The sequence below is a fragment of the Vibrio sp. MarTm2 genome, from assembly GCF_027587055.1.
Taxonomy (GTDB): Bacteria; Pseudomonadota; Gammaproteobacteria; order Enterobacterales; family Vibrionaceae; genus Vibrio; species Vibrio sinaloensis_D.
This window is the reverse complement of sequence record NZ_JAPPTK010000011.1, coordinates 1-115,343: the sequence shown is the minus strand read 5'-3', so window position 1 is coordinate 115,343 and position 115,343 is coordinate 1. Positions and strand designations below refer to the sequence as shown.

Here is a 115,343-nt window from a genome sequence, read left to right as displayed (position 1 = left end):
CGTAGTCCAACGGACTGCCATAATCACGCAGCAATAATTCAGCAAGGTGAATGCGAGCATTTAAGTTGCCCATGGCTGCCGCTTCACGCAGATAGGGGATCGCACGTTCTTTGTCTTGTTGCACTAAAGTGCCTCTAGAATAGTAACGACCTAGCTGCTCAAGCGCGGCAGGTAACCCTTGATGGGCCGCATTTTCCATATAATAAAGGCCAAGCTCAACATCCTGATCGACACACACGCCCCATGCCAACATGTCTCCATACAGGAACTCATAGGAAGGTAAGCTAATACGTGTAGCACGCGCAACGATATCTTCCACCAACTGGCAACTGTCCGCTTTGACACGCTCTAGATGTTGATTGTTGTTTATCAGTTTAATCAGTTCTGCTTCGGTATATATAGGTACCGGCTCACCAATTTCAGGCAATTCATTCGCCTGAACTGCCGAGATACTCAAAGCCAATACCATCGAAGCCGCTAAATTTCTTAGCTTCATTGTCTGCACTCTTCACTTCGATCGTGTGTGCTACGGTTTCACTTCGACGAGAAGCCAAAACGATAACACCCGTTTTGCCACAGATGCGGCAAGCTTGATAGTTATATCGGCAATGGGTGCTAACTCTTTAATCAAAATTGCCGCTATCAGGCAAATTGTTGCCATTCACAACCGATAGATCAAGAGAAAATGGTCATAAAAAAACCAGCACCGGAGTGCTGGTTTTATAATTCACTGATAGCAATCAGAAATTAAGCTTGGTATGGGTGAACCTTAATGATGGTTTCATTACGGTCAGGGCCAGTAGAAATAATATCAACTGGGATACCCGTTAGCTCTTCGATACGCTTGATGTAATCTAGAGCCGCTTGCGGCAGTGCGTCTAGAGTCTTAGCACCGAATGTGGTTTCAGACCAACCAGGCATTGTTTCGTAGATTGGCGTTGCTTCTTCAAAAGACTCAGCAGCCATTGGCGAAACTTCTAGGATAGAGCCATCTTTCATCTTGTAACCAGTACAGATCTTGATCTCTTTTAGGCCATCAAGAACGTCTAGTTTCGTTAGACACATACCTGTTAGAGAGTTGATTTGGATTGCGCGGCGCATTGCTACTGCATCAAACCAACCTGTACGACGTAGACGACCTGTTGTTGCACCAAACTCGTGACCAACAGTACCTAGGTGTTTACCGATTGGGTCTTGCTTGTCTTGACCGTCGTAAAGCTCAGTTGGGAATGGACCTGAACCAACTCGAGTACAGTACGCCTTAGTAATACCAAGAATGTAACCGATGTGACGAGGGCCAAAACCAGAACCTGCAGCAACACCACCAGCAGTCGTGTTAGAAGAAGTTACGTATGGGTAAGTACCGTGGTCGATATCTAGTAGCGTACCTTGAGCACCTTCGAACATGATCTTGTCGCCGCGCTTACGTGCTGCATCTAGTTCGTCAGTTACGTCCATAACCATTGAGGTTAGTAGGTCTGCGTAACCCATGCACTGCTCAAGAACTTCATCGTAGCTTACTGTTTCAGCTTTGTAGAAGTGCTCTAGTTGGAAGTTATGGAACTCCATGACTTCTTTTAGTTTCTCAGCGAACATTTCTTTATCGAAAAGGTCGCCCACGCGTAGACCGCGACGAGCTACTTTATCTTCGTAAGCTGGACCGATACCACGACCCGTTGTACCAATCGCTTTCGCACCACGAGCGACTTCACGCGCGTTGTCGATAGCAATATGGTAAGGAAGAATTAGAGGACAAGCTTCAGAAACGAAAAGACGCTCACGCACTGGGATACCGCGCTCTTCTAGAGGCTTCATTTCTTTAAGAAGTGCTTCAGGCGAGAGTACAACGCCGTTACCGATAACACATTTTACGTTATCGCGTAGGATGCCTGATGGAATTAAGTGAAGAACGGTTTTTTCACCGTCAATTACAAGAGTGTGACCAGCATTGTGACCGCCTTGGTAGCGAACCACATACTTTGCATCTTCAGTTAAAAGGTCAACGATTTTACCTTTACCTTCGTCACCCCATTGGGTGCCCAGAACGACTACGTTATTTCCCATCTTTCCAGTATCTGTTGCTAGTTAAAAATGGATTCTAGCACTGAATCACATTTCTTGCAGTCATTTTTTAATCATCCATGCGTAATACTGATTAAACGAAGCCATGTTTAAAACAACTGCGATTTATATCAATCATTTAGTGATTTCCTGACGAAACACCACCGCCAGAGGTTACTCATCGGCGTAGATTTTTACGCTCAGTTTCCCGTCTCTATCGATACCCGCACGATACATCCCTGAACTGTTCATTGAAAAATGCAGATTACCTTGCGCATCCACCGCTATCAGACCGCCTTCTCCGCCCATCTGTTTCAATTCCCCTTGGATAATGGTTTCACAGGCGGTGTGTACATCTTCTTTGAGATAGCGCATTCGAGCAGCGACGTCCCCGGCAACCATTTTACGAATGAAGAATTCACCCATACCAGTGGTTGAAACGGCCACATTGCCGTTCTCTGCAAAGGTACCAGCACCAATAATCGAAGAGTCGCCGACGCGACCATATTTCTTATTAGTCACGCCCCCTGTGCTGGTTGCTGCCGCTAAGTTCCCTTTTTGATCCAAAGCCACGGCGCCGACCGTGCCGTACTTTTTATCATCGGGGTATTTAGATTCTGAGAGCGCAAATAGACCTTTCTCTTTCATCGAGAGTAATTGCCCATAGCGGCGATCAGTAAAGAAGTAATCCTGCTCGGTAAATGAGTAGCCCTGCTCAAACGCGAACTCTTCAGCCCCGTCACCAATCAGTAGTACGTGGTTGCTTTTCTGCATCACATCACGAGCAAGCTCAATCGGGTTTTTAATATGGCGCACCCCAGCCACTGCGCCAGCTTCGGCCTTAGCTCCGTGCATGACGGAGGCATCCATCTCAACCATTTCTTTATGAGTGAGGACCGAACCTTTGCCAGCATTAAAGTTAGGAGAATCTTCGAGCACCTTGACCGCAGCAACAACCGCATCAAGTGCATCACCAGATTGAAGAAGAATCTCATGCCCTGCGCGAACGGACCGCTCGAGATCAGCGAGGATCGCAGCCTTGAGTTCATCGCTCATTTGCTCACGTAGAATGGTTCCGGCTCCGCCATGAACGGCGATTGAGAAAGGCTTAGTCATTGGTTGGGCTCCTTCAATCTAACGACCTTACTGGGACAAAAAAGGCGCTCCCCGTTTTACAGGAAACGCCTCTTGTTACTCGCTAATCATCTATGGATTAGTGAGAACCGCAGCTACCGCCACCGCAGCAACCGTCTTTTTTCTCTTCACCGTGGTCATGACCTTCGCCACCACAACAACCACCTTCGTGATCGTGGTCGTGACCACAACCACCAGCTTGATGAACATGGCCGTGTTCGATCTCTTCTGCTGTTGCTTCGCGTAGAGCGACAACTTCAACATCAAACGTCAGTGTTTGACCTGCTAGCATGTGGTTACCATCAACCACAACTTCATCACCGTCAACTTCTGTAACTTCAACAGGGATTGGACCTTGGTCAGTATCCGCTAGGAAACGCATACCCACTTCGATTTGCTCAACACCTTGGAAAACATCGGCAGGAACGCGTTGTACTAATGCGTCATTGTGCTCACCGTACGCTTCTTCTGGAGAAACAGTAACAGAGAACTTCGCGCCCGCTTCCTTACCTTCTAGTGCAGTTTCAAGACCAGTGATTAGGTTGTTGTTGCCGTGTAGGTAATCTAGAGGCGCGTCAGTTGTAGACTGATCAACAACAACACCGTCTTCTAGCTTTACTTGGTAAGCAAGACTTACTACTACGTTCTTTTCGATTTTCATATTGGCTCCAAGGAGGATAAAGGACCACAGCTAACCCTATGGTCAGCAAACTTTCTACTGGGGTTATTATGGGGATGATTCAGAGAAACTCAATCAATCCGGCTTAAAAATCCCGATCATTTCTTCGCCGCTGTGCTTGGTCGTTTCCATGGACTCGGGTTTTCTTTGATCTTGGTGACCACACTCGACACACTCAACCAGTTCGATATTATTTTCTATCCACCAACGTAATGTGTCTTGTTCTGAACACTTCGGGCAGTTGGCGCCTGCGATAAATCTTTTTTTCATGTTACAACTCTATTGGATTAATCCCAGAAGTTCTTCGCTTGTTGATCGCTTTCCATTTCACGACCAAAAATCTCTTCCAGTTCTTTACGGGCTTCTTTGGCTCTTAAGGCCAATTGCTTATCATCTTGATGCTGAGGGAGGAGCTCTTTGAGCATCGCATTATCAAGTTTCCTAAAATGGGCTTCTGCTCGTTTGGCTTGATACGGATGCATTCCCAACTCAACCAATGCCTGACGACCTAGATCGAGTGCACCAAGGAAGGTCTCACGAGAATAGCTTTCAACACCATGACTCAGCAATTGATAAGCTTCTACGCGACTGCGTGCTCGAGCGAGCAAACGTAGCTTAGGAAAATGCGTCTGACAGAGTTCTACGATCTTCATGATCTCATCCGGTGAGTCGGTACAAATGACCATGGCTTCGGCTTTGTCTGCACCAGCAGCTCGCAATAAATCGAGCTGAGTGGCGTCACCGTAGTAAACTTTGTAGCCATACTTTCTCAGCAACTGAATTTGGCTAGCATCACTTTCCAGCACCGTCACTTTGATCTTGTTGGCGTACATTAGCCGGCCAATGATTTGACCAAAACGACCAAAGCCCGCAATGATGACTCGCGGCTGCTTATTGATAACATCGCTAGCCAATGTTGCTTCTGTTTCTGCGTTCAGTCCTCTCGCATACCATTTGTTCTGCGCCATCAGTAATAGAGGGGTGGTGACCATAGATAAGCTGACCACAACGAGCAAGAAAGCCGTCTGCTCTTGGTTAAGTAACCCTTCGGCACTCGCAGCGGTAAAGATAACGAAGGCGAACTCACCACCTTGGCTTAAAATCGCCGCCATTTTACTGCGCGATTTTGCACGGCTACCATAAAGACGCGCTAAGAAATAAAGAATCGCCCCTTTCACCGCAACCAAGCTAAATACCGCCACAAGGACAGCAAATGGTTCTAACGCAAGCAACCCTAAGTTGACCGCCATACCCACGGCAATAAAGAAGAGTCCAAGCAGCAAACCTTTAAACGGTTCTATCGCGATTTCTAACTCATGACGATACTCGCTTTCCGCAAGTAACACACCAGCAAGAAAGGTTCCTAGCGCCATAGATAAACCAAGCTGCTTCATGATTAGAGCAATGCCTATCACCAGCAAGAGTGCCGCGACAGTAAACAATTCACGCACGCCACTAATCACGACATAACGGAACAATGGTCGCAGCAAGAAGTGACCACCGACCAACAGCCCGCCTACGCCAGCAAACATCCACAGCGCATCCCACGCATTGCCTGCCGTATTTCCGGCAAGTAAGGGTAAAACCGCCAACATGGGAATCACAGCGATATCTTGGAATAGCAATACTGCAAAACCCGATTGACCTGCTTCTTTGCCTGCTAACCCTTGCTCTTCAATCACTTTCAAAGCAATGGCTGTCGAGGAAAGCGCCAATCCCATTCCAATCACCAAACTGGTTTGCCAACTGGTTCCCGCTAAAAAAGCAACGCTAGATATCACACAAGTTGTGATGACCACTTGCGCGCCGCCTAAACCGAGAATCGGTCCTTTCATTTGTAACAGCTTTTTCGGATTCAGCTCCAAGCCGATCAGAAAGAGCAGCAAGACGACACCAAACTCAGCGAAGTGGAGAATCGCTTCAACGTCGCTGATCAAGCCTAACCCCCAAGGGCCGATCGCTACACCTGCGAGAAGGTAACCCAATACCGAGCCAAGCCCCATACGTTGAGCAAGAGGTACCGCCACCACCGCTGCGGTCAAGAAGATCACACTACTTTGGAGGAAATCACTTTCAAGCGCCATGCTCGCCTCCTAATTCTTCTGGGTAAGCATACAAGGGGTCATTCAACCATTGTCGATACGCTTCAGCGTGTTGGTAGCGCTCCATTTCGGAGACATTTCTTGCCCAGTAAAGCACTAAAGGTTCAATCCAATGCATTTGACACAATGCTGCAGTGAGCTCAAAAGGTTGAAGTATCTCTGATAAAGGATAGCGGTTGTAGCCACCTTTACTAAACGCTTCCTCTTGGCCTCCCGTCGTAATCACACTGCGCCAATATTTGCCCTTCAACGCCTCTCCCTTACCAAAGGCGAACCCTTTACCGAGAACTCGGTCTAGCCACTCTTTCAGCAACGCCGGGCAAGAGTACATATAAAGAGGGTGATGAAACACGATCACATCATGTTCGATAAGTCGTTGGTGTTCCGCGGCGACATCGATAAAAAAATCGGGATAGTGCGCATAAAGATCATGCACGGTGACATGCTCAAGTGATTTAATCTTCTTGAGCATCATTTGGTTGGCCACTGACGACTGTGACTCAGGGTGGGCATACAGCACCAAAACTTTGGGCTTTTGCGTGGCTAAACTCTGCATTCCTTGGACAGCAATCCTTGTGTTTCGAATGTATTCTATTGTTTTTATAGGTTATCAGTTTGTTATACGTGGTTAGCGCAAATAACGCAATAATCGACTTTTAATCTTATTCCCCCTACTATTCGACGCAATACGAGCAAAGATAAAGCAAACAACTATGATCACCTTCTCTGGCATACAGCTACTACGTGGCGGAAAACCCCTTCTTGAGCAAGCTTCGGCAACCATTCATCCCGGCGACAAAGTGGGCCTTGTCGGTAAAAATGGCAGCGGTAAGTCGACGCTTTTTGCATTAATCAAAGACGAGCTGTCTATTGATGCGGGTAACTTCAGCAAACCGGCTCATTGGGAACTAGCATGGGTCGCTCAAGAAACTCCTGCTCTCGAGCGTAGCGCCATTGAGTACGTAATCGATGGTGATCGTGAATATCGAAAGCTAGAAGCCGATCTTGCACAGGCGGAGCAACAAGACAAAGGGACGCTAGTTGCCGAAATCCACGGCCAAATTGAAACCATCGGTGGTTACAGTATCCGCGCTCGTGCGGCGGAATTATTGGATGGTTTAGGCTTTAGCCAAGAGCAAATGAGCTGGAACTTAACTCAGTTCTCGGGGGGCTGGCGTATGCGCTTGAACCTAGCTCAAGCTCTGCTTTGCCGCTCAGACTTGTTGCTTCTTGATGAACCAACCAACCACTTGGACTTAGATGCCGTGATGTGGCTAGAACGCTGGCTACAAAATTACCCGGGGACACTCGTGCTTATCTCGCACGACCGAGACTTTCTCGATCCTATTGTCGGTCGTGTCATTCACGTCGAGAATCAGTTGCTGAACGAGTACACCGGCAACTACTCATCATTTGAAGAACAGCGCGCTCAGAAGCTTATCTTGCAACAAGCGCAATTTGAGAAGCAACAAAAGCAGATGTCGCACATGCAAAGCTACATCGACCGCTTCCGCTACAAAGCCTCGAAAGCTCGCCAAGCACAGAGCCGAATTAAAGCCTTAGAGAAAATGGAGAAGGTTCTGCCTGCGCAGCTCGATAACCCATTCAGCTTCCAGTTTCGCGATCCAGATGCGCTGCCAAACCCTATCATCATGATGGATGAGGTATCAGCAGGCTATGGTGATAATCTTATCTTAGAAAAAATTCGCCTCAACCTCGTACCCGGCAGTCGCATTGGTCTACTTGGTCGTAATGGCGCGGGTAAATCAACGCTGATTAAGTTGCTTTCTCGAGAACTCAATCCTCAAGGGGGTGACTTAACCTATTCACAAGGCGTGAAGATTGGCTACTTTGCTCAGCATCAACTAGAAACGCTTCACCCAGAAGAAACACCGTTGCAGCACATGATGCAGATTGCACCTGACAAGAATGAGCTCGAACTACGCAATTATCTCGGCAGTTTTGGCTTCCAAGGTGATAAAGCGCTAGAAAAAGTCGCGCCGTTTTCCGGTGGCGAAAAAGCACGTCTGGTGCTGGCATTAATCGTATGGCAAAAGCCGAACTTGCTGCTGCTCGATGAACCAACAAACCACCTAGATTTGGATATGCGTCAAGCGCTAACTATGGCTCTACAAACCTTTGAGGGAGCGATGGTGATTGTCTCGCACGACCGCTACCTATTGCGCGCGACCACCGATGATCTTTACCTGGTTCATGATCGCCAAGTCGCCCCATTTGATGGCGATTTGAACGACTACTACAAATGGCTAACAGAGCAACAAAAAGCGGAGCGACGTGAAGCCCAAGCTCAGCAACCAGAGAAAACGAGTGCGAACAGCGCGGCGGCCAAAAAAGACCAGAAACGCCGTGAAGCTGAATTTCGCAAGCAAACCGCGCCAATTCGCAAAAACCTGACAAAGTTAGAAGAAAAAATGGATAAGTTGGGTGAATCGTTAGCGGAAGCGGAAACGCAATTATCCGATAACTCACTTTATGAAGCCGAAAATAAAGCTAAACTTAATCAAGTACTCGCCATTCAAGCCAACAGCAAAGCCGAGCTTGAAGATGTTGAAATGGAATGGATGGCTCTCCAAGAAGAGCTAGAACAGATGGAGCAGGAGTTCAGTAGCCAATGAGTTCAGAGCACGCACAAATTTCTTTAACACTTGAGCGCTTGTGGCAATTTAGCTTGCAGTACTACAGTGTGCGAGAAGTAAAAGAGGCGTGCTTAGCTCTGCAAAATCAGTTTAAAGGTAACGTCAATTTATTACTGCTGCTCAAATGGCTCGACGAACAACAGGTCTGTTTTGGTGAGCAAGATTGGCATCGTGTTGAGGAGTGTCTCGGGCGCTCCGAAGCCCTGCTCCTCAATTTCCGTGAGTTAAGGCGAAAGCTAAAAAGCCAAGTGCCAGACACTGTCTATCGAGAATCGCTCCAATTCGAACTGCAACTCGAAAAACAGCAGCAATCTGATCTGGTTGATTGCATTAACAGTATTCAATTGGAAAAGAATCTCGGCGAGCCACTTACGCTTCGGTATTGCCGCCAACTTGGTGGCGAGCGCCTCTATTCAGCCTTCGCTGAGCCCATTGATAACATCGCCAACCTATAGAGACTGTTTATGACTCAGTTTGTCGCCGCCAAAGGGCTTTCCAATCCCCACCTTCAAACCCTAGCTCCGCGCTTAATTCGAAAAAAAGCGCTGTTCGAGCCTACCTGGCAAACACTTGATACCCCCGATGGTGACTTTCTTGATATCGCTTGGGGTGAAGATAACCAAACCACAGCGGCCAAAAGCAAACCGATTTTCGTTCTGTTTCACGGACTGGAAGGATGCTTCTACAGCCCCTACGCCAATGGCTTGATGGATGCGTTTAACAAACAAGGTTGGCTCTCCGTCATGATGCACTTTCGCGGCTGCAGCGGTAAGCCGAACAAGTTGGCGCGCGCTTATCACTCTGGTGAAGTCGAAGATGCCCGTTTCTTTTTGCAATACCTAGATAGCCTATTTCCTTCTCAAAAGAAGGTTGCCGTTGGGATTTCTCTTGGCGGAAATATGCTGGCGAACTACTTGGCTAAGTATAATCAAGACCCACTACTCGATGCCGCGACAATTGTCTCCGCGCCATTGGATCTCTCGGCCTGCTCAGAACGAATTGAACAAGGCTTTTCTAAGCTCTACAAAAACTACTTACTCTCCTCATTGAAAAAGAGCGCCTTGCAAAAGCATCACTTACTCAAGGGCGAGTTGGGGCTAACTTATCAATGCATCAAACGGGTGACGCGATTGTACGAGTTTGACGACTTAATCACCGCGCCGCTGCATGGATTTAAAGATGCCGAAGATTATTACCAGCGCTGTTCGGGCATCCACCGCCTGAAAGAGATCAAAGTCCCGACGCAAATCATTCATGCCAAAGACGACCCGTTTATGACTGATGCTGTAATCCCCAAGTATGTGCTGCCCGATAACATCGATTATCGATTGTTTGATCAAGGTGGTCATGTCGGCTTTGTTACTGGCAGCGCCATCAAACCGCGGTTTTGGCTTGAAGAAGCCCTGCCCGCCTACTATGAAAGTCTCACCGATCCGGCATAATAGCGCCCCATCTGCGAACATAAAATCTAGAGGTATTTATGATTGTTCCTTGGCAAGACATTGCACCAGAGACGTTAGAAAACTTGATTCGTGAGTTTGTCCTTAGGGAAGGAACCGACTACGGAGCGGTAGAGGTGTCACTGCAAAGCAAGATTGACCAAATTAAGAAACAGCTCGAATCAGGCGATGCGGTCGTGGTTTTCTCCGAGTTACATGAAACCGTCGACATTCAACTCAAAAACAAATTTTAGAGAACTGCATACAATGACGGTTTACTAAAGCGTGCTATAGTGAAATCCGATTACAGGAACGTATTCAACGACAAGGTTTGTCATGTCAGCTAAACATCCAATTATTGCCGTTACCGGTTCTTCTGGCGCCGGTACTACCACCACTTCAGAAGCTTTCCGTAAGATGTTCAATATGATGAACGTTAAACCCGCATGGGTTGAAGGCGACAGCTTCCATCGCTTCACACGACCAGAGATGGATGTGGAGATCCGCAAGGCGCGCGAGCAAGGCCGCCATATCAGTTACTTTGGCCCACAAGCCAACGACTTTCCTGCGCTAGCTGAGTTCTTTCGCAAATATGGTCATGAGGGTACAGGACAAGTTCGCCGCTACCTGCACACCTTTGACGAAGCGGTACCATACAACCAAATGCCTGGCACCTTCACCCCTTGGCAAGACTTGCCAGAAAACTCCGATGTTCTTTTCTACGAAGGGTTGCATGGCGGCGTCGTCGATGGCGATGTTAACGTTGCCCAGCATGTGGACTTCTTGATTGGCATGGTTCCAATCGTGAACTTAGAGTGGATTCAAAAGTTTGTTCGAGACACACGCGATCGAGGTCACTCTCGTGAAGCGGTGATGGATTCGATTGTTCGTTCGATGGACGATTACCTCAACTACATCACCCCACAGTTCTCGCGCACCCACATTAACTTTCAGCGAGTGCCGACCGTCGATACATCCAACCCTTTAAATGCAAAAGGCATCCCGAGTTTGGATGAGAGTTTCGTGGTCATTCGCTTGCGCGGAATTAAGAATGTCGATTTCCCATACTTACTGGCAATGATTGATGGCTCGTTTATGTCGCGACATAACACGCTGGTTGTACCTGGTGGTAAGATGAGTTTTGCGATGGAATTGATCGTTCGCCCTATCCTTCAGCAACTCATCGAAACAGGAAAAATTGGCTAGAACTCACGGCTAGAACACGATTACTTTTCATACCGTGATCATGTGCACAGTTTTGCGTAGTAAAACCCAATTAGGACCCGATTAAAATCAAGAAATCGTTTTCGAAAAAGGATACTATTTGTAACCGAAACACAAGTTGGCTTGCAGCATTTGTAAAGTGCTCTTATCCTAGTAAGCCTATTTAAGGCTTAGCTAAAACATGGAAAGCGGCAAGCGTACCCTGCAGAGGAAGTGAGATATTATGGTTCTAGGTAAACCTCAAACCGACCCAACATTAGAGTGGTTCCTTTCACACTGTCATATTCATAAGTACCCATCAAAAAGCACGCTAATTCACGCGGGCGAGAAAGCTGAGACGTTGTACTACATCGTTAAAGGTTCAGTTGCGGTTCTTATTAAAGACGAAGAAGGTAAGGAAATGATCCTTTCTTACCTAAACCAAGGTGACTTTATCGGTGAACTTGGTCTATTCGAAGAAGACCAAGAACGTACCGCATGGGTTCGTGCTAAATCTCCTTGTGAAGTAGCAGAAATTTCATTCAAGAAGTTCCGTCAGCTAATTCAAGTAAACCCAGACATCCTAATGCGCCTTTCAGCGCAAATGGCAAGCCGCCTTCAGGTGACTAGCCAAAAAGTGGGCGACCTTGCGTTCTTAGACGTTACTGGCCGTATCGCGCAAACGCTACTAAACCTAGCGAAGCAACCAGATGCGATGACTCACCCAGACGGCATGCAAATCAAGATCACTCGTCAAGAAATCGGTCAAATCGTTGGCTGTTCTCGTGAGACAGTAGGTCGTATCTTGAAGATGCTAGAAGAGCAGAACCTAATCTCTGCTCACGGTAAGACAATCGTTGTTTACGGTACTCGTTAATCTCGATTAACTGCTGAATTTTAAAAGCCACCCATTGGGTGGCTTTTTTGTTCATGAGCAATACAAACTAGGTAATCTCTGTTCGAACTTACCCATTGGTGCTTTCAAAAATCTTATCCGCAGACGCCGCAACAAACCCTGGGTAAAGCTCACCATTGTTCATTGGGTAACGCTTGGCAAACTCATAGAAACCACCCGGGATAATCTCTGTGCCTTCAGTAAATTGCACGGGGACTTTGTCTGCCATAGTGGATGACTGTTCGAGCAACACATCAGGAGATCCTTTCACCTCACCACCAAACTCATTGATGGTAAAGCCTGCATCACGCAGATGGTTGTTCACATCAACCACGTCGTTAAACGCATTTAACTGATTAACGCTCACAGTAAAGTGGTTTGCACCATAACCATGGGCAGCTAACCAAGAAGCGTATTCACTCTCTTTCGCCAACGTCTGGAAATCAGCATAGCTCAGATCCCACAAACGTCCGCCATACAAAAACTCTGGGCTTTGCAATTGAGAGGCGTCTACCTGCTCAACCAGTTTAGCCACGATGGCCTGCAACTCGTCTGAACACTCATCAACTTTAAGTTCACTGATGAATACTTTCGGTTGCGTTGGGTCTGGATGTTCAAAATGCTTGGCGACTAACTTTTTGCTCTCAAACACATAGTCACCACAAGGGGTGTAACCAGCGTCAAGGAATGGTTGAGCCAGCGTCGCAATGCCTAACGGCTCAACATTGAAGGTGCGCAAAGCAATATGGTCGTTGATCAATGCTTCGTTTTCTTGCAGAAGTTGATGCACTTTTTCAGCAGAGGGACATAAGCGTTGAATATAGTCATTCCATAACGGTTGGAACAAAACATCTGGCGTCATAACGCCTCCTTGTATCGGGGTTGTTTACGTTAAAGAGAGCTTTATTAGTATTGTTTTTCGATATAAAAGAGGCCACCTAACCAAAATGTGTCCAGAAAATCTGATTAGGTAGCCTTCAACCTGTGACGTTTAAAGTGCCTTTCGGCTGAGAAAGGCAATAAGGGAAACCTTAGTGGTTTATTATGGTTATAGCTCTAACCCTGGGCTTAACGTAGCAGGCAGTAATGTTTCGCTGCCTTCCATCGAAGCCATTGGGTAAGCACAATAGTCTGCGGCATAGTAAGCGCTTGGACGTAAATTGCCCGATGCGCCTGGACCGCCAAATGGTGCATCACCACTCGCGCCAGTGAGCTGACGGTTGCGGTTTACGATACCCGCACGGATATGGTCAACAAAGTATTCCCACTCGCTGTCATCGGTAGACACTAAGCCAGCCGATAAACCAAAACGTGTGTCGTTAGCTAGCTCCACCGCTTTCTCCAAACCTTGGTAGCGAACGACTTGCAGCAACGGGCCGAAGTACTCTTCATCTGGCAGTTCTGCAATCGCAGTGACATCAATGATACCCGGAGTAACAAATGCCGCCTCACCCGCTTTCGCTTCGATTAGACTCTCACCGCCAAGCTTTTGCAGATTCGCTTGCGCAGCAAGGATAAAGTCAGCGGCAGCTTTTGAAATTTGAGGCCCCATAAACGGAGCAGGCTCTGCAAATGGCTGGTCGACACGGATCTTGTTAGTCGCTTCCACCAGTTTGCTCACCAATAGGTCACCTTTCTCACCTATAGGCACATACAAGCGGCGCGCACAGGTACAACGCTGCCCTGCACTGATGAATGCCGATTGGATGATGGTGTAAACTGTGGCATCAAGATCGCCGTAGTTGTCAGAAATCACCATCGGGTTGTTGCCGCCCATCTCTAGCGCCAGCATCTTGCCCGGTTGTCCTGCAAACTGCTTGTGTAGAATGTGCCCGGTGTTTGCACTACCCGTGAATAGTACGCCATCAAGACCTTTCGAATCAGCGAGCGCTATTCCCGTCTCTTTGGAACCTTGAACTAGGTTAATCACGCCCTTTGGTAAACCAACTTGATCCCACAGTTTCATCGCAAACTCACCGGTTAGTGGCGTTTGCTCTGATGGTTTGAATACCACTGTGTTGCCGGCCAAAAGGGCTGGCACGATATGACCATTTGGTAGGTGGCCCGGGAAGTTATACGGACCAAATACCGCCATCACACCCAGTGGGCGATGACGTAGCACAATCTGGTTGCCTGCTGCTTCGCGCTGCGCTTCACCGGTGCGGTCATGGTATGCGCGAATCGAAATAGCAATTTTACCGGCCATTGCTGCCGCTTCTGTTCGCGTTTCCCAGATTGGCTTGCCCGTTTCTTTGGCAATGATTTCCGCGATCTGCTCGCTGTTCTCTTTCACTTTTTCGGCAAAGGCTAAAACAATCGCCTCGCGCTCAGAAAAGCTCATTTTCTTCCAACCAACAAACGCACTGCGTGCCGCCGATACCGCTTGTTCAACTTGCGCAGGCGTTGCACTGTCGCCCTGCCAAATCACTTCGGTGTTGTATGGGCTTTGCGAACTCATCGGCTCACCTTGACCCGCAACCCATTCACCTGCAATCCAATGTGTCATAACTTCTTCCTTCAGATTCTTTATACATTCAGGCTTACTGAGCCAACATTCGAACGAATTCGCCTTCGCTTACTTTGAGTGCATCCGCTACCTCAGGAGATAGAATCACGGATTCGGTCTCTCGGTCATAGGCCGCTTTTGCCGCTGTCGCGCGGAAATTTTCAAAAGACGTATTAGAAATCAAGTAATCGTTCGCGCTTGAATGCTCCGCGATGGTCACTTTGGCTCGGAATGAATGACGTACTGATTCGATATTACGCAGATCACATTCAACCGTCGGACCACCATCGAAAATATCAACGTAGTTACGGCAAGTGAAACCTTCCTTTTCAAGCAAGCGCAGGGCTGGGCGTGTGTTCTCGTGCACTTCACCAATTACCGCTTGTGCTTCTTTGCTTAGCAGGTTGATGTAGATGGGCAGCTTAGGCATAAGGTCGGCAATAAAGCCTTTTTTACCGATACCTGTTAGGTAGTCAGCCATGGTGAAATCGATCGAGAAGAAATGCTCTTGCAGCCACTGCCAGAATGGCGAATTACCTTCTTCATCAGAAACACCACGCATCTCAGCAAACACCGTTTTAGAGAAGCGATGTGGGTGTTCAGCCATCATCAAGAAGCGACACTTCGACATCAGACGACCATTCAAACCGCCACGGAATGTTGGTCTTAGGAACAGCGTACAAATCTCACTACATCCTGTGTAGTTGTTACCAAATGTCAGTAACTTAACGACATTGTTAACGCCCAGCTTTGCTGAAGAGTGAACAATGGTACTGATATGGTAAGAGTAAAAAGGCACATCCCAGCCAATTGAAGCTTCAATTCCGGTACAACCCGCCACTTCGCCAGTTTCGCTATCAAAACCGACCATTAGGTAACCTTCATCACCGGGCTTAGTAACATCTGGCTTGGTAAAACTGTACTCTGAATGAGTAATTCGATTGGTTAACAACTCTTCGTTAACTGGTAGAGATGTAAATCCGTGACCCGATTCTACGGCGCAAGTGTGTAGTGCGTCGTAATCCGACATTGCGATAGGGCGAACAACTAGCATCGATACTCCCTCCTGATGCTCATACCAACACCACCAGCTATTTTGAAGAACAACTGGTGGTCTCGGTAGTCGAGCTAAGCATGATGACTTAGCTCAGTTAGATGTTTTAATTATTGTGTTAGCGACGCTAATGCTTTATCCAGGCGTGCTAATCCTTCTTCGATTTCTTCTTTACTAATGACAAGTGACGGCGTGAAACGCACTACGTTTGCACCCGCAACTAGTACCATTAATCCTTCTTTACCCGCTGCGACCAAGACATCGCGAGCACGGCCCTGCCACTCATCATTAAGTGCAGCACCGAGTAATAACCCTTTGCCACGAACCTCGGCAAAAACTTGGTATTTATCATTCAACTTAGCCAAGCCATCACGGAACAGCGCTTCACGCTCAGCAACGCCAGAAAGAGTTTCTGGATTGCTCACGACGTCAACCACCGCTTCTGCCACAGCACACGCCAGAGGGTTACCGCCGTAAGTCGAACCGTGAGTACCCACTTTTAGGTGCTTAGACAGCTCTGTAGTCGTTAGCATTGCGCCAATCGGGAAACCACCGCCTAAAGATTTCGCAGTACTTAGAATGTCAGGCGTCACACCCAGACCTTGGTAAGCATAGAAATGACCAGTACGACCATTACCGGTTTGAACTTCATCAAAAATCAGTAGTGCATTGTGTTTGTCACACAGTTCACGAACAGTTTGAACAAATTCGTCTGTTGGAGAGATGATGCCGCCTTCACCTTGAAGCGGTTCCATCATGATGGCGCACGTGCGATCTGAGATATGCTCACGCAGCGCTGCAACATCATTGTATGGTAGGTGCGTCACGTCACCTGGCTTAGGACCAAAGCCATCAGAGTAGGTAGCTTGACCGCCGACAGTGACCGTAAAGAAGGTACGGCCGTGGAAACCTTGTGTAAACGCGATGATTTCAGATTTCTCTGGACCAAACTTATCAGCAGCGTAACGACGCGCCAGCTTAAGAGCAGCTTCGTTCGCTTCAGCACCCGAGTTAGCAAAGAACACTTTTTCTGCAAAGCTCACTTCGGTCAGCTTTTTCGCTAGACGCAGCGCTGGCTCGTTAGTCATCACGTTGCTTAGGTGCCACAGCTTTTGGCCTTGCTCTGTTAATGCATTCACCATTGCTGGGTGACAATGACCTAGACAGCTCACGGCGATACCACCAGCAAAGTCGATGTACTCTTTACCTTGCTGATCCCAAACGCGAGCACCCTCGCCTTTCACTGGAATCATTTCCATTGGGTTATAACAAGGTACCATTACCTCATCAAACAAACCGCGTTCTACATTATTTTCTACAGTCATTGCACATTCCCTCTCGATACCGCATGCATAGCGAATATGGTGTCCTTACTTCCATTCAATGAAATAAGATATTGTTTTGCTTTTAAGCAATTACGGCATTGTATTTACAAACAATTAACCTTTTCAATAGTGATTTATGCTTTTTATACACACTGAAAAAGCCGAATTCCCATCATGTGTGAGTATTTATGCACGATGCCACTCGTTTTATGAAGCAATATATTCTTATAACAAAGATAAGCTCTGATTAAGCATAGGCATAGCAAGGACTGAAAGGTAGCAATGACATAGGCTGCGAATAGTTTTTCACAGAATATTCGCCGCTTGAATTATGAAAGAAATGTTAAGAAAGGTGATCCCAGTCAGGGTTTATCGCTTCAGAAAGTTGGCGAGCAGCTCATGCCCCTGCTCCGTTTTGATCGATTCTGGATGAAACTGGACCGCATCTATCGGTAAGGTCTTATGTTGATAGCCCATAATCTCATCCATAGAACCATCTTCAAACTCAGTCCAAGCAGTTAACTCAAAACAGTCGGGCAGAGTGCCATTTTTCACCACCAACGAGTGGTATCGGGTCACGGTGAGTGGATTGTTCAAGCCGGCAAATACACTTCGTCCATTGTGTCGAATAGGCGAGGTTTTACCGTGCATCACTTGTCGAGCGCGCACCACTTCGCCACCAAAAACTTGCGCGATGGCTTGATGCCCTAAGCAAACTCCCAGAATGGGTAATTGCCCCGCGAAATGTTCTATCGCTTGCAACGAAATGCCCGCCTCATTGGGGGTACACGGTCCAGGAGAGATAACCAAGTGCGAAGGCGCCAATGCCTCAATACCTGCAATATCGATTTCATCATTACGTACCACTTGCACATCAGCGCCCAACTCACAGAAGTACTGATAGAGGTTGTAAGTAAACGAGTCGTAATTATCGATAATTAACAGCATGGCAGAAACAAGCACTAAGTATTTCGAAGTTAGGAGCGGTATTGTGCAATAAGAAGATAGAAAGGCAAGTAATAATCGCTCGGGCAATATGTTCTTAAACTTGCTCCAGATAACGATAATTAAAATAAATACAAATAAACATTAGATACACGCCGCAAATCTATCATATGATTGAGCTGCTAATAAAAGCAGATACACAACAAATAGTTACAGAGAAATATAATGAAATTTAATGCAATCGTCGCAAGCCTAGTGGCTTCGCTCGCACTGGTTGGTTGTCAATCAACGTCAGATGTTCCAACACCAACAGCAGATAAACAAACCATTGAAGAAGCTCGCACTGCACTCGCAGGTGTTGATGATTTGACTGTCGATGAGTCTGGCGTTATCTCTTTAGTGCAGACACTGCCATCGAGATACCAGTGGAATGCTACAGCAATTAAGAAAATTGGTCGTGAAGTCTCCTGCGATAACCTGCGCTACTTCGTAGATAAAGGTATGGTGGTGAACATTCACTTTAAAGGCCCTAAAGGTCGCTATGATCACTTTGACCAACAGCGATGCCTAGAAGAAGACCAATACCTATAAAAAAAGAGCCAACATTCGTTGGCTCTTTCTCATTTGCACATGTTACTTGCGGCGACGCCAAGCGATCAGACCCGATAGAGCAACCAGCAAGCCGAAACCTGTAGAACCGCCATCTGAATCTTCGTTGTCGTCAGCTGTTGAAGCTTTCGCCACTTCAACAGTACGAGTCGCCTCATACTTCACATTGGTTCCCGTTGAGTCAGTGACTTTCTCAACCAGTTCATATGAACCTTCCTCAGGAACATCATCGAACTCAACCTTGACACTACGAGCATCAATATGTGCTTGCTCTAACGTAACGCTTGCTGTGTAGCTACCGCCGTTAGCAGTGCGAGCAGACTCCTGTTGAGCTGGCGCTCCTAGTGTAACCGTAACGATATCCCCAACAACTGCATTAACAGGAAGACGAACTTCAACCGTTAGGTTTTCACCCTCTTCAGGTAAGTCGATATCAGTATCTGGGAAATCAATCGCAATCAGCACTGGATCGTGATCTGAAGCAGAATACACGTCTTTGTACTTCGGCATGTCACCTGTGTACTTGCTGCTATATTCAAACAAGTTACTTTCTAGCGCGTTGATATGCCAATCTTCAATAGCAACGACTTTCTGTGCCAAGCTGCTGTTTGCTAGGGCATGATCTAAATTACCAAGCTCACCAGAATACGTGTACGAGAACGTGTCTGATCCATGCAATAACGTGTTGAGGTTAATGTAGCCATACCCCTCTTCAATCTTAGTCGCTTTTGGAGTGACCTCACCTCCACCGATGCTCGTGTAGGCCGCCGTGTAGATCTCTCGACCATAATTATTCGTGGTCGCCGAGTAATCTGTTAGGGTCAATAGTGGATCTTCCATGCCGTAAGCATTCAGGTCACCCATGACAAGCACGTCACCCTTAACATCTTTAATAGCTTCGCCTACCGCACGAGCGGCTGATACACGGAAGTTGTTACAGTTGCCTTGCAGATCCGCAGGTTCACTGTCTTCGACGCCAGCAATCCACTCTTCAATACACTCCGAACCTTTTGATTTGAAGTGGTTAACAACAATGGATAGATCGTCACCAGACTCTTTTACTTTGAATGTTTGTAGCAAGCTATGACGCTGATACTTGTCATAGGCAGGGTTACCTTCCGCACCATCCTTACGAGTGATGGTGTCCTTAGCGATATGTTGCTCTGGTGTAACGATCACTTTCGCGTCGCCGTTCGGCGTCACTTCGTTCGCGCGGTAGAGAATCGCAACCATAATTGCATCGGAGCCAAAGAACTCACCTTGCACCTTATCTTTGTCGTCTAACTCCACGAAGCTGTAGTGATCGCTAGTATCGTCCATTTCTGCATTCAGAGCATCAACAAGGTCTTGAATCGCACTGCCATCACCAAAACCGTTGTTTTCGACTTCCATCAAGCCAATGATGTCCGCGTCCATCTTAACCATGGCATTAACGATCTTAGCTTTTTGAATCAAGAACTCGTCGAGCTCTTTCGCACCTCGGTTACAACCGCGAGATGCATCCGCATCAGCCTGGTCAGAACATGATACGTTTAGAGGACCGCCAATGGAACTGTGACTCGTGAAGTAGTTTAGTACATTGAAGCTCGCGACGCGTAAGTCAGACTCTTTGATGCTTGGCATCGCTTTACGCGCAACATCAAACCCTTCACCTGTCGTAACGAAATTCGTGTTGGTGACATCGTTAGTCGCGATGATACGGTATTCGTTGTAGCTATAGTTAACCACACCGTGCAGACCTTCAACACGAGAACCTAGACGGATATGGTGCTCAGAGGAGCCGTCTTGATCGACGTCCTTAGCAAAATCCGGGTAGTATGGAATTTGACCACTTGCCGCTTTGCCGTCAGACTCTAGGAAAACACGGTTTTGTGCATTCTTGGCTGCTAACGCTTTCGCTTCGTCGCTATCTGCCGCATGTACTTGAGTTGGCTTAAACAACGGCCCTTCATGAGAAAGTAGCATATTGTTACGGCGTGAATCGTAGTCGTATGAGAAGTTACGGGTAACAAACACATCACTTGCTGCGGTCAACTCAACCTGCATACCTTCATAACGCTCTAGTGCGTCGCGTAGAGATTCACCCTCTTCCAATACCAATGGCGTCACCAGAGAAGCCGTTGATGTTCCGGTCTTAGCATAGCTTTCTGCATCAGACGCAAGTTGAGTATTACTGTAATACTCTTGTACTTTGCCTTTCACACAAACCACATCACCCGCTTTAAGCTCGGTATCAGCAAAATCAGTATGGATAAACAAGCCTTCTGATGTTCTAGGGTTGTTGTCGTTGTCTAGTGCTTGCAGATAGAAGCCTTTGGTTAAACCAGTCGTCACAGCGCTCACAACGCCCGTCACATAGTGGTCTTCCTCGGTCTTAAACGGATAACCTTTGATAAATGGGGATGTATCGCCTTCACCCTGAATGTCTTGAATCGAAGTGAAAGTTGGGTCTGCACCATCGACTTTACATTCGAAAGGCGCCGGTGGCTCAACTGAATTTAGCTGGCCTAAGCCGTCAATATTATCTTTCGGGAAAGAGGTCCATTGACCCGCTTGATACGTAGCGGAAGGGGTCAAAGCGTCACTATTACGCACCAGCGTAGTATCTTTGCCAAAATCTACATCGCCCATTACCCCGATAACATCATGCACAGCACCATCTTTAAGTAGTGCAATAGGATCGTCACCGTTAAAGTTTGTCACATCACTATTGATGTTGTCTGTAACAGCTTTGATAGCATCACTCGCTCTGGAATGAGCAACAACGTAAACCTGATTCGCTTCAATTGTCACTGCACTCAGGTCTATATTGTTAGCCCAAGAACCGCCACCGTTAGAAGACTTAACTAACTCATAACCAGTTAATGTAACCGCTTCAGTGCCGGTATTGGCTATTTCTACAGCTTTGTTGTAGCTACCACCTTCGACATATTGAGACAGGATTATCTCTGCACTCGCCGTGCCAGACAGTGCTGAGGCGATACAGAGGGTAAGAAGTTTTGGAGAAAGTGTGTTGTTCATTTGTTCCACCACCATTCGTTATATTTTTGTCTACGTCCATTTGTTGACGAATTGTGGCAAATATCATGTTTCATTGTATGAAAGTAAAATTACATTCACTCTTTGTGAGACAAAGATCTCACCTATAATTGACATAAATAGAAGGTGATTGACGTTTCAACAGATTTGTCGGCTATTGATAAAATCAACGCTTCAATTTTAGAGTAATAAATCTAAGATCACAGAAAATGTAAACACAATGTGGTTAATGATGTTAATACCAAACAAAAAAAGGCGCTAAGCAGCGCCTCGATTCGATACTTAAACCCTTCATTTCAATCGATTTTGCTCATCGTCATCTTTACGTTCATATTCACCTTCAAAGGTATCTCCTTTTTGGGATTGGAACGGGTCGCGATTGAACGGGTCATTTTCAAATGGATTTTGCCCAAACTGGTCGCCATTAAAACTGCCATGGAAGCCCTGACCACCGACCGTTTTTACCACCATTTTGCTCATCAGGTACTTCGCAATAGCTGCTCGTGGGGCAGGCAGAAGCACCAACATGCCCAATGCATCTGTCATAAAGCCAGGTGTAAGTAAAAGCACACCCGCGACGGCAAGCATGACTCCTTCAAAGATTTGCTGTGCTGGCAGTTCACCTTGATTAAGGCGGTTTTGTACCGACATTAAGGTCTGTAACCCTTGGCTACGTACTAGCGATGCGCCAACAAACGCAGTGATCAGCACCAAAGCGATGGTTGGCCATAAACCTAGGAAACCACCAACTTGTATAAACAGGCCTATTTCAATAATAGGTACGAAGATAAACAGTAATAATAAGATAGGAAACACACGCCCTCCTTTGTTGATGTCAGTGTACGTGCTCTGGTGTGTGAGCTCAAATTGAAGCTGTAAAAAAGCGTGATAAATCCCTCAATAGACCCCTACCCCTAAAGGGCTATTCATACCCTGTTCATATCTTGCAAAACTTTAACTAAACAAAAGCGAAAAAGGTGATCCAGTTACTATTTTTATGCGCTAGGTACAGTATTATGTGCCACATAAGTCAGGACGGATTTAACAGCCTAAAACTCTGACGAATGGATTCTTAAACTACAGATTGGCTAGTAATTCACTTTATTATCAGAATAATTATCTAAGGATCCTGTGATGGCTACCCTAACCGATGCTCCAAAAACAGCAGCCCCTGCTACCCGTATCGAAGAAGACCTACTAGGTGAGCGTCACGTACCGGCTGATGCCTACTACGGCATTCATACTCTACGTGCTATCGAGAACTTCAACATTTCTAACATGACCATTTCTGACGTACCTGAGTTTGTACGCGGTATGGTGATGACGAAGAAAGCAGCCGCTCTTGCCAACAAAGAGCTAGGCGTGATCCCAAAAGACGTTGCGAACTACATTCTTGAAGCGTGTGACTTGATTCTTGAAACAGGCAAGTGCATGGATCAGTTCCCTTCAGATGTTTTCCAAGGTGGTGCGGGCACTTCTGTCAACATGAACACCAACGAAGTGATCGCCAACGTTGCTCTTGAGCTGATGGGCAAAGAGAAAGGTCAATACGAGTTCATTAACCCAAATGACCACGTCAACAAGAGCCAATCCACTAACTGTGCATACCCAACGGGATTCCGTATTGCGGTCTACAACAGTGTTCACCAGCTAATGGAAGCGATTGAGTACCTAAAAGGTGCCTTCGAACTTAAAGCACAAGAATTTAAAGACGTATTGAAGATGGGTCGTACTCAGCTTCAAGACGCGGTACCGATGACAGTGGGTCAAGAGTTCCACGCATGGGCGGTAACGCTAAACGAAGAGATTCGTGCGTTGGATTACACCTCAAAACTGCTACTGGAAATCAACCTAGGCGCAACCGCAATCGGCACTGGCTTGAACGCAGCACAAGGCTACCAAGCGGCAGCAGTGAAGCACCTAGCGGAAGTGACTGGCCTTGAAGTGGTGCCTGCTGAAGATCTTATCGAAGCGACCTCTGACTGTGGCGCTTACGTAATGACGCACGGCGCGCTAAAACGTCTAGCGGTTAAGCTGTCTAAGATCTGTAACGACTTACGTCTGCTTTCTTCTGGTCCTCGTGCGGGTCTCAACGAGCTGAACCTGCCTGAACTTCAAGCGGGCTCTTCTATCATGCCGGCGAAAGTCAACCCAGTAGTGCCAGAAGTGGTTAACCAAGTGTGTTTCAAAGTGCTTGGCAACGACAACACTATCTCGTTCGCAGCAGAAGGCGGCCAGCTTCAACTTAATGTGATGGAGCCAGTGATTGCTCAAAGCATGTTTGAATCAATCACCATCTTGAAAAATGCTTGTGTGAACCTACGTGATAAGTGTATCGATGGCATCACAGTCAACAAAGAAGTGTGTGAAGCCTACGTTTATAACTCTATCGGTATCGTCACTTACCTAAACCCATACATTGGCCACCACGAAGGTGACATCGTCGGTAAGATTTGTGCGGAAACAGGTAAGAGCGTGCGCGAAGTGGTACTGGAGCGTGGGCTACTCACCGCAGAAGAGTTGGACGACATTCTTTGCGTCGAAAACTTTATGCACCCAACCTATAAAGCAAAACGCTACGAATAAGCGAATCGATAAGGCCCCAAACGGGGCCTTTTTTAGGCTTGCATACGGTTAACCCTATTCATTGCATGGTTTTTGTGAGCCTCATTATTTAAACATTCAACAGCAGAGCAGAGTGTTTAGATAATTAAAATCAAAATACACTTTATGAGGTAACAATATGGTAGCAGTCGAACTCATCGTCGTTCTGCTCTTCATCTATTTGGGAGCAAGAATTGGTGGTATCGGTATTGGTTTAGCGGGTGGTGCGGGTGTGATAGCCCTATCACTGGTCTTGGGTGTTCCTACTAGCCAGGCGTTTATTCCGATCGATGTCATCTTAATTATCATGTCAGTGATTACCGCAATCGCAGCGATGCAGGTTGCTGGTGGTATGGACTGGTTAGTACAAGTGGCAGAAAACTTTTTGCGTAAGCACCCCGAGCGCATCACCTTTTACGCGCCGATTGTCACTTTCCTAATGACACTAATGGCAGGTACTGGCCACACGGCGTTTTCAACCTTGCCAGTGATCGCAGAAGTTGCGAAAGGCCAAGGCGTACGTCCGTCTCGCCCGCTTTCTATCGCGGTTGTCGCATCACAAATCGCGATTACGGCTTCGCCAATCTCTGCTGCGGTAGTTGCGTTTGCAGCGATGCTTGCGCCAATGGGTGTTGACTACCTAACACTGCTTGCGGTTTGTATTCCAACCACTTTCGTCGCTTGTATGATTGGTGCGTTTGTCGCGAACTTTATGGGCAGTGAGTTGAAAGATGATCCGATTTATCAAGATCGTCTAGAAAAAGGACTCATCAAGCTATCGACGGAAACGAAGCGTGAGATCTTGCCAACGGCGAAGACAGCCACCTACATCTTCCTTGCGGCAATTGGCTTTGTTGTTTGCTACGCAGCCGCCATTTCTAAGTCTGTAGGGCTGATCGTTGACCCTGCACTAGGGCGCAACGAAGCCATCATGACAGTAATGTTAGCGGCAGCAGCAGCAATCGTGATGATCACTAAAATTGACGCGGCAAAAATTCCATCTGCTGCAACATTCCGCTCTGGTATGACAGCTTGTGTGTGCGTTCTTGGTGTGGCATGGCTAGGCTCAACGTTCGTTAATGCGCACGTTGACGGCATTAAAGAAGTCGCTGGCGCGCTATTGGCAGACTACCCTTGGATGCTTGCGTTGGTTCTATTCTTTGCATCCATGCTGCTTTACTCACAAGGTGCAACCACTGTAGCGCTAATGCCAGCAGCACTCGCAATCGGTGTTGCTCCGCTGACAGCCGTTGCTTCTTTTGCAGCAGTGAGTGCACTGTTTGTACTGCCAACTTACCCAACGCTGCTTGCCGCGGTTGAGATGGACGACACAGGCTCAACACGCATTGGTAGTTATGTCTTTAACCACCCGTTCTTTATTCCTGGAGTGGTGACGATTGCCTCTGCTGTTGCGCTAGGCTTTACGTTCGGCAGTCTATTTATTTAGACTCACCAATGTCTGATAGAGGAGCTTCGGCTCCTCTTTTTTTTATTTCATCCTTAGTAAAAAAACCTAGGTCACAAATCAAGTTTGATATTAATCAAAAAAGTTCTCGAAAGTTCTTTGTGCATTTAAATCCGCCGCTTTGAATAAAATTCCCACCTATCTTTTTTTTACTGGTTTACCGCCCCTTACAAAAGGGGTTACATCAATCCTTCGGCATAGAAATCCCTTCTTTCTAACCAATTAACCACATAAAAAAACCACTCGTCACACCACCTATTTTTTACTGAATATTTTTGTGAAGATCACCAAAGTTACAGAGTGAATGACATTTTAAAATAACCCACAAGAGCTAATAAGTTCCTAATTAAATAAAAACAAATTTACCAATAACTTATTCCCTAAGTTATTTATTTTTTAAATCTAATAGTCGCTGATTCACTTTTATTTGTGGACACATAAATAAAAGTAAGGAGATCACCATGACAACCCAAACTGTACCTACTGAAGAAAAAAAAGGTGGCTTCTTTGCCAACTTTAAATTCCCTTCCGCCTATACAATTCTTTTCGTACTGATTGCACTGGTTGCTCTACTGACATGGATAGTGCCAGCAGGTCAATATGATCGCGTAATGAATGAAGACTTAGGTCGAGAAGTTCCTGTTACCGGTACCTATCAAGCGGTAGACGGTAACCCTCAAGGCGTGATTGACGTACTTCTTGCACCGATTGATGGTTTCTATGACCACAATAGCTACGAAGCTGCGGCGATTGACGTTTCACTATTCATTTTGATCATCGGTGGTTTCCTTGGACTTGTAACCAAAACAGGGGCCATTGATGCTGGTATCGAACGCGTGACCGATCGCTTAAAGGGTCGTGAAGAGTTGATGATACCTATCTTGATGGCACTGTTTGCGGCCGGCGGTACCGTCTATGGTATGGCAGAAGAATCATTGCCTTTCTATACCCTGCTTGTTCCAGTCATGATGGCGGCGCGCTTTGACCCTCTAGTTGCTGCAGCTACTGTTTTACTTGGCGCGGGTATTGGTACTCTAGGTTCTACAATCAACCCATTCGCCACCGTTATCGCGGCAAACGCAGCGGGCATTCCATTTACAGATGGTATCGTGCTACGTGTAATCGCTCTGCTTATCGGTTGGGTTATCTGTGTCGCTTACGTGATGCGTTATGCTCGTATGGTTCGCAACGACCCAACAACGTCTGTGGTTTACGATAAATACGAAGAAAACAAAGCTCACTTCCTAGGTAACCAAACTGGCGAGCGCTTAGAATTCACCGGAACTCGCAAGCTTATCCTAAGTATCTTTGGTGCCTCGTTCGCGGTCATGATCTACGGTGTATCGGTTGCAGGTTGGTGGATGGCTGAGATCTCAGCGATGTTCCTAGCATCAACCATCATCATTGGTCTGGTTGCTCGCATGAGCGAAGAAGAGTTTACCAACAGCTTTATTGACGGCGCTCGTGACCTACTGGGTGTTGCGCTAATCATCGGTATCGCACGTGGTATCGTAGTGGTCATGGACCGCGGTATGATCACTGACACGATTCTGTTCTCAGCTGAGCAAATGGTGACTGGTCTATCGTCTGTTGTGTTCATCAACGTAATGTTCTTCCTTGAAGTACTGTTGTCATTCCTAGTGCCTTCAAGCTCAGGTCTGGCGGTATTGACCATGCCAATTATGGCGCCATTGGCTGACTTTGCAGGCGTAGGTCGCGACCTAGTTGTAACGGCGTACCAATCTGCTTCAGGTCTGGTGAACCTAGTGACTCCAACGTCGGCAGTGGTCATGGGTGGCCTTGCGATTGCCCGAGTTCCTTACGTCCGTTACGTAAAATGGGTAGCGCCACTGCTTGCGATTCTAGCTCTGTTCTGCATCGCAGTACTCAGTATCGGTGCAATCATCTAACACTGACTTTTCCTTGCCCAGGCTCACAGAACAGCGAGCCTTACTCAAAAGCCGCCTTGTGCGGCTTTTTTTATTTGGCCTGATCACCGGAGCCCGCAAAGTCGAACACATCTTCAATGACGCAAACCCAGCGTTTTTCACGCCTCTCCCTTTACGAATCAACCACCTAACACTCTCCCTTCAACTGGCCGCTAAGCCACGCTAAATAGCGTTGTCATCAAGGTTATAGCGATAACAAATAAAAAGAGTAAATAACAGAACGTTTTTATATTAGGTATTTTATCTTCATGGCACAGTTTTATTTATTTCAAACAGAAAATTTCTAGGAACTGGCAAACTGAGTTTTGTGATCTATGTATAAGTTACCAACAAAACATTTGTTACCAGAGGATTAATTTCGACCTAAAAAACACTTATCTAGAAAGTTTGAGTGCATATTTCTAACTTATTCACTTTTTTATCACGCAATTATTTTTGAATACATTTCCCTTTCTACACCTAACAACAAACCTTGGTGAATATTTCATGCATAAACTTCCCCAAATAATGCGTGATTAGGGTGTTCACAGCGAAATAACAAGTGCATAGATATTGTTAAAACCCTTTAAATACGGGGCTTTGAGCATAAAAAATGAATTGTGAGCGATCTCTAAGATTCCTCCCCAGAGAGGCGTAATATTAATTCCAGAACAAATAAGTGAATAAATAAATTCACGCTTCTTTTCCCTACAAATTAAATATTAGCTTTATTTAAAAGCTAATTAAAAATAAGAGAGATACGATCATGAGTAAGTTTTACGTAGGTTCTGAAATCGGTCAATTACGTCGCGTTCTTGTTCACCGCCCTAGACGAGCTCTGACTCACCTAACACCATCTAACTGTCACGATCTGCTATTTGATGACGTGTTGGCAGTAGAGCGTGCAGGTAAAGAACATGACGTATTTACTCAAACTCTACGCGATCAAGGTGTTGAAGTTCTTCTTCTTACTGACCTACTAGCCGATACGCTAGCCGTGCCAGAAGCGAAAGAATGGTTACTAAACCGCCAAGTATCAGACTACCGTTTGGGTAAAACATTCGCCAATGACGTTCGTTGCTACCTAGGTGATCTTCCAAACCTAGAGCTAGCAAAAATTCTAACGGGTGGCCTTTCTTACGCAGAGATGCCAATGAAGTCTTCTTCAATGATGCAAGGCCTACATGCGCCAACAGACTTCATTATTGAACCTCTACCAAACCACCTATTCACTCGCGATACTTCTTGCTGGGTATACGGCGGCGTATCAATCAACCCAATGGCGAAACCAGCTCGTCAACGCGAAACAAACCATGTTCGCGCAATCTACCGCTGGCACCCAACATTCGCTGGCCAAGACTTCATTAAGTACTTCGGCGATGAAGAGAACATTAACTACGACAACTCAACTATCGAAGGCGGTGACGTTCTTGTTATCGGTCGTGGCACTGTTCTTATCGGTATGTCTGAGCGTACAACGGCGCAAGGTGTTGAGCACTTGGCATCTAGCCTATTCAAACATGGTCAAGCGAAACAAATCATCGCAATGGAGCTACCAAAACACCGATCTTGCATGCACTTAGACACAGTAATGACACACATGAACGAAGACACCTTCTCGGTTTACCCAGAAGTGGTTCGCAAAGATGTGAAATGTTGGAGCCTAACTGGCGATGAGTCTGGCGCTGTCAACGTGAAAGAAGAAGGCTACTTCGTTACCGCTATCGAGAAAGCGCTGGGCGTAGACAAGCTAAACCTAATCACAACAGGTGGTGACAACTTCCACGCAGAACGCGAACAGTGGAACGATGCAAACAACGTTCTAACCGTGAAACCAGGCGTTGTTATTGGCTACGAAGGCAACACTTACACCAACGAAAAATACGACAAAGCAGGCATCACAGTTCTACCTATCCCAGGTGATGAGCTAGGTCGTGGTCGCGGCGGCGCTCGCTGCATGAGCTGCCCAATCGAACGTGACGGCATCTAAGTAAGTGACTAAAAGGCGAGAGTTCTGGCTCTCGCCCCCTGCAGAGAGATTTTCAACATGACAAAACAAACAGTTGTTGTAGCACTAGGTGGTAACGCTCTACTTCGTCGCGGTGAGCCATTAGAAGCAGAAGTACAACGCCACAATATCGAAATCGCGGTTAAGACCATTTCTGAAATCGCACAAGAGTACAACGTCGTACTTGTTCATGGTAACGGCCCACAAGTTGGCTTATTGGCACTGCAAGGTTTGGAATACAAAAAAGTCGCTCCTTACCCACTTGATGTACTAGGCAGCGAAACGCAAGGCATGATCGGTTACATGCTAATGCAAGAGTTCAAAAACCAAATGCCGAATGTCAACGCAACTTGCATGCTAACGCAAATGACCGTGGATCCAAACGACCCAGCATTTGCGGACCCAACTAAGCCAATTGGTCCAATTTACGAAGAAGCCGAAGCGCGTGAACTGGCTGAGAAATACCATTGGACCATCAAGCCAGACGGCAAGCACTTCCGCCGCGTGGTTCCTAGCCCACAACCAACAGGCATCATCGAGCACGAAGCAATCACTGCGCTTATCGAACAAGGCCACTTGGTGATTTGTACCGGCGGCGGCGGCATCCCAGTGAAGCGCGAAAACGGCAAACTGGTGGGTGTTGAAGCGGTAATCGATAAAGACATGTCTGCTGCGTTCCTCGCGAAACAACTTGATGCCGATGCACTGCTTATCCTGACTGACGCTGATGCTGTTTACCTAGATTGGGGCAAACCAACACAGCACGCACTGCGCGGCACAACGCCAACTGAGCTGGCGAAATACGAGTTTGATGCAGGATCCATGGGACCAAAAATCGAAGCCTCGTGCGAGTTCATCAAGCAAGGCGGAAAAGTGGTCGGTATCGGCTCTTTGGAAGATGGCTTACGCATCCTTCAAGGTACCGCAGGCACCAATATCACGAAAGGCTAAACGAATTATTACCCCATAGCTGGAGCGAGTCATCGAGACGTCGACCCTCGTTGAATCATGACACTCATGCCTCGCTCCCCACTGTGGCAAACACTTAAAGCAACAAACACTATTAATTTCTGCGTTTTCTTACCTCTTTCCCTGCAATAAGAGAGCGCTATACCCTAAGAAGGAAAACATCATGGCTTTCAACCTACGCAACCGTAACTTCCTAAAACTACTAGACTTTACTCCACGTGAAATCCAACACTTCTTGGATCTATCAGCGGAGCTGAAAAAAGCGAAATACAACGGCTATGAGCAACCTCGTCTAAAAGGCAAAAACATTGCCCTAATCTTCGAGAAAACATCAACTCGTACACGTTGTGCATTTGAAGTTGCAGCATTTGACCAAGGCGCTCAAGTTTCTTACTTAGGCCCATCTGGTTCTCAAATCGGTCACAAAGAGTCAATGAAAGATACAGCACGCGTTCTTGGCCGCATGTATGACGGCATCGAGTACCGTGGTTTCGGTCAAGAAATCGTTGAAGAGCTAGGCGCTTACGCTGGCGTGCCAGTATGGAACGGCCTAACAGACGAATTCCACCCAACTCAAATCCTAGCTGACTTCCTAACTATGATGGAACACGGCCGTGGTAAACAGCTACACGAAATGAAGTTTGCTTACCTAGGTGATGCGCGCAACAACATGGGTAACTCTCTAATGGTTGGCGCAGCGAAAATGGGCATGGACATTCGCCTAGTCGCACCAAAAGCATTCTGGCCAGAAGAAGAGCTAGTAGCAACATGTCGCGAAATCGCAGAAGAAACAGGTGCGAAGATCACGCTAACTGAAGACGTTCAAGAAGGCGTTCAAGGCTGTGACTACCTATACACTGACGTATGGGTATCGATGGGCGAAGCGAAAGAAGCATGGGCTGAGCGTATCAACCTAATGATGCCTTACCAAGTCAACATGGACATGCTAAAAGCAACAGGCAACCCACATGTGAAATTCATGCACTGCCTACCAGCATTCCACGGTGAAGACACAACAGTTGGTAAACAGCTTGCGGCGGAATACCCACAACTGAAAGACGGTGTGGAAGTAACAGACGAAGTGGTTGAGTCTAAACACTCTATCGTATTCGACGAAGCAGAAAACCGCATGCACACCATCAAAGCTGTAATGGTTGCTACTCTAGGCGACTAATCTGCAGGGAAATGCGGACGGCAGGATTAGGGTTATCACTCCATGAATAAAGTCCGCATTTTTTTTCACACAGATTGAAACAAAATAGCGACCCAAACGCCTTCAAGCAAGTTCTCACAATGACTGAGAAAACGAAGCGAAAATATGCGAAATTCGCATAAAAATCCAATTTCTGGATACTTTTCGCAAACGCTTGCAAGGCGTTTTTTTGTGCGTATAATCCTCCGCAATTTGTCTAAGGAGTAGCAAAAATGACACAGCCACTGACAACAAATTGTTGTTACCAAACGCGCCCAGAATCGGGATCGTTGTCTGTTTCATTTTCTCCATTGATTCTATTTTAAAGCCTCCTATTTTAGGGGGCTTTTTTTTGTCTGTAATTTACGTTTGATTTGAGACAAGGACACACTGTTATGGCGCATTCATTGTTTAAAAAGCACATCATCTCCATCCCAGAGCTCAGCCGCAAAGAGCTAGAGCTTATCGTCGATACCGCAGCAAGATTAAAGGCAGAACCCAACCCTGAATTGCTGAAAAACAAAGTAGTAGCCAGCTGCTTCTTTGAGCCTTCAACGCGTACTCGCCTATCGTTTGAAACGGCAGTTGAGCGTTTGGGTGGCAGCGTAATCGGCTTTGACAACGGTGGTAACACGTCTCTGGCGAAAAAAGGCGAGACATTGGCGGACTCGGTTCAAGTTATCTCATCGTATGTGGATGCATTTGTGATGCGCCACCCACAAGAAGGCGCAGCACGTCTTGCTTCTGAGTTTTCTAATGGCGTGCCGATTGTTAACGGCGGTGACGGTGCAAACCAACACCCGACTCAAACGCTGCTCGACCTGTTCTCTATCCATGAAACGCAAGGCACACTAGACAACCTCAACGTCGCCTTTGTCGGTGATTTAAAATACGGCCGAACCGTACACTCTCTTACTCAAGCGCTAGCGAAATTCGACAATGTGCGCTTCTTCTTTATCGCACCTGACGCACTGGCCATGCCAGAATACATCTGTGAAGAGCTTGAAGAAGCAGGCATCAAGTTCAGCATGCACAACAACATTGAAGAAGTGGTGCCAGAGCTGGATGTGTTATACATGACTCGCGTACAAAAAGAGCGTTTTGACGAATCTGAGTACGCGCACATGAAGTCTGCGTTCATCTTAACCGCCGCCACTCTTGAAGGTGCGCGCGACAATCTAAAAGTGCTTCACCCTCTACCACGTGTTGACGAGATCACCGTCGATGTCGATAAAACCAAGCATGCTTACTACTTCGAACAAGCAGAAAACGGCGTCTACGCCCGCGAAGCATTACTTGCCCTAGTTCTTAACGAAAACATTTAATCAGCAGGAGAGACATCATGGTGAAAGAAACTCAACTACAAGTAGAAGCAATCCGCAACGGCTCTGTGATTGACCATATTCCTGCGCACGTTGGTATCAAAGTGCTAAAGCTGTTCAAAATGCACAAAGCGAATCAGCGCATTACGATTGGTCTTAACTTGCCATCTTCAGCGCTGGGCGCAAAAGATCTGATCAAGATTGAGAACACCTACTTAACCAAAGAGCAAGCAAGTCAACTGGCACTCTACGCGCCAAAAGCGACGGTTAATCAAATCGAAGAGTACAAGGTGGTAAGCAAGCTGAATTTAACGCTACCAGAGAGCATTGAAAGTGTGTTTGTCTGCCCGAACAGCAACTGTATTTCTCATGGTGAACCGGTAGAAAGCCGCTTTAAAGTTCAACAAAAACAGGAAAACGTGCACCTGAAATGTCACTACTGTGAAAAAGTATTCTCACGCGAAATCATGGCCGAAGCACGTTAAGCTCACTTTTCAAGGGCTACCATCTGTAGCCCTTTGATTCGTTGGATATTTATTCAACCAATAGGATAAATATCCAATCCATTCAGAACAAATCACCAAAAATCAAGATTTTACTTAGTTTTTTATTTGGCGATCCCATTCACAAAGCCGCACTATCTTTGGTGGTAAACTGGCTCCATATTCAACTAAGTCACCACGATAGAGTGACCGCTCAAGCGTTGGGCACAGAAGGGAGAATGGAGTGCCTAAGTTTACATGGACGATTTATCCGTACGTCACCTGAGGAGTTCCCATGAGTGAAACTCTAAACCCTATGAACATCGATTATACCGAAGATAAAACCCTGACAGCGGCTTGTAAGCGCTTGCTACAACAACAGAGTTTTGCCACTCAAAACGAACTGCGTGAAGCCTTAATTAACATTGGTTTCGAAGGCATCAGCCAATCGACTGTGTCACGCTTGTTGTCACAGTTGGGTGTGGTTAAAGTGCAAAATGCGTGTGGCAAAAAAGTCTACTGCATTACAGTAGAGACCGCCCCTGTGCGCGTCGAATCCTCGATATCTTCGCAAATAGAGTTCATTACCCACAACCAAGCCATGGTGGTGGTCAAGACACACCCAGGCAGCGCCCAGTTAGTGGCTCGCTTAGTCGATATTGATCCGCATACCGAGATCCTAGGTACCGTTGGCGGTAACGACACGGTATTGGTGATCCCGAAAGACACCGACAACATCGACGCATGTGAGCGCGTGGTTCGCACTCGACTTGGCGTCGCATAAGATTTCGGGCTAGGCGAAAACCTAGCCCAACATCATCACTGATAGTAATTTTCTTATCGATGAAACTAATTGCCGCCCTTCCCTGTCTTATTGAGTTAAAATAAACCAAATTTTACTCAAGTGACGAATTTATGCGCTTCGCCTTATCACTGCTTATTCTCTGTTTTACGGTCGTTTCTGCACCTGCATTGGCGCTCTTTGGCAATTCCAACTCCAGTCCGAGTTTTGCAAACAACAGCAATACGTTTGTTCCTGTCGATGAAGCCTTTCCGTTTAATTTCTACCAACAGGGTAATCGTGTCTTCCTCGATTGGCAGGTAAAACCCGACTACTACCTGTATCAGCATCGTATTTCCGTCACGGGAGAGAATGTCAATGTCGCCCAGGTCGAGATGCGTGATGGGGAGCCCTACAAAGATGAGTTTTTCGGTGATGTAAACATTTACACCACACCACTTTTTGCTGAAATTAACCTAGCCGATTACCAATCTGGGGCGCGTTTGATTATCCAATATCAAGGCTGCGCAAAAGCGGGGTTTTGTTACCCACCAGAGACACGGGTGATTGATGTCACCAGCTTTGAGTTTGACTCTGCGTCTAATGTCATTCCTGCGCAAAGTGACGCTAAAGCCGACGCCATCAATACTCCAAGCAAAGAAAGCGCACCACAATCTAAGGAAACAAGTCTAGCAGCCAAACTTAGCGACAGTTGGTGGACACCACTGCTGTTTCTTGCCCTTGGCGTGGGTTTGGCTTTTACGCCTTGTGTCTTGCCTATGTACCCTATTTTAACCAGCATCGTGTTAGGCAGCGGCAAGCTTAGCCACCGACGCGCTCTTGGCTTAGCCTTTATTTATGTGCAAGGGATGGCGTTGACCTACACCTTGCTCGGTTTAGTGGTCGCCTCTGCGGGCTTACAATTCCAAGCCGCCATGCAGCATCCTTATGTCTTGATTGGCTTGAGTGTTTTATTTGTCGCGCTGGCGCTGTCGATGTTTGGCTTATACACCATTCAATTGCCAAGTAGCGCACAAACTTGGCTCAATAACCTCAGTAACAAGCAGCAAGGCGGAAGCTCTTGGGGCGTCTTTGCTATGGGGGCGATTTCTGGACTAGTTTGTTCACCTTGCACCACCGCCCCACTGTCGGGCGCACTTCTTTACGTAGCTCAAAGCGGCGATTTGCTCACCGGTGGTGTGGCGCTCTACGCACTTGCGCTCGGGATGGGCATTCCACTGATGCTGGTTGCTGTGTTTGGTAATAAACTGCTACCAAAAGCAGGTAACTGGATGGATCGCGTGAAGACGCTATTTGGGTTCGTGTTACTTGCTGCGCCAATCTTCTTGCTTGAGCGCATCTTGCCGGAAGCATGGGCAACAGGCTTGTGGTCGGCACTGGGTATCGCAGCATTCGGTTGGCTTTACCATATTAAGAACAGTTTAGAGTTTGGCGGTTGGAAGCAGAGTACGGTCGGTATTATTGCCGTTTTGGGCTTGTTTGCGTCCGCCCAACCCGCGCTCAATTATTGGTTTGGCAATCACAGCGAGCAGCAAGTGCTGTCAACCATTGAGTTTCAGCGCATCAACAATGTCGCCGAGTTGAATCAGCAACTCGCGCTCGCCAAACAAGCGGGTAAACCGGTGATGCTCGACTTCTACGCTGATTGGTGTGTCGCCTGTAAAGAGTTTGAGAAATACACTTTCCACCAGCCAGATGTCGAAAACAAGTTGCAAGGTTTTGTTCTCCTTCAAGCCGATGTCACGAAGAACACACAGCAAGATATTGAGCTGCTTAAAGAACTGAAGGTGTTAGGCCTACCCACTATCGATTTTTGGGACGCAAACGGAAATGCCATCAGCAATGCACGCGTCACCGGCTTTATGCGAGCCGAACCTTTCTTAGCGCATTTGGTCACCCATAACCTATAAGCACCATTTATATCGCGCCTTGAAGACTCAAGGCGCGACAGCTCATCCCTGCCTCTTTTAAGCCTTACTATCGCTAGATGAGCTTTAGGTTACCCATAAGCCAAAAGCCTTATAACCTGCCGCGAACGTTGACGCGGCTATAGTTCCAAAACGCAATTCGCTCATCTATATGCAATTTTTCTAATAAAACCCGATACAGTTCAGACTTTTAGTGCATAAACATTGTCCACATTGCTAAAGGTGACAATAATTCTGTTAACCAAATTGTTATAAGTGCTTAACGTCATGGATTCGACCTACAACATCATCATCGCTGACGATCACCCGCTATTTCGAAATGCGCTGTTTCAATCCGTTCACATGGCGGTCAGCGGCGCGAACTTGCTCGAAGCGGATTCCTTAGACGCCTTACTTGCCGTACTCGCTCGTGAAGAGGAACCTGATCTTCTGCTGCTTGATCTCAAGATGCCTGGCGCGAATGGCATGTCTGGCTTAATTCACCTGAGAGCCGAGTACCCAGATCTGCCTATTGTGGTGGTGTCTGCCAGTGAAGAGCCGTCGGTCGTCACCCAAGTGAAAAGCCATGGCGCGTTTGGCTTTATTCCAAAATCAAGTGACATGCGCGAGCTCGTTAGCGCACTGAATCAAGTACTCAATGGCGAACCCTTCTTCCCTGAAGGCTCGATCACCAACAATGCGGCATGCAACGATTTGGCTCAGAAAATTGCCACCTTAACACCTCAGCAATACAAAGTCCTCGGAATGCTATCTGATGGCCTGCTCAATAAGCAGATTGCGTATGAATTAAATGTTTCAGAGGCGACCATCAAAGCCCATATGACGGCGATCTTTAGGAAGTTAGGGGTAAAAAACCGAACTCAAGCTGTCATTCTACTTCAGCAGCTTGAATCTGAAGCTTAACTGACGCCAGCCTGACACTTTTTAATAGTAAGCTTTGCTAAACTCTCCGAGTCAGGCAACAATCTGATTTACCCCTCTGTTCACTAACTCTGGGAGTATATCTCTTGCTAAGTGTCTTAATCACTCAATTCGTCGTTTTGTGGGCCGTGATTGATCCGGTCGGCTCCGTCCCTGTCTACCTATCACAAACTCATCACTTAACCGCTAAGCAGCGCAGACTTGTTGCGTTAAAAGCGGTGGGCATTGCCACTGGGGTGCTGCTGTTTTTCCTTGTGGTGGGTCAGCTTTTACTTGAAGCCATGCAAATCCCTTTACCCGCCTTCCAAGCAGCGGGAGGGCTGGTACTGTTGCTATTTGCACTGACCATGATTTTTGGTGAGTCCAAGCCTGAACAAGAGACAAAACTCAGTGAGGAAATCAGCCATTCCGATCTCGCCGACCTTGCTGTGTACCCTCTCGCCATTCCGTCGATTGCATCACCGGGAGCGATGATGGCCATCGTGATGCTCACTGACAACCATCGCTATTCGCTGATCGACCAAGGATTAACCGCAGCCGTGATGATTGTGGTGCTACTGATTACGTTGCTTTTGCTACTGGGTGCGACTCATATTCAGAAATGGATTGGCAACGTCGGCGCTGCGATTATTAGTCGGGTGATGGGGCTTATTTTAGCCGCGGTAGCCGTGAATAATCTGCTGATGGGGATTAAAGATTTCTATCTCGGTGGATAAATTTCCGCTGAATAGACCAGCAAACATTAGACTTTTGGCTAATTTAACACAACATTAACATCACAATTTCTCACCAGATCTATTTAAGCGCCTAATTTTTAGGCGCTTTTTGTTTTATACGCCCCGACTAAAGTTGAAAAGAGTTCTTGCCCCACCCTTGCTAATGTAGATGTTGAAACATTTCCTTAACAACAAAACCAATCGTAAGGAGGCGGCAATGGCGTTTGAAAGTCAGGATAAAGCCAAAGCCTATTGGGACAAAAACGTAAAACTGATGATCAACCTAATGGTGGTTTGGTTTGTCGTTTCTTTTGGCTGCGGCATCTTATTTGTCGACGTACTTAATCAATTTCAACTAGGTGGTTACAAGCTAGGCTTCTGGTTTGCTCAGCAAGGCTCCATCTATACCTTCCTAGGTATTATTTTCTACTACGCGTGGAAAATGCGCCAAATTGACCGTGAATTCGGCGTAGATGAGTAAGGAGTAACTCAGATGGATTTGAAAACTATCACTTACCTCGTTGTTGGTGCGACCTTTATCCTCTACATCGGTATTGCGATTTGGGCACGTGCTGGTTCAACTAAAGAGTTCTATGTTGCAGGCGGTGGTGTAAACCCTATCGCTAACGGCATGGCAACCGCAGCTGACTGGATGTCTGCAGCATCGTTTATCTCAATGGCAGGTCTGATTGCCTTTATGGGTTACGGCGGCTCTGTATTCCTAATGGGTTGGACAGGCGGTTACGTACTTCTCGCACTACTACTTGCGCCTTACCTACGTAAGTTCGGCAAGTTTACTGTACCAGAGTTCGTAGGTGAGCGTTTCTACTCAAACGCGGCACGTATCGTTGCGGTTGTGTGTCTTATCATTGCATCGGTCACGTACGTTATCGGTCAGATGAAAGGCGTGGGTGTTGCATTCGGTCGTTTCCTAGAAGTGGATTACTCAACGGGTCTTCTGATCGGTATGTGTATCGTATTCATGTACGCAGTAATGGGCGGCATGAAGGGCATTACCTACACGCAGATTGCTCAATATTGCGTACTCATTTTAGCTTACACTATCCCTGCAATCTTTATCTCTCTGCAACTGACGGGTAACCCACTGCCTCAGCTTGGCTTGGGTAGTACCATACAAGGCACCGATGTTTATCTACTCGATAGGCTCGACCAAGTGGTGACCGAACTCGGCTTTAGTGAATATACCACGCAAGTCCGTGGCGACACGCTGAACATGTTCGTTTACACCATGTCACTGATGATCGGTACAGCAGGTCTACCGCACGTAATTATCCGTTTCTTCACGGTACCTAAGGTACGCGACGCACGTACATCTGCAGGTTGGGCTCTAGTCTTTATCGCTATCCTATACACAACTGCTCCAGCAGTATCTGCAATGGCTCGTCTAAACCTAATGGATACAGTGAATCCAGCGCCAGGTCAGCACCTTGCTTACGATGAGCGTCCAGACTGGTTCAAGAACTGGGAGAAAACAGGTCTACTTGGTTTCGAAGATAAGAACGGCGATGGCAACATCCAATACACTTCTAGCACAGCAACCAATGAGCTAAAAGTTGACCGTGACATCATGGTACTGGCTAACCCTGAGATTGCGAAGCTACCAAACTGGGTAATCGCTCTAGTGGCAGCCGGTGGTCTAGCAGCCGCACTATCAACGGCAGCAGGTTTATTGCTGGCTATCTCGTCCGCGATATCCCATGACTTAATCAAAGGTGTTATTAATCCGAATATATCTGAGAAGAAAGAGCTGCTCGCCAGTCGGATCTCCATGGCGGTGGCGATTGCGGTGGCTGGTTATCTCGGCCTCAACCCGCCAGGCTTTGCCGCCGGTACGGTAGCGTTGGCCTTCGGTCTTGCTGCATCGTCCATCTTCCCGGCACTAATGATGGGTATCTTCAGTAAAGGCATCAACAAAGAAGGCGCAATCGCAGGTATGATTGCAGGTATCAGTATCACGCTATTCTACGTATTCCAACACAAAGGCATCCTATTCGTTGCTGATTGGACTTACCTAGAAAGCTGGGGTAGCAACTGGTTCCTAGGCATTGAGCCAAACGCATTCGGTGCAATTGGTGCTCTATTTAACTTCATCGTTGCATTCGGTGTGTCGAAAGTCACTGCTGAAACGCCACAAGAAGTGAAAGACTTGGTTGAACACGTACGTGTACCTGCAGGTGCTGGCGACGCTGTTGACCACTAATAACAATATCTAAACCACAAAAGCCCCTATTGGGGCTTTTTTATTCCAAATTTTGCGTTACCGTATTCGAAGTCTGTTGTAGCAAGGAAGCCAAGATGTTCAAAAATAAGCACTTTATAGTCGCTCTATTAGTTGCCCCAATTCTATCGATCATCGCCTATTTCGGTGCTGATATGGCGGTCAGTGAGAAACCTCACGCAGCCAAAGAAGGACAAAGCTATAAGTTGATTGCCAAATCCAACTGCCGATATACCAGCGGTCTTTGCGGAATGGAAAATGGTGAATTTAAAGTGCAGTTTCGTTCAGAAAAGCTCACCCAATCTGAGCTACAGCTCTCATTGAAGTCTCAATTTCCACTCGAGGGCATCAAACTCTCATTGGTCGACAGCCAAGATCAAACAGGTCAACCTATCGATATGGTTTCAGCCGATCAAGCAGGTCAAAACTGGTACGTTACGTTACCCAAACCTGCCTCAGCGGAAAGTTGGCTCCGCGTCGCGATTCAAGCCGAAGGCACGCTCTACTATGGCGAAACTCAAACCGCCTTTGTGAAATACGAGACGTTATTTACTGAATAATGTTCATCAAGAAATATTGAAGGGTTGGCACAAATGCCAACCCTTTCTTCTTCTAGCCAACTACCTAGACTCGATTCAAAATTGCTCTTAGTTTTAACGGTTTCACTGGTTTGGGTATAAAGGCAAATCCATTCGACTTAATGCCATCCATCATGTCGTTGGTACGGTCAGCACTGATAATCACGCCTTCAAAGCTGTCTCCCAGACGCAATCGGCACTGCTGTAATACCTCAAGGCCTGTTCGACCATTGTCGAGTCGATAGTCCGACAAAATCACATCAGGAAGCCAATTGTCTTCGATCGATTTCAAGCTCGTTACAATATCTGTTGCAGTGCGTACGTCACAGCCCCAACGCGCGAGCAGATTCTCCATCCCGGCCAAGATGTCCGTTTCATTATCCACGCACAGCACTTTCAAGTGACTTAAGTCAGAAACGGGGGCCGCTGGTTGCACTTGCGGTTGGACGAGCGCCTCCAATCCTCTTTTTAAGGTAATGGAAAAAACACTGCCTTGCCCCGGCCATGAGCGCATTGAAATTTGGTGGCCAAGCACATGCGCGATGCCCTTGGATATCGCTAAACCTAAGCCCAAACCTTGATCGGATCGCACTTGGCTACCGCGCGTAAACTCTTCAAAGATCTCTTGCTGTTTCTCTTCCTCAATGCCAGTACCGTTGTCCCAAACCTCAATCCGAGCTTGGCCATCGACGCGACGTACGCCAAGCACAACCTTACCCTTTGGATTATAACGGAACGCATTGGTTAAGAAGTTTTGCACTACGCGACGCAGCAGTTTCGGGTCTGACTGAACGATCAACTGGCTCGGGACCATTTCGAAATCAATCCCCTGCTGCTTAGCGAGCGCACTAAATTCCGCATTGAGGTTAGCCAGCACATCATTGATCGCAAAGGCATGCACGTTAACATCTAGCTTCCCAGACTCAAGACGTGAAATATCCAGCAAGTCACCAATCAAATCTTCCGCCGCACCTAACGCACTCTCTATGTGTTGCGAGAGTCTCTTGGTCTCTTCTTCTTGCGCCACTTCCGACAAAGACGATGCAAATAAACGCGCAGCATTGAGCGGCTGCATTAAGTCATGACTCACCGCAGCCAAAAAGCGAGACTTTGATTGAGACTCTAACTCTGAACGTTGCGTTGCAGCAACAAGCTGTTTATTGAGGTTTTCCAGTTCTTGAGTTCGCTTGTGTACACGCTCCTCCAAGGATTCGTTGGCTTCTTTTAGGGCCTGCTCTGCATCTCTAAATACGGTGATATCGGTAAAGCTCATTACGAATCCACCACCCGGCATCGGATTCCCTTGCACTTCAATCACTCGCCCATCAGGACGGATACGTGATGAGGTATGACGCGTGCCTTGCTCTAGGTGATACACGCGGCGGCGTACATGCTCTTCCGGATCGCCCGGGCCACAGAGCCCTTGTTGTGCATTGTGTCGAATCACATCCGCAATCGGCCGACCAACCTGAATCAATCCCGTCGGAAAGGTAAACAGCTCCAAATAACGCTGGTTCCAAGCCACCAGCCTGAGCTGCTTATCAACCACCGCAATGCCTTGGCCAATGTGTTCAATCGCCCCTTGCAGTAACCCGCGACTAAAGTCATACAGCTCAGAGGCTTCATCGACAATGGTTGCGACCTCTTCCAACTGCATATTGCGCCCTTGCAAAGCGGACGTAAGTACCAACTTCGCTGACGAGGCACCAAATACCCCTGCCAACACGCGTTCAGTATGGCGAATGAGGGTGGAAGGCGCTTGTTGATTCGGCAACATGGTTTCATGCTGCTGCATCCAATATTGTTTGAAGGCATTGCGAACCCGCTGCCTGCCCACAAAGCGAGACGCGAGCATCTCCAATTCACCGACCGTGACTCGGCTTTGGTAGAGACTCATGTTTTCACTTTCCGGCAGCGGTGTACCGACAAAGGAGGCAGATTGCAGTCGCTCACTCAAACTTGAGCGAGTAACCAAAGAGACCAACACATAGCTGATCGCATTGATAGTCACACTGAGCACAATGCCCCAATCGGAGCTTTTTATTCCGGCGTTTTCTAATAGATCGGGTGGTGTCACGACCCACAATAAGAAGTTGCTGCTGGCATCACCGGCTAGCATGTCGGTTTGACTCATCAGGGTAATCAACCAGATGGTAAATCCTAATCCAAGCCCAACGTAGGCGCCTTTTCGGTTGCCCTGACGCCAATACATTCCACCGAGGATGGCTGGCGCAAACTGGGTAATGGCAGCAAAAGAGAGAAAACCAATCGCCGACAAGGAGTGAATATTGCCCAAAGCTTGATAAAAGCCCCACGCGCCGAGCAGCAAGAGTAGAATCAAAGCACGGCGAATCACCAGCAACAAGCCAGAGAAATGACGATGATTGCGCTGCGACAATCGCATTCTGCGCAGCAACAGAGGCATCACCAGATCGTTCGAAACCATAATCGCCAGCGCAATGGTCGATACGATCACCATGCCACTCGCCGCTGATGTCCCGCCCAAGAAGGCGAGTAAGGCAATGTCTTGTGCTCCTACCGCCATCGGTAAACTGATCACATAAGTGTCGGCACTGACGCCAGAAAGCATACTCTGCCCCACCCAAGCAATAGGAAGAACGAACAGCCCCATCAACACCAAATAAGCAGGGAACAACCAACGTGCCGTATGCAGGTCTTGCGCTCGTTCATTCTCAACCACCATGGTATGAAACTGACGCGGCAAACAGACGATCGCCATCATGGTCAACAAAGTGTGGATGACCAAGGTAGGAATATTGGGCGATTGATAGGTTTGCGAGGCGATGTCGAGCAGTTCTATGTCACTGCGATTGAGCGCAAGATAGAGAATAAAGCAGCCCACCACTAAGAAGGCGACTAACTTAAGCAAAGATTCAAATGCGATCGCCATCATCATACCGCGATGATGCTCGGTGTTATCAATATGACGAGTACCAAACAGCATAGTGAAGATGGCTAATGCAGCGACAACAAACCATGAGACATCAAACCCTTGCCCTGAGACATTGTCCGCGAGATCTGGCGCGATGATCTCGAGCCCCATGGTAATGCCGCGTAGCTGAAGGGCGATGTACGGCAAGATACCCGCGACCGCAATCAAGGTGACGACCACCGCTAACCCTTGCGACTTACCATAGCGGGCAGCAATAAAGTCGGCGATTGAGGTAATGTGTTCGCGTTTTGCGGTGATGATCAAACGCGCAAGTATTCGCCATCCGAGGGTAAACACAATAATCGGGGCGATATAAATGGGCAGAAATGACCAAGGGTTATTACTCGCTTGCCCGACCGTGCCATAGAAGGTCCAAGAAGTACAATAAACCGCAATCGACAAGCTATAAATCCACGGTCGCCATTTTGCCAACCACTTCGTCTGCTTGTCACCGTACCAGGCAATGAGAAACAATAGCCCTAGATACAGCAGCGACACTAAGATCACCAACCAACCTTGCATCAGATATCCTTATCGAATCGTCGATTCTCTTTTTATCATCAATAAAAAAGCCCTCCATCATGGAGAGCTTTCATTTAACTAAGGATATCTACTGAACTCAATCAGACAGGGTTAATTCTGTGGTTCAGGCTCCATAACCTTGCGTGGCGATTTCACCTTAGGTTCAACACGAATAAACAACGCTAATACACCCATTACGGCCATCGCCCAGAAGACATTCGCCCCCCAGTGCTCGTAACCCCAACCACTTAACGTCGTCATTAACGCAATAAAGGCGCCCAAAGGAATCGCGTTATACAGCGCCTGCAACGCCACCATTTTGCGTGGCTCTGAATCTTGGATATATTGGATGGCGGCAATGTGGCCAATCGCAAACGTCACTCCATGCAACAGCTGGATCAACACCAGCGCCAACAGCATCGTTGTTGATGCCGTTAAGCCCCAACGCACAATAACGCCAATAGCGGCCACCACAAACAACGCACGCAGTGTCCACCCTGCGAACAAACGCTTACTCAGCGCGAAGATTGCCACTTCAGAGACCACTCCTAGGCTCCACAAGTAGCCGATAATATCTTCCGAGTAGCCCGCTTCTTTCCAATAAATGGAACTGAAACTGTAATACGCCGCGTGACTGCCTTGAATCAATGCGACCAAGACAAGAAACTTGACTACTGGCCCTTCACGAAGCAAGTCCATCAACTTGGGTCTTTCGGTGTGTTCTTCGACTTCCGTTACTGGCATTGGGTTGATGCTGCGCATCGAGAAGATAAGCGCCGCCGCTATCCCCGCCAATGCGGTAAACAAAATCATATCGCTGCCATATTGAGCCACTAAAAAGCCCACCACGGTCGAGCCTGCAATAAACGCAATCGAGCCCCACAAGCGAGTGCGACCATAATCCAGCACCTTCAGGCGAGAGTAGTAATTCGCCATCGCATCGGACAACGGGACAGCCGGACCACAACAGAGATTAAATAGGACCGTTGCCAGCACCATCATCCAGAAGTTGCCGCCGGTGAAGAAATGGAATGCAATAAAGAGTAACGAGGCAAAACTTAACCAACGTAATGCTGGCATTAAATGTTCGACTTTATGAAGTCGCGGCGTCAGTACTAAGTTAGCGACGCAGCGGGTCGCGAAACCAATACCGACCAAAAGACCAATATCGGTCGCAGAGACGCCCTGCTCTTCAAACCACAAAGCCCAAAACGGCAAATAGACACCATACGCAAAGAAAAAACCAACAAAATACTGGGATATCCAGCCGTAGGGGGTAGGGGTCAGCATCGTTACCTCGGATTGCTAAAGAACTGAAACTCTATTATCCACGTTGTTACCCCAGTTAAAAGGGAAGATTATTCCCATTATTTTTTCCCTTATTGTCCAACTGGCTAGCCCTGAAAAACAGCGTTTCCCCCAATTCGACCAAAGTCGTCTGGCGAATCCAACCAGATCAGGCACACTTACTCTATGGTCTCTTGCACACTTGTAGGTCGCTCATGCCCGATAAATTTAATATGCAATCCCCACCGTTTGATCGCTTAGATGAGAAACAGCAAATCTCACTGCGCGCCGCATTAGATGTGGCTTACTTTCGCGAAAAGGAGGCCATTTTAAAGGCCAACAGTGACAGCCAGCATCTCTATATATTAATCAAAGGGGCGGTCGAAGAGCGCAGCGAGGATGGCCAAGAGATCTTTGCTCACTACGCGAATGACGACTTATTTGATGTGCGCGCCTTATTTGAGGGGCAAGCCAAACATCATTATGTCGCCCTTGAAGATACCCTCGTCTACTTGTTACCTAAGGCGGTTTTTCTCGAGCTCTATAATGAAAACGGCCAATTTGCTGCCTACTTCGATACCAACCTCGCCAAACGGCAAGAGCTGATTGAAGCGGCGCAACAGCAACAAAACTTAGCCGAGTTTATCCTGACCAAAGTCGACCGTGGCATTTATCACCCACCAATGATTTTACAGCCAGAACAGCCATTGAATGAAGTCACCAAAACCTTAAAAGAGAACGGTTTGGACTCCGCATTGGTCAGACTGCATGACGACGACATTCGCTTATTGGATGACCCACACCATCTGCCTTATGGCATCATCACACGCACTAACATGCTGCATGCGGTGATGCTCGATGAGCATCCGTTAGATACCCCCGTTGGGCGCATTGCCACTTTCCCTGTGGTGCACATCGACGACGGTGACTTTCTCTTCAACGCCATGATCAAAATGACGCGAAATCGCATGAAGCGAGTCATGGTCGCTGACGGCAAAGAAGCGGTGGGCATGTTGGACATGACGCAAATCTTGAGTGCGTTTTCAACCCACTCCCATGTCCTGACGTTGAGCATTGCTCGCTCATCCTGCGTTGAAGAGCTGGCGATGGCCTCAAACCGCCAGCGTCAATTGGTCGATAGCCTATTAAGCAACGGCATCCGCACCCGATTTATCATGGAGCTTATCTCTGCGGTCAATGAGCAAATCATCGAAAAAGCCTTTGAACTGATTGTTCCTCCTGCCCTTCACGACCACTGTTGTTTGGTCGTTTTAGGCTCAGAAGGGCGTGGAGAACAAATCCTAAAAACCGACCAAGACAACGCTCTAATCATCAAAGATGGTTTGCATTGGCATCAGTGTGAAAAAGTGATGGATCAACTGACGCACACACTGCAACAGCTAGGCTACCCACTCTGCCCCGGCAACGTGATGGTCAACAACCCTAAATGGGTCAAGAGCCAAACGGAATGGAAAAAAGTTCTCACTAAGTGGTCCAAACCTACCGCGTCTGAGCAGGTGATGGATCTGGCGATCTTTACCGATGCTCACGCCGTCGCGGGGAATAAAGAGCTGCTTGCCCCTGTAAGACACCACCTTCGAGAATTGATGCTTAACAATATGTTGGCACTGCAAGACTTCTGTCGACCAGCGCTGCAATTCTCTTTGCCCCTCACTCTGTTTGGCAACGTAAAAAAGGACAAGCAAGGGGTCGATTTAAAAAGTGGCGGCATTTTTCCTATCGTCCACGGCGTGCGTACGTTGGCTCTCGAATACGGCATCGAAGAGAGCAATACCTTTGATCGTATTGAAGCATTGCGACACAAACGCATTCTAGAGCATGACACTGCCGATAACCTTAATGAAGCGCTCAAGTTGTTTTTTAAATTACGTCTTGGTCAGCAGCTGGCCAACCAACACAGCAGTAATCGAATCGATTTAACACTGCTTGAACGCACCGAGCGCGATCTGCTGCGCCATAGTTTTCACGTGGTTAAGAAATTCAAACAGTTTCTTGGCTATCATTATCAGATACGGGATTAAGGGAGACCGCGATGAACTGGCTTCAACGTCGTTATTGGTATCTCAAGTTGAAAGGCTCGCCCTATCGACCGCTGTTTGGCACGCTACAAAAAGGCGAGTATGTCTCACTAGACTGCGAAACCACCAGCTTGGATCCCAATCGAGCTGAGTTGGTGACCATTGCGGCCACCAAGATTATTGATAACCGCATCATAACCAGCCGCCCCTTTGAAGTACGGCTACGAGCGCCTCAATCTTTGGATTCTAGCTCGGTCAAGATTCATCAAATGCGCCATCAAGATTTGGTCGATGGGCTCGATGAAAAGCAGGCTCTGATTAAATTACTCGAGTTTGTTGGCAATCGCCCTTTAGTGGGCTATCACATCCGTTATGATAAAAAAATTCTCGATTTAGCCTGTCGCCGCCACCTTGGGTTTCCCCTCCCCAACCCGCTGATTGAAGTGAGCCAGATTTATCACGACAAACTCGAACGCCATTTACCCAATGCGTATTTTGACTTGAGTCTGGATGCCATTTGCAAGCACCTGGACTTACCAATGCAGGATAAACATGACGCTCTGCAAGACGCGATTTCCGCAGCCTTGGTCTTTGTTCGCTTAACAAAAGGTGATCTTCCTAGCCTAAATTTGCCTTACGTCAGATAAATTATCATACGACCGAGTTCTCAATTTGCGTTTTAATTCCTTAATTTTTAAGCATAAGTCTCTCTCTCATCCTAAAGTCTAATTGTCGAATCTCAGCCTGTGATTGAAAGTTATAGCCATAGGGAATTTACAACGTCAGGGTCAAGTGACCTTATCGTTTAAAACGGACACTTGCTCGATTCAAATGAATTAAGCACAAGGAGAAAAGCAATGAGTGAAGCCCATATCTATCCGGTAAAAGAAAACATCAAAAAAAATACCCACGCGGATAACGATACTTACCAAGCCATGTACCAACAATCGGTCACTGATCCTATCGGCTTCTGGAGCGAGCACGGAAAAATCGTCGATTGGATGAAGCCTTTCACCAAAGTAAAGAATACCTCTTTCGACACAGGCCACGTCGATATCCGCTGGTTTGAAGATGGCACACTCAATGTTTCTGCTAACTGTATTGACCGCCACCTAGCCGAGCGTGGTGATGACGTTGCCATCATTTGGGAAGGTGACGATCCAAATGATGACAGCACACTCACTTTCAAAGAACTGCACAAAGAAGTGTGTCAGTTTGCTAACGCACTGAAAGAGCAAGGCGTTCGCAAAGGAGACGTGGTGTGCCTTTACATGCCAATGGTGACTGAAGCTGCCGTTGCTATGCTCGCTTGTACTCGAATCGGCGCAGTCCACACTGTGGTATTTGGTGGTTTCTCTCCGGAAGCCCTGTCAGGCCGTATCATCGATTCAGATGCGAAAGTCGTCATCACCGCAGACGAAGGCGTTCGTGGTGGTCGCGCTGTACCACTGAAGAAAAACGTTGATGAAGCACTGACTAACCCAGAAGTGAAGACCATCGAAAAAGTGATCGTAATGAAGCGCACCGGTGGTGACATCGACTGGCACGAACACCGCGACGTTTGGTGGCATGAAGCAACGGCGAACGTCTCTTCAGACTGCCCACCAGAAGAGATGAAAGCCGAAGACCCGCTATTTATCCTTTACACGTCAGGCTCAACAGGTAAACCAAAAGGCGTACTTCACACCACAGGCGGCTACCTAGTATATGCAGCAATGACGTTCAAATACGTCTTTGACTACCAACCAGGGGAAACCTTCTGGTGTACCGCAGATGTGGGTTGGATTACGGGGCACACTTACCTAATCTACGGTCCATTGGCAAACGGCGCGAAGACCATTCTATTTGAAGGTGTGCCAAACTACCCAAGCACCAACCGTATGAGCCAAGTGGTCGACAAGCACCAAGTCAATATCCTTTACACAGCGCCAACCGCTATTCGTGCATTAATGGCGAAAGGTAACGAAGCGGTGGAAGGCACCTCTCGTAGCAGCCTACGTATCATGGGCTCAGTGGGCGAACCGATTAACCCAGAAGCGTGGGAGTGGTACTACAAGACCATCGGTAATGAAAACTCTCCAATCGTTGACACTTGGTGGCAAACCGAAACGGGGGGCATCCTAATCGCCCCACTTCCTGGTGCGACGGATCTAAAACCAGGTTCGGCAACGCGTCCATTCTTCGGTGTTCAGCCTGCTCTTGTTGATAACATGGGTAACATCATTGAAGGCGCAACAGACGGCAACCTAGTAATTCTAGATTCATGGCCAGGTCAGATGCGTACTGTTTACGGTGACCACGACCGCTTTGAACAAACTTACTTCTCTACCTTTAAAGGCATGTACTTCACAAGTGACGGTGCTCGTCGTGATGAAGATGGTTACTACTGGATCACAGGCCGTGTTGATGACGTTCTAAACGTATCGGGCCACCGCATGGGTACTGCTGAAATCGAATCAGCACTGGTTGCACACGATAAGATTGCCGAAGCTGCGATTGTCGGTATCCCACACGATATCAAAGGTCAGGCTATCTACGCTTACATCACGCTTAATGATGGTGAATTCCCAAGCGCAGAACTGCACGCAGAAGTGAAAAACTGGGTGCGTAAAGAGATTGGCCCAATTGCAACACCAGACGTGCTGCACTGGACAGACTCTCTACCGAAGACGCGTTCAGGTAAAATCATGCGTCGTATTCTGCGTAAGATTGCGACGGGCGATACCAGTAACCTAGGAGATACCTCAACGCTCGCCGATCCAAGCGTGGTTGATAAACTCATCGCAGAGAAAGCAGAGCTGGTATAAGCCAAACCTGTTTAAAACACCTACCAACACCCAAAGTCGCCGCTTATGTGGCGACTTTTTTGTTTGTTGGAGCACAAAATCGCCCTAGGAAATGGCTCGAATATGACCAATTTTGTTACCTTGGTTGCAAAATCGCCCCGCACCTCTGGCTGATTAGACCAGTAAATTGCTGCTAAATGCGCTGAATTAGCTATAATCTGGGTCTATTTCAAAGATCCAGCCGAATTTCTTACAAAGAAACCATGCTGAATCGACGATAATATGGGAATATCTAAGTTCGACTCATGTACTAGGAAGATAGCGACATAATGACAGCAAAATCACGCATTCTTGTCTTAAACGGTCCAAATCTCAACCTGCTAGGGCTACGTGAACCCGCTCACTACGGTTCTCAAACGCTTTCGCAGATCATTGATTCCCTGACCGAACAAGCACAACTTGCCAATGTAGAACTGGAACATCTACAGTCAAATCGCGAGCACGAACTGATTGAAAAAATCCACACAGCGTATGGCAACGTGGATTTTATTATTATCAATCCAGCAGCGTTTACGCACACCAGTGTCGCGCTACGTGATGCTCTACTGGGCGTTGCCATCCCATTTATCGAAGTGCATTTATCCAATGTACATGCCCGAGAACCTTTCCGTCATCACTCTTACCTGTCTGATAAAGCAGAAGGGGTGATTTGTGGTTTAGGGGCTCAAGGCTATGAATTCGCATTGTCGGCAGCCATTAACAAGTTGCAGGCAAGCTAACCCAACAAACGTTAAAGTCACTGGCTATTAACGTCACAGAATCACTCTGCAGCTCTATTGAGCTGTCTTATTCACAAGATAAAAGAGAAAGAAAAGATGGATATCCGTAAAATCAAGAAGCTTATCGAGTTAGTAGAAGAGTCTGGCATTGCTGAGCTAGAAATCTCTGAAGGTGAAGAGTCGGTACGCATCAGTCGTAGCGGCAGCGCAGCACCTGCAGCGCCAATTCATTACGCAGCAGCGCCAGCACCTGTAGCAGCTCCTGCTCCAGCGGCAGCACCGGCACCTGCCGCAGCTCCAGAAGCAGCAGCGCCAGCGACACCAGCGGGTCATCAAGTTCTTTCTCCAATGGTAGGTACTTTCTACCGTTCTCCAAGCCCAGACTCAAAAGCATTCATTGAAGTGGGTCAATCTGTTAACGCTGGCGACACACTATGTATCGTTGAAGCAATGAAAATGATGAACCAAATCGAAGCTGACAAGTCTGGCGTAGTAACAGCTATCTTAGTTGATGACGGCCAACCAGTTGAATTCGACCAACCACTTGTTGTTATCGAATAATAGAGGCTCTCTCTTATGCTAGATAAATTAGTCATCGCGAACCGAGGTGAAATCGCACTTCGAATTCTTCGCGCATGTAAAGAATTAGGCATCAAAACGGTTGCTGTTCACTCAACAGCAGACCGCGACCTAAAACACGTCCTATTGGCAGACGAGACCGTGTGTATCGGTCCTGCTCGCGGTATCGACAGCTACCTGAACATCCCGCGCATCATTTCTGCAGCAGAAGTGACAGGCGCTGTAGCGATTCACCCAGGTTACGGTTTCTTATCTGAAAACGCAGATTTTGCCGAGCAAGTAGAGCGCAGCGGCTTTATTTTTGTGGGTCCTAAAGCCGACACCATCCGCATGATGGGTGACAAAGTGTCTGCGATCACGGCAATGAAGAAAGCTGGCGTTCCTTGTGTTCCTGGCTCTGACGGTCCGCTTGATAACGATGAAGTGAAGAACAAAGCGCACGCGAAACGCATCGGCTACCCAGTGATCATCAAAGCCTCTGGTGGCGGCGGCGGTCGCGGTATGCGTGTGGTTCGTAGCGAAGGCGAGCTAATTGAAGCAATCGCAATGACGCGCGCAGAAGCAAAAGCGGCATTCAACAACGACATGGTTTACATGGAGAAATTCCTAGAAAACCCTCGTCACGTTGAAGTTCAAGTGATTGCTGACGGTCAAGGCGGTGCTATCCACCTAGGTGAACGTGACTGTTCTATGCAGCGTCGTCACCAAAAAGTTGTCGAAGAAGCGCCCGCTCCAGGTATTACTGAAGAAATGCGTAAGTACATCGGTGAACGTTGTACTCGTGCGTGTCTAGAAATCGGTTACCGCGGCGCAGGTACATTCGAATTCCTATACGAAAACGGCGAATTCTACTTCATCGAAATGAACACTCGTATTCAGGTTGAGCACCCAGTGACTGAAATGGTCACAGGCGTCGACCTAATCAAAGAGCAGCTGCGTGTTGCAGCGGGTCAACCTCTGTCATTTACGCAAGATGACATCAAGATTCGCGGCCATGCGATTGAGTGTCGTATCAACGCGGAAGATCCAGAGCGCTTCCTACCGTCTCCGGGTAAGATTGAACGCTTCCATGCACCAGGCGGCATGGGAGTACGTTGGGAATCGCACATCTACACGGGCTACACAGTCCCACCTCACTACGATTCAATGATCGGTAAACTGATCACATTCGGTGAGAACCGTGACGTAGCGATTGCTCGTATGAAGAACGCTCTAGGTGAAATGATTGTTGAAGGCATCAAGACTAACGTGCCTCTGCAAGAAATGATTATGAATGACGAGAACTTCCAGCACGGCGGTGCGAACATTCATTACCTAGAGAAAAAACTGGGTCTGCAATAAACCTAGATTCTCTCGCTTAAACAAATGCTCACTTCGGTGGGCATTTTTGTTTAGGGCATTTAATAACCTATAAAAATGGCCAATTTCTGCTACACTCTGCGCCAAATCACATCAATCAAGTAAAGAGCTGATACTCATGCCTTGGATTCAAATCAAACTCAACGCGACCAATGATAACGCTGAACAGATCGGCGATATGTTAATGGAAGAAACGGGCGCCCTTTCTGTTACCTTTCTAGATGCTCACGATACCCCTGTATTCGAGCCTCTACCGGGTGAGACACGCTTGTGGGGTGATACTGATATCCTTGCACTTTATGATGCAGAGGCTGACACCAACTTCATCATTGAGCAAACTAAGCTCAGCGGTTTACTTCCTGAAGGCTTTGCTTACAAAGTTGAGCAACTTGAGGATAAAGACTGGGAACGCGAGTGGATGGATAACTTCCACCCAATGAAATTTGGTGAGCGTCTATGGATTTGCCCAAGCTGGCGTGACATCCCTGAGCCTGACGCGGTCAACGTAATGTTAGACCCAGGTTTGGCCTTTGGTACTGGGACTCACCCTACTACGGCTCTCTGTCTTGAATGGCTAGAAGGCTTAGATTTAACGGGTAAAACCGTCATCGACTTTGGCTGCGGATCGGGCATTCTCGCGATCGCTGCGATCAAGCTGGGTGCTGAGAAAGTTATCGGGATCGATATTGATCCTCAAGCATTGCTCGCCTCTAAAGACAATGCCGAGCGTAATGGCGTTGCTGAGCAACTGGAAGTGTTCCTTCCTCAAGATCAACCTGAAGGACTGATCGCCGACGTTGTGGTAGCGAACATCCTAGCGGGTCCTCTGCGCGATCTTTCGCCAATAATTAAGTCATTGGTTAAGCCAAATGGTGAGCTGGCAATGTCCGGTGTTTTGGATACGCAGGCGGAAGATGTTGCTAACTATTACCGTGACGAGCTTCACATTGATCCTATCAAAGAGCAGAGTGAATGGTGTCGCATCTCTGGTCGCAAGCAAGGCTAGACAAGACTTTGCGAGTTAATTGACTGATTTTTGGGCATTTTGCGAAAACAATTTGTAAATGCTCAAATATTAGTCTTTTCACGGCGCTAAAAAATGCGTAAAATGCGCGCCCTTACTGGTCCTAAGCTGTTTGATATTTTGAAAATCGGAAATTACCAACTTAAGAACAATCTCATCGTTGCCCCTATGGCAGGTGTGACGGATAGACCATTCCGAGAGTTGTGTCTCCGCTATGGTGCGGGTATGGCCGTCAGTGAAATGATGTCGTCTAATCCGAAACTATGGAAAACCTCAAAATCAAAGCAGCGCATGGTACATGAAGGCGAATCGGGCATTCGCTCTGTACAGATTGCGGGTGCTGACCCACAGCTTATGGCCGACGCTGCTCAGTTTAGTGTTGAAAACGGTGCGCAAATCATCGATATCAACATGGGCTGTCCAGCCAAAAAAGTGAATAAAAAGCTAGCCGGCTCTGCGCTACTACAGTATCCAGATATCATCGAAGATATCCTGAAAGCTGTGGTGAATGCAGTCGATGTTCCTGTGACATTAAAAACCCGTACTGGCTGGGATACAGACAACAAAAACTGTGTCCAAATCGCTAAATTAGCCGAAGACTGCGGCATACAAGCTCTCGCCCTTCACGGACGTACCAAAGCATGTATGTACAAAGGCGAGGCCGAATACGACAGCATTAAAGCGGTCAAACAAGCGATCTCTATTCCGGTTATTGCTAACGGTGATATCGATAGCCCAGAGAAAGCAAAATTTGTCTTAGAGTATACTGGGGCAGACGCTTTGATGATTGGACGCCCTGCCCAAGGTCGTCCGTGGATTTTTCAGGAAATCCAACACTTTTTGGAAAACGGCACGACGATGCCTGATCTTCCCCTTGCGGAAGTGAAAGACATCCTGCTTGGTCATGTGAATGCGCTCCATGAGTTTTATGGCGAGTATTTAGGTCCACGTATCGCGCGTAAGCACGTGGGTTGGTACCTAAAAGAACATGAACAAGCAAGTGAGTTTCGCCGTACCTTCAATGCCATCGATGTAGCAGAGCTGCAACTTGAAGCATTAGAAGGTTATTTTGATTTAGCCTAAATATTTGCGGCGATTGCTGCAGGTATGACGGGTTTAACGTTGCATCATAATTAAGAGAAGAGCTAGACCGAATATGTTCGAACAAAATCTGACTTCAGAAGCATTAACAGTAACTACAGTAACGTCACAAGACCAGATTACTCAAAAGCCTTTACGTGACTCTGTTAAAGCATCTCTTAAAAACTACTTGGCACAGCTAAACGGCCAAGAAGTAACAGAGCTATACGAATTAGTTCTAGCTGAAGTTGAACAGCCACTACTAGATACTATCATGCAGTACACTCGCGGTAACCAAACTCGCGCAGCAACGATGATGGGTATCAACCGCGGTACTCTTCGCAAGAAACTTAAGAAATACGGCATGAACTAATTCGTTAGTGCATTATTTCTGACGTTGGAAAAGCCGAATCTTACCGATTCGGCTTTTTCTTTTCTGTTGGTCCGAAATTTTGTAGCTCGTACCGAACGTAGTACTTATTGACTAAATTATAATCAAAGTGTGATCTATTGAGATTGATCACAACAAACACCCTTATATAATGGTCAGTTCTTTGGTGATCTGGATTGAACTACATGATTGATATGCAACGGGAAGAATGGCTCCAGCTATTGCTGAATGAGCTCCCCGAACAGCTATTTGTACTCGATCAATATGGTCAATTTGTCGAAGGGTTTGGTGGTACGTTCCACGCAACTCGCCTAGATACGTCAAAGACAAGCTCTCTGAGCACGACTCTCAGCAAGCCTAAAGCAGAAGAATTACTGCAAGCACTCAACAGTGTCCTTAAATCTCAGAAACCAAGCGTCATTCAATACGCCATTTCGCCTCTCGACTGCCAACAGCTCTCAATTGAAGAGTTGGATCAACTGCATGGTGAAGCCTGGTTTGAAGCGACAATCAAGCCGCTTTGCACGCTTGCAGGTAAGCAATATGTTTTGTGGCAAGAACGAGATATCACCGATGCTCATCAGCGTGAGCAAACTTTAAAGCGTCTCTCTGAAACGGATGAACTGACTAAGGTTCTCAACCGCCGAGCTTTCATGTTAGAGCTCGATCAAGCCTTTATGGCAGCCAGACAAGCTAAAGAGCACGTCAGTTGCTTGATGATCGACATCGACCATTTTAAAGAGATCAATGATCAAGTGGGTCACTTATCGGGAGATGAGGTGATCGCTCACGTCGCACGCATCTGCCAACAGCAGATTCGTTCTAGCGATGCTATTGGCCGATTAGGAGGAGAAGAGTTTGGCATCATGCTCAGCAAGATTGGCGCAATTCAAGCCTATGATATTGCTGAACGTATTCGTGAATCGATCGAAATGACGCCTTGTGAGGTAGATGGCAAACTGATTTATCCTACGGTCAGTATTGGTATTGCCGAAGCTGACGACACGCTTTCTGATGTCAAAACCTTGTTGGTTCAAGCAGACAAAGCCATGTACTACTCCAAGCATACTGGCCGCAATCAGGTCACGATCTATTATGCCAACCTGCCCGATATGAAAATCGACTCGGACAGCAATAAAACCAAAATCCTTATCGCTTCTTAACTTGAGCCACCTCGTCACAGCACGATTCGCTGTGTCGCTCATCGTCCGCCAACGCACCAAGTATCGAGCAATGACTCGCATCATCATCTACGTGGCCGCAGCAAGCATCATTTATCTTCCGTAACGCACTGCGAATTCTGGTCAATTCACGGATCTTCTCATCAATCAGCCTCAATTTGGCCGTAGTGATCGCTTTTACCTCAGCGCAACTGTGCTCGGTTGCCTCAAGTTTTATCTCTAAAAGCTCTTTAATTTCATCCAAACTCAAGCCTAAATCTTTTGCTTTCAAGATGAAGCTGACTTGCCGCTGATTTTCTTCATTGTACAAGCGATAGCCCGATTCACTGCGGCCTGCGGGGTTTATTAGCTGATTTTTCTCATAAAATCGAAGCGTATCTGCAGTCACACCGCAGCGTTTCGCCAATTCACCAATCTGAAACATAATTGTCCTAATTAACGTTTTCGTTACGTTTAAAGCCAAAGAGCGAGTTATTTGCAATTATTTTTGCGATGCCAAACGATTGCGCGAGCTTTTTTGTAATAAATTGGTTAGAATACGCGCCATCAATCTCAGAGACTGTTTCAATAGCAATAGTGCTAACAAAGGTCTTTACCAAAACTGGCCAATATTTTACTGCTAATTCAACGAGCAAAGTAAAAACAAGTTCATTTTTGGCAAACATCTTTATCTTACTGTGACTTTGAGGAAATAGAAGCATGAGTAACGCTCGTCCTATTCGCCGCGCACTTATCAGCGTATCAGACAAAACTGGCATTGTAGAATTCGCTCAGGCACTCGCTGAACGCGGTGTCGATATTCTATCTACTGGTGGTACGGCTCGCCTACTGGCAGAAAAAGGCATCTCTGTAACGGAAGTCTCTGACTACACTGGCTTCCCTGAAATGATGGACGGCCGCGTTAAAACTCTACATCCTAAAGTTCACGGTGGTGTTCTAGGTCGCCGTGGTCAAGATGACGACGTAATGGAAAAGCACGGCATCAACCCAATCGACATGGTTGTGGTAAACCTTTACCCATTTGCAGAAACAGTAGCAAAAGAAGGCTGCACTCTAGCGGACGCAGTTGAGAACATCGACATCGGCGGCCCAACAATGGTTCGCTCTGCAGCGAAGAACCACAAAGACGTAACTATCGTGGTTAATGCACACGACTACGACCGCGTTATCGCTGAAATGGACGCGAACGACACGTCTCTTACACTAGACACTCGCTTTGACCTAGCTATCGCAGCGTTTGAGCACACAGCGTCTTACGATGGCATGATCGCTAACTACTTCGGCACTATGGTTCCTTCTTACGGAGAGAACAAAGAGGGTGACGAAGAGTCTAAATTCCCACGTACTTTCAACCAGCAATTCGAGAAAAAGCAGGACATGCGCTACGGTGAAAATAGCCACCAAGCAGCCGCTTTCTACGTTGAATCAAACCCTGAAGAAGCATCAGTATCTACTGCTCGCCAAATCCAAGGCAAAGCCCTTTCTTACAACAACATCGCTGACACTGACGCAGCTCTTGAGTGTGTGAAAGAGTTCGACGAGCCCGCTTGTGTCATCGTTAAACACGCAAACCCATGTGGTGTAGCACTAGGTAAAGACATCCTAGAAGCTTACGACCGCGCATATAAGACTGACCCAACGTCAGCATTTGGCGGCATCATCGCGTTCAACCAAGAACTAGACGCAGCAACAGCATCTGCAATCGTTGAACGTCAATTCGTTGAAGTCATCATCGCACCATCTGTTTCAGCAGAAGCAGTTGAAGTAGTAGCAGCTAAGAAGAACGTGCGTCTACTTGAGTGTGGCGAGTGGACAACTAAGACCACTGGCTTTGACGTGAAACGCGTGAATGGCGGTCTACTGGTTCAAGACCGTGACCAAGGCATGGTAAGCCTAGACGACCTAAAAGTGGTTTCTAAGCGCCAGCCAACCGAAGAAGAGCTGAAAGATGCGCTATTCTGCTGGAAAGTTGCGAAATACGTGAAATCAAACGCGATTGTTTACTCGAAGGGTGACATGACAATCGGTGTGGGCGCAGGCCAAATGAGCCGCGTGTACTCAGCGAAAATCGCAGGCATCAAAGCGGCGGACGAAGGTCTACAAGTTGAAGGCTGTGTAATGGCATCTGATGCATTCTTCCCATTCCGTGACGGTATCGACGCGGCGGCTGAAGCGGGCATCAAGTGTGTGATTCAACCAGGCGGCTCTATGCGTGATGATGAAGTTATTGCAGCAGCAGACGAACACGGCATGGCGATGATCTTTACCGGAATGCGTCACTTCCGCCACTAATTTTCTCTTCGTATTTGGCACTGTGGCGTCGTTAACTGCTTTCGCCCACCCCGGTCACATAGCTGGCTATGCTCCCGGAGATGGGCTCAATTGTTGCCTAGCCACAGCACCAACTACTTTGAGTAAAACTTAATACTTAGCTTTTTAATATTTGAAATATTTAAACTGCGCAGAGCAAGTCAGTGGTTTTAGTTCAAGGAAAACACGCGGAGCTTATGACTATAAGTGAGCATGTTTGACACAGAAATAAAGACACTGACGCAGCTATAAGGATTTTAAAACATGAATGTATTGATTATTGGTGCCGGCGGTCGTGAGCATGCACTAGGCTGGAAAGCTGCACAAAACCCAAATGTTGAGACAGTATTTGTTGCACCTGGTAATGCAGGTACAGCGCTTGAGCCAAAGCTTGAGAATGTAAACATCGGCGTTGAAGCAATTTCTGAACTGGTTGCTTTTGCGCAAGAGAAGAAAATCGAGCTGACAATTGTTGGCCCTGAAGCGCCACTAGTTATCGGTGTGGTTGACGCTTTCCGCGAAGCAGGTCTACCAATCTTTGGCCCAACCGAAGCGGCTGCACAGCTAGAAGGCTCAAAAGCATTCACTAAAGACTTCCTAGCGCGCCACAAGATCCCAACAGGCGCTTACGCAAACTTCACTGAGATTGAACCTGCTCTAGCTTACGTCCGTGCGCAAGGTGCGCCTATCGTAGTTAAAGCTGACGGCCTTGCGGCAGGTAAAGGCGTTATCGTTGCGATGACTCTTGAAGAAGCAGAAGATGCAATCAAAGACATGCTAGCGGGCAACGCCTTCGGCGAAGCAGGCAGCCGCGTGGTTATCGAAGAGTTCCTTGAAGGTGAAGAAGCAAGTTTCATCGTGATGGTCGATGGCAAAAGCGTTCTACCAATGGCCACCAGCCAAGACCACAAACGCGTAGGCGATAAAGATACTGGCCCTAACACTGGCGGCATGGGTGCATACTCTCCTGCTCCTGTGGTAACGCCTGAAATCCACGAGCGTATCCTTGAAGAAGTTATCTACCCAACGGTACGTGGTATGGACGCTGAAGGCGCGCCATACACAGGCTTCCTATACGCAGGTCTTATGATTGACAAAGACGGCACGCCGAAAGTTATCGAGTACAACTGCCGCTTCGGTGACCCAGAAACGCAGCCGATCATGATGCGCATGGAGTCTGACCTTGTTGAGCTATGCTTGATGGCTATCGATGAGAAACTCGATGAAGCAGAGTCTAAATGGGATCCTCGCGCGTCTATCGGTGTTGTCCTCGCTGCTGGCGGTTATCCTGCTGACTACGCCAAGGGGGATGTTATCTCTCTACCAGCGGCAGAAGCAGAAGGTGAAAAGATTTTCCACGCGGGTACTGCAAATAACGCTGCGGGTGAAGTTGTGACTAATGGCGGTCGTGTACTGTGTGCAACAGCACTAGGTAATAGCGTCTCAGAAGCGCAAGAGAAAGCTTACGCACTGGCTAAGCAGGTTAGTTGGAATGGTATGTTCCACCGCAACGACATCGGCTACCGTGCGATTGCACGTGAGCAAGAGAAGTAGACAGCAATTTCAGTTGGCACATTAGGTAAAAGGCGCTCTTTATGAGCGCCTTTTTGATCTCGATAGTCGGTTTATTCTTCGATTAAATTCGGACGCTCAATACAATCTTGGCTATCTTCTGCCAGCATCAAGAGCTCTTTGACCGTCACTTTGTTTCCGCGAGTTGATCCTAAAAGCGCAATGTAGTTGTCGACTGAAGACAAACGATCAACAACGAAGCTAGGCAAAGTCTGGTTGAACTCGATCGTTGAGTAGTTATTCTCTGAACAGGTTTCAAAAGTACTGCCATCCCAATACCCTTGGATAAGCTCAAGGCCATCTTTTTCCTGCTGCTTACTAATGGTTGCGATATCAAGCGCTTCTTGTTTCAGCCATGCCAACTTATCACGACTGACGGGCAATACTCGTCCATCTAATCGATACTGCTGATAAACCGCCTCACCATTCTTGTTAAAACGCACATGAATTCGGTACGACACCAACTCTTGGTCATCGTTACGTTGCTCACCTTCACGCACCAGTTCGCGCAACTGAGCTTCTGACCAACGGTAACTGGTTTTATACCAGCCATAATCGCCTGCCGTAACATAATCTGCTGCGGTAAATGGATTGGAAAGCCGCTCTGTGTACCAATATAGGCTAGTGGCGTCGCCCATAGAGCGCCCACCAGTATATTCAGAGAACTGTTCAAGGTTTGCCGTTGACGGACCGGATGAACAACCAGTCACAAGAACGCCAACCAGTGCTGACAATAAAATTTTCTTCATAATAAAAATATACGCCAAGATAGAGGCTACCTTGGCGTATTTTAAACAATTCCAGCAAAAAACTCTGGAGTCGTTGTATTAATTATTTTACGGCGTCTTTCAGCGCTTTACCTGATACAAACGCAGGAACGTTTGCTGCAGCGATTTGGATCTCTTCACCAGTCTTTGGGTTACGACCAGTACGAGCTGCACGGTGGTTAACTTTGAATGTACCAAAACCAATTAGTTGAACTTGGTCACCCTCTTTAAGTGCATCAGTCACACCATCAAGAGTTGCTTCAAGAGCAGCTTTAGCTTGCGCTTTAGATAGGTCTGCTTTCTCTGCGATAAAGTCGATTAATTGGGTCTTGTTCATTAGGTTTCCCTTCTCATATGTTATCGAATTCAACTCACTCTAAAGCATAAATGCCCCATCTGGCAAAGGTTTGTAAGCGATCTTTCGCTCTCATGACGTACTTTTAACCATAATCTGAGTATTAACTCACAATTTGTTACCAGCCAGAGCGAATTGATCCCTTGTTTTTAACCATTTTCGACCTTATTTATAGCTTGCTCAAAGCCTGAGAAGCTTGATTTTACAGGCATTAGAGCGGATAAAAACCAATCAGACCAGGTTTATAAAGCGTGAAAATCCCGTTGGCTTGAATACCAATTTCGGTCGTGATACTGGCACCGTTTTCGGGTATAACAAGAATACCAAGCCCGACTCGCTGAGAAGTGTCGGTCATACATTAATCTTCATAGGAAAGTTATGTTTCTGCTAGCTCTATACGTCTCTGTTGCCATTGGCGTATCGTTTGTTTGCTCTGTGTTAGAGGCGGTGCTTCTAAGTATTTCACCTAGCTATATTGCTCAATTGCGCCAGCAAGGGCACCCTGCGGCAGAGGCTTTAACCAAGCTCAAAACCGATATCGACCGACCACTGGCCTCAATTTTAACCCTGAATACTATCGCTCATACCATTGGTGCAGCGATTGCTGGTGCACAGGCAGCTGCCGTATTTGGTAGCCAGTGGTTAGGGGTTTTCTCTGCGGTCCTGACGTTTGCTGTCTTACTCCTGTCTGAAATCGTGCCAAAAACGATAGGTGCAACGTACTGGCGTCAACTCGCGCCTACAGCCGCGACCACATTGCGTTGGATGGTATGGGCGCTGACTCCATTTGTCTGGTTCTCGGAACAAATCACCAAACGCTTGGCTAGCGGTCATGAAGCGCCAAAAATGCGTGATGAACTGTCTGCGATGGCAATTCTAGCCAAAGAGAGTGGTGAGTTTGCAGAGGGTGAAACCAAAATCCTAAACAATCTATTGGGCATCCAAGATGTCCCTGTGACACAAGTGATGACTCCTCGCCCTGTCGTTTTCCGAGTAGACGCAGAGATGAGTATCAACCAATTCTTGAGCGAGTATCGCGATACTCCATTCTCACGACCTTTGGTTTACAGTCAGTCAACAGACAACATCATTGGCTTTGTACATCGTTTGGAGCTGTTCAAGCTACAACAAAGCGGCTGTGGTGAAAAACAACTTGGTTCGGTGATGCGTCCAGTGCATGTGCTACTGAATACGATTGTGCTACCGAAAGCGTTCGAACAGATGATGGCGAACCGTTTTCAGCTGGCGATGATTGTCGATGAATATGGCACGGTTCAAGGTATATTGACCCTAGAAGATATTTTCGAACACTTAGTCGGAGAAGAAATTGTCGACGAAGCCGATCGCACCACAGACATGCAAGAGCTGGCTTTTGAGCGCTGGGAAAAGTGGAAAGAGCGCCACGGGGTAATCGAGAATCGTGACGACGATGATGACGAGTCGGACGACCAAAACTCGAAGAAAGAAGACTACTAAAACAAAAGGGTTGATGTCATGCATCAACCCTTTTGCTATCAAACATTAACAGAGCAAGAGAGCCCCCTACACCGCAATACCGATATTACTCACGCCTTCATCTTTAAGCTCAGCGCGCAGGTCTTTGATCAACTCAATATCACGCTCTTGCGCATCCTTCAACGGACGGAAGATGGCCCACTGCACGTCCCACTCAGCACAAACAGCTTCATTATCTTTTTGATTCTCGTTGGTAATTTCTTCGCCCGTTTGAGCTTCTTCTAGCTGTGCTACCGTCATCACCGATTGTTGACTGAGTTTTTGCATGTTTTCATACAAGTAATCGCGGTCCAGCAAGCCGTGAATTAGCGTCGACAAACCTACACAAGCATCAATGGCTGGGTAAACCCCGTAAAAATCGAAATCTTCAGAGCTAGGAATGATCTCTTCTAACTTTTCAAGCTGGCGCTCAAAATTCACTTTAGCGGTTTTCACCGTCAGTTGCTCCCAGATGCTATCTAGGATATCCCGGTAAATTCTCGCTTCAGCAAACTCTGTCGTTTGGCAAAACATGGCATAGTTTGGATACATGCGTTCACATAGACACGCCATAAAGGTAATCTGTTTCCAGGGTTCAAACTTCTCAAGGCGAAGTTGAAGAGGATTCTGTAGCATAACGACTCTTAGGGTCTGTTGAAATAAACAGCGAAAGTGTACTTGATAACCAGCAGGGAAAAAAGCAAGCCGATGAACAATTTCACTTATAAAGTGTATCTTCTGACGGAAGATGACTCGAAGTACCAAGCGTTACTCGAACAAGCCAATTTGCCAGACTTAGAGATCAGCACCTCTCGCGAAGAGGCGAATATACTATTGGCCTCTCCTCCACTCGCCTCATCGCAGATTGAACAGTTTCCCAATGTTGAGTGGATTCAATCCATATTCGCAGGAGTTGACGCACTGCTTCCGTCTTTAGATGAGTTTAGTGGTGAATTAACCAATGTGAAAGGCATCTTCGGCCAGCAAATATCGGAATACGTACTCGGCTATCTTATTCAGCATCAGCGCCACTTTAAGCACTACGCCAAGCAACAAGAAGCATCGACTTGGCACCCTATACCTTATCAATCACTGAACCATTTAAAGATGGTGGTTCTTGGAACAGGCTCGATTGGCAGCTATTTGGCCACTACCGCCAAAGCGTTCGGCATTCATGTCTCAGGGGTAAATCGCAGTGGTATTCCCGCCAAAAACAGTCCATTTGATACCACCTACCATATCCAAGAGTTGGCTACGGCGTTCAAAAACGCCGATGTCATTGTTAACACCCTGCCGAACACGCCAGAAACCCATCATATTTTCAATCAAGAAAGTCTGAGCTACTGCAGTCAAGCCTTGCTGTTTAATGTTGGCCGAGGGAGTGCTGTTGACGAATCGGCACTATTGGACGCATTAGATAACCAAAAGCTTGCTCACGCTTACTTAGATGTGTTCGATACGGAGCCCCTACCTAATGAACACCCTTTCTGGGCTCGCCGCGACATCACCATTACCCCGCACATAGCTGCCTTAAGCTTTCCTGAACAAGTCTTTGATATCTTTACTAAAAACTTCCAAAGATGGCGAGATGGGTTTGCGCTACTAAACCAAGTAAATATCGACAAAGGTTATTAAGCGGCCCAGCATGAGCAAACTAGAACAACTTTTATATCAAGTTAGACAATGCGATATCTGCGAGCCTCACTTAGAGCATGGCTGTAACCCCGTCATCCAAGCAAGCCCATCAGCAAAGCTGCTAATTATAGGTCAGGCACCAGGCCTGAAAGTGCATCGAACCTCCATTCCTTGGAATGACCCCAGCGGTGATAGACTCAGGGAGTGGTTACAGTTGGACAAAGCCCAGTTTTACGACGCGAAACAAATTGCGATTATGCCGATGGGGCTTTGCTACCCAGGGAAAGGAAAAAGCGGCGACCTACCCCCAAGAAAAGAGTGCGCTCCAACTTGGCATAGTGCAATTCTAGAGCAGTTACCAAACGTCGGCATGACGCTACTCATCGGGCAATATGCGCAAAATTACTATCTGAGAGATAAACCCAAAACGTTGACAGAAACTGTTAAGGACTGGCACCGATGGGCACCTCATTACCTGCCTTTACCTCATCCGTCGCCGAGAAACACGCTGTGGCTAAAAAGAAACCCGTGGTTTGAAGAGGAAGTGGTTCCGTATATAAGGCAATATGTTCATCAGCATCTCAAAAACAAATAAAGCTCCACTTGGAGCTTTATTTTGTTAAGGGGTTTATCTAGTCAGAACCAAACAAATCGCGGGTGTATACTTTGTCTGCCACGTCGGCCAACTCTTCAGCCATGCGATTGGAAACAATAACATCCGACTGCGCTTTAAACGCTTCCAAGTCGCGAATGACCTTGGAGTGGAAAAACTCGTCTTCTTCCAGCACAGGTTCATAAACCACAACAGTAATCCCTTTCGCTTTCAGTCGCTTCATAATGCCTTGGATGGATGAGGCTCTGAAGTTATCTGACCCAGCTTTCATAATTAAGCGATATATGCCGACAACTTTTGGATCTCGTTTTATGATTGAGTCCGCCACAAAATCTTTGCGCGTTCGGTTTGCGTCAACGATTGCGCCAATAATGTTGTTTGGAACTTCTTGGTAATTCGCAAGTAGCTGCTTAGTATCTTTCGGCAAACAGTAGCCACCATAGCCAAATGAAGGGTTATTATAATGGTTGCCAATACGCGGGTCTAAACCAACCCCTTGGATGATTTGGCGGGTATCCAAGCCATGCGCTTCAGCGTAGGAGTCCAGTTCATTGAAGTAAGCAACTCGCATAGCAAGATAGGTATTGGAGAACAACTTAACTGCTTCAGCTTCAGTTGAGTTAGTCAGCAGAACTTCAATATCCTGCTTCTGTGCCCCTTCAACCAACAGATCGGCAAACTCTTGTGCGCGCTCACTTTGCTCGCCTACGATAATACGTGATGGATGTAAGTTGTCGTAAAGCGCCTTGCCTTCGCGAAGAAATTCCGGAGAGAAAATCAGATTGTCACAGCCAAATTCTTGTTTAATACGTTCGGTATAACCAACTGGAACGGTTGACTTAATGATCATCACTGCATCAGGGTTGATCAAAATGACATCTTTAATCACAGATTCCACTGACGAAGTATTGAAGTAGTTTGTCACCGGATCGTAATCAGTCGGTGTCGCAATCACCACAAAACGAGCATCTTGATAGGCGAGTTGCTTATCCGTGGTCGCAACAAAGTTTAGCGACCGGTTGGTAATAAAGTCCTCTATCTCTACATCAACAATTGGCGAGACTTTGTTGTTCAATAACTCAACTTTCTTCTCTACAACATCTAACGCCACCACTTGATGGTTTTGCGCCAACAACATTGCATTGGACAGGCCAACATAGCCCGTACCCGCGACGGCAATTTTCATTGCTTACCCCGTTAATTTAATCAAACTAGCCTGCGATGCCGTTATGATAGCACCAACGCTACCCTCACAACAGATTAGGCTAACAGAAACAAAAAAGCGGAGACAAATGCCTCCGCTATACAGTTCGCTATAAGTAGCTGGTGATGATTACATCATGCCGCCCATGCCACCCATACCGCCCATGCCACCCATATCAGGCATTGCAGGCGCGTCTTTAGCTGGTAGGTCAGTCACCATCGCTTCTGTTGTGATCATAAGACCCGCTACTGATGCAGCAAATTGAAGTGCAGAGCGAGTTACTTTAGTTGGATCCAGAATGCCCATCTCGATCATGTCACCGTATTCACCCGTAGCTGCGTTGTAACCGTAGTTACCTTCGCCAGCACGTACGTTGTTAGCAACAACAGACTCTTCATCACCTGCGTTCTTAGTGATTTGACGAATTGGCGCTTCCATTGCACGTAGCGCAACACGGATCCCCACATTTTGCTCTTCGTTGTCACCTTCAAGGTTAGCCACTTTAGATGCTGCGCGAATCAGTGCGACACCACCACCAGCAACCACACCCTCTTCAACCGCTGCGCGAGTTGCGTGAAGTGCATCTTCGACGCGGTCTTTCTTCTCTTTCATTTCAACTTCAGTTGCTGCGCCAACTTTGATTACTGCAACACCACCAGCTAGCTTAGCTACGCGCTCTTGTAGTTTCTCTTTGTCGTAATCTGACGTTGCTTCTTCGATTTGCTGACGGATTTGACCAACACGACCTTGGATCATTGCTTCTTCACCCGCGCCATCGATGATGGTTGAGTTTTCTTTGGTGATAGTCACGCGCTTCGCTTGACCTAGGTCTTCTAGTACAACCTTCTCTAGCTCAAGACCAACTTCTTCAGAAATCACTGTACCGCCAGTTAGAATAGCGATGTCTTGTAGCATTGCTTTACGACGATCACCAAAACCAGGCGCTTTAACAGCCGCTACTTTCACGATGCCACGCATGTTGTTCACAACTAAAGTTGCTAGTGCTTCACCTTCTACATCTTCAGCAATGATTAGAAGTGGACGAGATGCTTTCGCTACTGCTTCTAACGTTGGCAGAAGCTCACGGATGTTCGACACTTTCTTATCGATAAGAAGGATGAATGGGCTTTCTAGGTCAACAGAACCTGCTTCTTGGTTGTTGATGAAGTAAGGAGAAAGGTAACCGCGATCAAACTGCATACCTTCAACGACGTCTAGCTCATCTTGTAGAGCCTGACCTTCTTCAACAGTGATAACGCCATCACGACCTACTTTTTCCATCGCTTCAGCGATAATGTTACCTACTGTTGCGTCAGAGTTCGCAGAGATAGTACCCACCTGTGCGATCGCTTTAGTATCAGCACATGGAACTGATAGCGCTTTTAGCTCTTCAACCGCAGCAACTACTGCTTTGTCGATGCCGCGCTTTAGATCCATTGGGTTCATGCCCGCAGCGACTGCTTTTAGGCCTTCGTTGACGATAGCTTGCGCTAGTACGGTTGCCGTTGTTGTACCGTCACCCGCCGCGTCATTTGCTTGAGAGGCGACTTCTTTTACCATTTGCGCGCCCATGTTTTGGAACTTGTCTTCAAGTTCGATTTCACGCGCTACAGAAACACCATCTTTAGTGATCGTTGGTGCACCGAAAGATTTGTCTAAAACTACGTTACGACCTTTAGGGCCTAACGTTACTTTTACTGCGTCCGCTAGAACGTTTACACCTTCTAGCATTTTAATACGTGCGTCGTTACCAAATTTAACGTCTTTAGCAGCCATCTTTAGTTTCCTTTCTAAATTCTTAGTTTTGATTAGCAGTTGAATCTGAGCAAAAAATTACTCAATGATTGCTATTACTCAACGATCGCCATGATGTCGTTTTCAGACATCACTAGCACTTCTTTACCGTCGATTTTTTCAGTCTTAGTGCCGTAGCCTTCAGCGAAGATAACCATGTCGCCAACTTTAACGTCCAATGGCAGCACTGTGCCGTTTTCTAGAATGCGGCCTTTGCCTACAGCTAGAACTACGCCGCGAGTTGATTTCTCTGCAGCTGAACCAGTCAAAACAATGCCGCCCGCTGATTTAGATTCAACTTCTTGGCGTTCTACGATAACTCGGTCGTGTAATGGACGAATGTTCATCGGTCGTCTCTCCTGAAATGTCTATGTTTGATTTGATAAGCGGCTTTGAAAGCCTTGTGATATCTATATGTGGGACGGTTTTAATAAACCCAAGGGCGCAGGAGAGATTTTTTGTGATCAAGCTCAGATAAGAAAGAAGTCAGAAAGGAGCAAAGGAAGAGCAAACTAGCGTAGCAATCTGCGAAGTGAAGGCGTTGCTGGCAAAGCTTAACGCCTAATCCTATCCATCAACGGCAAAGCGAATTAGGCTTATCGCCAAGAATCAAATGGAATGACTTCGGCATCTGATTTTGGTTCATCGTAGCCGTCTTGCTCAATCACATCTTGGAACTTGATCATTTGGGAAACAAGTTCTCTCATTAGAAGAACGTTTGCCTGATTAGGGTTTTTGCAATGGTTCACAACCCTATCGATATGGCTTTGCTGGGCCCAAAGCCGATCCTGCATGGCGTCGGACGCAGACAAAATCAGCTCTTCACACATATCCTGCTTAAATTGGCGAAATGCTTCTGGGTTTTGCTGCGCCAACTCAACTAACTCATCAAACGATGGGAGAGTTTGGTTTACTAGTGGTGAACTCATACTGCCTCCTTGGTGTTGACGCTTCTATCAACAAGATACAATAATAATAGTCGATAACAGGCAAACGCCCAGTCACTTCACCTCGCATCTTAATAATGAGACAAAAGTTCAAAGAGAAGGGGCTGCTTTCACTAAAGTAGGCCTTCATACTGATACTTCTCTATGCGTACTCACTCAAATCCGGAATCTTTCTCCCACTATTTATCCGTTCACAATTGCAGCAGCACTGAATGTATGGATAATTAGGTAATTAACCGTATGCATAGTACAATCGCCGCAAACACTTCTAGACAACAATTGTTTACAGAATATTGAAGTTTGGCATGTGCTTTTTATTTAAACTCTTCTATTACGACATGAAGGTTGTAATACATAATTAATTTAATGACTTAGCAAACATGGAATTTAAAAAAAAGCTTTTGCTTGCGATGGTAATCCCAGCGTTATTGGCAGGATGTACAACTCCAGGCTCACATCTCTCGACAGACAATAAAAACATCGTCGAAACAGAAACCAATCAAGAATCCACGGTTTCTGAACAAGTTAACCTCTATCCACTGACTGCTCAGACCGTTAGCACGCTGCCTAAAGAGCGCAGCTTTGTTTCCCAAGCCAACCCTGAATTAGATCAAATGATCGCCAACTACGAGTATCGAGTTGGCCCTGGCGATATATTGAATGTTACTGTATGGGATCACCCAGAACTTACAATTCCTGCAGGTTCATATCGCAGTGCTTCTGAAGCTGGTAACTGGGTGCACGCTGATGGCACCATATTTTATCCGTACATTGGTACTGTAGAAGTACAAGGCAAAACAGTGCGTGAAATCCGCAGTGACATTGCCCAACGTTTAGCTAAGTACTTAGAAAGCCCTCAGGTTGACGTCAATGTTGCCGCATTCCGCTCACAAAAGACTTACATTACTGGCGCAATATCCAAACCGGGTCAGCAAGCGATCACTAACATTCCCCTCACGCTATTGGATGCCATCAATCGCGCAGGTGGACTCGCAGAAGATGCAGATTGGCGCAATGTCACGCTTACGCGTAACGGGGTTGAAGAGTCTCTTTCACTTTATGCTCTTATGCAGCGTGGTGACCTAAAGCAAAATCGCCTATTGCAATCTGGCGACATCATCCACGTACCTCGTGACGACAATCAAAAAGTGTTTGTTATGGGTGAAGTGAATGATCCTAAACTGTTGAAAATGGATCGCGCTGGTATGAGTCTCACCGAGGCGCTCAGCAATGTGGGTGGTATTAATGAGCTATCAGCGGACGCAACAGGCGTATTTGTAATTCGCACAGCAGGTGACAAATCCGAACACCTTGCTGATATTTTCCAACTGAATATCAAAGATGCGTCCGCACTAGTGATTGGTACAGAGTTTGATCTTAAGCCTTACGATATTGTCTACGTTACCGCTGCGCCACTTACCCGTTGGAATCGCGTGATCAGTCAATTAATGCCAACAATCACTGGCTTTAACGAGCTTACCGAAGGTGCATTACGTATCAAGACTTGGCCGTAATATCCAGTTGAATTAAATGGAGCTCCCGGCAAGCTAAACTCTTGCTGGGAAATGAAGATATGTTTAATAAAATTCTCGTCGTCTGTGTAGGCAACATTTGTCGCTCTCCAACTGGTGAGCGAGTTTTACAAAAATTACTTCCTGAAAAGCACATTGCTTCTGCCGGTATCGCCGCCGAAAAGAGTGGGCTTGTCGGTAAGTCTGCTGACAATATGGCAACGGAGCTTGCCGCAGAAAATGGCGTTGACTTAACTGGGCACCAAGCTCAACAACTTACCTCTTCACTGTGCGCCCAATACGACCTGATTTTGGTTATGGAAAAAGGACATATGGAAGCCTTGACCTCAATAGCACCAGAAGCTCGGGGAAAAACCATGCTATTCGGCCAATGGATTGGGCAACAGGACATACCCGACCCTTTCCGTCAAAGTCGAGAAGCCTTTGAACACGCTTACCAACTTATTGAAAAATCTGCAGAGGCATGGGCTAAAAAGCTCTAACTCCACGTTGCCAGGAATTAAAGAACCTTAATACATTATGACAACACAACAATCTCGACAAACAACCGATAATTCCTCTGATGAAATCGATCTAGGGAAATTGCTTGGAATTTTATTGGACGCGAAGTGGCTAATTATCGTTGTGACAGCCATTTTTGCCGTTGCTGGGGTAGCCATTGCTCTGCTTTCAGCTCCAATTTACAAAGCGGATGCTTTGATTCAGATAGAGCAAAAGAGTTCTGGTGGTATCTCCGCTATGGTCGGCGATATGGGGGAACTCTTTTCACAAGAATCTTCCGCGACTACCGAAATTGAAATTATTAAATCCCGCATGATCCTAGGTGATACGGTTGACAAGTTTAATCTTACGACCGTTGCCTCACCATCATACTTACCGCTTGTGGGTAAAGGCATTGCTCGTCTAAGTGGAGATCTCAATCGGATCACCATTAGCCGCTATGAACTACCTGACTACGCACTGGGGATGGAGCACAAACTCATCGTTCTTGATGCAGAGAAAAAACAGTATCAACTGGTGCGTGAAGATGAGCGCGTGGTTCTTGAAGGTACAGCAGGTAAACTCGCACAAAACGAAGACTACACTCTGTTTGTTACGGATCTTCAATCAAGCACTGGATTTGAATTTGGGATTGCCAAGCGCTCTCGTTTAGAAGCGATTGAATGGTTAAAGCGCAATCTTTCTATTAGCGAGCGCGGTAAGCAAACGGGTATTTTAAACCTTAGCTTTGAAGGTGAAGACCGCACATTAATCAGCGACATTCTGAACCATATTAGCCAAACCTATTTCTTGCAAAATGTTGAGCGTAACTCTGCTGAAGCAGAAAAAAGCTTAACGTTTTTAAAACAACATTTGCCGGAAATAAAAACGAACTTAACCTCTTCAGAAGATATCCTTAATCAATATCGTCAAGAGAACGAGTCGGTAGATTTAGGTCTTGAAGCGCAATCGACACTGAAAGTAATGGTGGAACTTGAAGCGCAGTTAAATGAGTTGACCTTTAAAGAAAGCGATATTAGCCAGCGCTTTACCAAAGATCACCCTGCGTACCGTTCACTGCTAGACAAACGTCAAACACTACTTAATGAAAAAGAGCGCCTCAATCAACAAGTACAAAAACTACCTAAGACTCAGCGCGAAATTCTTCGTATGACACGTGATGTGGAAGTAAACCAACAGATTTACATCCAACTACTCAACAAGGTTCAAGAGCTGAGCATTATCAAAGCTGGTACTGTGGGGAACGTACGCATCCTCGATTCCGCTCAAACTTACATGGTTCCAGTTAAGCCTAAGAAGCCATTGATTGCAGTACTTGCTACTCTATTGGGCGGTATGTTGAGCGTTGCCTTTGTATTGGTAAAAGCAGCGTTTCATCGTGGAGTTGAGAATCCAGATGAAATCGAACAGATTGGCCTATCGGTGTATGCAAGTGTGCCACGTTCAGAGATGCAAGAGAGCCTCTTTAGTAAGGTGAAGAAGAAACACCGAGACGGTCAAATGGCACTGCTCGCCGAAGCTAACCCTGCCGATCTTTCTGTAGAAGCCCTACGTGGTCTGCGTACTAGTTTGCACTTTGCCATGATGGAAGCAGACAATAATGTGTTAATGATTTCCGGCCCTGCTCCTGGTATTGGTAAGTCTTTTGTTTCAACTAACTTTGCCGCAGTCGCTGCCAAAACCGGTCAACGCGTACTATTGATTGATGCGGATATGCGTAAAGGCTACCTGCAGAAACCTTTTGGTTTAAAGTGGGACAATGGCTTGTCGGATCTACTTAGCGGCAAAATCGATACCGCACAATCAATAAAGACTACTTCCATAGAAAATCTGGATATCATTGCTCGCGGGCAAGTCCCGCCGAACCCATCTGAACTGCTAATGCATCGACGTTTCAAAGAGCTATTAGATTGGGCGAGCAGCGAGTATGACCTAGTTATTGTCGATACCCCACCAGTACTTGCAGTGACTGACCCGAGTATTGTTGGCGCACTTGCTGGCACGACATTGATGGTTGCGCGATTTGGCCAAAACACGGTCAAAGAGATCGATGTTGCACGCGACCGATTTGAAAAAGCGGGTATCGAAGTGAGAGGCGTGATCTTGAACGCTGTCGAGAAAAAGGCGTCTAGCTCTTATGGCTACGGTTACTACAACTATGCTTATAAGAGTGATAGCTAAACATAGCTGCGATAGCCTGCTGGTATGTAAAACAAGTTGTTAACTATTTTACACTTTGCCTGATGTCGCATAGAATAAGCAACGGAGTGATTAAAATTCCTCCAACATCGATGTTAAAACTGTAAATTTACAAGGATAATTTTATGAAGAATATTGCTCTAGCAATGTTAGTCGCACTTGGCATGTCTGCTGGTGCCTTCGCAAATACAGGCGCTGAAGTTGGTGCTGCGGGTGCAGGCGGTGCTGGTGGTGGTGCTGCAGGCGGTGCTGCTGCAGCTGGTGCTGCGGGCGGCGCAGCTGCAACAACAGCAGCGGTTACTGTTGCAGCTGCTGTAGGCGTTGGCGTTGTTGCTGTGGCTTCATCAGACAACGATGGTACTGATGGTACTGACGGCACTAACTAATCTGTAGTGTAAATCTCCAAACACCCTTAGCTACACTAAGGGTGTTTTTTTAGTTTTTTGTAATCACCTCTGTCATTGTCAGGACGAACAAATGACTCACCTTCGTAGTGCTCTCCTAATCCTATTTGTTTTTTTGTTATCAGGTTGCTCCCAACGGTTTCAAGATGTTAATTCGACACTTGATGAAGCTCTGTTTGGCTTTGACGATTTCACCCATGCTCAAGAACATGTCGCAGATCTGCCTTATGCCAGTATGTACGTGCGCATTAATCAGGGGCCGCAGCTATTTATGGTGCTTGCCTACGCAGAAACAAACCCTGTGACGGGTAATACCCAGCTAAAATGGTTTTCTAGCGACAAAGCAATGATCACTACAGAAAACGGCCGTATTGTCAAAACCAATCGCCTTCCTGGTGCCAATCTTGTTGGACTCTCTTCTTCTACCCAACTTGCTGTACCGACAAGCGACACAATAGCTTGGCAAGCAGAATATGATTGGCAACCGAATTACCATTTTTCTCAGCGTGCTCAAGTAGAAAGCTACCCTGTTGGTACAGGGGTGACGAAGTCCCTATTGTGGGAAAAACAGACCCGTCATATTAAAGAAGTTGTCACCTTCAATCACAGCCAACAAGTGATGGAAAACAATTACTGGATTGATGAGCGAGGTAACGTAGTAAAAAGCCATCAACAGTTAATCCCTCACCTTTTAGAAGTTGAGTTTGAAGTATTAAAGCCTTACGTTGAGTAATTACTATGAATCGATTATTGAACAAGTGTGTCAAATCTATACTGGGTAGAGTGTTGCTTGGCTGTCTACTTATTCCGGCTACAGTTTATGCCACAGAGCTAAGCATATCACTCCCTGGTGATCAGCTAGCCCTAGAGTACCCTCACCCCGTTCGTATTGAGCAAGTGTTTACTGATGTCATTGCTCTGCAAGGGGCAACACAACCGACTGTTTACCCTCTTGCCAATCAATTATTTAATCTAGACAAACAATTTCAAGCCGATATAGAGAAACAAGATGTGCTTGAGAAACTGCAAGCTCTAGCCGATAGACAGCTCATTTCAGCAGAAGCAGCAGGTGTATTCAAACAACAGATTCAAAGTTGGACTGTCGCTTATCGAGAAAAAATTGATCTCGACTTTGACCAAATACGGACCGATGCTGCCGACAACCCGATGCTTCAAGGCAATTACGAGTTGATTACTCCTAAGCGAACTCGGACGCTCTCATTTGAAGGTGCTTTGTATACACCGCAAGACGTAGAGTTTGACGAGTCATTATCGCTCTCTGGTTACCTTAGCCGACTCAATCTACTCAAAAAAGCTCATCCGAGTTACGTGTGGGTTATTTACCCTGATGGGAACTTTGTGCGTAGCGGATATGCTTATTGGAACAGTCAAAACACATCACTCACTCCAGGCAGTGTTATTTTTATTGGTTTCAATTCTAGCAACAAAGAAGTACAGCAACTTGAACAGCAAATTGTTCAGCTAATAACAATGAGAAGAAGTGCAAAATGAAAAACAACAAACCCACTTTAATCCTCTCCACGCTGACTCTTCTTTCTGTACCGACTTTTGCAAGTGATGCGACTTGGAAAGTCTCGCAAACTGACTTCGGCGGCACAGGCCTTATGCAAACGCCAACCGCTCGGATGGCAGCTGAAGGCGAATTCAATATGGGGGCGAGCTTCAATGACGATTACTACTACTATACCGTATCCCTACAATTAATGAGCTGGTTGGAAACCACCATCCGCTACACTCGCATTCCAGACACATTGTACAACCCGAATCCAGACTATAGCGGCGATAACATTAATACTGATAAAGGTATTGATTTTAAAATTCGCTTGCTTGAAGAAAGCTATTGGCTTCCTGAAACCTCTATCGGGGTTCGCGACTTTGGTGGTACAGGGTTGTTTGATGGTGAGTTTATCGCCGCGACAAAGCGCTTTAACAACTTAGACTTTACTTTGGGCATAGGTTGGGGATATTTAGGTCAAAGCGGAACTTTAAGCAATCCATTTTGTAAGGCCAGTGAGAAGTATTGCACGAGGCCAACGGAAACAAAAGGCAAAGGAGGGAGTGTGGACTTCGAAAGGTGGTTCAAGGGTCCAGCCTCTTTGTTTGGTGGAATTGAGTATCAAACCCCTTTTGAGCCCTTGCGCCTAAAAGTTGAGTATGAAGGTAACGATTACAGCCAAGACTATCCTGTAAGAGTTGGTGCCAAATCGATGACTCAGCATACTCCTTGGAACTTTGGATTGAACTACCGCTTAACCGATTGGGCAGATGCGAAGCTCAGCTATCAACGTGGGGATACTCTGACACTGGGCTTTAACATCGACACCAATTTCAATGAGATGAAAGCCATTTGGCGTGATGAGCCAAAACCACAGGCTCAACTCAGACCAACAGAAGCCGACACTGATTGGCAGATCGTTGCTAAGCAAATCGAGCGCAACGCAGGATACAAGCAAAATACTCTGACGAAAGAGGGCGATACGCTTACTGTAAAGGGTGAACAGAGAAAATACCGTGACAGAAACGAAGCGTTGGATCGCGCCGCAGCCATTTTGTCCAACAGCAGCGATGATACAATCAAGACATTTAAAGTCATCGAAACCCAGGATGGAATGGCTCTAACAGAAACAACCATCGATCGTAGGCAGTACCTCGAAGCAGCCAATCATATGGCAATCAATGCAAACGTTGAAAATAGTTTTTCTACATCTGAACCTACTGATGAAACCGCAACAGATACACTCGCTTCAACTAAGCAACGATGGGATTACGGCATCGATCCTGTGCTCAAACAAAGCATTGGTGCACCAGAAGATTTTTACTTGTACAGCATCGGCCTTAACGCGAAGTCTAACTTTTGGCTTACGGATAACCTCGAGTTAGCTGGCTCTGTTTATTTCAACTTAACCGACAACTACGACAAGTTTAACTATGTTGAGTACTCACCGCACGTGCGCAACTATGCTACGCCTCGTGTGCGTACTATGTTCCGAGCCTATGTGCATGACAACCCAATCCGTTTGAACAGATTGCAACTCACTTGGTTTGAGCAACCAACCAAGTCGATTTACACCCAAATGTATGGCGGCTACTTGGAATCGATGTTTGCTGGAGTTGGTGGTGAAGTACTCTATCGACCACTTAACGCCAATTGGGCAATCGGTGCGGATGCTAACTTAGTAAGCCAGCGAGATCCTGATTCCTGGTTTGGTACTTTTAGCGAAGACTACTTCTTTTACGATGAAGCCGCATGTAACGACCCTATCCCGCAATGCCAAGCCTATGTATTGAGCCAAGGTACAACTGGTCACGTAACTGGCTACTATATGCCGCAGTGGCAATTCTTAGACAGCACCTTGTTGAAAGTTAGCGCGGGTAAATTCCTTGGTGGTGATATGGGAGCTCGCATCGACTTTTCGAAACAGTTTAAGTCAGGAGTTATTGTTGGTGCGTACGCCACCTTTACCGATTTAACAGCGGAAGAATATGGTGAAGGCAGTTACAACAAAGGCTTTTACGTCTCGATTCCAATGGACATCATGACCATCAAGCCGAGCACGAGTCGAGCACAAATTGCTTGGGAACCGATCACTCGTGATGGTGGCCAAATGCTTCGCAAGCAGTACTACTTATTTGATAAGACTGATGCGAGATCGCAATGGGGCCAAAGACCTAGTAGCGTTGAATAGCGATATTGTGAGCTAGCTTAAGGGCTGATGTGAGAACATCAGCCCTTTTTAGCTCTAGAGGCTAAGTGAAGTGTGATGAGCTTCTACAACACCCGAAGACCGAGCGTTCAAGGCACATTTATTGCTAGAAAGTTAACAGACTAGAATGACTTAGGACAAAAAATTGACGATGAAAGCAGCAAAGAATGCTCTATTACTGACCTTACCAGCCCTAATGGTTGGCTGTGGTGGCGGAAGCGGTGGAAGCAGTGGTGGCGGTTCAACACCTTCTACACCTAAGTACACCATTGACTTCGTTGCGTTAAAATCTGTCACTTTCGGAACAGAAGGAAATTGCGCTATATACGGAACGAATAATGGCAATACTAAGTCGTACATAGCTCAAAAAGCACAAGGAGCGAACATCAAGCTTCACGTCCACTCGTCAAATGGCACTTGGAAAAGCTCTTATCAACCGACAAGTGGAACGATAAACATCAACCAAAGCTTGGTGCAAGACGGAGACTACATCAGCATCGTGTCGACTTCTCGAGGTGGTATATACGACATACTAACCATCGAAAAAGACTTTATCCCAACCCGCTTTACCGTCAATACCTTTAACGACTGGGATAGCCGAGTCTCATGCAATACAGAAATTAAACCATCCACAACAGATTACAATGGTTATATTGATGATGAGGGAGATGGCAATGGCTTCTTCGTCTTCCGATCTACAACTGACGATCAAGAAAGCACTTCGCCGAATAATATTGCTTACAATAGTGTAACCAATAAAGAAGTATTAGCGGCTCGACTTTGTCGCTCAACGAGTGGTTGCAGTGATAAAGATTTGATGCAGTACCGTTTTATCGCAGCTTCAGCGACACAAGACAGTAACAATCCTGTTGATTTAGTAGACGTAACAAATCATACCACCCCTTGGTATACACTAGATGGTACAGATACAACCCTGAACTCTGCGAAACTCAACATATACCGTCAAAACACCGGGGCGATTCTGTGGCAATCACTCCCTCTCACCGATGGTACCTATAGCTATGCGGCTGAGCTATCCGAAGACTACTATGTGCATATTAAGGCGACGCATAAAGCGTGGAATACAGAGTACACCAAACACATAGAAAATCCTGACAACGGCATCAATGAGTTAAATAGCCTCACAGATCTTAATATGCCGACACCAACCTCCTCTCTTAGTTTAGTGTCAAACTGTGGGTTATCTGTAACCTCGTTTTGTTTAAATGGCTATGATAGTGCCGCTCCAACGACAATGGATTTGCAGCGCTCGACACTATATGCCGTAGAGAATAATGGAAATAAGATTCATCAAACGATTTACGGGAAACCAAACTTAAACCAACCATTGATGGCCTTTGAAGATAGTAACATCGACGCTGTTTGGGCGAATGCCGCTCTTAATAAAAAGGAAGTATATCTCTTTGAAACTAGAGACGATCAAGACGTTGAACTAACGTTTATCTCATCGAATTTCAATGCCGAGGCTGTCGAAAACAATGGTTATCAAACCACATCAGATGTGGACACGATTTCTATCATCCGGAGTCAGCAAGAGAACAGTCAGCGTCAAGCTGCATTGACTCACCAGGACAACATGGTATTTAGCCAAGCATTCATTGCACCTTAAACAAAAAGGGCAGCGCTAACACGCTGCCCTTACTTTATCTACTGACATCCTATAGTGTTCTTCACTAAAGAATCTGCTTTAACACTCGGTCGGCTTTTACACGCGTAATCTTACGCATCAGCTTTTGCACGGGTTCTGGGTAATTCTCAAACTTCTCCAACTGCTTATACGTGCAGATCAAATGCGTATGTTGAAGAATGTTCGCCATCTCTTGCTCAAACTGCTCGGTTAAATGATGGTAGTTATCTTGAATTAGAATCGCGTTTTCTAGATCTAGCTTCCACGCACGCGGGTTTAGGTTATTACCAGTAATCAGCATATAACGCTTATCTACCCAAATGCCTTTCAAGTGGTAGCTGTTTTCATCATGCTTCCAAAGGTGGATAGAGAGTTTGCGGCTAGCAATATTGGCCTCGTTCGCTTTTGCAAACTGACGCAAGTTACGCTCGTACAAGTACGGCAAACCACCGATGGTTTTAAACTCTTGGTCTGGGGCAATATAAAAGTCATTAGCGGTTTTATCACCGACGACAATCGTCACCTTCACACCGCGCCTAATCGCTTTTTTGACTTCTTTGGCGACACTACGCGGAAAGTTAAAGTATGGCGTACAAATGAAGATCTCATCCTTTGCCAAGGCGAGCAATTGGTTAATGCCTTGATTGAGTTTATTGCGCTTTTTCCCGACACCCACGATAGGTGTCACTGCAACCTGATCAGCAGAAACCGACTCAGGTGTAAATTGGTAGCTCGCCTTCGCTAAAGAACCACGAAGCTGACGAATTTGCGCTTTGATCTCTTTCGTCTCTGGCTTGGTGGGACAAGCAAGATCATTGACCGCAGGATGCGCGATCATCTCTTTCTGCACTAAATCGACCATGCTGTCAGCCAGCGCTTTATTGCCTAGCACGTGGTAACGGTCGAAGCGGTAACGTTCTTTGTAGTTTAAGTAAATGTTATTTAAGCTAGCGCCGCTGTAGATAACTTGGTCATCGATGATAAACCCTTTTAGGTGAAGCACACCAAACACCTCTCTACCACGAACAGGAACACCATAAACAGGCACGTTATGCGGGTACTTATCGGCGAAGGCTTTATACATAGAGGCATTGGTTTCACCAGGCGCCGCACCAATCAATCCACGCTGAGCTCGGTGCCAGTCGACACACACCGCAATATCCAAGCCAGGGTTGCGCTGTTTCGCTTCATAAAGCTCCGTTAAGATTTCTCGGCCAGCTTCGTCATCCTCAAGATAGAGCGCGACAAGGTAGATTCGCTTACTTGCCTTTTGAATCGCCTCAATAAGACGAGTTCTAAAGTCTCTCGCCGCGTAGAGCGTCTCAAACTGAGCCGGATCTTGCGCCAGAGTGGGCAGTTTTTCGAATATATTCCTATTGGTCATCATGTTGGATGTAATACCTTTACTTAAAGTGGAGAGCGATATTAGCAAAATATGGTAGAAAATACCTAGATTTGCCGCCCCAGATTGTACCTTGACTGAGTAAGAATTGTCCTTAGCTCACAGCATCATGAAACACCCTTTGGCAAATTAGCCTGCATTGATAAACATCAAAGCCTTATTCATGACGTTTGATAATGCATCGCCACCAATTTTTTGCCACTGGCTGAGTAACGAATAAAGAGCTGTCTAAGCGCATTGGGTAATGCGCTTTCCTCGACCATAACAAACCCATGCTGCGCGTAGAACGATTCCAAATGCTGGTAAGCAAAGCAGTAATCAAGGTCTGTGAGCACCTTGTCTTGACAATAAGCCATCAGTTGATGACCAAGCCCTTTCTCTCTTTGGTCTGGCACCACCAGCATCCCCGTCAGTAAGCGATACTGCTCAATGGAACGAAAGCGAACAACAGAAGCAAGTTGCTGCTCCCAATACCCCACTATTGTCAGTTCATCTTTCTTTGCTTTGCCAGAAGGGTAATACTGCTTGTATAGCCTCGCCACGAGTGGCAGTTTTATCGGGTCTAACACATCGATGGTTAAGCTGCTCATTATCGCCTAATCCGTTTTTAAGGTAGAATGTCCGCAGTTTAGTTGACTCGATAATAGTGATGCAAATTCAGACTCAAGCCGATCTCTCGGCGTACCATACTTTTTCTATCTCTCAGACCTGTGACTATTTGGTCGAAGCCCACTCTATCGAGGATATCATCGAGGCGTATCAAACGCCTGCATGGCAAGACCTACCGAAACTGATGCTTGGAAAAGGCAGCAATATGCTTTTCACTCAGCCGTTTCATGGTGTTGTAGTGGTGAATCGCTTGATGGGCAAGAAGGTCAACGAAAGCGAGCATCACTGGCACTTGCACGTAAACGCCGGCGAAGATTGGCCAGCACTGGTCGAATGGTCGGTCGGGCAAGGCTACAATGGGTTGGAAAACCTAGCACTGATTCCAGGATGCGCGGGCAGTGCTCCTATCCAAAATATTGGCGCCTATGGCGTTGAGCTGAAAGACATCTGTGAATATGTCGATATTCTTTGCTTAGAGACATTTAAGGTACATCGAATGACGGCTGAGCAATGTCAATTTGGCTATCGAGACTCGATTTTCAAGCATCAGCTTTATCAAAAAGCGATCATTATTGCTGTTGGCCTCAAACTCGCTAAAGATTGGCAGCCAAATATCAGCTATGGCCCGTTGCAGCAATTTGATGCAGAGGCTGTGACAGCTCAACAGATTTACTCGACCGTTTGTCAGGTACGGATGGAAAAGCTGCCTGACCCAGCAGTAACGGGTAATGCTGGTAGCTTCTTCAAGAACCCTATCGTATCGCATGAGCAATACTCAGCGCTTAAACTTCGATTCCCTAATCTCGTCGCCTACCCAGCAGAAAGCGGTATGAAACTCGCGGCCGGTTGGTTGATAGATCAATGCCACTTAAAAGGCACCAAGGTCGGCGGAGCACAAGTCCACCCCAACCAAGCGCTTGTGTTAGTCAACCGAGATTCAGCAAGCGCCACCGACGTCGTCAACCTTGCAGAAAAGGTACGCGCCTGTGTGTCAGCCAAATTTGACGTCGAACTAGAGCATGAAGTTCGCTTTATGGATCGCACCAGCGAAACGTACTTACACAAGATCATAGAGGCCTGACATGAAAGAACATTCCATCAAACTGGCCATATTACGCGCACTTGCTCAAGGCGGATTTCATTCAGGCGAAGAACTCGGCACTATGCTTGGCGTGTCTCGCGCAGCAATCAGTAAACACATTAAAGGCATTCAAGCGTGGGGAGTAGACGTTTATCGAGTGCAGGGAAAAGGCTATCAACTCGCCGAGCCCATGCAACTGTTAGATGAACGGACACTGCAAGCGCAGTTTGGTGATTTGGTCCAGCTTATCCCCGTCATTGACTCTACCAATCAGTATCTCTTAGATAGGGCAGACAGCTTGCAGTCAGGAGCGGTTTGCCTTGCAGAGTACCAAGCCAAAGGGAGAGGACGTCGCGGTCGCGAGTGGGTATCCCCTTTCGGTGCTAACTTATATATGTCGATGTACTGGCGGCTAGATGCCGGAATGGCGGCGGCTATGGGACTTAGTTTGGTTGTCGGGGTAGCGATAGTCGAGGCGCTGGAAAAACTTGGCCTAGAGGGGGTGAAACTCAAATGGCCGAATGACCTCTATTACCAAGACAAGAAGCTAGCTGGAATTTTGGTAGAAATGTCGGGCCAAGCGGGGGCGGCAGCTAACTTGGTGATCGGTATGGGCATGAACCTGAAGATGTCTGAAAAAACCGAAGGCATCACCCAGCCATGGGCTAGCCTCAAGGATGTTGCGAACACGGAGACACTTGACCGAAACGAGCTCGCGCTAACGCTGATTAACACGTTACACCAAGCCCTCACTGACTATGAGATCAAAGGGATGCAAGGTTTCGTAACACGCTGGAATCGCCTAGACAATTTCTTAGATCGCCCAATCAAGCTTATTATGGGCCCCCGTGAAATCACTGGTATTTGCCGTGGCATCAACGAGCAAGGTGCCGTGCTATTAGAAACGAATAATGGGGTTGAGAGTTTTATTGGCGGGGAGATTTCTTTGAGAGCTCAGCCCTGATACAAGAAAGCGAGCCCTTTCGGCTCGCTCTAATCAACTTAATGAACCAATGCTTTCAACTCTGCATTGAGCTCCACCATTTGACCTGACTGATTTTCACTTAACTGCTTCCAGACCAAATCCCCTATTTCATCCGATGGGTTAAAGTCCGTCGGCGCCTCAAGGAGTAACCGCCTAATTTCTTCATGATTGAAATTGTGACAAGCGTGGTCGAGCTTTTCTAATAGCTCTAAATAGTCATCAATCGGCAGATAGGTTTCTTGCGCGGTCATGATTCTAGGGTGTGCGGTTTCTTGTACGTTATCACCGATAAGCAGCTCTTCATACAGCTTTTCACCAGGTCTTAGGCCAGAAAACTCTATAGCAATATCACCATACGGATTATCACTATCTTTGACCTCCAAGCCAGAAAGCTGAATAAGATTTCGCGCAAGATCAGCGATTCGTACTGGCTCTCCCATATCAAGGACAAAGACATCACCACCTTTGCCCATGGCTCCCGCTTGAATGACCAATTGAGCGGCTTCAGGAATGGTCATAAAGTAGCGAATAATATCCTCATGTGTAACAGTAACTGGACCACCCGCAGCAATTTGCTTTTTGAATAAAGGGATGACCGAACCAGAGGAACCCAACACATTACCGAAACGCACCATACAAAAGCGAGTACCATTCTCTAACGCGTTTTGTTGCATTGCTAAAGCCTGAAGGCCAAGCTCTGATACACGCTTAGTTGTACCCATAACATTCGTTGGACGCACAGCTTTGTCGGTTGAAATCAACACAAACGACTCAACTTTCGCTTCAATCGCAGCTTTCGCCGCATAATAAGTACCGAAAACATTATTACGGACCCCTTCAACCACATTGTACTCAACAAGTGGGACATGTTTATAGGCTGCAGCGTGGTAAACGGTTTGTACATTGAAGCTTTTCATGGTTGTCGCTAAGCGATTGATTCTTTGAACAGAGCCAAGCAATGGAATCACCTGTAGAGATAGGCCCTCCCTTTCCATTAGGTTATTTAGCTCTCTGTCTATTTTGTACAAGCCAAACTCAGACAACTCAAACAGAACAAGGGCTTTAGGTTTCTGCCTAATAATTTGTCGGCAGAGCTCTGAACCTATCGATCCTCCAGCGCCTGTCACCATTACAACTTTACCCTTAATGTTTGCTTCCATTAACGACTGTTGCGGTGACACAGGATCTCGACCAAGAAGGTCTTCTACTTCAACATCTTTAAGCTCATCAATTTTAGCTCGTCCTTCAACGATATCTTCCATATTCGGAATGGTTAATACTTCTGCAGATAAATGCATCAAAGAACCGAGTATTTGCTTGCGTTTAGCTCTTGATGCGCTTGGAATCGCGAGCAAAACTTGGCCAACATTATACTTTTCCACGATATTGTCTGTGATGAGGGCATCGTAAACATTGAGCCCCATAATCATGGTACCCACAATAGTTTTATCCTGATCAATAAAACCAACAACGTGGTGTGACTCTGATGAGCGCAACGCTAATGCGAGCTGACGACCTGCTGAACCAGCTCCATATATCAGTACTTTCTTCTTGCTCTTGTTATTCGCCTGTGCAACCAAAGAGCGAATGATCATTCGAGCGCCGCCACAAAGTAAGCAAAGAAAAGCGCCATATATAATCGGAACAGAGCGAGGAATTGGGGCATCTAGATAAAATGAGAAGACAGCAACTGACAGCGCTGAAATAACACTGCACACCCCAACCACAGCCAAAGCATGGAACGTTAAGTAGCGTAGTACCGCTCTGTAAAGCCCTAAGCGAGTGAAAGCAATGATAGAAACAATCGTCGTTCCCGCTAACACATAATAGGTTAACTGGTCTTGAGCGGCCGTGATTGTTCCTAACCGAGTCCAGTAAGCGATATAAAATGAAGTAACAATAAAGATACTATCAATAAGTATGCTGATCAGCCGCTTGCTGAAACGCGGCAAATTCCAAATGTATTCAAGCCTAGCCATAATCTTCCATTAAAGTTGTTCTGCTCCAAAAAACACAGAGCCATTGTTATTTTTGAGCTTCGAGTAATACTTCACGTATAACTCTAGCTGATTTTTCAACCTCTTCAGAAGATAAAGTTGGATGGACCAAGAACATCAAACTCGTTCCACCCAGTTGCTTGGCATTATGAAGAGCTTCGACTGGCCTCCAAGGCGTATTGTCAAACGCCTTCTCTAGGTACACCTCTGAACAACTGCCTTGGTATGCTGGCACACCGCGCTCCACAATGGCTTCTACGATGCGATCTCGTGTCCACCCTTCTGCAAGCTTCTGAGGCTCTACAAACAGATAGTGTTTGTACTCGGCATGCTCGCTGTATTCCGGCACTTGAACTCGGCGAACCACGCTAAGGTCTGCAACCGCTTCATCGATTTTTTCCGCGTTCGTTTGGCGCTGCGCAGTCCATTCTGGCATGCGAGTAAGTTGGATACGACCAATTACCGCTTGCAGCTCTGTCATACGCCAGTTAGTGCCGAAAGATTCGTGTAACCAACGAAAGCCCGGTGGATGCTCGCGATTGTAAATCGCATCAAAGCTTTTACCGTGATCTTTGTACGACCACATAGTTGACCACAATGCTTTATCATTGGTTGTCACCATGCCGCCTTCGCCGCCTGTCGTCATGATCTTGTCTTGGCAGAAAGACCACGCGCCAATGTGGCCAATAGTACCGACACTACGGCCTTTGTACTTCGCACCGTGCGCTTGAGCACAATCTTCAATCACGTAAAAACCATGCTGCTCAGATAGCGCCATAATGGCATCCATCTCTGCTGGCATACCTGCAAGATGCACCACAATTACCGCTTTGGTTTTTGGCGTGAGTACCGCTTGTATCGATTCCGCCGTAATCGCTTGGCTGTTTAGATCCACATCAGCAAAAACGGGTGCAGCACCGGAAGTCACAATTGACGAAGCAGAAGCAAGGAACGTTCTTGGGGTGGTAATCACCTCATCCCCCTCACCAACGCCCAAAGCTTTCAATGCCACATCAAGTGCAAGCGTGCCATTGCCAAGCGCAATCGCGTACTCGCAACCAGTCCATGCCGCGAACTCTTTTTCGAACTCGCGACACTCGTTACCTGTCCAGTAGTTTACTTTGTTTGACAGTAGCACACGGCTCACTGCATCGGCCTCTTCTTGAGTAAAAGAAGGCCATGGAGAAAATGGGGTATTAAGCACAATGTCACCTAATAAGTGTTATTTTTCTGATTTGATAAGCGTATGAGCAGGAGAGCCCACTACAGTTTGAAAGTCTGGTATGTGGTTAATTACCGTCGAACCTGCGCCAATAACAGCATCACGACCAACGACGATAAGTTGTTTCACTTGGCTACCGATCCCTATCCAAGCGTTTTCGCCAACTTCTACGCCGCCAGCTAAGCTTGCATTAGGACTAATGTGAACGCCTTCAGCCAGCCTACAATCATGTTCTACGACAGAGCTTGTGTTAATGATACAGCTCGCCCCAATATGGCTAAATGGGTTGACGACTGCATTTGCCATCACCACTGTTCCTGCTTTGATGTTGGCGTATTTACTGATTACTGCACTTGGATGAGCGAGCACATTGAAGTTCGCTCCTGCGGCACTCAACTCACGTTGTTTCGCACAGCGCGTCGCGTTATGGCCTATGGCAACCACGACCACATCATATTCGCTTGCCGTTGCCAAAAGTACAGCAGTATCACCAGAGACGTCCCAAAGCTCTACAGAGGTTAAACTGGGCCAGCGGTCATCAAAAAATGTGATATGTTGATAACCGTTTAGCTCTGCAATTTCTGCGACCACCTTGCCATGTCCACTGGCTCCTAAAATGGCGCAACTTTTCATGATTGGCGACTACCTTGCTCTTCTGAGCCTGTAAATGGCTCGATGGTCACGTGGCCGTCTGCAGATATGCCCTCCTTTACGAAGACCTTTTTTACCGTCATGAAAAGAATCTTAATATCTAGCCACAATGTTTTGTTATCTACGTACCAAACATCTAAGGCAAACTTTTCTTCCCAGCTAATCGCATTTCGGCCATTGATTTGAGCCCAGCCCGTTACGCCAGGACGAACATCATGGCGCCTTGCTTGTTCTTTGCTGTAAAGCGGTAGGTACTGCATGAGCAACGGACGAGGCCCAACTAAGCTCATTTCCCCTTTCAGCACGTTCCAAAGTTCTGGAAGCTCATCTAAGCTGCTGTTTCTTAACTTATCGCCAAAGGGAGTCATACGCTCAGAGTCCGGTAGCGGATTCCCTTGTTGATCCACCGCATCTTTCATGGTGCGAAACTTCACCATTTCAAAAGGTTTACCGTTTAAGCCCGGACGCGTTTGACGAAATAGAACCGGTGAACCTAGATTTTTACGAATCTTCCAAGCGACTAATACAATGATAGGAGATAATAAAATAAGCGCGATAAGAGACGCGAGAAAATCAAACAGTCTTTTCATCTTTCACCTCTGATGCATGGCGATCTGTCGCATTACCCTCTTCTGTATTAACGCCAGTCACCCAATCAACCCATTTATCAGCCAATAGCGCGCGGTCAAACTGGCTCTCTGCAAGCTGACGTGCATTGGCCCCCATCAAGGTAAGGGCTTCTTTTTGATTGGCAGCTTTTTCTAAGGCATCAGCGAAAGCAATTGGGTCGTCTGGTTGAACCGCGAATCCGCATTGCGTTTGCTCAATCATTCCGGCTAACCAACCCGGGTAGTTATTAATCACAGGTAGGCCCGCAGAGATATAATCGAAGAACTTATTAGGCGATGTGCCATAATAAAAAGCAGGTATATTCGCCAGTACTTGCATACCAACATCTGCACTTGCCATCAAACCAGATAACTTCTGCTTATTTACTGGAGGGTGAAACACCACATTGTTCAATTCGAGCTCTTTCGCCCTGCTCTCCAGTTCGGGTTTTAACTTTCCTTGCCCGACTAAAGCTAGCTTAATGTCCTTTCGACCACGTTTCTGTAGCTCCACTGCCGTATTTAAAACCGCATCAAGGCCATTTGCCATTCCATGAGTTCCAGTAAAAATAGCCATCAGATCTGTTTCTTTCACGCCTTCTGGGCGCCAAGGCTCACTTGGTTGACTAAAGATAGACAAATCACAACCATTTGGCACCATGGCTATTTTACTTTCGTCCACGCCACGCTTTTTAATGCCTTCAACAATGCCCGGAGATAAGCCAATACAACGATGCGCACTTCGGTAAGACGCCCACTCTAAAAACGACATCAAACTAAGAATGACTGGGTTTTTAATTACCCCCATTTCTTTGGGCAGTTCTGGCCATAAATCTCTCACTTCAAAAACAAATGGCTTGCCGCGTAACCAACGAGCAAAGATACCCGGAATGCCCGCTGTCAGAGGTGTTGTGGTTGCAAACAACACATCGTATTTTTCAGTAAAGGCAAGGCCAATACTTTTTAAGGCAAACTTAATAAACGTCATACTGCGTTTAATAAAACCATCTGAGTTTGAGTAAGCCAAATCAAACTCAATGATTCGAATGCCATCGACGATACCTTCACGCTTTCCCGAAACAAAGGTCGAATCTAAACCCGTCTCTCCACCACCATAAGTGCCACAGACCATAGTCACATGATGTCCATGATGAATTAGGCGCTTAGCCATTTCATAGGAACGGATCCCTGTTGAACCTTTCGGTGTAGAAAAGTGTTGATGAAAATAAAGAATATTCATGAGTGAAATTGATACTCTGTTGTAATTTTGCCATCTGACGAAATCTCCACCTCAAGAACTGGGATAGAGCTTTCTTGGTAGTAATAACGAGATTCTCTGCCTTCTACGATCTCTAGGCGATCAATCTTTACATCACTATTGATCAAGATACTGTGATTTCCATTGGTCACTTTTTGTCCCTGAACTTGCCAATCGTCAGGAGTTAGCCGCCAACGAAGAACAGCTTTATTTTTAATGCCTTGTACTTTGTCTGTTACCCTCAAAGACGTTTCCGAAAGAGATACTTCTCTGTGATGCTCACATCCCAGATAATCTCGATAACCCGCTTGTCCATTAAGCTGACGCTCGTCAAAGTTGACGTTCTTTGCTTTTAACCAACCGCCCAGCAAAAAGCGGCTAAGCCTTGGCATTTGCTCGTGCTCGTCAAATTGGATGGTATTATGACTTTGTGTACCACCGTAGTAGTCGATATAGCCTTGACCTGCGTTGTAGCTGAACGTGCCACCATCACGTAACAGATTGACCCCGTCACGCCACAGATCCACATGGAGCGCATCATTTTGAGCGGGTCTAAATCGAAACTTGGGATAGTTAAATAAAGCAAATGTTCCCGATTGATTTCTTAGACCGATATAGCCACCATGCTCAAAATGAAACGATGCTGGTGTTTGTAAGTTTTTTTGCGGTTTTTGTAACTGCAACAATGCAAGCGGTTCATCATATTCCCCATCTTCCTGCCATGCAGATGTTTGAAGGAACAAGACAGAAGCAAGCTGAACAGATGGACGAAAATCTCGATAGTCAGTATCCGTTAGCTGCAATAAACGAGCACCATCGTTATGACCTAAATTAGGCGCATCACCTGTTGATGTGTCGATTAGCTGATAAAGCCACTGAGTTGCCAGACTTACCCTTTTTGTCAGCTCTTTTGAAAATGGGGGAAGATCTAGTTCTCGACGCCAAAGCTCAGCCATTGAGTAAGTGTCTAGCATTACCCTGTGATAGTTCACCGAATACTGACTAAAGGTTCCATCTTTAGCAATCAGGTGCTTGGCTCGGTTTTCTAACCATTTCCTCCCCAACTTTTGCCAGCGATTCCCACTTTTATCGCTATTAATAACCAACCAACTGCCACCAATAAACAAGGCTGCAGCCTCAGATGTGCCATGGTTATTATCTTGCGCAACCGCGTAGGAGATCGTCGGTGCTATTCGTTGAAGATGCGCTTTTATTAGCACCAAAAGTGTAGGTTCAGTTTTACGAACTTGATTAAGCAGTTTAGCAGAAAACGCTAAGTGCATAACGCGTATTGACGCTTCTTGCCCGCACTTCCAGTTAGGGCCGAGATAAGGAGCGTTCTGCTCCATCCAACTTTTTGCGGTAGCGTTGAGTTCATCTAAAGCTGACTCACTACCAGAAAGATAATCTCGAGCTAAACCCAAAGCCCAATCAAATCTTGAGGACTCCCAAATGCCTTTAATATCACCAACATTTGAATCAAAATCAGATAGGTTGAACCAAGGCTTACTCATATCTGAAAAGCGATGTTCGGTTAGTACACTGTTATCCCATCTGAGTTCTTTTACAGGCAATTGTGGCAACCAACCAAATGGAGCTAGCTTATATGGCTTAATGCATTTCAATTGTCTTGAGCAAGTAGTCGGGTGGAACAAAAGCCCCGAGTTCGGGGCTTGAGAAAGGCGCTTAACTGGGTTGAGTCCGCTTCGAACACCAAGTTGATAACCTGCGACTCGAGCTAAGTTTAAAAGCCCTAAGTCGATGGCTGTTTGCGCTTTTAATTTAAAACTCATCTTATTTTTACAACTTATCGCTGTTTACGTAGCTGCTCTGCGATTTCAATCGTGATTCTTGCCACTTCAAACAACTCTCGCGCTGGAATTGGAGACTCTTTACCAGATTCAATCGCACTAAGGAAAGCCGCCGCACAATCGGTTTGTCCCTTGTCTTGCTTCCATAAATTCATTTTGCTGAAGCCTGGCCAGCCGAATGCCTTTAACTTACGGAAGTTATCAAGTTGAAGAACTCGCCCTGCAGCAAATACTTCTACTCGCTCTTTAGGGAAGTTCGCCGCACCGTTAGCTAAGTAATGAATCGTACCGAATGAGCCATCAGCAAAGCCAAGGATAATCGCCGCTTTATCCTCGGTAATATCAACACCGTCAACATCTCCCATGCGACGGCACTGTACAGAAACAATTTCTGAGTCTGCTAAAAATCGCATCAGATCGATGAAATGGCATGCCTCACCAATGATTCGACCGCCGCCAACTTCATTATCTTGCGTCCAGTGATCCGCCGGGATCGCGCCAGCATTCATCGTCATCATAAAGCTCTTAGGCTCTTTGACTGACGACAGTAGCTCTTTCATTTTTTGCACTTGAGGCGAAAAACGGCGATTAAAGCCGACCATTAGCTTTGGCGCTGAAGCAGTAGATGCTTTCGAGTAATACGTAGCTTCCACTTCCGCAAGCTCTTCTAGCGTGACGGCTAAAGGCTTTTCTACAAATACGTTTTTACCAGCATTGAGCGCTTCAGAAACAAAATGAGCATGACTGTTATGGCGCGTAACGATTGCAACTGTGTTAATTTCCGAGTCAGAAATCATGGCGCTTGTATCTGTGGTCGTTTTAGCAAAACCTGCTTTTTCACCATGAGTTACTCCGTTAATACCACCAGAAGTAGCGATAGTATGTAATTGAGCACCACCAGCTTTAAACGCAGGGATCAGCATTCGAGACGCATAGTTACCAGCGCCTACAAAACCAACGACAGGCTTAGATGCCTCGAACGTCGCTTCACTGTTAAGCGTAACGGATTTCTCATGGCGAGTACTGGAGTCACTCTGGTATTGAAGCAATATTCCAAGAGCAGACTTGTCAGACGTCAGGAGCTCGTATGCTTGAGCTGCGTCTTCAAATTTGAATCGGTGAGTAATAAGAGGCTTAACGTCCACTTGGCCTGAAGACATCATATCTAAGATGGCTTCAAAGTTACGCTGTTCAGTCCAACGAACAAAAGCATATGGATAGTCATTACCATTGTCCTCGTACTCCGCATCGTAGCGACCAGGGCCATAAGAACAAGAAACTTGGAATGTCAGTTCCTTTTCATAGAAATCTGCGCGATTTAGCTCTAAACCAGTAACACCAACAAGAATAATACGCCCACGTTTACGACTCATTCGTGCCGCTTGTGTCACTGGATCATTAGATTTCGTGGAAGCTGTAATAATTACACCATCAACACCATTACCGCGGCTGAATGCCATACCCGCAGCGACAGGGTCTTCACCTTTGCCAGGGTTACAAACTTGGGCGCCAAACTGCTTAGCCAATTCTAGTTTCGCATCGTCATAATCGATGGCTAGTACACGACAACCTTGAGCACGGAGTAATTGAACAGTCAGTAAGCCGATTAAACCAACACCGGTCACGACAAACGCTTCCCCCAGCGTAGGTTCTGCTAAACGGATACCTTGTAAACCAATACTTGCCACAACGGTGAATGATGCTTCTTCATCAGATACATTATCAGGAATAAGCGCACATAAGTTTTTTGGTACACGAACCACATCAGCATGAGGGCCATTAGATACAACGCGATCCCCCTCTTTGAAACCTTGAACTCCCTTACCAACGGCGTTAACGACACCAACGTTGCAATAACCCAAAGGTAATGGTTGTGCCAACTTAGACTGCACTGCTTCCAATGTCGTCATTAAGCCATCTGTCTGGACCTTTTCAAGCACCATTTTAACTTTGTCAGGTTGCTGCCGCGCTTTATCTAGTAGACTTGCTTTTCCAAAGTCCACTAACATGCGTTCTGTGCCTGCCGAAATTAATGAAATTCTGGTATCAATTAATAGATTACCGGTTGAGGATTTTGGGGCAGGTGCTTCCACTAAATTAGAGCCACCTTTAGCCATATCTTGTAGTATTTGCTTCATAATTTTAACCGACTATATTCTATTTAATAAATCGCTAACATAACAATCGTAAGTATGCCATAGTGGTTCTTTCTCTGACATGTGATTACCAGAATCAAGATTACCAGACAAGATAAACTCTTTTAGTGAATCATAGTCTGAATATTTAAAAGAAATGCCTAGTCCATTATCGACTATCACATTTGAGTATTTAACTTCTGAATTAACAATAATTGGAGTATTGGTAAAAAATGCGTCCCCCCACTTATTTGACATTGCAAACCGGTTTATCTCCAAACTTGGATCATAATAAGTATAAATATAGTTAGAGATATAGTAATAAGATAAACATTCTTTTTGACTTATTTCACCAACATATTTTACACCATTCATTTTAGAAAATTCATCTGCTGCGTCGCCATCTAGCCTGCCGGCAACAACGATAAACAAATCAGATATAGTCAGTTCTCTCCTTAATCTCAACAAGTTATCTAAACCTCTACTACGCCCAATCCATCCGTTATAGTAAATAACAGTTTTCGAACTGTATTTCACTAAATCTTCAGACAACCTTACGGACTCATTCAATTCATATTCAGAAGGAACATTAGGCAATAAAAATAAATTATTAAACTTACTACAGTAACGATCAAGAGTAGGCACCACATGAATTAAAGATCTATTGCTCGTGTATACTTCTAAAGCTTCGAGTAATTTTCTAATGGGCTTAAAAAAAGGAAACAACATCGAAAATCGATCTGCATCATCATATATTACATCGTGTTTTTTAAGAATAGAAGCTACAACACAAGGAAAAGCACTTTCAAAACCTAAAGCCCAAATTTTTGACTCGCGAGGAAGACTACATGCGTATAAAAAAACTCTAAACATCCAAACAAAATACAATAAACGAATTGTTACTTTCCCACCACCAATGTCAAGACCACAAACTTTGTTTATGCCACCCAAGAAATCCTCGTTATTATCACCTTTACTACGAGACCAATAAAAATGAGTTATTTCATAGCAACCTTTGGAAGATATACTGCGAGCCAACTTGTACATGCGAGTTCGTTTACTCAAACTAGGAATAGGCGCTATTATATTTATCTTCACATCAAACCTTCGCAAATTTTTTAAAAAACAGACTCAAAAAAAACAACATAACTATTGGTAATATAAATTGAAATAATCTAGCAAATGTTCCAAAAACCTCACCGGTCATCATATAACCAATAGCATAGAGGCATATTACCCATGTAACCAATTCATAATCATTATTAACCAATGATAACATTCGTGCAAAGAAAGAAAGAAATACACCAAAAGGAATCCCAACAATAATAAAACCAAAAAACCCAAAGTTTATATATGACTCTGCAATTATTCCTGGCGAATAAGAACTAAGTTGGAAACCATTAACAATATCATAAGAGCCTGGATGAATTAAGTTTCTTAGAGTTGGTCCGCCGCCAACAGGTTTTTCTTTCCATATAGACCTTGGGACCCAACCAACAGCAACGGTATAAAACGTACTACCCAATGTAACATCTTGAAGATCTTTATTCTCCACCAACCACATCGTATTTTCAATTGAACCAAACGCATTGAATTTTGAAAAAACACTACCAATCTGAGTCCTACTTTCGACAGATGAGAGTTCTACATCTTTGGTCAAAACCTCCCTAATATCACCAAACTTAAGCCCTACATAACCAACCAGAAATATAAACACAGCTGTTGATATTACGCTTCTTAGTTTTATTGCTTTTTTCGATGAAAATAAAAGAAACCAACAAATAACAATCCATACTAAAACAACTAGTCCCTTAGACTTACTCCCCATGTATAAGTTAAAAGCCGTATAAATAACAATCAAAGATAAAAGAGCAACAGCACTAAATAAATTAAACCTTTTATTAAAAACATTCCTCAACCAATACACAACGATGCCAACACCTCCCCAGTATATAGGCATCAAGACATATCCTAAACCACTTCGTTCCTTTGTTCTATTAATACTATATTCCTGATAACTCGCACCACCAAATTTAATTATACAAAAAACAATAGATAATACAGGAAGGATAATATAAAAAAACTTGTAAAAAAAACCGTTATTTGTAGATAAAGAAAGATTATACAATTTTGATGTGAAATCACTTCGATTACAGGTTAACCTAGACGCAACATAAGCTGATAATGTGAAAAGGAATGAATATAATAATGCTAAAACCCATGTACTATCATTATATGGCTCTGACACATACCTATAACTTAATGTATCTCTAAAAAACCAAAAAAAACCATAGGGTAAAAGAAAAAAAAGAACATAGAAAAGAGAGAAAAAGTCTGCTGGATAGAAAACCCTTTTTATTCCATTTATCCCATTGATATTTAAAATAAATTTCAAATACAAAAAAGACAAGATTATAGCAATGATACCAGCCACTATTTACCACCCAATAAATTGTCAAATTCTGCTTTATACTTATTAAACAACTCTACAGAATCCAAAATTTGACATGACGAATCATAAATTTCACAATTTTCGAGCTGAGAATGTGCACATAAGTTTCCCTCCATAATCAAACTCACTATACTTTTATAGTCAATGGATTCAGCTACATTATTACGTACATATCCATATATATCACTCCCCATTGACATATCTTTTGCATACAATGAAATTGAACCACTCACCACACTATCTAAAATAACTCCAGAGTCACCTGCAAGAACGTACTTATACTCAGATAGACAAATCTCTAATGGCCTCAATTCTATATTATAAAAGCCATGCTCTTTCATTGCAGGGTGCAACCTAATTTTATAGTGTATTCCCGCCGCCTCCAATTCATTTATATATTTCCCCAACACTTCTAACTTATCCAACTTATTTACACAAATTAAAACAGACTCAACACTTCTCTCTATTTTTTTTAATCCATATATACTTGCATATCTAAGAGCGCCCAACTTTATATAAGTCACCTCGCTTGCACCACTAGCTCTATATATTTTCTCCGATTCCAGACCATCCACAAAAGCATAATCAAATATCATTCGGGGGAATAAATCATTTACAGGCGAGTGTTGGATGTAAATTGTTTTTAAGCCCATAAATTTGGAAACAACACACAGTGCTCGATTAATAGTATTATGGTCGTTAGACATAATTAGAAACTTAGGTTTCACTCTAATCAATATGAGACATGATGATGCTATATAACCAGGAGTCCTTATAAACTCATCTAGTGAATAAGAAAGTAATCTAATTTTTCCAAATCCAAAATAAAAAAAATAGAATAGGAATGAGACAGGAAAAAATAAAAAAGAAACTACAACCGTCACAACCCAAGGATAGTAGAATTGGCATGAGTTATCGTCACTTTTTATATGCACATAATCCGTAAACATATTTTTCAGTTCATGTGTTGAATGATCTTGATTTTTCGTTGAAGTAAAAAAACACACTTCACTTTTACGATATGCAAGGTTTGATTTAATAATTTTTCTAAATGTAAATATGTACCTTATAATGGACTTAAGGAATAAATATAAGGTTTTAGATTCACCAGATCTTATCCTTACATAACTTTCATTCAACCGAATTTCATTTGGCTCTATAAGCAACTTTTTAATTATCGACTTCATTACTATTACCATTTAAAAGTAAGATCAATAAAACTGATGAGAATAGATTGGAAATAACTAACGCATAAGGCACATAGTCAATTGATATTTCTGATAGGTAAAGAAGAGATATCATGTATATTAAAGATGAAAAAAACGTAACAGATGACAATTTAAAGTTTTCAGCATAATAGAAGAAATAATTTACAGCTAGATAGTACGGAATCTGTAAGAGAAAGCCTAAAGTAAACAAACTTACATATCTGCCAACACCAGAAAAACCATCACCTAATAAAGACGCAAATATCCAGTCTGGAATAAAAAAGAACGGTGTGGCAGAAAAAATCACAAATATATAACTTCTTATTGCCCACTTCCTCACTTCATCTCTTGAAATTTTCTTAGATTTTAAAGAAGAATAATAGTACGGTACAAGTGCTCTATTGGTGGAAGCCAATACAATCATTACCACACTTGATAATTGATATGCCGCAGAGTACACCCCTAACTCCTTCGCAGAGAAGTAACTAAATATTATAATCTTATCCACATTACCCTTAACAAAAAAACTAATTTTATGTACTAGTAATGGTATGCCATAGCAAATAATGTATCTGTTGGTCTTCTTAATTACTCCAATCTTAAGGTAACTTGAACTACAAAAGACATGACTATTGAGATAAGTACCGAACGCTAAGGAAAAAGCATTGGAAACCACTATACCGAGTAATCTCATTTCATGCGTAGCACCAAAATTTTCAAAAAACAGTACAGTAAGAATTACTGCAGTTAATGCACATATTAATTGTATTAAGACATAATCTTTAACTTTTTTTTGCACCTGTTTTAATGACAACTGAGATGTGAGTAATGACTGAGAGAAAGACATCAATATGACATATAAAGCAATTTCACTATTTAAATCCAATAGAAAAGAAGATAAATATAAGAATAATGCAGCAAGTGTCGAGTATATAACACATGATAGATATACTACGTTGATTGCTCTAAAACCATATCTATAGTAATACCTTGCTAATGCCCCCTCTTGGCTAAGGCCAATAAAAATTGAAATCATCGCAACATACGCAAGTATATTTGCTAATTCACCAAAGCTTTGGGGGCCTAACTCTCTAGTCAAATAAGGTAACATTAGAAATGGGATAAGCTTTACCACTACTTCTCCCAAAACATAAATAATACTATCTTTAACTATTCTCATGGATTTTTAACATACTCCCAAGCGACTGGAGTACCACCTTTTAAATCTTTAATTGCTATTCTCCCTATAACTTCGCTATAGAATTTTGGTGCTAAGCCAAAACCCGGCCTGATTGAGCGCACATTCTCGGGTGTGAATACTTCACCTTCCGCTACATCTTTTACAACGTAGAGAGAGCGACGAAACTTCACATTACCTTTTTCCGCTTCAGTTCTTTCATAGTTAACCTTGCCAAGAGCTTGCCACGCTGTTTTAGTATCTTTACACAATGCCTGTAACTCTATAGGCTCCAGTGAGAAGCTATCATCAGCGCCACCACCATTACGATCCATCGTTACATGCTTCTCAATTAAGCAAGCACCAAGAGCGATAGATGTCACTGCTGTCGCATTATCAATAGTGTGGTCAGATAAGCCTGAAAGAACATCAAAACGCTCGGCGATATCTGCAATCGTTTTTAGATTGTATTGGGCTGCAGGTGCTGGATAACCACTGACACAATGAAGCACTACTAACTCCTGGCAACCATTATCTCTTGCTGTTTTGATAGCTTCAGCAATCTCTTCTTGATTCGCCATTCCCGTTGAAATGATCATTGGCTTGCCCGTTTGGGCAACACGTTTAATAAGAGGTAAGTCAATCACTTCAAACGAAGCAATCTTATAGGCCGGGGCACCGAGTTCTTCTAAAAGCTCTACCGCGCTAAAATCGAAAGGTGAACTAAAGATAGTAATACCCAACTCTCGTGCTTTTTCGAATAACGGCTTATGCCATTCCCACGGCATATGCGCACCTTTGTATAGCTCATACAAAGTCTGCCCATCCCATAAGCCACCATGAATTTGAAACTCTTCAGAGTCACAATCCATAGTAATAGTTTCATGAGTATAGGTTTGTAATTTTATCGCATCTGCGCCCGCCTTCTTCGCTTCTTCCATTATTTGGAAAGCGCGATTGATATCCCCATTATGGTTAGCGGATAATTCTGCGATGATATAAGGAGGGAAGTCGGGCCCAACTTTACGGCCGTCAATAGTAATAAATGGTTTCATTTTTGCCTCAATCAATTGGTCGTCGAATGTAAGTTTCTTCATCGACTTGTTGGTAGCAACATTTTTGGAAGAGTCGTTGAGATGCACTATTTGCTTTTAATACCGTAGCATGCAGAGTGACATCAGGATGAATGGCATCCACAATGCTTAGAGCTTTGAACGCAATCCCTTTCCCATAGCTTTTAGGGTCTAGAAATATTGAGACCAAATAATGTCCAGCTTCTATTCTATCTAAGCGCACTGCTCCAACTTTATTACCATCATCCCTACTAACGATCATGTAAAAGTAGTCAGTGGCTGATTTCAGTTTTTTACACATCCAAGCTTGGTGAGCACTCCATGTAGGCACCTCAGGAGTCAATGCGTACTTTCTCGTCTCTGGGTGACATTGCCAATCATAAATCAACGCGATATCTTCTTGCGAAGCAGGCTTCAGAGATAATCCATCAGCTGTCTCATTAAGTAACAACTCGACCTCATAAGAGACTCGTCGCGCGCCTCGCCCATCGCAAAGAGAAAGATTGGCATCTCGGAATTGCGACCACCGCCTCAGAACTGACAAGAACTCACTTTGCAACCGACTAGGGATATCCTCGATATCAACTTTTAATGCCGCAGAATGTTTTACTAATTGTTCACAGATTAGTTGCTGGTTATCTGCTAAAGGAGTGATTACGTTAGGTAATCCAAGGCAAGCTCTTTCCCAACTTGTGGAGCCTGGAGCCCCTATAGCGATGTCATGCTCTAACATTAAACTTGCCATATCAGAGACAAAGTCGAGATGCAAAACGTCAGCTCTAGATGCACACCACTCTTTAACTTGGTCAAAGTGAGGCGCTCTAGGCGACAACAATACAGTAAACTTGGCCTCTACTTTGCCACATAAAGATTCTAATACTTTGAAAGTTGCGTTAGGTGCATCAATCCCGCCCATCGATACCAGCACTTTCAGAGGCTTGTTAGAAATCTCTCTAGAAAGCGCTGATTCTCGCTTGCTCGCGAAATCTGATCTCAATAAAGCAAACTCACTGCCCGCTAAGACCTTAGATTGGGATGCAGAGTAAGCAGCTTCATCACGCCCTAACGTTTGATCCAAGATCAAGTCAGCTTTATGGCATCGCCCGAGATCATCAATAGCAAGCATTCGACAATCTAATGAAGCGATAACTTGCTCTTGCCATTCAATCCCGATTGCATAGTGATCAGTGACAACAAGGTCTGCATAAGTGATTTCTGTTAGGAAATCTTGCACATCTTCAGATATGCTCTTTTGAAGCCAAGCTGCATAATCGGCATCGTGAAGCGGTTCTATAACTTCCCTTGGTTTGGCAAGAGTTGTCACCTGAAATCCACGTTCACGAATAAACGCACGCATGTCTCCTTCTAATGGAGAACAAGCAAATTCGACGTCATGTCCTTTGTGAGCAAACTCTTCAGCCAAGACGAGACAACGCATAACATGCCCACTACCAACCAACAAAGATGCATCGACTCGAAAAACAACCTTCATACTTCATCCTAAATGTTAATTGGTGAGCTTTAGCACAGAAAATAAAGATTCAGCAAGCTCCCAATCTTCGGGGGTATCAATATCTTGAACTCGATTACGAGGTAAAAGTACCGCTTTCGAATGAGGAGAAAAAATAGAGTACTTTTCTAAAAATGCTCTGGTTTTCCCCCAATAAAACTGTCCTGCATCGTGATAAGCCTCTTCGAGGTCTTGAGACCTTACCTGTTCATTTTCAGGGGAAAACATCGAAACAGAGCCGTCTGAATCAAGTTTAATCGCGCGTTGAATTGGGAATGGAAATGAAGTAGCACTAAAAGCAAATTGCACACCTTCGCCTTGCAAAAGTGCATAGCCTTGTTGTAAATCCTTCGGCAATACAAATGGAGCCGTTGCATATAAACAACATACAGCGTCAATATCCCAACCTTCATCTTGACACCAATGGATAGCATGAGCCATGACATCCATTGTTGTAGCATAGTCATCGGAGATATCTGCTGGACGGAGAAATGGAACATGCGCACCATGAGCCTCGGCAACGGCTGCAATTTCTGTATCGTCGGTCGAAACGATCACTTTATCAAAGCAGCCAGAGGCAATGGCTGCTTCAATAGAGTAGGCAATCATAGGTTTACCATGAAATGCTTTGATATTTTTTCTTGGTATGCGCTTACTACCGCCACGAGCTGGAATAATCGCGACTTTCATTAGCGCCCCTGCAATATTTCAGTGAGAACTTGAACGACTGTATCCTGCTGCTCTTCACTCATCGCGTGGAACATCGGAAGAGAAATCGCTTCGCGGTAATAGCGCTCAGATTCTGGGAAATCACCTTCATTGAAGCCCATTTTGTCATAGTAAGGCTGAGTATGGACTGGAATGTAGTGCAGGTTGACTCCGATACCTTTGCCTCTCAGTGCGTCAAATACCTCTTTGTGTGTCAAAGAGATCTTGTCCAACTGCAAACGAATTACATAAAGGTGAAGGCCCGAGTAGGTATTCTCCAATTGATATGGCAATACCACTGGTAAAGACTTCAATAGCTGGTTGTAACGATCTGCAAGGTGATGACGAGCGGTAATAAAAGCGTCTAAACGATGCATCTGAGATACACCCAGTGCCGCCTGAAGCTCGGTCATACGGTAGTTAAAACCTAAATCAACCTGTTGATAATACCAACCACCATGGCTTTCACCCTCCATTTGCTCAGGGTCACGAGTAATACCGTGACTTCGAAGCAAAGTCATCTTGTCAGACAAAGCCTTTTGGTTGGTCATTGCTGCGCCACCTTCCGCCGTCGTAACAATTTTAACGGGATGGAAGCTAAAGACAGTGATATCCGAGTATTCGCAATTCCCTATCGGCAAGCCTTGATATTTGCCGCCAATTGCATGTGAAGCATCTTCAATGACTTTGAAGTTGTACTCTTTCGCCAGTTTGGCGATCGCCACCATATCGCATGGTTGACCACATAAGTGCACCGGCACAACAACTTTCGGAAGCTTACCTTCTGCTTTCGCTTTGATTAACTTTTCCTCAAGGCGTTTTGGACACATATTGTAAGTATCAGGGTCAATATCTACGAAGTCGACTTGTGCACCACAGTATAAACCGCAGTTTGCTGACGCGACGAAGGTAACAGGCGACGTCCAAAGCCAATCCCCTTCACCTAGTCCCAGCGCAAGACAAGCGATGTGTAATGCTGATGTAGCGCTATTTACAGCCAGGGCATAGCTTGCACCTGTATGATCGATAAGTGCTTGCTCAAATGCAGGAACTTGGGGGCCCTGCGTCAGAAAATCCGACTTCAAAACATCAATAACACTGTCAATGTCTTGCTGGTTAATATCTTGCTTACCGTAAGGAATCACTACTATTCTCACACTGTAAAGTTTGGATCAACGTGCTCTTTGATTAGCTCACGTAGGCCTTCAATACTTTCCCACTCTGTATTCGTACCTGAGTTGTATTTGAAACCAAACGGTACTTTTTCCGCTTTGTGGTGTTCGAGGTATTCTTGCTCTGTATAGGTGAACGAAACAGAAGGAAGAATTGCGTAGTATTTGCCAAGGTCGATCGTATTTAGCGAATCAGTATCGGTGATCATCTCTTCATGGAGCTTTTCACCTGGGCGAATACCTACAACTTTAGTCTCACATTCTGGAGCAATCGCTTCTGCGATATCCAAAATCTTGTACGATGGGATTTTTGGTACAAAAATCTCACCACCTAAATGGTTTTCAAGCGCGTACATCACCATGTTCACGCCATCTTGCAATGAGATATTAAAGCGTGTCATCTCTTCATGAGTGATCGGCAGCACGCCTTCTTCACGTTTACTCAAAAAGAATGGGATCACGGAACCACGCGAACCCATGACGTTGCCGTAACGCACTACGCTGAAACGGATATCTTTAGAACCTTTGATGTTGTTCGCCGCTGCAAACAACTTATCCGAAGCAAGTTTGGTTGCTCCATATAGGTTAATTGGTGCACATGCTTTATCTGTTGATAACGCTACAACATCTTTAACGCCGCACTGCAGCGCTGCATGGATAACATTCTCTGCACCATCAACGTTAGTTCGGATACATTCTGTCGGGTTGTATTCAGCAGTATCTACCTGCTTGATCGCTGCAGCATGAATAATCACATCAACACCTTCACAGGCTTGAATCATGCGGTTTTGATCGCGAACATCACCGATAAAGAAACGAAGTTGTGGGAAATCTTTGGCTGGGTACTTCTGCTTAAGCTCAAACTGTTTTAGTTCATCGCGAGAAAAAATAATAATTTTCTTCACTTCTGGGTAGCGTTCAAGAATGGTTTTAATGAACTGTTTACCGAACGAACCAGTGCCGCCAGTTATCAAAACCGTTTTATTATTCAACATAAATTTGTAACCTTTTATTTCCAAACGCCCTTGGTGTCTACAATTAACCCTTGGGTCACTTTACATTTTGTAAACTCTTGATGATCAACCAACAAAACCTGCACATCAGCTTCTTTTGCCGCGATATCAAACTCTACAAGTTCAACATATTTCAATTTTTCAGGAAGAGATTCAATATTTGGTTCTACTGCCACAACACGACCGCTATGCATTTCTGCGATCTTTTGTGTAATGACCATTGCAGGGCTCTCACGCAAGTCATCAATATCTGGTTTAAATGCCAGACCGTAACAAGCGACTGTTACTTCTTTGGCTGTTTTATCAGGGTTCGCTTGTAGGAAGTCTGCAATCGCCAGTTTGACTTTGTTGATCACCCATTCCGGTTTGCCATCATTCACTTTACGTGCAGTGTGGATGATTTGTGCCTCTTCTGGCGTTTTCGACACGATAAACCAAGGGTCAACTGCGATACAGTGGCCGCCTACACCTGGGCCCGGTTGAAGGATGTTTACACGTGGGTGACGGTTTGCGAGTGCAATCAACTCCCATACATTGATGTCTAACTTGTCACAGATGATGGATAGCTCGTTGGCAAAGGCAATTTGTACATCACGAGAGCTGTTTTCGGTTAGCTTCGCCATTTCTGCCGTGCGAGCATTGGTCACCACACACTCACCTAAAACAAAGGTTTTGTACAACTCAACCGAACGCTCTGAACAGCGAGCAGACATACCACCAATAACGCGGTCGTTTTCTACTAGCTCACGAACAACATGGCCAGGAAGCACGCGCTCTGGGCAGTGCGCCACATTGACATCAGCATTGTCATCATGTGTTTGTGGGAAAGTAAGGTCCGCGCGAGCTTCTGCAAGCCAAGCCGCCATTTGCTCTGTCGCACCGACAGGAGAAGTGGATTCTAGAATCACTAAGTCGCCTTTTTTTAGCACAGGGGCAATCGCTTTACTTGCTGCTTCTATGTAAGACAAATCTGGTGCTGGTACTTCGCCCTCTTCACAAGGTAAGAACGGCGTTGGAACGGCAATCAAAAACGCATCCGCTGGTTCTGGGGTAGTACTGGCTTTTAAGTAACCCTCTGATACCGCTGCACTCACGATCATATCCAAATCAGGTTCTACGATGTGGATTTTACCTTGGTTGATGGTATCCACTGCGTGTTGGTTTACATCTACACCAATCACTTTCTTTTTACGAGAAGCGAACATCGCGGCAGTAGGTAAACCAATGTAACCTAAACCAACAACTGAGATTGTTTCAAAAGACATTTTCATTTCCTGAGGTTGTTATTTTGCTAATTCGTCTAAAATTCTTTGGCATGCTAGGCCGTCACCGTAAGGGTTGTGCGCGAAGCTCATTGCTTTATAAGCCTCTTCATCTTTTAACAACACTTCTAAACCTGAGACGATCTTGTCGACATCTGTTCCCACCAGTTTCACGGTGCCAGCTGCAACAGCTTCTGGCCTTTCTGTGGTATCACGCATCACCAACACTGGCTTACCTAGTGAAGGAGCCTCTTCTTGAATACCGCCAGAATCGGTAAGGATAATGTGCGCACGGCTCATCAAGTAAATAAAAGGAAGGTATTGCTGAGGCTCGATAAGATGCACGTTATCCACGTCGGATAGAATGCGATTTACCGGCTCTCTTACGTTTGGGTTCAAGTGAACTGGGTATAGGATTTGCGCAGCAGGGTTGTCTTTTGCTGTACGTGCCAGTGCTTCACAAATGCGCTCGAATCCACCGCCAAAGCTTTCGCGGCGATGTCCAGTGACCAAAATCAACTTTTCATCTTCTTTTAGCATTGGGAACTGAGCCGCGAGTTGCTCGTTCAGTGCTGCATCATTGTCGATTTTGTCTTTCACCATAAGTAACGCATCAATCACTGTGTTGCCGGTGATAGAAATATCCGCTGGGTTGGTGTTTTCTTTTAGTAAGTTATTTTGAGAGGTTTCGGTTGGCGCGAAATGGTATTTGGTTAGCGCACCAGTTAGCTTGCGGTTCGCCTCTTCCGGCCAAGGCGAATAGATGTTGCCTGTGCGTAATCCGGCTTCTACATGGCCAACTTCAATTTGCTCGTAGTAGGCTGCAAGGCTCGCGGCAAAAGTAGTGGCTGTATCACCATGAACAAGCACCACATCAGGCTTAAACTCTTGCAGCACAGGTTTGAGCTCTAACAAAATACGTGCGGTCACGTCATTTAGTGATTGCCCAGCCTTCATCAAGTCCAAATCATAATCTGGTTTGATCTCAAACAGTTCAAGTACTTGGTCAAGCATTTCACGGTGCTGCGCAGTCACACAGCACTTTGCTTCGAATCGCTCATCATTTGCAAGTGCATGAACAAGCGGTGCCATTTTGATAGCTTCTGGGCGCGTGCCAAAAACCGTAAGGATTTTTTTTCTAGACATAACCTTAATTTACGTTGGAAGTAGAATGAGTAAGTAGTAACTCAGATGCCAAGTTACCTTGCAACACCATGTACCGCTATAGAGAAAATAATTCAGACTAAGACACGCTACCGCCCTTAGGTTTAGCTCCCAAAGGCAAATAGGTAGACATCCAAACTGTCGGGGGAATCCCATAATTGGCGGTGAGTATATCGAAAAATACGACTTAAATAAAAGTTATCTGGAAAAGTAAAACAAATAATTATTAAGTAGTATAAAGATACTGCCTCCATGTGACTTATTGCTCATTTCCCACCAGACTAATAGTTATTTCGCTCACTAAAATGATACTCCTTTTACTTCTTATAGCCCCTAAGAGTGTTGTTGTAACCATGCCGACTCTACACGTATCAATATCACTTGTGGTAGCATACAAGCACTGACAGCCCTAGGTGATGAAACGTGAGAAAACTGCTTAAAAATTCAATTGTATGCCACGGTATCGGTGTGTTTGGCACCCTATTAATCCTCCATGTTGTAACAGGCTTCAGGGCTAACCTTCCCATCACGGTTATCAATAGTTTTTGGCTCGTTAGCTGCGCCTATGTTGCTACCTCTGTCACTATTCCCAAGATTACTAACTACTTGCTGGTTGATCGTAAGTACTACATTTTGCCGGTTTTGGCTTCCATCTATGCCGCCGCTATGGCTTTTATTTTGTTGTTTAGGGTTGAGTACTCACGTGAGATTCTTATTTACGCTTTTAGTATCCATTTGTTTTGGATGTACTTTTCTGCCGTATACCGCAAAGAAAATGCCAAACTCAATTTAAGTGCAATCAATAACTTTGATGTTGACAACCTTGATAGTAGACATGCACGTATCCATCTATCACTTTTACGTGAGCCTCTCTCAATGTCTGAGATAAAAGATGGATTAGTGGTTGATTTACATAACAAACTCACGCCAGAACAAGAGAAGTTTGTTGCCGATTGCAGTATCAATAACATTCCGGTTTTCCATTCGGAAAGCATTCGAGAAATGATTGAAGGCAAGGTAAAAACAAGTCACTTGTCTGAGAATGCCATTGGTTCGCTTGTTCCTAACCCTGTTTACCACAACGTAAAGCGTGCTTGGGAATCAGCCTTAATCATTCTGAGCTTTCCAATCACGCTGCCTATCATGGCTATCACTGCTTTACTAATTAAACTGGAAAATCCTGGGCCTGCAATGTTCATTCAAGAGCGCGTGGGGCAAGGTGGCAAAACATTTCGCATCTATAAGTTTCGAAGCATGACGGTTAAAAAAGCCGGAGCTGAGGATAAATTTGCCACTGAAGAGCAAGCACGTGTGACCAAAGTCGGCAAATTCATCAGAAAGGTTCGAATCGATGAACTCCCTCAATTCTTCAATGTGCTAAAGGGAGAAATGTCACTTATTGGACCTCGACCAGAGCAAGAGAGCTTCGTAAAACAGTTCGAGAAAGAGATTCCTTTCTATGGTTACCGTCATATGGTCAAGCCAGGCATCACAGGATGGGCGCAAACCGTACAAGGATACGCCGACGATATCGATTCAACGCGCGAAAAGCTAGCCCATGATCTTTATTACATTAAGCACTTATCTTTCTGGCTAGATATGAATATTGTGTTGAAGACTCTAAAAACGATGATGACTGGGTTTGGAGCTAAGTAATCCGAAGAACTTACACCCCAACTAACGCAATTTGGTTGGGGTATAACTATTTCTGGCTTTTATTTGCCCGAAGATGAAAGAACTTCAGCTATGTGCTTCCAAGTAATCTCAGAGCCTAATGAAGATAAATGTAGATCTGGCATGAAGAGAGATTTACCATCCAAATCATATTTACATTCTTCATCGGTACAAAAAACACTATCTACAGGAATGTATTGAACAGATTCATATTGTTCTGCGAGTTTTATAAGAACTTCATTTACCCTTTTAACGTTAGGTGGATAAGGCCAATTGGTCTGACATTCCTGATTAATCCCTAGTAGATAGTTACTCTTCATGCAGGTGACCAAGTCTTTAGATTGTGGCCTTGGTAAGTCCCCTAAAAGATATACTTCAAGCCCTTTATACTCTTTTAGTAATTCGTGCATGTTCCATTCTAAATCTTTTAAGTAATTTCCAGTTAGCGGACAACTACCATTGGTACACTCAAGACGGTTATTATTCTTATCCCAATGGTGTACGAGAATAACTGGCTTGGATTCATTTAATGCAAGCTTATAGTGTTCTCTACACTTCTCTTTCCAATCTAACCTAAGACCGTCTCTCTTATACATGGAACTTGGGAATGACATACATGCACCAAGCCAGGCTTGTTTGACTTTGGTTTTCTCTTTCAAAATCCCACGGGTATAATGATTGGCGTTGCTATCACCCAGAAGTAAGTAGTCATAATCACCTTTATCAGCCGTATTTAGATAAACCACCCCTTCATTTATTCGATAATTTTCACCAGTTCCACCTTGAACAATTGGGCTGGATTCTATCTGTAATCTTTGAGCTAAGCCTTGAGTAATAAAAACGAGACTCCCGGCAGCGCCTAGAGCAATGATTACTAAGAGATGTACCCCTACAGCTTTTAGCCTACTGTTTTTTAGCTTTCGCGAAAATGGCTGCTCTATAAATCTATAGCTCAAAAAACCCAAACCAATAGAGGATAGAACTCCCAAAAATGCTAGGTTCTCAAAACCAAAGTACGCCAAACCAGTGACTATTGGCCAATGCCAGAGATAAATCGAGTATGACCAAAGCCCAACCCTTTGAACAAACGTATTGGTGAGGGCTTTGCTGTTTTGTACTCCTCCCCAAATAACAAGGCACGTACCCAAAGTTGGAATAAGAGTCATAAAGCCAGGCCAAAGATCTTCGCTATCAACCCAAACACAAGATAGTACGATTAGAAGATAACCGACCAAAGCAACGCTAAGAGAATTACTATTCTTCAGCTTTAAAGGGAAAAGGAAGACTACTCCACCTAGGAGCATTTCCCATGCTCGGCTAGGAAATAGAAAGTAAGACTGCGTTGGGAAATGAGCCGATAAGTATACGCTTAAAGCAAAGCAAATTATGGTAAGGGAGAGCAAGATTCTATTTAGCGACTCTTGGCCAAAAAGCTTGAACAAACCAAACATGACAATTGGGTAAACGATGTAAAACTGCCACTCCGCCGATAGTGACCATGTGTGTAAAAAGAAGTTGCCTTCGCTGGCAAAATAGCCCTCTCGCATCGAGAACATAACATTACTAACAAATGCAATGCTCGTCGCCACATCTCTACCAACAGTTTTGTAATCCCATGGAACTAAATAGAAGTAACCCAAGGCTAACATCACAAAACAAAGCACGGCTAAAGCAGGAATAATCCTGTTGGCTCTAGCTAGATAAAAGTTAAGAATATTAAATCTATCACCTTTCAGTCCTGTATATATGATACTCGTCATCAAGTATCCAGATATAACAAAGAACACATCGACTCCAGCGAAGCCGCCTGTCAGAACATCAGGATAAAAATGGAATATAACGACGGCTGTTACGGCCAAAGCGCGTAAAGCATTTATGTCTTGGCGAAAGGCTTTCATTGTAACGACACTACTTTTTCTATTTTGTTGGCAATACGGTTCAGTTCTTGTTTTGTGTAGCTGTATCCAGCCCCATGTACGCTGTACTCATATTTTAAGTAATTAATAAAACCCTTCCTCGCAGCCATATCGACCGGCTTAGGATTAGATAGCCCATCAGACAGTTCTTCTATACTAATAGGTTGACAGACATCTTCACGAGCAAAAAATGCCCGCCCCAATACAAACAGCGGTTTATCGGTTTCTATCGCTTCCATACAGACAGTGGAATTCACAGAAACAATTGCGTCAGACTGGCTAACCAATTTAGTGGTATTTGCCCTGGTAAACAGGGTTTGTTCTCTCGCTTCGTAACAGCCTAAATCGTTAGGATGAAGTTTGACTACCAACTGGTGCGTTTTTGACAATGTAGAATGGTAAAACGCTCGCTCAACTTGCTCCAACAGTGACTGGTTTGACGAAAAGTCACTGTGAATAAGGAATTGGGTATCATTTTCTAACTGCATAGGAAAAAACACATAAGGTTTTTCAGGGAGCGATTCTGAAGCATTACTAGCAGTATGCACGCGACGTTTGACACTTTGCTCCCAAAATCGCTTTATATACGGACGAATTCGGAATGGGTTGTGTAGTATTGGAGAGTTGTGACCAGCAACCCCACCTAGTTTGTTAAGCAGTAAAAAATAAGCAAAGTTCAACTTAGAAGTTTTACTGTCATGACCATGGAATGAACTGGGCACGTTAAATCTTCTTCCAGTGCAATTGGCATACTGAGTAAAGTCTATTTCTAGGGATGCCACACTTGAGTTGGCATTCACGCCATAAAAATCTAGCGTAGTAGTGTACGGTCTGAATAAACCTAATTCACTAACACAAAAAGGCACACCTTCTTCAATGCATATTTTACGAGCGATTGCGTGATGCCAGCGGAGATCATTGTGCATCATGACAAAGTCTATTGCCTGCTCTCTTAAGTATGATCGGAAAAAGTTGGCAAATCTTGCAAATTTACTTGTCTCGTCTTCATTGAGTTCACGCTTTTCAAACTTACGTATATACGCCGAATAATGGTTATTCGACCATATCGCGAGTTTGTAATCGTCCTCTGTTACTGTTGAGTGACTAGCCAAAATATCACCAATGAAATGGTATTGTTCACCTGAAAAGTAATGTGTATAGCCAAATTTTGAAAATATGCCATGGAATGAAGTGACTTGGCTTATCTGCTTAACGATAAGAGAGAAAAATCGTGAGTATGGAGAATCAAGTGAGAGAATATTCATAATTTAAGTTCGAAATTGATCTAACCAAAGAGAGAGGATGGCGTCCTTTCCAAAGCGTTGTCGATTTTTTACCGCTCTGGCAGACATATCAAGTCGTTTGACTTCATCATTAGCCAATTTAATCAATCGCTTCGCAAAAGTTTCAACATCAAATGCTGGTACTAAGTACCCATCTTCACCATCAGTAATAATTTCAGAGGGCCCTGTTTCGCAATCAAAGCTAACGATTGGCAGACCATGAGCTTGAGCTTCTAACAGCACCATAGGAAAACCTTCATTTCTCGAGGTTAGGATGAAGACTCCCGCCTTTTGATATTCATGGCACACGTCATTGGTAGGATCATTCACTTCAACAATATGATCGAGATTCAATTCTGTGAGTCTATTTTGAAGCCACTGTTTATCTTCCCCTTCACCATAGAGGTCAAACAACCAACTTGGACAAGCGAAATGAACTTTCTCTATAATATCAGCTAGATAATCAACCCCTTTAGTTTTGTTGTAGCGGCCAATAAAAAGAAATCGATGACGATTGCTGTATACCGATTCAACTTCTGAGAAGTTAGTGTAATTGGGTATTACCACTACACGATTTAAGTATTTATCGTAGTGATGCACTTTATCGGCATAGGTAAGACATATCAAACGCTGCAATTTTGGATATCGCCATCGTTTCATTAGTTTACGAAACGGTCCAAAATAATTATGAGCGGTATGTTCTGCTCCCCAAAGAGAAGCTCGCTTAAATTTACAAAAACTCGCAAATAGGTTCATTGCAGTACCAACAGCAATGACGATATCGACCTCTTGACTGTCAACATAGTACTCGACTTCTCGGCGAAGAGAGCCATACCATACAAGCTTAGAAGCAGCATTCAAACCATGCAGAGCTGGCATCTCTAAGTAGTCAACTCTAGAATGATGATACTTTCCATATTTTGCTGCAGCTGACAATGCGCGGACGTGAAACTCATTACCAAACTGAGCGAAGTCATTCACAAGATTTTTTGTGACTCGCGACAACCCTCCTGGCATGGTGATGTCGTTAATTAAGAAAAGTATTTTAGTTTGCTTTGACACTGCTACCACTTACTTCAATTTTAACCGTCGCCACAATGACCCCAAGGCTGGTGTTCTAGTGTGAACATAAAGTGACAATGCTGATTTGTAATTCCACCTGTTAATATTCTTCAACATAACTCCTAGGCTATAGTGACTAGGATCCGCTTTACATCGAAGAATAGTAAAGGATTGAATATGTTCCTTGGACATCAAATGTTCATGCTTATTGAAAAACATATCCAATGCAGCCAGTCGTTTCACATTGCTATTGGTAATTCGTTTTTCCTCATGCCCAGTATGCCAAACGTAGGTAGCAGACTCTAACTTAACCCCCTTTCCATACGCTTCTATGAACCTTATCCACATATCGTAATCTTGAGAAGCGGGTAGCGATTCATCGAAACCACCGAGTGCAATTAGCCACTCTGTGCGAGTAAATATCTGATTTCCTATTGGATTACTATGCAAAGCCCTAATTAAATCAATTTCCCCAACGTCGCCAGTTCGACAGAACCTTCCCTTGCCAGTATCTTCCCAAATTGAGGACGCAACGAACGAGCAATCATTTTTACAAAAACTATCTAGCAAAGTTTCTAGGTGGTCGGGCAAAAACTCATCATCATCATCTAGACCTGTTATGAACTCACCTCTGGCATTGCGTATTGCTACATTTCGGGCATGACACGCACCTTTAGCCTCTTGGTTTTCAAATAATCTAATGTTTTCGAATTTTTTTTGAAAATCCCTTACAACTTTATTTGTATCATCGGAAGACCCATCATTAACAATCAAAATCTCAATGTGCTTATAAGTTTGAGTCACAACTGATGTAATAGCCCTCTTTAACAAACGACTCCTGTTATGCGTCGGAATATAGATGCTAATCAGCGGAGAACAATTATTCACCTTCAACACCATCTAAGACATTGTTTAATTTAGACCACATATCTCTAGTTTGTGACTTATACAGTTCAACTTGAGTGCTATATTGTGTCGATGTAACATTATCTATAGAAAATAATAAGGCATTCTTTATGTCATCATAGGAAGCGCCAGCGTTTAACAACTGCTTATCTGCAGTGTATTCTGAAAATAACTGCTCGTATTTATGACTCCAACTGGTGCCCACGCAAGGGACGCTCTGCGATAGCGCACTAACACAGCCATGAAATCTAGAGCACACAACTGCTTTGCTATTCCCAATAATACCTTTGACTTTTAGCGGATCGCTTTCTTCAATGTACTCTAATTGATTGTTAAATTGTTCATTTATTTGAGCACATAGTCGGCCATCGCCCTTCCCTTCATGATTGAGCAGTACAGGTTTAAGCTGCATACTTTTGATCACCCGGACAGCATCACATAACACGGTTAGGTATGTGTCTTTCCACATTTTATTCGGATTATTGTCTCCAATCATATTGCTATTCGGAATAATAACCACCTTTTCAGATCCATCTGTGAAATAGCTTGGAACTTCTCCAATAACTAAATTAGTAAAGTCTGGGGCTATAAACAGGTTCTCGTCACCGTAGGCAAGCGAACGAATATAATCATGTGTAGTCTTCTCTCTCGCAAAAACTAGAGATGCGAAAGGCAAACTTGCCTTCAGCTTTTTCCTATCGCTTTCTACAGTAAATGGGCCCATAGCCTGTGGCATAAAGATATATTTACTATTGTACCGCTTAGCCCTAATAAGCTCCCCATACAAATGATCTACATTCATATTTTTCCACTGATCACCGTAAGCGAAACCAGATGCATCCAACACAACATCTATATCAGCTTCAGTCACAATCCCCCAATTATTTTTGAACCATTTCCTGACTGATTTAGGTAAAGTGAAGGCCAGACGGTTGAGATCAAAGACTCCCTTTCTCAAGCTTAGCTTTTGGTATGCCCCTACAGATATCCTAGATAAGTAAGGTGAATTTACGTGAGGAGCTAGAGCAATTTTTATTGTGTCATTTCTTGCTTTAAGCTGCTGTAAGATAGCGCATAACATGAGCTCTGCACCTTTATTGACAAACTGAACACCTTTTATTTCTACAATCATTGATCTACGACCTTCATTAACTCAACGCTGTCTTTTTTTCTTGAGAAAGCTATCCCACCATCCGGATCTGCATATCCAACGGCCAATAGCATAATGGTTCTTTGGTGCTTTGCCAAACCTAGCTCCGCATCAAGCATTCGTTCGCGCTTTTCTATATCAGGCCAATTAATCGGACATGAACTTAACCCTAGAGTCTCTAAAGCTAGCATTAATTGCATACTAACTAATCCACCATCAATATAGATAACATGTCGATCCCTCTCTGAAGGATAAGCAGATAAATCCCCAACAACCGCGATCACTGCGGGTAGGTTTTCTGCAAAACCAGCCGTTCCCATAGCACATTTAGCAATTTTCTCAGCTTTCACTTTAGACAGAGCAGTATAAAACTGAAACGGCTGTCGGTTACATGCTGAAGGCGCCTGGGTCGCAATATCGATAGCCCTGTTTAGCTCACCTAACTCAACAGGTTTATCTAAATACCAACGAACGGAACGGCGCTGTTTGAATAAATCATGCAGCTGCTCGTAACTAACATCTGATGTCATCCTCTCTTTATGTAAATAAGGAACACTTAACTCACGCATTTCGGTGCTTCTCATATCACCAAACATAGCTCTAGCTCGGTCGATTTCGGGAGTACTTCCCACTATGTTGAAATAATCGCTTAATACGTCACCCCACCAATTTATTTCTTCGGGGCTACCCACATCTTGATCAATTGCATTACAATATGCCTTAACCGTCTCCAAAATAAAGGCTGTGGCAAAAACTTCCCGTCTAGGCCTCATTATCAAACCTTTCTCTAAGCGATGGATATTGCGACGCAATAAAGTCGTACCCTCCCTAGAGTCAACAATAGAGCGACGATACTTCAACCTACCTTTCAATACACTTTGCTGCTCTCTGGAAAATGACGAGTTAAATAGAAAATAATACAAAGAAGAAAGAAACCTAGTTTTCGAAAAAAACTTAATAGCAACACTATCAAACTCACCAATAGTGGAAATTATTTTTTCCTTTGATGCTCTACTTAGCTTACTTTTAATAAATTTAAACATAAAATCACTTAGTAAATTTAAATTTCAGGCTTATCAATCTCACTAATCTTAATGGTAAAAAGAGAGAGCGAGACATAACCCAGAAAATTGGCCTAGTCTTACTAGAGAAACAGAACACCAGATACGATGCTCCAATGTATGAAATTAGGGTTGCAATTGCAGCCCCTACACCACCGTACTCTGGAATTAGAACAATATTTGCTAAAATATTCATAATAGCCCCAACCCCTTGACTTAAAAGTGAGTACTTTAGAAGCCCTTCCGCGATAATCCATTTACTTACGAGAGAGCGCATAAAAACGAAAATTGATGCAAATATATGGATATTG

100 protein-coding genes and 1 pseudogene (1 of these 101 running past the window's edge) are annotated in these 115,343 nt (G+C 45.4%); 48 read left to right on the top strand and 53 right to left on the bottom strand.

Annotated elements, in window-relative coordinates; all coding sequences use genetic code 11:
• The 7 genes from motX to kefG all read right to left on the bottom strand — a co-directional run.
• Nucleotides 1-496, bottom strand: partial view of a flagellar protein MotX gene (gene motX / locus OH458_RS17935; RefSeq protein ID WP_269979335.1) — the 5' portion only. The gene continues 143 nt to the left of window position 1, outside the view; only the first 496 of its 639 coding nucleotides appear in the window; it begins with the start codon at nt 494-496; the stop codon falls past the left edge of the window.
• 251 nt (nt 497-747) lie between these two features.
• Nucleotides 748-2,064 carry an adenylosuccinate synthase gene (locus tag OH458_RS17930; protein WP_269979334.1) on the bottom strand — a complete coding sequence of 439 codons (1,317 nt, stop codon included), beginning with the start codon at nt 2,062-2,064 and terminating at the stop codon, nt 748-750.
• Between the two features lie 171 nt (nt 2,065-2,235).
• Nucleotides 2,236-3,177, bottom strand: coding sequence for an isoaspartyl peptidase/L-asparaginase family protein (locus OH458_RS17925; RefSeq protein ID WP_269979333.1), 942 nt, complete (start codon nt 3,175-3,177; stop codon nt 2,236-2,238).
• A gap of 97 nt (nt 3,178-3,274) precedes the next feature.
• Nucleotides 3,275-3,856 carry a peptidylprolyl isomerase gene (slyD, locus tag OH458_RS17920; protein ID WP_038139279.1) on the bottom strand — a complete coding sequence of 194 codons (582 nt, stop codon included), beginning with the start codon at nt 3,854-3,856 and terminating at the stop codon, nt 3,275-3,277.
• 93 nt (nt 3,857-3,949) lie between these two features.
• A complete protein-coding gene (locus tag OH458_RS17915) occupies nt 3,950-4,144 on the bottom strand; it encodes a YheV family putative zinc ribbon protein (protein WP_038139277.1) in 195 nt (64 codons plus the stop codon).
• A gap of 17 nt (nt 4,145-4,161) precedes the next feature.
• Nucleotides 4,162-5,958: a glutathione-regulated potassium-efflux system protein KefB gene (gene kefB / locus OH458_RS17910; protein WP_269979332.1), complete on the bottom strand. Its 1,797-nt coding sequence runs from the start codon at nt 5,956-5,958 to the stop codon at nt 4,162-4,164.
• Nucleotides 5,948-6,532 carry a glutathione-regulated potassium-efflux system ancillary protein KefG gene (gene kefG, locus OH458_RS17905; RefSeq protein WP_269979331.1) on the bottom strand — a complete coding sequence of 195 codons (585 nt, stop codon included), beginning with the start codon at nt 6,530-6,532 and terminating at the stop codon, nt 5,948-5,950. Before kefG ends, kefB begins: the two co-directional genes overlap by 11 nt.
• A gap of 157 nt (nt 6,533-6,689) precedes the next feature.
• Between kefG and OH458_RS17900 the strand changes: the two genes are divergently transcribed.
• The 6 genes from OH458_RS17900 (at nt 6,690) to crp (ending at nt 12,152) form a co-directional block, all read left to right on the top strand.
• On the top strand, nt 6,690-8,612 hold the full coding sequence (locus tag OH458_RS17900) for an ABC transporter ATP-binding protein (protein ID WP_269979330.1): 1,923 nt from the start codon (nt 6,690-6,692) through the stop codon (nt 8,610-8,612).
• Complete coding sequence (locus OH458_RS17895; protein WP_005471127.1) at nt 8,609-9,088, top strand: TIGR02444 family protein; 480 nt, start codon at nt 8,609-8,611, stop codon at nt 9,086-9,088. The genes OH458_RS17900 and OH458_RS17895 overlap by 4 nt, the downstream gene beginning before the upstream one ends.
• A 9-nt stretch (nt 9,089-9,097) precedes the next feature.
• Entirely contained in the window at nt 9,098-10,075 is a 978-nt protein-coding gene (locus OH458_RS17890) for a hydrolase (protein WP_269979329.1), read from the top strand.
• 38 nt (nt 10,076-10,113) lie between these two features.
• Nucleotides 10,114-10,326, top strand: coding sequence for a YheU family protein (locus tag OH458_RS17885; protein ID WP_005471041.1), 213 nt, complete (start codon nt 10,114-10,116; stop codon nt 10,324-10,326).
• Between the two features lie 82 nt (nt 10,327-10,408).
• A complete protein-coding gene (locus OH458_RS17880) occupies nt 10,409-11,278 on the top strand; it encodes a phosphoribulokinase (RefSeq protein ID WP_038139261.1) in 870 nt (289 codons plus the stop codon).
• 241 nt (nt 11,279-11,519) lie between these two features.
• Nucleotides 11,520-12,152: a cAMP-activated global transcriptional regulator CRP gene (gene crp, locus OH458_RS17875; RefSeq protein WP_004410522.1), complete on the top strand. Its 633-nt coding sequence runs from the start codon at nt 11,520-11,522 to the stop codon at nt 12,150-12,152.
• An 88-nt stretch (nt 12,153-12,240) separates the two neighbouring features.
• On the opposite strand, the gene OH458_RS17870 is transcribed toward crp, so the two are convergent.
• From OH458_RS17870 to OH458_RS17850, 5 genes are all read right to left on the bottom strand, one after another.
• Nucleotides 12,241-13,032 carry a DUF1338 domain-containing protein gene (locus OH458_RS17870; protein ID WP_269979328.1) on the bottom strand — a complete coding sequence of 264 codons (792 nt, stop codon included), beginning with the start codon at nt 13,030-13,032 and terminating at the stop codon, nt 12,241-12,243.
• Between the two features lie 186 nt (nt 13,033-13,218).
• Nucleotides 13,219-14,676, bottom strand: coding sequence for a succinylglutamate-semialdehyde dehydrogenase (astD, locus tag OH458_RS17865; RefSeq protein WP_269979327.1), 1,458 nt, complete (start codon nt 14,674-14,676; stop codon nt 13,219-13,221).
• Between the two features lie 34 nt (nt 14,677-14,710).
• Nucleotides 14,711-15,730 (bottom strand): arginine N-succinyltransferase, encoded by a 1,020-nt coding sequence (astA, locus tag OH458_RS17860; RefSeq protein ID WP_269979326.1) that lies wholly within the window; start codon nt 15,728-15,730, stop codon nt 14,711-14,713.
• Nucleotides 15,731-15,840: 110 nt separating this feature from the next.
• Nucleotides 15,841-17,055, bottom strand: coding sequence for an aspartate aminotransferase family protein (locus OH458_RS17855; RefSeq protein ID WP_269979325.1), 1,215 nt, complete (start codon nt 17,053-17,055; stop codon nt 15,841-15,843).
• A 369-nt stretch (nt 17,056-17,424) separates the two neighbouring features.
• On the bottom strand, nt 17,425-18,003 hold the full coding sequence (locus tag OH458_RS17850) for an aminodeoxychorismate/anthranilate synthase component II (protein WP_269979324.1): 579 nt from the start codon (nt 18,001-18,003) through the stop codon (nt 17,425-17,427).
• A gap of 222 nt (nt 18,004-18,225) precedes the next feature.
• On the opposite strand from OH458_RS17850, the gene OH458_RS17845 reads away from it, so the two are divergent.
• Nucleotides 18,226-18,591 (top strand): hypothetical protein, encoded by a 366-nt coding sequence (locus OH458_RS17845; RefSeq protein ID WP_005470904.1) that lies wholly within the window; start codon nt 18,226-18,228, stop codon nt 18,589-18,591.
• Nucleotides 18,592-18,633: 42 nt separating this feature from the next.
• Here OH458_RS17845 and OH458_RS17840 read toward each other — a convergent pair whose 3' ends face one another.
• Both OH458_RS17840 and OH458_RS17835 read right to left on the bottom strand, forming a co-directional pair.
• A complete protein-coding gene (locus tag OH458_RS17840) occupies nt 18,634-21,630 on the bottom strand; it encodes an ExeM/NucH family extracellular endonuclease (protein ID WP_269979323.1) in 2,997 nt (998 codons plus the stop codon).
• Between the two features lie 309 nt (nt 21,631-21,939).
• Nucleotides 21,940-22,464, bottom strand: coding sequence for an FxsA family protein (locus OH458_RS17835; RefSeq protein ID WP_039484443.1), 525 nt, complete (start codon nt 22,462-22,464; stop codon nt 21,940-21,942).
• 318 nt (nt 22,465-22,782) lie between these two features.
• On the opposite strand from OH458_RS17835, the gene aspA reads away from it, so the two are divergent.
• The 15 genes from aspA (at nt 22,783) to OH458_RS17760 (ending at nt 40,784) form a co-directional block, all read left to right on the top strand.
• Nucleotides 22,783-24,234, top strand: coding sequence for an aspartate ammonia-lyase (gene aspA, locus OH458_RS17830; protein WP_269979322.1), 1,452 nt, complete (start codon nt 22,783-22,785; stop codon nt 24,232-24,234).
• Between the two features lie 157 nt (nt 24,235-24,391).
• A complete protein-coding gene (locus OH458_RS17825; RefSeq protein ID WP_005471049.1) occupies nt 24,392-25,699 on the top strand; it encodes an anaerobic C4-dicarboxylate transporter in 1,308 nt (435 codons plus the stop codon).
• 479 nt (nt 25,700-26,178) lie between these two features.
• On the top strand, nt 26,179-27,627 hold the full coding sequence (locus OH458_RS17820; RefSeq protein ID WP_269979321.1) for a YfcC family protein: 1,449 nt from the start codon (nt 26,179-26,181) through the stop codon (nt 27,625-27,627).
• A gap of 784 nt (nt 27,628-28,411) precedes the next feature.
• Nucleotides 28,412-29,635 carry an arginine deiminase gene (gene arcA / locus OH458_RS17815; RefSeq protein ID WP_038192727.1) on the top strand — a complete coding sequence of 408 codons (1,224 nt, stop codon included), beginning with the start codon at nt 28,412-28,414 and terminating at the stop codon, nt 29,633-29,635.
• A gap of 57 nt (nt 29,636-29,692) precedes the next feature.
• Nucleotides 29,693-30,604 (top strand): carbamate kinase, encoded by a 912-nt coding sequence (gene arcC / locus OH458_RS17810; RefSeq protein WP_005471046.1) that lies wholly within the window; start codon nt 29,693-29,695, stop codon nt 30,602-30,604.
• A 181-nt stretch (nt 30,605-30,785) separates the two neighbouring features.
• Nucleotides 30,786-31,796, top strand: a complete 1,011-nt coding sequence (locus OH458_RS17805; RefSeq protein ID WP_005470961.1) for an ornithine carbamoyltransferase — start codon at nt 30,786-30,788, stop codon at nt 31,794-31,796.
• Between the two features lie 413 nt (nt 31,797-32,209).
• On the top strand, nt 32,210-33,139 hold the full coding sequence (pyrB, locus tag OH458_RS17800; RefSeq protein WP_005470974.1) for an aspartate carbamoyltransferase: 930 nt from the start codon (nt 32,210-32,212) through the stop codon (nt 33,137-33,139).
• Between the two features lie 17 nt (nt 33,140-33,156).
• The gene (gene pyrI, locus OH458_RS17795) at nt 33,157-33,621 is read left to right on the top strand and encodes an aspartate carbamoyltransferase regulatory subunit (RefSeq protein ID WP_038139221.1); all 465 of its coding nucleotides are present in this window, start codon (nt 33,157-33,159) and stop codon (nt 33,619-33,621) included.
• Nucleotides 33,622-33,913: 292 nt separating this feature from the next.
• Entirely contained in the window at nt 33,914-34,402 is a 489-nt protein-coding gene (locus tag OH458_RS17790) for an arginine repressor (RefSeq protein WP_005471135.1), read from the top strand.
• 131 nt (nt 34,403-34,533) lie between these two features.
• A complete protein-coding gene (locus OH458_RS17785; RefSeq protein WP_269979320.1) occupies nt 34,534-36,330 on the top strand; it encodes a protein-disulfide reductase DsbD in 1,797 nt (598 codons plus the stop codon).
• Between the two features lie 285 nt (nt 36,331-36,615).
• Complete coding sequence (locus OH458_RS17780) at nt 36,616-37,251, top strand: response regulator transcription factor (RefSeq protein ID WP_005471143.1); 636 nt, start codon at nt 36,616-36,618, stop codon at nt 37,249-37,251.
• 104 nt (nt 37,252-37,355) lie between these two features.
• A complete protein-coding gene (locus OH458_RS17775; protein WP_039473089.1) occupies nt 37,356-37,985 on the top strand; it encodes a MarC family protein in 630 nt (209 codons plus the stop codon).
• Between the two features lie 217 nt (nt 37,986-38,202).
• Entirely contained in the window at nt 38,203-38,466 is a 264-nt protein-coding gene (locus OH458_RS17770) for a DUF4212 domain-containing protein (RefSeq protein ID WP_005470918.1), read from the top strand.
• Nucleotides 38,467-38,478: 12 nt separating this feature from the next.
• Nucleotides 38,479-40,206: a sodium:solute symporter family protein gene (locus OH458_RS17765; RefSeq protein WP_269979319.1), complete on the top strand. Its 1,728-nt coding sequence runs from the start codon at nt 38,479-38,481 to the stop codon at nt 40,204-40,206.
• Between the two features lie 95 nt (nt 40,207-40,301).
• Nucleotides 40,302-40,784 carry a hypothetical protein gene (locus OH458_RS17760; protein ID WP_269979318.1) on the top strand — a complete coding sequence of 161 codons (483 nt, stop codon included), beginning with the start codon at nt 40,302-40,304 and terminating at the stop codon, nt 40,782-40,784.
• A gap of 64 nt (nt 40,785-40,848) precedes the next feature.
• Here the strand turns inward: OH458_RS17760 and OH458_RS17755 are convergent, their stop codons facing one another.
• Nucleotides 40,849-44,277 carry a hybrid sensor histidine kinase/response regulator gene (locus OH458_RS17755; protein ID WP_269979317.1) on the bottom strand — a complete coding sequence of 1,143 codons (3,429 nt, stop codon included), beginning with the start codon at nt 44,275-44,277 and terminating at the stop codon, nt 40,849-40,851.
• 111 nt (nt 44,278-44,388) lie between these two features.
• Nucleotides 44,389-45,567, bottom strand: coding sequence for a 3-phenylpropionate MFS transporter (locus tag OH458_RS17750; protein ID WP_269979316.1), 1,179 nt, complete (start codon nt 45,565-45,567; stop codon nt 44,389-44,391).
• Between the two features lie 212 nt (nt 45,568-45,779).
• Here OH458_RS17750 and OH458_RS17745 point away from each other — a divergent pair, with 212 nt between their 5' ends.
• The 10 genes from OH458_RS17745 (at nt 45,780) to OH458_RS17700 (ending at nt 56,764) form a co-directional block, all read left to right on the top strand.
• Nucleotides 45,780-47,606 (top strand): DUF294 nucleotidyltransferase-like domain-containing protein, encoded by a 1,827-nt coding sequence (locus tag OH458_RS17745; RefSeq protein WP_269979315.1) that lies wholly within the window; start codon nt 45,780-45,782, stop codon nt 47,604-47,606.
• 11 nt (nt 47,607-47,617) lie between these two features.
• On the top strand, nt 47,618-48,250 hold the full coding sequence (locus OH458_RS17740; RefSeq protein ID WP_038192702.1) for a 3'-5' exonuclease: 633 nt from the start codon (nt 47,618-47,620) through the stop codon (nt 48,248-48,250).
• 210 nt (nt 48,251-48,460) lie between these two features.
• Complete coding sequence (gene acs, locus OH458_RS17735; RefSeq protein ID WP_269979314.1) at nt 48,461-50,410, top strand: acetate--CoA ligase; 1,950 nt, start codon at nt 48,461-48,463, stop codon at nt 50,408-50,410.
• Nucleotides 50,411-50,718: 308 nt separating this feature from the next.
• On the top strand, nt 50,719-51,168 hold the full coding sequence (gene aroQ / locus OH458_RS17730; protein ID WP_269979313.1) for a type II 3-dehydroquinate dehydratase: 450 nt from the start codon (nt 50,719-50,721) through the stop codon (nt 51,166-51,168).
• A 96-nt stretch (nt 51,169-51,264) separates the two neighbouring features.
• A complete protein-coding gene (gene accB / locus OH458_RS17725) occupies nt 51,265-51,729 on the top strand; it encodes an acetyl-CoA carboxylase biotin carboxyl carrier protein (protein WP_038139190.1) in 465 nt (154 codons plus the stop codon).
• Nucleotides 51,730-51,744: 15 nt separating this feature from the next.
• On the top strand, nt 51,745-53,088 hold the full coding sequence (accC, locus tag OH458_RS17720; protein WP_269979312.1) for an acetyl-CoA carboxylase biotin carboxylase subunit: 1,344 nt from the start codon (nt 51,745-51,747) through the stop codon (nt 53,086-53,088).
• Nucleotides 53,089-53,224: 136 nt separating this feature from the next.
• Nucleotides 53,225-54,112, top strand: a complete 888-nt coding sequence (gene prmA, locus OH458_RS17715; protein ID WP_269979311.1) for a 50S ribosomal protein L11 methyltransferase — start codon at nt 53,225-53,227, stop codon at nt 54,110-54,112.
• A 138-nt stretch (nt 54,113-54,250) separates the two neighbouring features.
• Nucleotides 54,251-55,213, top strand: a complete 963-nt coding sequence (gene dusB, locus OH458_RS17710; RefSeq protein WP_039484529.1) for a tRNA dihydrouridine synthase DusB — start codon at nt 54,251-54,253, stop codon at nt 55,211-55,213.
• Between the two features lie 73 nt (nt 55,214-55,286).
• Complete coding sequence (gene fis, locus OH458_RS17705; protein WP_000462885.1) at nt 55,287-55,583, top strand: DNA-binding transcriptional regulator Fis; 297 nt, start codon at nt 55,287-55,289, stop codon at nt 55,581-55,583.
• A gap of 203 nt (nt 55,584-55,786) precedes the next feature.
• The gene (locus OH458_RS17700) at nt 55,787-56,764 is read left to right on the top strand and encodes a GGDEF domain-containing protein (protein WP_269979310.1); all 978 of its coding nucleotides are present in this window, start codon (nt 55,787-55,789) and stop codon (nt 56,762-56,764) included.
• Here the strand turns inward: OH458_RS17700 and zntR are convergent.
• Together zntR and OH458_RS17690 are read right to left on the bottom strand one after the other, a co-directional pair.
• On the bottom strand, nt 56,751-57,206 hold the full coding sequence (zntR, locus tag OH458_RS17695; protein WP_005471139.1) for a Zn(2+)-responsive transcriptional regulator: 456 nt from the start codon (nt 57,204-57,206) through the stop codon (nt 56,751-56,753). The two genes, OH458_RS17700 and zntR, sit on opposite strands and share 14 nt — an antisense overlap.
• Before the next feature lie 7 nt (nt 57,207-57,213).
• Complete coding sequence (locus OH458_RS17690) at nt 57,214-57,483, bottom strand: hypothetical protein (RefSeq protein WP_072036399.1); 270 nt, start codon at nt 57,481-57,483, stop codon at nt 57,214-57,216.
• On the opposite strand from OH458_RS17690, the gene purH reads away from it, so the two are divergent.
• Nucleotides 57,482-59,074, top strand: a complete 1,593-nt coding sequence (gene purH, locus OH458_RS17685; RefSeq protein WP_269979309.1) for a bifunctional phosphoribosylaminoimidazolecarboxamide formyltransferase/IMP cyclohydrolase — start codon at nt 57,482-57,484, stop codon at nt 59,072-59,074. The two genes, OH458_RS17690 and purH, sit on opposite strands and share 2 nt — an antisense overlap.
• A gap of 282 nt (nt 59,075-59,356) precedes the next feature.
• Nucleotides 59,357-60,646: a phosphoribosylamine--glycine ligase gene (gene purD / locus OH458_RS17680; RefSeq protein WP_269979308.1), complete on the top strand. Its 1,290-nt coding sequence runs from the start codon at nt 59,357-59,359 to the stop codon at nt 60,644-60,646.
• Between the two features lie 71 nt (nt 60,647-60,717).
• Here purD and OH458_RS17675 read toward each other — a convergent pair whose 3' ends face one another.
• The 3 genes from OH458_RS17675 to OH458_RS17665 all read right to left on the bottom strand — a co-directional run bounded on the left by OH458_RS17675 (nt 60,718) and on the right by OH458_RS17665 (nt 62,141).
• Nucleotides 60,718-61,413 (bottom strand): DUF1481 domain-containing protein, encoded by a 696-nt coding sequence (locus OH458_RS17675; protein WP_038192686.1) that lies wholly within the window; start codon nt 61,411-61,413, stop codon nt 60,718-60,720.
• Nucleotides 61,414-61,495: 82 nt separating this feature from the next.
• Entirely contained in the window at nt 61,496-61,768 is a 273-nt protein-coding gene (gene hupA / locus OH458_RS17670; RefSeq protein WP_005470906.1) for a nucleoid-associated protein HU-alpha, read from the bottom strand.
• A 229-nt stretch (nt 61,769-61,997) separates the two neighbouring features.
• Nucleotides 61,998-62,141 (bottom strand): hypothetical protein, encoded by a 144-nt coding sequence (locus tag OH458_RS17665; protein ID WP_005471052.1) that lies wholly within the window; start codon nt 62,139-62,141, stop codon nt 61,998-62,000.
• Between the two features lie 23 nt (nt 62,142-62,164).
• On the opposite strand from OH458_RS17665, the gene OH458_RS17660 reads away from it, so the two are divergent.
• The gene (locus OH458_RS17660) at nt 62,165-63,262 is read left to right on the top strand and encodes a CNNM domain-containing protein (RefSeq protein WP_269979307.1); all 1,098 of its coding nucleotides are present in this window, start codon (nt 62,165-62,167) and stop codon (nt 63,260-63,262) included.
• 66 nt (nt 63,263-63,328) lie between these two features.
• Here the strand turns inward: OH458_RS17660 and OH458_RS17655 are convergent, their stop codons facing one another.
• Nucleotides 63,329-63,916, bottom strand: a complete 588-nt coding sequence (locus OH458_RS17655; RefSeq protein ID WP_005471016.1) for a YjaG family protein — start codon at nt 63,914-63,916, stop codon at nt 63,329-63,331.
• Between the two features lie 72 nt (nt 63,917-63,988).
• Here OH458_RS17655 and OH458_RS17650 point away from each other — a divergent pair, with 72 nt between their 5' ends.
• Both OH458_RS17650 and OH458_RS17645 read left to right on the top strand, forming a co-directional pair.
• Nucleotides 63,989-64,915, top strand: coding sequence for a D-2-hydroxyacid dehydrogenase (locus OH458_RS17650; RefSeq protein WP_269979306.1), 927 nt, complete (start codon nt 63,989-63,991; stop codon nt 64,913-64,915).
• A gap of 10 nt (nt 64,916-64,925) precedes the next feature.
• Nucleotides 64,926-65,510, top strand: a complete 585-nt coding sequence (locus tag OH458_RS17645; RefSeq protein WP_269979305.1) for a uracil-DNA glycosylase family protein — start codon at nt 64,926-64,928, stop codon at nt 65,508-65,510.
• Between the two features lie 37 nt (nt 65,511-65,547).
• Here the strand turns inward: OH458_RS17645 and OH458_RS17640 are convergent, their stop codons facing one another.
• The 4 genes from OH458_RS17640 to OH458_RS17625 form a co-directional block, all read right to left on the bottom strand.
• Complete coding sequence (locus OH458_RS17640) at nt 65,548-66,714, bottom strand: nucleotide sugar dehydrogenase (RefSeq protein ID WP_269979304.1); 1,167 nt, start codon at nt 66,712-66,714, stop codon at nt 65,548-65,550.
• A gap of 147 nt (nt 66,715-66,861) precedes the next feature.
• On the bottom strand, nt 66,862-68,508 hold the full coding sequence (gene groL, locus OH458_RS17635) for a chaperonin GroEL (protein WP_269979303.1): 1,647 nt from the start codon (nt 68,506-68,508) through the stop codon (nt 66,862-66,864).
• Between the two features lie 74 nt (nt 68,509-68,582).
• On the bottom strand, nt 68,583-68,873 hold the full coding sequence (locus tag OH458_RS17630) for a co-chaperone GroES (RefSeq protein WP_005471099.1): 291 nt from the start codon (nt 68,871-68,873) through the stop codon (nt 68,583-68,585).
• Between the two features lie 249 nt (nt 68,874-69,122).
• Nucleotides 69,123-69,455 carry a DUF3135 domain-containing protein gene (locus OH458_RS17625; RefSeq protein WP_269979302.1) on the bottom strand — a complete coding sequence of 111 codons (333 nt, stop codon included), beginning with the start codon at nt 69,453-69,455 and terminating at the stop codon, nt 69,123-69,125.
• Between the two features lie 398 nt (nt 69,456-69,853).
• Here OH458_RS17625 and OH458_RS17620 point away from each other — a divergent pair, with 398 nt between their 5' ends.
• The 8 genes from OH458_RS17620 to OH458_RS17585 all read left to right on the top strand — a co-directional run bounded on the left by OH458_RS17620 (nt 69,854) and on the right by OH458_RS17585 (nt 79,464).
• Complete coding sequence (locus OH458_RS17620) at nt 69,854-70,987, top strand: polysaccharide export protein (RefSeq protein WP_269979301.1); 1,134 nt, start codon at nt 69,854-69,856, stop codon at nt 70,985-70,987.
• A 59-nt stretch (nt 70,988-71,046) separates the two neighbouring features.
• Complete coding sequence (locus OH458_RS17615; protein ID WP_039627205.1) at nt 71,047-71,487, top strand: low molecular weight protein-tyrosine-phosphatase; 441 nt, start codon at nt 71,047-71,049, stop codon at nt 71,485-71,487.
• Nucleotides 71,488-71,524: 37 nt separating this feature from the next.
• Nucleotides 71,525-73,687 (top strand): polysaccharide biosynthesis tyrosine autokinase, encoded by a 2,163-nt coding sequence (locus tag OH458_RS17610; RefSeq protein WP_269979300.1) that lies wholly within the window; start codon nt 71,525-71,527, stop codon nt 73,685-73,687.
• Between the two features lie 143 nt (nt 73,688-73,830).
• Entirely contained in the window at nt 73,831-74,091 is a 261-nt protein-coding gene (locus OH458_RS17605; protein WP_269979299.1) for a hypothetical protein, read from the top strand.
• A 91-nt stretch (nt 74,092-74,182) separates the two neighbouring features.
• Nucleotides 74,183-74,842, top strand: coding sequence for a YjbF family lipoprotein (locus tag OH458_RS17600; protein WP_269979298.1), 660 nt, complete (start codon nt 74,183-74,185; stop codon nt 74,840-74,842).
• A 5-nt stretch (nt 74,843-74,847) separates the two neighbouring features.
• Entirely contained in the window at nt 74,848-75,621 is a 774-nt protein-coding gene (locus tag OH458_RS17595; RefSeq protein ID WP_269979297.1) for a capsule biosynthesis GfcC family protein, read from the top strand.
• Entirely contained in the window at nt 75,618-77,816 is a 2,199-nt protein-coding gene (locus tag OH458_RS17590; RefSeq protein ID WP_269979296.1) for a YjbH domain-containing protein, read from the top strand. The genes OH458_RS17595 and OH458_RS17590 overlap by 4 nt, the downstream gene beginning before the upstream one ends.
• A gap of 169 nt (nt 77,817-77,985) precedes the next feature.
• Nucleotides 77,986-79,464, top strand: coding sequence for a hypothetical protein (locus tag OH458_RS17585; protein ID WP_269979295.1), 1,479 nt, complete (start codon nt 77,986-77,988; stop codon nt 79,462-79,464).
• Between the two features lie 64 nt (nt 79,465-79,528).
• Here OH458_RS17585 and pssA read toward each other — a convergent pair whose 3' ends face one another.
• Nucleotides 79,529-80,869, bottom strand: a complete 1,341-nt coding sequence (gene pssA / locus OH458_RS17580) for a CDP-diacylglycerol--serine O-phosphatidyltransferase (RefSeq protein ID WP_269979294.1) — start codon at nt 80,867-80,869, stop codon at nt 79,529-79,531.
• A gap of 176 nt (nt 80,870-81,045) precedes the next feature.
• A complete protein-coding gene (locus OH458_RS17575; RefSeq protein WP_269979293.1) occupies nt 81,046-81,474 on the bottom strand; it encodes a GNAT family N-acetyltransferase in 429 nt (142 codons plus the stop codon).
• A 59-nt stretch (nt 81,475-81,533) separates the two neighbouring features.
• Between OH458_RS17575 and murB the strand changes: the two genes are divergently transcribed.
• Together murB and birA are read left to right on the top strand one after the other, a co-directional pair.
• Nucleotides 81,534-82,574: a UDP-N-acetylmuramate dehydrogenase gene (gene murB, locus OH458_RS17570; protein ID WP_269979292.1), complete on the top strand. Its 1,041-nt coding sequence runs from the start codon at nt 81,534-81,536 to the stop codon at nt 82,572-82,574.
• A 1-nt stretch (nt 82,575) separates the two neighbouring features.
• The gene (gene birA, locus OH458_RS17565; RefSeq protein WP_269979291.1) at nt 82,576-83,538 is read left to right on the top strand and encodes a bifunctional biotin--[acetyl-CoA-carboxylase] ligase/biotin operon repressor BirA; all 963 of its coding nucleotides are present in this window, start codon (nt 82,576-82,578) and stop codon (nt 83,536-83,538) included.
• Nucleotides 83,539-83,576: 38 nt separating this feature from the next.
• On the opposite strand, the gene OH458_RS17560 is transcribed toward birA, so the two are convergent.
• The 18 genes from OH458_RS17560 to wecB are packed head-to-tail and all read right to left on the bottom strand — an operon-like array spanning nt 83,577 to nt 105,962.
• Nucleotides 83,577-85,538, bottom strand: coding sequence for a polysaccharide biosynthesis protein (locus tag OH458_RS17560; RefSeq protein ID WP_269979290.1), 1,962 nt, complete (start codon nt 85,536-85,538; stop codon nt 83,577-83,579).
• Between the two features lie 46 nt (nt 85,539-85,584).
• Entirely contained in the window at nt 85,585-86,760 is a 1,176-nt protein-coding gene (locus tag OH458_RS17555) for a DegT/DnrJ/EryC1/StrS family aminotransferase (protein WP_269979289.1), read from the bottom strand.
• A gap of 18 nt (nt 86,761-86,778) precedes the next feature.
• On the bottom strand, nt 86,779-87,411 hold the full coding sequence (locus OH458_RS17550) for an acetyltransferase (RefSeq protein WP_269979288.1): 633 nt from the start codon (nt 87,409-87,411) through the stop codon (nt 86,779-86,781).
• Nucleotides 87,408-88,019, bottom strand: a complete 612-nt coding sequence (locus OH458_RS17545; RefSeq protein ID WP_269979287.1) for a sugar transferase — start codon at nt 88,017-88,019, stop codon at nt 87,408-87,410. Before OH458_RS17545 ends, OH458_RS17550 begins: the two co-directional genes overlap by 4 nt.
• Complete coding sequence (locus OH458_RS17540) at nt 88,003-89,277, bottom strand: glycosyltransferase family 4 protein (RefSeq protein WP_269979286.1); 1,275 nt, start codon at nt 89,275-89,277, stop codon at nt 88,003-88,005. Before OH458_RS17540 ends, OH458_RS17545 begins: the two co-directional genes overlap by 17 nt.
• Entirely contained in the window at nt 89,274-91,088 is a 1,815-nt protein-coding gene (locus tag OH458_RS17535) for a heparinase II/III family protein (protein WP_269979285.1), read from the bottom strand. Before OH458_RS17535 ends, OH458_RS17540 begins: the two co-directional genes overlap by 4 nt.
• Before the next feature lie 14 nt (nt 91,089-91,102).
• Nucleotides 91,103-93,244: a bi-domain-containing oxidoreductase gene (locus OH458_RS17530; protein WP_269979284.1), complete on the bottom strand. Its 2,142-nt coding sequence runs from the start codon at nt 93,242-93,244 to the stop codon at nt 91,103-91,105.
• A gap of 12 nt (nt 93,245-93,256) precedes the next feature.
• On the bottom strand, nt 93,257-94,288 hold the full coding sequence (locus OH458_RS17525; RefSeq protein ID WP_269979283.1) for a hypothetical protein: 1,032 nt from the start codon (nt 94,286-94,288) through the stop codon (nt 93,257-93,259).
• A gap of 52 nt (nt 94,289-94,340) precedes the next feature.
• A complete protein-coding gene (locus OH458_RS17520; protein ID WP_269979282.1) occupies nt 94,341-95,675 on the bottom strand; it encodes an O-antigen polysaccharide polymerase Wzy in 1,335 nt (444 codons plus the stop codon).
• Entirely contained in the window at nt 95,675-96,880 is a 1,206-nt protein-coding gene (locus OH458_RS17515) for a hypothetical protein (RefSeq protein ID WP_269979281.1), read from the bottom strand. The genes OH458_RS17520 and OH458_RS17515 overlap by 1 nt, the downstream gene beginning before the upstream one ends.
• Nucleotides 96,864-98,081 carry an oligosaccharide flippase family protein gene (locus OH458_RS17510; RefSeq protein WP_269979280.1) on the bottom strand — a complete coding sequence of 406 codons (1,218 nt, stop codon included), beginning with the start codon at nt 98,079-98,081 and terminating at the stop codon, nt 96,864-96,866. Before OH458_RS17510 ends, OH458_RS17515 begins: the two co-directional genes overlap by 17 nt.
• Nucleotides 98,078-99,133, bottom strand: a complete 1,056-nt coding sequence (pseI, locus tag OH458_RS17505) for a pseudaminic acid synthase (protein ID WP_269979279.1) — start codon at nt 99,131-99,133, stop codon at nt 98,078-98,080. The genes OH458_RS17510 and pseI overlap by 4 nt, the downstream gene beginning before the upstream one ends.
• Before the next feature lie 7 nt (nt 99,134-99,140).
• Nucleotides 99,141-100,643: a UDP-2,4-diacetamido-2,4,6-trideoxy-beta-L-altropyranose hydrolase gene (pseG, locus tag OH458_RS17500; RefSeq protein ID WP_269979278.1), complete on the bottom strand. Its 1,503-nt coding sequence runs from the start codon at nt 100,641-100,643 to the stop codon at nt 99,141-99,143.
• Nucleotides 100,644-100,658: 15 nt separating this feature from the next.
• Nucleotides 100,659-101,351 (bottom strand): pseudaminic acid cytidylyltransferase, encoded by a 693-nt coding sequence (pseF, locus tag OH458_RS17495; protein ID WP_065275029.1) that lies wholly within the window; start codon nt 101,349-101,351, stop codon nt 100,659-100,661.
• Nucleotides 101,351-102,526, bottom strand: coding sequence for a UDP-4-amino-4,6-dideoxy-N-acetyl-beta-L-altrosamine transaminase (gene pseC / locus OH458_RS17490; protein ID WP_269979277.1), 1,176 nt, complete (start codon nt 102,524-102,526; stop codon nt 101,351-101,353). The genes pseF and pseC overlap by 1 nt, the downstream gene beginning before the upstream one ends.
• Nucleotides 102,523-103,536 (bottom strand): UDP-N-acetylglucosamine 4,6-dehydratase (inverting), encoded by a 1,014-nt coding sequence (pseB, locus tag OH458_RS17485; protein WP_269979276.1) that lies wholly within the window; start codon nt 103,534-103,536, stop codon nt 102,523-102,525. Before pseB ends, pseC begins: the two co-directional genes overlap by 4 nt.
• Nucleotides 103,537-103,550: 14 nt before the next feature.
• Nucleotides 103,551-104,819 (bottom strand): UDP-N-acetyl-D-mannosamine dehydrogenase, encoded by a 1,269-nt coding sequence (wecC, locus tag OH458_RS17480; protein WP_269979275.1) that lies wholly within the window; start codon nt 104,817-104,819, stop codon nt 103,551-103,553.
• A gap of 18 nt (nt 104,820-104,837) precedes the next feature.
• Nucleotides 104,838-105,962, bottom strand: a complete 1,125-nt coding sequence (wecB, locus tag OH458_RS17475; RefSeq protein WP_269979274.1) for a non-hydrolyzing UDP-N-acetylglucosamine 2-epimerase — start codon at nt 105,960-105,962, stop codon at nt 104,838-104,840.
• Nucleotides 105,963-106,403: 441 nt separating this feature from the next.
• On the opposite strand from wecB, the gene OH458_RS17470 reads away from it, so the two are divergent.
• Complete coding sequence (locus OH458_RS17470; protein WP_269979273.1) at nt 106,404-107,636, top strand: exopolysaccharide biosynthesis polyprenyl glycosylphosphotransferase; 1,233 nt, start codon at nt 106,404-106,406, stop codon at nt 107,634-107,636.
• Between the two features lie 59 nt (nt 107,637-107,695).
• On the opposite strand, the gene OH458_RS17465 is transcribed toward OH458_RS17470, so the two are convergent.
• From OH458_RS17465 to OH458_RS17435, 7 genes and pseudogenes are all read right to left on the bottom strand, one after another.
• Entirely contained in the window at nt 107,696-109,552 is a 1,857-nt protein-coding gene (locus OH458_RS17465) for an acyltransferase family protein (protein WP_269979272.1), read from the bottom strand.
• On the bottom strand, nt 109,549-110,835 hold the full coding sequence (locus tag OH458_RS17460) for a capsular polysaccharide export protein, LipB/KpsS family (protein WP_269979271.1): 1,287 nt from the start codon (nt 110,833-110,835) through the stop codon (nt 109,549-109,551). Before OH458_RS17460 ends, OH458_RS17465 begins: the two co-directional genes overlap by 4 nt.
• Nucleotides 110,836-110,838: 3 nt before the next feature.
• Nucleotides 110,839-111,915, bottom strand: a complete 1,077-nt coding sequence (locus OH458_RS17455; protein ID WP_269979270.1) for a glycosyltransferase family 4 protein — start codon at nt 111,913-111,915, stop codon at nt 110,839-110,841.
• 9 nt (nt 111,916-111,924) lie between these two features.
• Entirely contained in the window at nt 111,925-112,803 is an 879-nt protein-coding gene (locus tag OH458_RS17450; protein ID WP_269979269.1) for a glycosyltransferase family 2 protein, read from the bottom strand.
• A complete protein-coding gene (locus tag OH458_RS17445; protein WP_269979268.1) occupies nt 112,796-113,953 on the bottom strand; it encodes a polysaccharide pyruvyl transferase family protein in 1,158 nt (385 codons plus the stop codon). Before OH458_RS17445 ends, OH458_RS17450 begins: the two co-directional genes overlap by 8 nt.
• On the bottom strand, nt 113,950-115,014 hold the full coding sequence (locus tag OH458_RS17440) for a nitroreductase family protein (protein WP_269979267.1): 1,065 nt from the start codon (nt 115,012-115,014) through the stop codon (nt 113,950-113,952). The genes OH458_RS17445 and OH458_RS17440 overlap by 4 nt, the downstream gene beginning before the upstream one ends.
• Nucleotides 115,015-115,018: 4 nt before the next feature.
• Nucleotides 115,019-115,343 (bottom strand): annotated as a pseudogene (locus OH458_RS17435) (polysaccharide biosynthesis C-terminal domain-containing protein); the annotation flags it as partial.

Coding starts and splice junctions, on each gene's coding strand:
- aroQ (WP_269979313.1), top strand. CDS start 50,719: ATGACAGCAAAATCACGCATTCTTGTCTTAAACGGTCCAAATCTCAAC.
- groL (WP_269979303.1), bottom strand. CDS start 68,508: ATGGCTGCTAAAGACGTTAAATTTGGTAACGACGCACGTATTAAAATG.
- OH458_RS17535 (WP_269979285.1), bottom strand. CDS start 91,088: ATGAGTTTTAAATTAAAAGCGCAAACAGCCATCGACTTAGGGCTTTTA.
- OH458_RS17840 (WP_269979323.1), bottom strand. CDS start 21,630: ATGAACAACACACTTTCTCCAAAACTTCTTACCCTCTGTATCGCCTCA.
- OH458_RS17870 (WP_269979328.1), bottom strand. CDS start 13,032: ATGACGCCAGATGTTTTGTTCCAACCGTTATGGAATGACTATATTCAA.
- fis (WP_000462885.1), top strand. CDS start 55,287: ATGTTCGAACAAAATCTGACTTCAGAAGCATTAACAGTAACTACAGTA.
- OH458_RS17925 (WP_269979333.1), bottom strand. CDS start 3,177: ATGACTAAGCCTTTCTCAATCGCCGTTCATGGCGGAGCCGGAACCATT.
- OH458_RS17545 (WP_269979287.1), bottom strand. CDS start 88,019: ATGAAAAGACTGTTTGATTTTCTCGCGTCTCTTATCGCGCTTATTTTA.
- pssA (WP_269979294.1), bottom strand. CDS start 80,869: ATGATGACCAATAGGAATATATTCGAAAAACTGCCCACTCTGGCGCAA.
- astA (WP_269979326.1), bottom strand. CDS start 15,730: ATGCTAGTTGTTCGCCCTATCGCAATGTCGGATTACGACGCACTACAC.
- accB (WP_038139190.1), top strand. CDS start 51,265: ATGGATATCCGTAAAATCAAGAAGCTTATCGAGTTAGTAGAAGAGTCT.
- OH458_RS17585 (WP_269979295.1), top strand. CDS start 77,986: ATGAAAGCAGCAAAGAATGCTCTATTACTGACCTTACCAGCCCTAATG.
- OH458_RS17675 (WP_038192686.1), bottom strand. CDS start 61,413: ATGAAGAAAATTTTATTGTCAGCACTGGTTGGCGTTCTTGTGACTGGT.
- OH458_RS17790 (WP_005471135.1), top strand. CDS start 33,914: ATGAGTGAAACTCTAAACCCTATGAACATCGATTATACCGAAGATAAA.
- OH458_RS17740 (WP_038192702.1), top strand. CDS start 47,618: ATGAACTGGCTTCAACGTCGTTATTGGTATCTCAAGTTGAAAGGCTCG.
- OH458_RS17880 (WP_038139261.1), top strand. CDS start 10,409: ATGTCAGCTAAACATCCAATTATTGCCGTTACCGGTTCTTCTGGCGCC.
- purD (WP_269979308.1), top strand. CDS start 59,357: ATGAATGTATTGATTATTGGTGCCGGCGGTCGTGAGCATGCACTAGGC.
- prmA (WP_269979311.1), top strand. CDS start 53,225: ATGCCTTGGATTCAAATCAAACTCAACGCGACCAATGATAACGCTGAA.
- OH458_RS17445 (WP_269979268.1), bottom strand. CDS start 113,953: ATGATTGTAGAAATAAAAGGTGTTCAGTTTGTCAATAAAGGTGCAGAG.
- acs (WP_269979314.1), top strand. CDS start 48,461: ATGAGTGAAGCCCATATCTATCCGGTAAAAGAAAACATCAAAAAAAAT.
- OH458_RS17590 (WP_269979296.1), top strand. CDS start 75,618: ATGAAAAACAACAAACCCACTTTAATCCTCTCCACGCTGACTCTTCTT.
- OH458_RS17890 (WP_269979329.1), top strand. CDS start 9,098: ATGACTCAGTTTGTCGCCGCCAAAGGGCTTTCCAATCCCCACCTTCAA.
- OH458_RS17845 (WP_005470904.1), top strand. CDS start 18,226: ATGAAATTTAATGCAATCGTCGCAAGCCTAGTGGCTTCGCTCGCACTG.
- wecB (WP_269979274.1), bottom strand. CDS start 105,962: ATGTCTAGAAAAAAAATCCTTACGGTTTTTGGCACGCGCCCAGAAGCT.
- purH (WP_269979309.1), top strand. CDS start 57,482: ATGAGTAACGCTCGTCCTATTCGCCGCGCACTTATCAGCGTATCAGAC.
- arcA (WP_038192727.1), top strand. CDS start 28,412: ATGAGTAAGTTTTACGTAGGTTCTGAAATCGGTCAATTACGTCGCGTT.
- OH458_RS17915 (WP_038139277.1), bottom strand. CDS start 4,144: ATGAAAAAAAGATTTATCGCAGGCGCCAACTGCCCGAAGTGTTCAGAA.
- accC (WP_269979312.1), top strand. CDS start 51,745: ATGCTAGATAAATTAGTCATCGCGAACCGAGGTGAAATCGCACTTCGA.
- OH458_RS17600 (WP_269979298.1), top strand. CDS start 74,183: ATGACTCACCTTCGTAGTGCTCTCCTAATCCTATTTGTTTTTTTGTTA.
- OH458_RS17530 (WP_269979284.1), bottom strand. CDS start 93,244: ATGAAGCAAATACTACAAGATATGGCTAAAGGTGGCTCTAATTTAGTG.
- OH458_RS17515 (WP_269979281.1), bottom strand. CDS start 96,880: ATGAAGTCGATAATTAAAAAGTTGCTTATAGAGCCAAATGAAATTCGG.
- pseB (WP_269979276.1), bottom strand. CDS start 103,536: ATGTTGAATAATAAAACGGTTTTGATAACTGGCGGCACTGGTTCGTTC.
- OH458_RS17805 (WP_005470961.1), top strand. CDS start 30,786: ATGGCTTTCAACCTACGCAACCGTAACTTCCTAAAACTACTAGACTTT.
- OH458_RS17550 (WP_269979288.1), bottom strand. CDS start 87,411: ATGAAAAGTTGCGCCATTTTAGGAGCCAGTGGACATGGCAAGGTGGTC.
- OH458_RS17900 (WP_269979330.1), top strand. CDS start 6,690: ATGATCACCTTCTCTGGCATACAGCTACTACGTGGCGGAAAACCCCTT.
- pseI (WP_269979279.1), bottom strand. CDS start 99,133: ATGAAACCATTTATTACTATTGACGGCCGTAAAGTTGGGCCCGACTTC.
- OH458_RS17825 (WP_005471049.1), top strand. CDS start 24,392: ATGGTAGCAGTCGAACTCATCGTCGTTCTGCTCTTCATCTATTTGGGA.
- slyD (WP_038139279.1), bottom strand. CDS start 3,856: ATGAAAATCGAAAAGAACGTAGTAGTAAGTCTTGCTTACCAAGTAAAG.
- OH458_RS17885 (WP_005471041.1), top strand. CDS start 10,114: ATGATTGTTCCTTGGCAAGACATTGCACCAGAGACGTTAGAAAACTTG.
- OH458_RS17895 (WP_005471127.1), top strand. CDS start 8,609: ATGAGTTCAGAGCACGCACAAATTTCTTTAACACTTGAGCGCTTGTGG.
- OH458_RS17665 (WP_005471052.1), bottom strand. CDS start 62,141: ATGACCGACACTTCTCAGCGAGTCGGGCTTGGTATTCTTGTTATACCC.
- astD (WP_269979327.1), bottom strand. CDS start 14,676: ATGACACATTGGATTGCAGGTGAATGGGTTGCGGGTCAAGGTGAGCCG.
- pseG (WP_269979278.1), bottom strand. CDS start 100,643: ATGAAGGTTGTTTTTCGAGTCGATGCATCTTTGTTGGTTGGTAGTGGG.
- OH458_RS17650 (WP_269979306.1), top strand. CDS start 63,989: ATGAACAATTTCACTTATAAAGTGTATCTTCTGACGGAAGATGACTCG.
- pyrI (WP_038139221.1), top strand. CDS start 33,157: ATGGTGAAAGAAACTCAACTACAAGTAGAAGCAATCCGCAACGGCTCT.
- OH458_RS17465 (WP_269979272.1), bottom strand. CDS start 109,552: ATGAAAGCCTTTCGCCAAGACATAAATGCTTTACGCGCTTTGGCCGTA.
- kefB (WP_269979332.1), bottom strand. CDS start 5,958: ATGGCGCTTGAAAGTGATTTCCTCCAAAGTAGTGTGATCTTCTTGACC.
- OH458_RS17700 (WP_269979310.1), top strand. CDS start 55,787: ATGATTGATATGCAACGGGAAGAATGGCTCCAGCTATTGCTGAATGAG.
- OH458_RS17745 (WP_269979315.1), top strand. CDS start 45,780: ATGCCCGATAAATTTAATATGCAATCCCCACCGTTTGATCGCTTAGAT.
- OH458_RS17605 (WP_269979299.1), top strand. CDS start 73,831: ATGAAGAATATTGCTCTAGCAATGTTAGTCGCACTTGGCATGTCTGCT.
- OH458_RS17785 (WP_269979320.1), top strand. CDS start 34,534: ATGCGCTTCGCCTTATCACTGCTTATTCTCTGTTTTACGGTCGTTTCT.
- OH458_RS17440 (WP_269979267.1), bottom strand. CDS start 115,014: ATGTTTAAATTTATTAAAAGTAAGCTAAGTAGAGCATCAAAGGAAAAA.
- OH458_RS17855 (WP_269979325.1), bottom strand. CDS start 17,055: ATGACTGTAGAAAATAATGTAGAACGCGGTTTGTTTGATGAGGTAATG.
- OH458_RS17620 (WP_269979301.1), top strand. CDS start 69,854: ATGGAATTTAAAAAAAAGCTTTTGCTTGCGATGGTAATCCCAGCGTTA.
- OH458_RS17525 (WP_269979283.1), bottom strand. CDS start 94,288: ATGTACAAGTTGGCTCGCAGTATATCTTCCAAAGGTTGCTATGAAATA.
- birA (WP_269979291.1), top strand. CDS start 82,576: ATGAAAGAACATTCCATCAAACTGGCCATATTACGCGCACTTGCTCAA.
- OH458_RS17560 (WP_269979290.1), bottom strand. CDS start 85,538: ATGGCTAGGCTTGAATACATTTGGAATTTGCCGCGTTTCAGCAAGCGG.
- OH458_RS17690 (WP_072036399.1), bottom strand. CDS start 57,483: ATGCTTCTATTTCCTCAAAGTCACAGTAAGATAAAGATGTTTGCCAAA.
- OH458_RS17640 (WP_269979304.1), bottom strand. CDS start 66,714: ATGAAAATTGCCGTCGCGGGTACGGGCTATGTTGGCCTGTCCAATGCA.
- OH458_RS17930 (WP_269979334.1), bottom strand. CDS start 2,064: ATGGGAAATAACGTAGTCGTTCTGGGCACCCAATGGGGTGACGAAGGT.
- kefG (WP_269979331.1), bottom strand. CDS start 6,532: ATGCAGAGTTTAGCCACGCAAAAGCCCAAAGTTTTGGTGCTGTATGCC.
- OH458_RS17615 (WP_039627205.1), top strand. CDS start 71,047: ATGTTTAATAAAATTCTCGTCGTCTGTGTAGGCAACATTTGTCGCTCT.
- OH458_RS17750 (WP_269979316.1), bottom strand. CDS start 45,567: ATGCTGACCCCTACCCCCTACGGCTGGATATCCCAGTATTTTGTTGGT.
- OH458_RS17655 (WP_005471016.1), bottom strand. CDS start 63,916: ATGCTACAGAATCCTCTTCAACTTCGCCTTGAGAAGTTTGAACCCTGG.
- murB (WP_269979292.1), top strand. CDS start 81,534: ATGCAAATTCAGACTCAAGCCGATCTCTCGGCGTACCATACTTTTTCT.
- pseF (WP_065275029.1), bottom strand. CDS start 101,351: ATGAAAGTCGCGATTATTCCAGCTCGTGGCGGTAGTAAGCGCATACCA.
- OH458_RS17645 (WP_269979305.1), top strand. CDS start 64,926: ATGAGCAAACTAGAACAACTTTTATATCAAGTTAGACAATGCGATATC.
- OH458_RS17460 (WP_269979271.1), bottom strand. CDS start 110,835: ATGAATATTCTCTCACTTGATTCTCCATACTCACGATTTTTCTCTCTT.
- OH458_RS17540 (WP_269979286.1), bottom strand. CDS start 89,277: ATGAATATTCTTTATTTTCATCAACACTTTTCTACACCGAAAGGTTCA.
- OH458_RS17510 (WP_269979280.1), bottom strand. CDS start 98,081: ATGAGAATAGTTAAAGATAGTATTATTTATGTTTTGGGAGAAGTAGTG.
- OH458_RS17820 (WP_269979321.1), top strand. CDS start 26,179: ATGACAACCCAAACTGTACCTACTGAAGAAAAAAAAGGTGGCTTCTTT.
- OH458_RS17575 (WP_269979293.1), bottom strand. CDS start 81,474: ATGAGCAGCTTAACCATCGATGTGTTAGACCCGATAAAACTGCCACTC.
- aspA (WP_269979322.1), top strand. CDS start 22,783: ATGGCTACCCTAACCGATGCTCCAAAAACAGCAGCCCCTGCTACCCGT.
- OH458_RS17660 (WP_269979307.1), top strand. CDS start 62,165: ATGTTTCTGCTAGCTCTATACGTCTCTGTTGCCATTGGCGTATCGTTT.
- zntR (WP_005471139.1), bottom strand. CDS start 57,206: ATGTTTCAGATTGGTGAATTGGCGAAACGCTGCGGTGTGACTGCAGAT.
- OH458_RS17595 (WP_269979297.1), top strand. CDS start 74,848: ATGAATCGATTATTGAACAAGTGTGTCAAATCTATACTGGGTAGAGTG.
- OH458_RS17770 (WP_005470918.1), top strand. CDS start 38,203: ATGGCGTTTGAAAGTCAGGATAAAGCCAAAGCCTATTGGGACAAAAAC.
- OH458_RS17850 (WP_269979324.1), bottom strand. CDS start 18,003: ATGCTGTTAATTATCGATAATTACGACTCGTTTACTTACAACCTCTAT.
- OH458_RS17765 (WP_269979319.1), top strand. CDS start 38,479: ATGGATTTGAAAACTATCACTTACCTCGTTGTTGGTGCGACCTTTATC.
- OH458_RS17755 (WP_269979317.1), bottom strand. CDS start 44,277: ATGCAAGGTTGGTTGGTGATCTTAGTGTCGCTGCTGTATCTAGGGCTA.
- OH458_RS17625 (WP_269979302.1), bottom strand. CDS start 69,455: ATGAGTTCACCACTAGTAAACCAAACTCTCCCATCGTTTGATGAGTTA.
- OH458_RS17760 (WP_269979318.1), top strand. CDS start 40,302: ATGTTCAAAAATAAGCACTTTATAGTCGCTCTATTAGTTGCCCCAATT.
- hupA (WP_005470906.1), bottom strand. CDS start 61,768: ATGAACAAGACCCAATTAATCGACTTTATCGCAGAGAAAGCAGACCTA.
- crp (WP_004410522.1), top strand. CDS start 11,520: ATGGTTCTAGGTAAACCTCAAACCGACCCAACATTAGAGTGGTTCCTT.
- OH458_RS17610 (WP_269979300.1), top strand. CDS start 71,525: ATGACAACACAACAATCTCGACAAACAACCGATAATTCCTCTGATGAA.
- wecC (WP_269979275.1), bottom strand. CDS start 104,819: ATGTCTTTTGAAACAATCTCAGTTGTTGGTTTAGGTTACATTGGTTTA.
- OH458_RS17630 (WP_005471099.1), bottom strand. CDS start 68,873: ATGAACATTCGTCCATTACACGACCGAGTTATCGTAGAACGCCAAGAA.
- OH458_RS17780 (WP_005471143.1), top strand. CDS start 36,616: ATGGATTCGACCTACAACATCATCATCGCTGACGATCACCCGCTATTT.
- pyrB (WP_005470974.1), top strand. CDS start 32,210: ATGGCGCATTCATTGTTTAAAAAGCACATCATCTCCATCCCAGAGCTC.
- arcC (WP_005471046.1), top strand. CDS start 29,693: ATGACAAAACAAACAGTTGTTGTAGCACTAGGTGGTAACGCTCTACTT.